General features: G+C 68.8%; 117 protein-coding genes and 2 pseudogenes (1 of these 119 cut by a window edge). 40 read left to right on the forward strand and 79 right to left on the reverse strand.

Annotation, left to right across the window (positions count from 1 at the left end):
• On the reverse strand, positions 1-245 hold the beginning of the coding sequence (locus GNX95_RS34595; protein ID WP_163511838.1) for a C39 family peptidase. The gene continues 1,009 nt to the left of window position 1, outside the view; only the first 245 of its 1,254 coding nucleotides appear in the window; its start codon is at positions 243-245; the stop codon falls past the left edge of the window.
• Between the two features lie 131 nt (positions 246-376).
• On the opposite strand from GNX95_RS34595, the gene GNX95_RS34600 reads away from it, so the two are divergent.
• Positions 377-1,369 carry an FAD-dependent oxidoreductase gene (locus GNX95_RS34600; protein WP_163512114.1) on the forward strand — a complete coding sequence of 331 codons (993 nt, stop codon included), beginning with the start codon at positions 377-379 and terminating at the stop codon, positions 1,367-1,369.
• A 493-nt stretch (positions 1,370-1,862) separates the two neighbouring features.
• Positions 1,863-3,263 (forward strand): IS1380 family transposase, encoded by a 1,401-nt coding sequence (locus GNX95_RS34610; RefSeq protein WP_281356868.1) that lies wholly within the window; start codon positions 1,863-1,865, stop codon positions 3,261-3,263.
• Between the two features lie 134 nt (positions 3,264-3,397).
• On the opposite strand, the gene GNX95_RS34615 is transcribed toward GNX95_RS34610, so the two are convergent.
• From GNX95_RS34615 to GNX95_RS34710, 20 genes are all read right to left on the reverse strand, one after another.
• Positions 3,398-3,943, reverse strand: coding sequence for a ferritin (locus GNX95_RS34615; protein ID WP_163511839.1), 546 nt, complete (start codon positions 3,941-3,943; stop codon positions 3,398-3,400).
• 87 nt (positions 3,944-4,030) lie between these two features.
• On the reverse strand, positions 4,031-6,556 hold the full coding sequence (gene pepN, locus GNX95_RS34620; protein ID WP_163511840.1) for an aminopeptidase N: 2,526 nt from the start codon (positions 6,554-6,556) through the stop codon (positions 4,031-4,033).
• On the reverse strand, positions 6,553-7,182 hold the full coding sequence (tmk, locus tag GNX95_RS34625) for a dTMP kinase (RefSeq protein WP_246281885.1): 630 nt from the start codon (positions 7,180-7,182) through the stop codon (positions 6,553-6,555). The genes pepN and tmk (GNX95_RS34625) overlap by 4 nt, the downstream gene beginning before the upstream one ends.
• Positions 7,183-7,187: 5 nt before the next feature.
• The gene (locus GNX95_RS34630) at positions 7,188-8,471 is read right to left on the reverse strand and encodes a UDP-N-acetylglucosamine 1-carboxyvinyltransferase (protein WP_163511842.1); all 1,284 of its coding nucleotides are present in this window, start codon (positions 8,469-8,471) and stop codon (positions 7,188-7,190) included.
• Positions 8,468-9,295 (reverse strand): nucleoside-diphosphate kinase, encoded by an 828-nt coding sequence (locus GNX95_RS34635; RefSeq protein WP_163511843.1) that lies wholly within the window; start codon positions 9,293-9,295, stop codon positions 8,468-8,470. The genes GNX95_RS34630 and GNX95_RS34635 overlap by 4 nt, the downstream gene beginning before the upstream one ends.
• Before the next feature lie 5 nt (positions 9,296-9,300).
• Complete coding sequence (locus tag GNX95_RS34640) at positions 9,301-9,738, reverse strand: NUDIX domain-containing protein (protein ID WP_163511844.1); 438 nt, start codon at positions 9,736-9,738, stop codon at positions 9,301-9,303.
• On the reverse strand, positions 9,728-10,393 hold the full coding sequence (tmk, locus tag GNX95_RS34645) for a dTMP kinase (protein ID WP_163511845.1): 666 nt from the start codon (positions 10,391-10,393) through the stop codon (positions 9,728-9,730). The genes GNX95_RS34640 and tmk (GNX95_RS34645) overlap by 11 nt, the downstream gene beginning before the upstream one ends.
• A gap of 18 nt (positions 10,394-10,411) precedes the next feature.
• A complete protein-coding gene (locus GNX95_RS34650) occupies positions 10,412-11,686 on the reverse strand; it encodes a UDP-N-acetylglucosamine 1-carboxyvinyltransferase (protein WP_163511846.1) in 1,275 nt (424 codons plus the stop codon).
• The gene (locus tag GNX95_RS34655; RefSeq protein ID WP_222854138.1) at positions 11,683-12,705 is read right to left on the reverse strand and encodes an SDR family oxidoreductase; all 1,023 of its coding nucleotides are present in this window, start codon (positions 12,703-12,705) and stop codon (positions 11,683-11,685) included. The genes GNX95_RS34650 and GNX95_RS34655 overlap by 4 nt, the downstream gene beginning before the upstream one ends.
• A gap of 26 nt (positions 12,706-12,731) precedes the next feature.
• Positions 12,732-13,979, reverse strand: a complete 1,248-nt coding sequence (locus GNX95_RS34660) for a beta-ketoacyl-[acyl-carrier-protein] synthase family protein (RefSeq protein WP_163511848.1) — start codon at positions 13,977-13,979, stop codon at positions 12,732-12,734.
• Positions 13,976-14,236 (reverse strand): acyl carrier protein, encoded by a 261-nt coding sequence (locus GNX95_RS34665; protein ID WP_163511849.1) that lies wholly within the window; start codon positions 14,234-14,236, stop codon positions 13,976-13,978. Before GNX95_RS34665 ends, GNX95_RS34660 begins: the two co-directional genes overlap by 4 nt.
• Complete coding sequence (locus GNX95_RS34670) at positions 14,233-15,477, reverse strand: acyl-CoA dehydrogenase family protein (protein ID WP_246281887.1); 1,245 nt, start codon at positions 15,475-15,477, stop codon at positions 14,233-14,235. Before GNX95_RS34670 ends, GNX95_RS34665 begins: the two co-directional genes overlap by 4 nt.
• Positions 15,477-16,712, reverse strand: coding sequence for an aspartate aminotransferase family protein (locus GNX95_RS34675; protein ID WP_163511851.1), 1,236 nt, complete (start codon positions 16,710-16,712; stop codon positions 15,477-15,479). Before GNX95_RS34675 ends, GNX95_RS34670 begins: the two co-directional genes overlap by 1 nt.
• Positions 16,709-17,725, reverse strand: a complete 1,017-nt coding sequence (locus GNX95_RS34680; RefSeq protein ID WP_163511852.1) for a hypothetical protein — start codon at positions 17,723-17,725, stop codon at positions 16,709-16,711. Before GNX95_RS34680 ends, GNX95_RS34675 begins: the two co-directional genes overlap by 4 nt.
• The gene (gene fbaA, locus GNX95_RS34685) at positions 17,718-18,770 is read right to left on the reverse strand and encodes a class II fructose-bisphosphate aldolase (RefSeq protein ID WP_163511853.1); all 1,053 of its coding nucleotides are present in this window, start codon (positions 18,768-18,770) and stop codon (positions 17,718-17,720) included. Before fbaA ends, GNX95_RS34680 begins: the two co-directional genes overlap by 8 nt.
• 29 nt (positions 18,771-18,799) lie before the next feature.
• Positions 18,800-19,342, reverse strand: coding sequence for a hypothetical protein (locus GNX95_RS34690; RefSeq protein WP_163511854.1), 543 nt, complete (start codon positions 19,340-19,342; stop codon positions 18,800-18,802).
• Positions 19,339-20,337, reverse strand: coding sequence for a hypothetical protein (locus GNX95_RS34695; RefSeq protein ID WP_163511855.1), 999 nt, complete (start codon positions 20,335-20,337; stop codon positions 19,339-19,341). Before GNX95_RS34695 ends, GNX95_RS34690 begins: the two co-directional genes overlap by 4 nt.
• A 24-nt stretch (positions 20,338-20,361) precedes the next feature.
• On the reverse strand, positions 20,362-21,153 hold the full coding sequence (locus GNX95_RS34700; RefSeq protein WP_163511856.1) for an ABC transporter permease: 792 nt from the start codon (positions 21,151-21,153) through the stop codon (positions 20,362-20,364).
• The gene (locus GNX95_RS34705) at positions 21,122-22,078 is read right to left on the reverse strand and encodes an ABC transporter ATP-binding protein (RefSeq protein WP_163511857.1); all 957 of its coding nucleotides are present in this window, start codon (positions 22,076-22,078) and stop codon (positions 21,122-21,124) included. Before GNX95_RS34705 ends, GNX95_RS34700 begins: the two co-directional genes overlap by 32 nt.
• A gap of 5 nt (positions 22,079-22,083) precedes the next feature.
• On the reverse strand, positions 22,084-22,530 hold the full coding sequence (locus GNX95_RS34710; RefSeq protein WP_163511858.1) for a type II toxin-antitoxin system RatA family toxin: 447 nt from the start codon (positions 22,528-22,530) through the stop codon (positions 22,084-22,086).
• A 343-nt stretch (positions 22,531-22,873) separates the two neighbouring features.
• On the opposite strand from GNX95_RS34710, the gene GNX95_RS34715 reads away from it, so the two are divergent.
• Positions 22,874-23,521 carry a hypothetical protein gene (locus GNX95_RS34715; protein WP_163511859.1) on the forward strand — a complete coding sequence of 216 codons (648 nt, stop codon included), beginning with the start codon at positions 22,874-22,876 and terminating at the stop codon, positions 23,519-23,521.
• Positions 23,522-23,623: 102 nt separating this feature from the next.
• Entirely contained in the window at positions 23,624-24,448 is an 825-nt protein-coding gene (locus GNX95_RS34720; protein ID WP_163511860.1) for a nucleoside-diphosphate kinase, read from the forward strand.
• Here the strand turns inward: GNX95_RS34720 and GNX95_RS34725 are convergent.
• Together GNX95_RS34725 and GNX95_RS34730 are read right to left on the reverse strand one after the other, a co-directional pair.
• Positions 24,445-25,842 (reverse strand): aldehyde dehydrogenase family protein, encoded by a 1,398-nt coding sequence (locus GNX95_RS34725; RefSeq protein ID WP_163511861.1) that lies wholly within the window; start codon positions 25,840-25,842, stop codon positions 24,445-24,447. The two genes, GNX95_RS34720 and GNX95_RS34725, sit on opposite strands and share 4 nt — an antisense overlap.
• A gap of 81 nt (positions 25,843-25,923) precedes the next feature.
• Complete coding sequence (locus tag GNX95_RS34730; RefSeq protein ID WP_163511862.1) at positions 25,924-27,231, reverse strand: helix-turn-helix domain-containing protein; 1,308 nt, start codon at positions 27,229-27,231, stop codon at positions 25,924-25,926.
• A gap of 164 nt (positions 27,232-27,395) precedes the next feature.
• Here GNX95_RS34730 and GNX95_RS34735 point away from each other — a divergent pair, with 164 nt between their 5' ends.
• The 3 genes from GNX95_RS34735 (at position 27,396) to GNX95_RS34745 (ending at position 30,467) form a co-directional block, all read left to right on the forward strand.
• A complete protein-coding gene (locus GNX95_RS34735) occupies positions 27,396-28,589 on the forward strand; it encodes a cysteine desulfurase-like protein (protein ID WP_163511863.1) in 1,194 nt (397 codons plus the stop codon).
• 329 nt (positions 28,590-28,918) lie between these two features.
• Complete coding sequence (locus tag GNX95_RS34740; protein WP_163511864.1) at positions 28,919-29,269, forward strand: DUF6507 family protein; 351 nt, start codon at positions 28,919-28,921, stop codon at positions 29,267-29,269.
• Positions 29,270-29,273: 4 nt separating this feature from the next.
• A complete protein-coding gene (locus tag GNX95_RS34745; RefSeq protein ID WP_163510245.1) occupies positions 29,274-30,467 on the forward strand; it encodes a hypothetical protein in 1,194 nt (397 codons plus the stop codon).
• A gap of 369 nt (positions 30,468-30,836) precedes the next feature.
• On the opposite strand, the gene GNX95_RS34750 is transcribed toward GNX95_RS34745, so the two are convergent.
• From GNX95_RS34750 to GNX95_RS34760, 3 genes are all read right to left on the reverse strand, one after another.
• Entirely contained in the window at positions 30,837-31,826 is a 990-nt protein-coding gene (locus GNX95_RS34750) for a zinc-dependent alcohol dehydrogenase family protein (protein WP_163511865.1), read from the reverse strand.
• Positions 31,827-31,835: 9 nt separating this feature from the next.
• The gene (locus tag GNX95_RS34755) at positions 31,836-32,276 is read right to left on the reverse strand and encodes a GtrA family protein (RefSeq protein ID WP_163511866.1); all 441 of its coding nucleotides are present in this window, start codon (positions 32,274-32,276) and stop codon (positions 31,836-31,838) included.
• 87 nt (positions 32,277-32,363) lie between these two features.
• On the reverse strand, positions 32,364-33,005 hold the full coding sequence (locus GNX95_RS34760) for a TetR/AcrR family transcriptional regulator (RefSeq protein ID WP_163511867.1): 642 nt from the start codon (positions 33,003-33,005) through the stop codon (positions 32,364-32,366).
• A gap of 71 nt (positions 33,006-33,076) precedes the next feature.
• Between GNX95_RS34760 and GNX95_RS34765 the strand changes: the two genes are divergently transcribed.
• Together GNX95_RS34765 and GNX95_RS34770 are read left to right on the forward strand one after the other, a co-directional pair.
• Positions 33,077-34,660 (forward strand): FAD-dependent monooxygenase, encoded by a 1,584-nt coding sequence (locus tag GNX95_RS34765; RefSeq protein WP_163511868.1) that lies wholly within the window; start codon positions 33,077-33,079, stop codon positions 34,658-34,660.
• Positions 34,661-34,810: 150 nt separating this feature from the next.
• Positions 34,811-35,563: a MerR family transcriptional regulator gene (locus GNX95_RS34770; RefSeq protein ID WP_163511869.1), complete on the forward strand. Its 753-nt coding sequence runs from the start codon at positions 34,811-34,813 to the stop codon at positions 35,561-35,563.
• On the opposite strand, the gene GNX95_RS34775 is transcribed toward GNX95_RS34770, so the two are convergent.
• The 3 genes from GNX95_RS34775 to GNX95_RS34785 all read right to left on the reverse strand — a co-directional run bounded on the left by GNX95_RS34775 (position 35,560) and on the right by GNX95_RS34785 (position 39,250).
• The gene (locus GNX95_RS34775; RefSeq protein WP_246281851.1) at positions 35,560-36,453 is read right to left on the reverse strand and encodes an alpha/beta fold hydrolase; all 894 of its coding nucleotides are present in this window, start codon (positions 36,451-36,453) and stop codon (positions 35,560-35,562) included. The two genes, GNX95_RS34770 and GNX95_RS34775, sit on opposite strands and share 4 nt — an antisense overlap.
• A gap of 1,026 nt (positions 36,454-37,479) precedes the next feature.
• A complete protein-coding gene (locus GNX95_RS34780; protein ID WP_163512116.1) occupies positions 37,480-37,698 on the reverse strand; it encodes a glutaredoxin family protein in 219 nt (72 codons plus the stop codon).
• Positions 37,699-37,723: 25 nt separating this feature from the next.
• The gene (locus tag GNX95_RS34785; RefSeq protein WP_222854139.1) at positions 37,724-39,250 is read right to left on the reverse strand and encodes an AMP-binding protein; all 1,527 of its coding nucleotides are present in this window, start codon (positions 39,248-39,250) and stop codon (positions 37,724-37,726) included.
• Between the two features lie 103 nt (positions 39,251-39,353).
• On the opposite strand from GNX95_RS34785, the gene GNX95_RS34790 reads away from it, so the two are divergent.
• The 3 genes from GNX95_RS34790 (at position 39,354) to GNX95_RS34800 (ending at position 41,727) form a co-directional block, all read left to right on the forward strand.
• Positions 39,354-39,950: a sigma-70 family RNA polymerase sigma factor gene (locus GNX95_RS34790; protein WP_163511871.1), complete on the forward strand. Its 597-nt coding sequence runs from the start codon at positions 39,354-39,356 to the stop codon at positions 39,948-39,950.
• 112 nt (positions 39,951-40,062) lie between these two features.
• Positions 40,063-40,785 carry a hypothetical protein gene (locus tag GNX95_RS34795; RefSeq protein ID WP_163511872.1) on the forward strand — a complete coding sequence of 241 codons (723 nt, stop codon included), beginning with the start codon at positions 40,063-40,065 and terminating at the stop codon, positions 40,783-40,785.
• An 18-nt stretch (positions 40,786-40,803) separates the two neighbouring features.
• Entirely contained in the window at positions 40,804-41,727 is a 924-nt protein-coding gene (locus GNX95_RS34800) for an HAD family hydrolase (protein WP_222854140.1), read from the forward strand.
• A gap of 129 nt (positions 41,728-41,856) precedes the next feature.
• On the opposite strand, the gene GNX95_RS34805 is transcribed toward GNX95_RS34800, so the two are convergent.
• From GNX95_RS34805 to GNX95_RS34820, 4 genes are all read right to left on the reverse strand, one after another.
• On the reverse strand, positions 41,857-43,011 hold the full coding sequence (locus GNX95_RS34805; RefSeq protein WP_163511873.1) for a lysophospholipid acyltransferase family protein: 1,155 nt from the start codon (positions 43,009-43,011) through the stop codon (positions 41,857-41,859).
• Positions 43,004-44,062: an NAD-dependent epimerase/dehydratase family protein gene (locus GNX95_RS34810; protein ID WP_163511874.1), complete on the reverse strand. Its 1,059-nt coding sequence runs from the start codon at positions 44,060-44,062 to the stop codon at positions 43,004-43,006. The genes GNX95_RS34805 and GNX95_RS34810 overlap by 8 nt, the downstream gene beginning before the upstream one ends.
• Before the next feature lie 160 nt (positions 44,063-44,222).
• Entirely contained in the window at positions 44,223-44,321 is a 99-nt protein-coding gene (locus tag GNX95_RS34815) for a 30S ribosomal protein bS22 (RefSeq protein WP_012854759.1), read from the reverse strand.
• Positions 44,322-44,419: 98 nt separating this feature from the next.
• Positions 44,420-44,623, reverse strand: a complete 204-nt coding sequence (locus GNX95_RS34820) for a helix-turn-helix domain-containing protein (protein WP_163511875.1) — start codon at positions 44,621-44,623, stop codon at positions 44,420-44,422.
• A gap of 259 nt (positions 44,624-44,882) precedes the next feature.
• On the opposite strand from GNX95_RS34820, the gene GNX95_RS34825 reads away from it, so the two are divergent.
• Positions 44,883-45,215, forward strand: coding sequence for a DUF6958 family protein (locus GNX95_RS34825; RefSeq protein ID WP_163511876.1), 333 nt, complete (start codon positions 44,883-44,885; stop codon positions 45,213-45,215).
• A gap of 9 nt (positions 45,216-45,224) precedes the next feature.
• On the opposite strand, the gene GNX95_RS34830 is transcribed toward GNX95_RS34825, so the two are convergent.
• Positions 45,225-45,794, reverse strand: coding sequence for a TetR/AcrR family transcriptional regulator (locus GNX95_RS34830; RefSeq protein ID WP_163511877.1), 570 nt, complete (start codon positions 45,792-45,794; stop codon positions 45,225-45,227).
• Between the two features lie 133 nt (positions 45,795-45,927).
• On the opposite strand from GNX95_RS34830, the gene GNX95_RS34835 reads away from it, so the two are divergent.
• Entirely contained in the window at positions 45,928-46,470 is a 543-nt protein-coding gene (locus GNX95_RS34835; protein WP_163511878.1) for a hypothetical protein, read from the forward strand.
• Here GNX95_RS34835 and proC read toward each other — a convergent pair.
• The 3 genes from proC to GNX95_RS34850 are packed head-to-tail and all read right to left on the reverse strand — an operon-like array spanning position 46,461 to position 48,982.
• Positions 46,461-47,270, reverse strand: a complete 810-nt coding sequence (gene proC / locus GNX95_RS34840) for a pyrroline-5-carboxylate reductase (RefSeq protein WP_163511879.1) — start codon at positions 47,268-47,270, stop codon at positions 46,461-46,463. The two genes, GNX95_RS34835 and proC, sit on opposite strands and share 10 nt — an antisense overlap.
• A complete protein-coding gene (locus GNX95_RS34845; protein WP_163511880.1) occupies positions 47,267-48,187 on the reverse strand; it encodes a proline dehydrogenase family protein in 921 nt (306 codons plus the stop codon). The genes proC and GNX95_RS34845 overlap by 4 nt, the downstream gene beginning before the upstream one ends.
• 48 nt (positions 48,188-48,235) lie before the next feature.
• On the reverse strand, positions 48,236-48,982 hold the full coding sequence (locus tag GNX95_RS34850) for a class I SAM-dependent methyltransferase (protein WP_222854141.1): 747 nt from the start codon (positions 48,980-48,982) through the stop codon (positions 48,236-48,238).
• A gap of 71 nt (positions 48,983-49,053) precedes the next feature.
• Here GNX95_RS34850 and GNX95_RS34855 point away from each other — a divergent pair, with 71 nt between their 5' ends.
• Positions 49,054-49,578 carry a CGNR zinc finger domain-containing protein gene (locus tag GNX95_RS34855; protein ID WP_163511882.1) on the forward strand — a complete coding sequence of 175 codons (525 nt, stop codon included), beginning with the start codon at positions 49,054-49,056 and terminating at the stop codon, positions 49,576-49,578.
• Between the two features lie 271 nt (positions 49,579-49,849).
• Here the strand turns inward: GNX95_RS34855 and GNX95_RS34860 are convergent, their stop codons facing one another.
• From GNX95_RS34860 to GNX95_RS34870, 3 genes are all read right to left on the reverse strand, one after another.
• Positions 49,850-50,683, reverse strand: coding sequence for a sugar phosphate isomerase/epimerase family protein (locus GNX95_RS34860; protein WP_246281888.1), 834 nt, complete (start codon positions 50,681-50,683; stop codon positions 49,850-49,852).
• 140 nt (positions 50,684-50,823) lie between these two features.
• Positions 50,824-51,756: a Ppx/GppA family phosphatase gene (locus GNX95_RS34865; protein ID WP_163511883.1), complete on the reverse strand. Its 933-nt coding sequence runs from the start codon at positions 51,754-51,756 to the stop codon at positions 50,824-50,826.
• A gap of 10 nt (positions 51,757-51,766) precedes the next feature.
• Entirely contained in the window at positions 51,767-53,833 is a 2,067-nt protein-coding gene (locus GNX95_RS34870; protein WP_163511884.1) for a M28 family peptidase, read from the reverse strand.
• 162 nt (positions 53,834-53,995) lie between these two features.
• Here GNX95_RS34870 and GNX95_RS34875 point away from each other — a divergent pair, with 162 nt between their 5' ends.
• A complete protein-coding gene (locus GNX95_RS34875) occupies positions 53,996-54,814 on the forward strand; it encodes a DUF3109 family protein (RefSeq protein WP_163511885.1) in 819 nt (272 codons plus the stop codon).
• A 213-nt stretch (positions 54,815-55,027) separates the two neighbouring features.
• On the opposite strand, the gene GNX95_RS34880 is transcribed toward GNX95_RS34875, so the two are convergent.
• Both GNX95_RS34880 and GNX95_RS34885 read right to left on the reverse strand, forming a co-directional pair.
• A complete protein-coding gene (locus tag GNX95_RS34880; protein ID WP_163511886.1) occupies positions 55,028-55,708 on the reverse strand; it encodes a response regulator transcription factor in 681 nt (226 codons plus the stop codon).
• Positions 55,705-56,928, reverse strand: a complete 1,224-nt coding sequence (locus GNX95_RS34885; RefSeq protein ID WP_222854142.1) for a sensor histidine kinase — start codon at positions 56,926-56,928, stop codon at positions 55,705-55,707. The genes GNX95_RS34880 and GNX95_RS34885 overlap by 4 nt, the downstream gene beginning before the upstream one ends.
• Positions 56,929-57,114: 186 nt before the next feature.
• Between GNX95_RS34885 and phoU (GNX95_RS34890) the strand changes: the two genes are divergently transcribed.
• From phoU (GNX95_RS34890) to GNX95_RS34905, 4 genes are all read left to right on the forward strand, one after another.
• Positions 57,115-57,768 carry a phosphate signaling complex protein PhoU gene (phoU, locus tag GNX95_RS34890; RefSeq protein ID WP_163511887.1) on the forward strand — a complete coding sequence of 218 codons (654 nt, stop codon included), beginning with the start codon at positions 57,115-57,117 and terminating at the stop codon, positions 57,766-57,768.
• Between the two features lie 88 nt (positions 57,769-57,856).
• Entirely contained in the window at positions 57,857-58,033 is a 177-nt protein-coding gene (locus GNX95_RS34895) for a hypothetical protein (RefSeq protein WP_163511888.1), read from the forward strand.
• A gap of 89 nt (positions 58,034-58,122) precedes the next feature.
• Positions 58,123-58,263 carry a hypothetical protein gene (locus GNX95_RS34900; RefSeq protein WP_163511889.1) on the forward strand — a complete coding sequence of 47 codons (141 nt, stop codon included), beginning with the start codon at positions 58,123-58,125 and terminating at the stop codon, positions 58,261-58,263.
• A gap of 73 nt (positions 58,264-58,336) precedes the next feature.
• The gene (locus GNX95_RS34905) at positions 58,337-58,663 is read left to right on the forward strand and encodes a hypothetical protein (RefSeq protein ID WP_163511890.1); all 327 of its coding nucleotides are present in this window, start codon (positions 58,337-58,339) and stop codon (positions 58,661-58,663) included.
• A 54-nt stretch (positions 58,664-58,717) separates the two neighbouring features.
• Here the strand turns inward: GNX95_RS34905 and GNX95_RS34910 are convergent, their stop codons facing one another.
• Positions 58,718-59,467 carry a phosphoglyceromutase gene (locus tag GNX95_RS34910; protein WP_187369738.1) on the reverse strand — a complete coding sequence of 250 codons (750 nt, stop codon included), beginning with the start codon at positions 59,465-59,467 and terminating at the stop codon, positions 58,718-58,720.
• Between the two features lie 38 nt (positions 59,468-59,505).
• On the opposite strand from GNX95_RS34910, the gene GNX95_RS34915 reads away from it, so the two are divergent.
• Positions 59,506-60,171 carry a class F sortase gene (locus GNX95_RS34915; protein WP_246281853.1) on the forward strand — a complete coding sequence of 222 codons (666 nt, stop codon included), beginning with the start codon at positions 59,506-59,508 and terminating at the stop codon, positions 60,169-60,171.
• Between the two features lie 3 nt (positions 60,172-60,174).
• Here GNX95_RS34915 and GNX95_RS34920 read toward each other — a convergent pair whose 3' ends face one another.
• From GNX95_RS34920 to GNX95_RS34950, 7 genes are all read right to left on the reverse strand, one after another.
• A complete protein-coding gene (locus tag GNX95_RS34920; RefSeq protein ID WP_163511891.1) occupies positions 60,175-60,675 on the reverse strand; it encodes a type III secretion system chaperone family protein in 501 nt (166 codons plus the stop codon).
• Positions 60,676-60,679: 4 nt separating this feature from the next.
• Positions 60,680-61,939 (reverse strand): D-inositol-3-phosphate glycosyltransferase, encoded by a 1,260-nt coding sequence (gene mshA, locus GNX95_RS34925; protein ID WP_222854144.1) that lies wholly within the window; start codon positions 61,937-61,939, stop codon positions 60,680-60,682.
• 45 nt (positions 61,940-61,984) lie between these two features.
• Positions 61,985-62,275 carry a hypothetical protein gene (locus GNX95_RS34930; protein ID WP_163511892.1) on the reverse strand — a complete coding sequence of 97 codons (291 nt, stop codon included), beginning with the start codon at positions 62,273-62,275 and terminating at the stop codon, positions 61,985-61,987.
• A 255-nt stretch (positions 62,276-62,530) separates the two neighbouring features.
• A complete protein-coding gene (locus GNX95_RS34935; protein ID WP_163511893.1) occupies positions 62,531-63,385 on the reverse strand; it encodes a hypothetical protein in 855 nt (284 codons plus the stop codon).
• Positions 63,382-63,912: an RNA polymerase sigma factor gene (locus tag GNX95_RS34940; RefSeq protein WP_163511894.1), complete on the reverse strand. Its 531-nt coding sequence runs from the start codon at positions 63,910-63,912 to the stop codon at positions 63,382-63,384. Before GNX95_RS34940 ends, GNX95_RS34935 begins: the two co-directional genes overlap by 4 nt.
• A 53-nt stretch (positions 63,913-63,965) precedes the next feature.
• Positions 63,966-64,553, reverse strand: coding sequence for a dihydrofolate reductase family protein (locus GNX95_RS34945; RefSeq protein ID WP_163511895.1), 588 nt, complete (start codon positions 64,551-64,553; stop codon positions 63,966-63,968).
• A complete protein-coding gene (locus tag GNX95_RS34950) occupies positions 64,550-65,356 on the reverse strand; it encodes a metalloregulator ArsR/SmtB family transcription factor (protein WP_163511896.1) in 807 nt (268 codons plus the stop codon). The genes GNX95_RS34945 and GNX95_RS34950 overlap by 4 nt, the downstream gene beginning before the upstream one ends.
• Positions 65,357-65,644: 288 nt before the next feature.
• Here GNX95_RS34950 and GNX95_RS34955 point away from each other — a divergent pair, with 288 nt between their 5' ends.
• Together GNX95_RS34955 and GNX95_RS34960 are read left to right on the forward strand one after the other, a co-directional pair.
• On the forward strand, positions 65,645-66,394 hold the full coding sequence (locus GNX95_RS34955; RefSeq protein WP_246281889.1) for an SDR family oxidoreductase: 750 nt from the start codon (positions 65,645-65,647) through the stop codon (positions 66,392-66,394).
• Positions 66,394-67,200 carry a class I SAM-dependent methyltransferase gene (locus GNX95_RS34960; protein WP_163511898.1) on the forward strand — a complete coding sequence of 269 codons (807 nt, stop codon included), beginning with the start codon at positions 66,394-66,396 and terminating at the stop codon, positions 67,198-67,200. The genes GNX95_RS34955 and GNX95_RS34960 overlap by 1 nt, the downstream gene beginning before the upstream one ends.
• Before the next feature lie 23 nt (positions 67,201-67,223).
• On the opposite strand, the pseudogene GNX95_RS34965 reads toward GNX95_RS34960, so the two are convergent.
• The 5 genes and pseudogenes from GNX95_RS34965 to GNX95_RS34985 all read right to left on the reverse strand — a co-directional run bounded on the left by GNX95_RS34965 (position 67,224) and on the right by GNX95_RS34985 (position 70,861).
• Positions 67,224-67,927, reverse strand: a pseudogene (locus tag GNX95_RS34965) (transposase family protein).
• A gap of 3 nt (positions 67,928-67,930) precedes the next feature.
• On the reverse strand, positions 67,931-68,221 hold the full coding sequence (locus tag GNX95_RS34970) for a hypothetical protein (RefSeq protein WP_163511899.1): 291 nt from the start codon (positions 68,219-68,221) through the stop codon (positions 67,931-67,933).
• Entirely contained in the window at positions 68,218-68,589 is a 372-nt protein-coding gene (locus tag GNX95_RS34975; protein WP_163511900.1) for a DUF222 domain-containing protein, read from the reverse strand. Before GNX95_RS34975 ends, GNX95_RS34970 begins: the two co-directional genes overlap by 4 nt.
• Before the next feature lie 142 nt (positions 68,590-68,731).
• On the reverse strand, positions 68,732-69,772 hold the full coding sequence (locus tag GNX95_RS34980) for a S66 family peptidase (protein ID WP_163511901.1): 1,041 nt from the start codon (positions 69,770-69,772) through the stop codon (positions 68,732-68,734).
• 21 nt (positions 69,773-69,793) lie between these two features.
• Positions 69,794-70,861: a UDP-N-acetylmuramate dehydrogenase gene (locus tag GNX95_RS34985; RefSeq protein WP_425483933.1), complete on the reverse strand. Its 1,068-nt coding sequence runs from the start codon at positions 70,859-70,861 to the stop codon at positions 69,794-69,796.
• A 28-nt stretch (positions 70,862-70,889) separates the two neighbouring features.
• Here GNX95_RS34985 and GNX95_RS34990 point away from each other — a divergent pair, with 28 nt between their 5' ends.
• The gene (locus tag GNX95_RS34990) at positions 70,890-71,642 is read left to right on the forward strand and encodes a maleylpyruvate isomerase family mycothiol-dependent enzyme (RefSeq protein ID WP_163511903.1); all 753 of its coding nucleotides are present in this window, start codon (positions 70,890-70,892) and stop codon (positions 71,640-71,642) included.
• Between the two features lie 77 nt (positions 71,643-71,719).
• Here the strand turns inward: GNX95_RS34990 and GNX95_RS34995 are convergent, their stop codons facing one another.
• From GNX95_RS34995 to GNX95_RS35035, 9 genes are all read right to left on the reverse strand, one after another.
• Positions 71,720-72,460 carry a hypothetical protein gene (locus tag GNX95_RS34995; protein WP_163511904.1) on the reverse strand — a complete coding sequence of 247 codons (741 nt, stop codon included), beginning with the start codon at positions 72,458-72,460 and terminating at the stop codon, positions 71,720-71,722.
• Positions 72,461-72,844: 384 nt separating this feature from the next.
• Positions 72,845-73,459, reverse strand: a complete 615-nt coding sequence (locus GNX95_RS35000; RefSeq protein ID WP_163511905.1) for a superoxide dismutase — start codon at positions 73,457-73,459, stop codon at positions 72,845-72,847.
• Between the two features lie 151 nt (positions 73,460-73,610).
• Positions 73,611-74,135, reverse strand: a complete 525-nt coding sequence (locus GNX95_RS35005; RefSeq protein WP_163511906.1) for an O-acetyl-ADP-ribose deacetylase — start codon at positions 74,133-74,135, stop codon at positions 73,611-73,613.
• Complete coding sequence (locus tag GNX95_RS35010) at positions 74,129-74,449, reverse strand: DUF2516 family protein (RefSeq protein WP_163511907.1); 321 nt, start codon at positions 74,447-74,449, stop codon at positions 74,129-74,131. The genes GNX95_RS35005 and GNX95_RS35010 overlap by 7 nt, the downstream gene beginning before the upstream one ends.
• A 59-nt stretch (positions 74,450-74,508) precedes the next feature.
• Positions 74,509-74,991 (reverse strand): hypothetical protein, encoded by a 483-nt coding sequence (locus GNX95_RS35015; protein ID WP_163511908.1) that lies wholly within the window; start codon positions 74,989-74,991, stop codon positions 74,509-74,511.
• A complete protein-coding gene (locus tag GNX95_RS35020) occupies positions 74,988-75,458 on the reverse strand; it encodes a helix-turn-helix domain-containing protein (RefSeq protein ID WP_163511909.1) in 471 nt (156 codons plus the stop codon). The genes GNX95_RS35015 and GNX95_RS35020 overlap by 4 nt, the downstream gene beginning before the upstream one ends.
• Before the next feature lie 141 nt (positions 75,459-75,599).
• Positions 75,600-76,319, reverse strand: a complete 720-nt coding sequence (locus GNX95_RS35025) for an alanyl-tRNA editing protein (protein ID WP_163511910.1) — start codon at positions 76,317-76,319, stop codon at positions 75,600-75,602.
• 58 nt (positions 76,320-76,377) lie between these two features.
• A complete protein-coding gene (gene ygfZ / locus GNX95_RS35030) occupies positions 76,378-77,415 on the reverse strand; it encodes a CAF17-like 4Fe-4S cluster assembly/insertion protein YgfZ (protein ID WP_222854145.1) in 1,038 nt (345 codons plus the stop codon).
• Between the two features lie 33 nt (positions 77,416-77,448).
• The gene (locus tag GNX95_RS35035) at positions 77,449-77,877 is read right to left on the reverse strand and encodes a Fur family transcriptional regulator (protein WP_163511911.1); all 429 of its coding nucleotides are present in this window, start codon (positions 77,875-77,877) and stop codon (positions 77,449-77,451) included.
• A gap of 61 nt (positions 77,878-77,938) precedes the next feature.
• Here GNX95_RS35035 and GNX95_RS35040 point away from each other — a divergent pair, with 61 nt between their 5' ends.
• Positions 77,939-78,814, forward strand: a complete 876-nt coding sequence (locus GNX95_RS35040) for an aminotransferase class IV (protein ID WP_163511912.1) — start codon at positions 77,939-77,941, stop codon at positions 78,812-78,814.
• 259 nt (positions 78,815-79,073) lie between these two features.
• Here GNX95_RS35040 and GNX95_RS35045 read toward each other — a convergent pair whose 3' ends face one another.
• The 3 genes from GNX95_RS35045 to GNX95_RS35055 form a co-directional block, all read right to left on the reverse strand.
• Positions 79,074-79,754: an enoyl-CoA hydratase-related protein gene (locus tag GNX95_RS35045; protein ID WP_163511913.1), complete on the reverse strand. Its 681-nt coding sequence runs from the start codon at positions 79,752-79,754 to the stop codon at positions 79,074-79,076.
• A gap of 115 nt (positions 79,755-79,869) precedes the next feature.
• Positions 79,870-80,403: a heme-binding beta-barrel domain-containing protein gene (locus GNX95_RS35050; RefSeq protein WP_163511914.1), complete on the reverse strand. Its 534-nt coding sequence runs from the start codon at positions 80,401-80,403 to the stop codon at positions 79,870-79,872.
• 115 nt (positions 80,404-80,518) lie between these two features.
• Complete coding sequence (locus GNX95_RS35055) at positions 80,519-81,343, reverse strand: LysR family transcriptional regulator (RefSeq protein ID WP_163511915.1); 825 nt, start codon at positions 81,341-81,343, stop codon at positions 80,519-80,521.
• A gap of 69 nt (positions 81,344-81,412) precedes the next feature.
• Between GNX95_RS35055 and GNX95_RS35060 the strand changes: the two genes are divergently transcribed.
• Positions 81,413-82,084: an SDR family NAD(P)-dependent oxidoreductase gene (locus tag GNX95_RS35060; RefSeq protein ID WP_163511916.1), complete on the forward strand. Its 672-nt coding sequence runs from the start codon at positions 81,413-81,415 to the stop codon at positions 82,082-82,084.
• 58 nt (positions 82,085-82,142) lie between these two features.
• On the opposite strand, the gene GNX95_RS35065 is transcribed toward GNX95_RS35060, so the two are convergent.
• The 8 genes from GNX95_RS35065 to GNX95_RS35100 all read right to left on the reverse strand — a co-directional run bounded on the left by GNX95_RS35065 (position 82,143) and on the right by GNX95_RS35100 (position 88,915).
• Positions 82,143-82,460 (reverse strand): DUF1416 domain-containing protein, encoded by a 318-nt coding sequence (locus GNX95_RS35065; protein WP_163511917.1) that lies wholly within the window; start codon positions 82,458-82,460, stop codon positions 82,143-82,145.
• A complete protein-coding gene (locus tag GNX95_RS35070) occupies positions 82,457-83,302 on the reverse strand; it encodes a sulfurtransferase (RefSeq protein ID WP_163511918.1) in 846 nt (281 codons plus the stop codon). The genes GNX95_RS35065 and GNX95_RS35070 overlap by 4 nt, the downstream gene beginning before the upstream one ends.
• On the reverse strand, positions 83,299-83,766 hold the full coding sequence (locus GNX95_RS35075) for a DUF4395 domain-containing protein (protein WP_163511919.1): 468 nt from the start codon (positions 83,764-83,766) through the stop codon (positions 83,299-83,301). Before GNX95_RS35075 ends, GNX95_RS35070 begins: the two co-directional genes overlap by 4 nt.
• A 235-nt stretch (positions 83,767-84,001) precedes the next feature.
• Complete coding sequence (locus GNX95_RS35080; RefSeq protein ID WP_163511920.1) at positions 84,002-84,478, reverse strand: thioredoxin family protein; 477 nt, start codon at positions 84,476-84,478, stop codon at positions 84,002-84,004.
• A gap of 242 nt (positions 84,479-84,720) precedes the next feature.
• Positions 84,721-86,133: a hypothetical protein gene (locus tag GNX95_RS35085; RefSeq protein ID WP_163511921.1), complete on the reverse strand. Its 1,413-nt coding sequence runs from the start codon at positions 86,131-86,133 to the stop codon at positions 84,721-84,723.
• A complete protein-coding gene (locus GNX95_RS35090) occupies positions 86,130-86,735 on the reverse strand; it encodes a hypothetical protein (protein ID WP_163511922.1) in 606 nt (201 codons plus the stop codon). The genes GNX95_RS35085 and GNX95_RS35090 overlap by 4 nt, the downstream gene beginning before the upstream one ends.
• 57 nt (positions 86,736-86,792) lie before the next feature.
• Positions 86,793-87,491, reverse strand: coding sequence for an LmeA family phospholipid-binding protein (locus tag GNX95_RS35095; protein ID WP_163511923.1), 699 nt, complete (start codon positions 87,489-87,491; stop codon positions 86,793-86,795).
• A gap of 77 nt (positions 87,492-87,568) precedes the next feature.
• Complete coding sequence (locus GNX95_RS35100; RefSeq protein WP_163511924.1) at positions 87,569-88,915, reverse strand: DUF3824 domain-containing protein; 1,347 nt, start codon at positions 88,913-88,915, stop codon at positions 87,569-87,571.
• A 276-nt stretch (positions 88,916-89,191) separates the two neighbouring features.
• Between GNX95_RS35100 and GNX95_RS35105 the strand changes: the two genes are divergently transcribed.
• The 9 genes from GNX95_RS35105 (at position 89,192) to phoU (GNX95_RS35145) (ending at position 97,650) form a co-directional block, all read left to right on the forward strand.
• Positions 89,192-89,902 (forward strand): winged helix-turn-helix transcriptional regulator, encoded by a 711-nt coding sequence (locus GNX95_RS35105; protein ID WP_163511925.1) that lies wholly within the window; start codon positions 89,192-89,194, stop codon positions 89,900-89,902.
• Positions 89,903-89,936: 34 nt separating this feature from the next.
• Entirely contained in the window at positions 89,937-90,797 is an 861-nt protein-coding gene (gene mshD / locus GNX95_RS35110; protein WP_163511926.1) for a mycothiol synthase, read from the forward strand.
• A gap of 69 nt (positions 90,798-90,866) precedes the next feature.
• The gene (locus tag GNX95_RS35115; RefSeq protein ID WP_163511927.1) at positions 90,867-91,349 is read left to right on the forward strand and encodes an RNA polymerase sigma factor; all 483 of its coding nucleotides are present in this window, start codon (positions 90,867-90,869) and stop codon (positions 91,347-91,349) included.
• A complete protein-coding gene (locus GNX95_RS35120; protein WP_163511928.1) occupies positions 91,346-92,497 on the forward strand; it encodes a WD40/YVTN/BNR-like repeat-containing protein in 1,152 nt (383 codons plus the stop codon). Before GNX95_RS35115 ends, GNX95_RS35120 begins: the two co-directional genes overlap by 4 nt.
• A 223-nt stretch (positions 92,498-92,720) precedes the next feature.
• Positions 92,721-93,827, forward strand: coding sequence for a phosphate ABC transporter substrate-binding protein PstS (gene pstS, locus GNX95_RS35125; RefSeq protein ID WP_163511929.1), 1,107 nt, complete (start codon positions 92,721-92,723; stop codon positions 93,825-93,827).
• Positions 93,828-93,935: 108 nt separating this feature from the next.
• Positions 93,936-95,075: a phosphate ABC transporter permease subunit PstC gene (gene pstC / locus GNX95_RS35130; protein ID WP_163511930.1), complete on the forward strand. Its 1,140-nt coding sequence runs from the start codon at positions 93,936-93,938 to the stop codon at positions 95,073-95,075.
• A 4-nt stretch (positions 95,076-95,079) separates the two neighbouring features.
• Complete coding sequence (pstA, locus tag GNX95_RS35135; RefSeq protein ID WP_163511931.1) at positions 95,080-96,159, forward strand: phosphate ABC transporter permease PstA; 1,080 nt, start codon at positions 95,080-95,082, stop codon at positions 96,157-96,159.
• An 18-nt stretch (positions 96,160-96,177) separates the two neighbouring features.
• Positions 96,178-96,954, forward strand: a complete 777-nt coding sequence (pstB, locus tag GNX95_RS35140; RefSeq protein ID WP_163511932.1) for a phosphate ABC transporter ATP-binding protein PstB — start codon at positions 96,178-96,180, stop codon at positions 96,952-96,954.
• Positions 96,955-96,963: 9 nt separating this feature from the next.
• Complete coding sequence (phoU, locus tag GNX95_RS35145) at positions 96,964-97,650, forward strand: phosphate signaling complex protein PhoU (protein WP_222854146.1); 687 nt, start codon at positions 96,964-96,966, stop codon at positions 97,648-97,650.
• 51 nt (positions 97,651-97,701) lie between these two features.
• Here phoU (GNX95_RS35145) and GNX95_RS35150 read toward each other — a convergent pair whose 3' ends face one another.
• Positions 97,702-98,691, reverse strand: a complete 990-nt coding sequence (locus tag GNX95_RS35150; RefSeq protein ID WP_281356987.1) for an inorganic phosphate transporter — start codon at positions 98,689-98,691, stop codon at positions 97,702-97,704.
• A gap of 3 nt (positions 98,692-98,694) precedes the next feature.
• Positions 98,695-99,321, reverse strand: a complete 627-nt coding sequence (locus tag GNX95_RS35155) for a DUF47 domain-containing protein (RefSeq protein WP_163511933.1) — start codon at positions 99,319-99,321, stop codon at positions 98,695-98,697.
• Positions 99,322-99,452: 131 nt separating this feature from the next.
• Here GNX95_RS35155 and GNX95_RS35160 point away from each other — a divergent pair, with 131 nt between their 5' ends.
• Positions 99,453-99,755 (forward strand): VanZ family protein, encoded by a 303-nt coding sequence (locus GNX95_RS35160; RefSeq protein ID WP_222854147.1) that lies wholly within the window; start codon positions 99,453-99,455, stop codon positions 99,753-99,755.
• Positions 99,756-100,331: 576 nt separating this feature from the next.
• On the opposite strand, the pseudogene GNX95_RS35165 reads toward GNX95_RS35160, so the two are convergent.
• A pseudogene (locus GNX95_RS35165) lies at positions 100,332-100,973 on the reverse strand (ABC transporter substrate-binding protein); the annotation flags it as partial.
• A gap of 91 nt (positions 100,974-101,064) precedes the next feature.
• On the opposite strand from GNX95_RS35165, the gene GNX95_RS35170 reads away from it, so the two are divergent.
• From GNX95_RS35170 to GNX95_RS35180, 3 genes are all read left to right on the forward strand, one after another.
• Positions 101,065-101,982, forward strand: coding sequence for a sigma-70 family RNA polymerase sigma factor (locus GNX95_RS35170; RefSeq protein ID WP_163511934.1), 918 nt, complete (start codon positions 101,065-101,067; stop codon positions 101,980-101,982).
• A 206-nt stretch (positions 101,983-102,188) separates the two neighbouring features.
• Complete coding sequence (locus tag GNX95_RS35175; RefSeq protein WP_163511935.1) at positions 102,189-103,157, forward strand: sodium:calcium antiporter; 969 nt, start codon at positions 102,189-102,191, stop codon at positions 103,155-103,157.
• Positions 103,158-103,586: 429 nt separating this feature from the next.
• Positions 103,587-105,644 carry an ATP-dependent DNA helicase gene (locus tag GNX95_RS35180; protein ID WP_246281856.1) on the forward strand — a complete coding sequence of 686 codons (2,058 nt, stop codon included), beginning with the start codon at positions 103,587-103,589 and terminating at the stop codon, positions 105,642-105,644.
• Positions 105,645-105,831: 187 nt separating this feature from the next.
• Here GNX95_RS35180 and GNX95_RS35185 read toward each other — a convergent pair whose 3' ends face one another.
• On the reverse strand, positions 105,832-107,073 hold the full coding sequence (locus GNX95_RS35185; protein WP_222854148.1) for an AI-2E family transporter: 1,242 nt from the start codon (positions 107,071-107,073) through the stop codon (positions 105,832-105,834).
• 84 nt (positions 107,074-107,157) lie between these two features.
• Here GNX95_RS35185 and GNX95_RS35190 point away from each other — a divergent pair, with 84 nt between their 5' ends.
• Complete coding sequence (locus GNX95_RS35190; RefSeq protein WP_222854149.1) at positions 107,158-107,499, forward strand: GroES family chaperonin; 342 nt, start codon at positions 107,158-107,160, stop codon at positions 107,497-107,499.
• The last annotated feature ends 65 nt before the right edge of the window (positions 107,500-107,564 follow it).

The following is a 107,564-nucleotide window of genomic DNA, read 5'->3' on the forward strand; positions in this document are numbered from 1 at the left end:
GGAGAGGTCCAGCTGCCGGCGTCCTGGCCGGGCGTCAGCGTGACCGCGCCGTCGCCGGACAGCGCCGGGCGTACGTGCTCGCCGGTGCCGCGGAAGAAGTCGGCGTAGGTGGTCCAGGCGTGGAAGTCGTCGGGGAACCCCGTGTCGGCCGCCGCCGCCGGCGCGAGCGGCGTCAGCGCCAGAGCGGCCGACGTGCCGGCGACGACGGCGGCCGCGAGGACACATCGGAGGGAATTTTTGTGCACCACGAGCCTCCTGAAGGTGAACACTTTGCAGCAGTACACGAGCCCGCGGGCCGGCGTGTCAAGCGGTTGCGTGACCTTTGCGGGCCATGAAAATTGATTGCGACGCATTAGGCTGGCAAGCCGTGGACATTATGGTGGTCGGCGCCGGGATTGTCGGACTCACCACGGCGGTCCGGCTGCTGGAGGCCGGCCATCGCGTACGCGTCCTCGCCGCCGATCCGCCGGAGCGCTCGACCTCCAACCTGGCCGCCGCGATCTGGTATCCGACCGGTTTCGGGCCACGGGCCGGCGTGCTCGACTGGGCCGCGACGGCGTTCGCCACCTATCGCGAGATGGCCGCCGCCGGCGTGCCAGGTGTCGTCATGCGCGACAGCCGCCAACTGCTGCGCGCGCGGCCAGACGGCCAGCCGTGGTGGGCCGCCGCGGTCGGCGGCGTCGAGGTGCTCACCGGCGGCCAGCCGCCATACGCTGGCGCGTATCGCTTTTCGGTGCCATTGGTGGAAATGCCGGTGCATCTGCGGTGGCTGGTCGGCTGGTTCCACCGACTCGGCGGCACGATCGAGCGCCGCCGGCTGGCGTCGCTGGACGAGCTCGACGGCCTCGCCTCCGTCATCGTGAACTGCACCGGCCTTGGTGCCCGAGAGCTGTGCGCGGACGACTCCGTCCACCCGGTGCGCGGCCAGGTCGTACGCGTGGCGAATCCAGGCCTGACCGAGTCGGTCCGCGACGAGCAGCATCCAGCCGGCCGCGCGTACGTCCATCCGCGCAGCGACGACTGCATCCTGGGCGGCACGGCCGACGCGGACGCGTGGGACACCGCGCCGGATCCCGCGGTGACCGCGGCGATCGTCAAGCGCTGCACCGAAATCGTGCCGCGGCTGGCCGGTTGCGCGATCCTCGGCGTACACGTCGGACTGCGGCCGGCGCGTCCGTCCGTACGCCTGGAGGTCGATCCGCGGCGAGACACCATGCTCATCCACAATTACGGCCACTCCGGCGCCGGCATCACCCTCGGCTGGGGATGCGCGGCGACCGTACGCGCGCTGGTCGACCCCACGGACGACGGCGCAGGACCAGGACGGCCAGCAGCAGGAGCGCCAGCAGAGCACCGCCGCCGTCAATGACCGCTGCCGGCAGCACACCGGCCGGTCCGTAGCGCTCGATGACCACCGTCCACATGACCAGCGGGATGCGGATCCAGCCCGGGCGCAACCAGAACGCCAGGATCCCAGCGCGTTGCCGACCACGTACGCGGCACCACCCAATCGGAATCCGATTGTGAAGCCGGCGGCCGAGTCGGACACGCCGGCTGGCCGCGAAACTCGGCGTCCAGTCGCCGACGCTCTACTGCCACGTACGCGGCAAGGACGAGCTGCTCGGATTCACCGAGCCGGCGGCGGCCGCCAGCTCCCGGCGCCACGTGGGCGGTGTCGCCGTGCCGTCAGGCGCCGTTTGGACTCGGCTATCGCTCCGCGGAATATGGAGACAGGCCCTAGCCTCGGGCTTTCATCTGTTGGCCGGTGACACGGCCTAGAAATGCACGGAAGTGCCTGTCCAGTGCGGGAAACTTGGGATTGCGACGTCTCAAGGGTCACTGCACTGGAAGGCACTCCGTAGGTGAAGGTTAACAGGGTTGGCGGGTTGGTTCTGGATCCGGCTCGCGAGTCGTTGGTGTCCTCTGCTGGCGGACTGTTGTTACGGCAGACGATCCGGTTGTCAGGTGTGCGGCGAGCGTTGTCGGTAGCCCTTGATCCGTGGCGTGGTCGCCGGGTCCGCCACGGTCCGGGGAAGATCGTTTGCGACCTGGCGACCGCGGTTGCGCTCGGCGGTGACTGTTTAGCGGATGTGAGCGTGGTCCGGGCGCAACCTGGACTGTTCGGGCCGGTGGCCAGCGATCCGACGATATCGCGGCTGGTCAGCACGTTGGCTGGCGATGTTGATGCTGTCCTGCCGGCGATCCGGTCCGCGCGGGCTCAGGCGCGGTGCGCGGTCTGGAAGCGGCGCCGGCCGTTGGCCGGCCGTGCGGGTAGTCGCGACGGCGGCCAAGTCATCATCGATCTGGACTCGACATTGGTGACCGCGCACTCGGACAAAGAACGTGCCTGCGCTACCCACAAACGCGGGTTCGGATTCGCGCCGATGTGCGCGTTCGTCGACCATGGCCAGTACGGGACCGGAGAAAGCCTGGTGCTGCAACTGCGTCCTGGCAACGCTTCACCGTGGAACAAGCAGGACCATGTCCAGGCTCTGGATCTGGCGCTGGCCCAGCTGCCCGAAGGCGAGCGCGCGCAGGTGTTGGTCCGTGCCGATTCCGGCGCGTGTTCCAAGGCGTTCCTGCATCACATCACCGATCTGGGGTTGGAGTATTCGATCGGATTCCCGGCCCATGAAACGGTCAAAGCCGCGATGGAGGCTATCCCGCCGCAGGCCTGGAGACCGGCTGTTGACGGTGACGGCCAGCCGCGCGAGGGCGCGCAGGTCGCCGAGCTCACGCGATGGATGCCCGACCCGACCCCGGCAACCCGACCCGGTCCTCAACAATGGCCAGCCGGGATGCGGGTGATCGCCCGCCGGGAACGACCACACCCCGGCGCGCAACTACGCCTCACCGACCAGGACGGGTGGCGCATCACCTGCTTCGCCACCAACACCCACGGCCCCGGCTGGACACTGGACACACTGGAAGTACGCCACCGGCAACGAGCCCGTTGCGAGGACCGTATCCGCGCGCAGAAAGACACCGGCATGCGCAACCTGCCCTTCCACGGATACGCCCACAACCAGATCTGGCTGGAAATCGCCGCACTAGCGGCGGACTTGCTGGCCTGGACCCAAACCCTGGCCTGGGACACACACCAACCCGCCAGACGCTGGGAACCCAAACGCCTACGGCTACGCATCCTGGCCGTCGCCGGCCGCATCATCCACAGCGGCCGACGACGACGCCTACGACTACCCCGCAACTGGCCCTTCAACCACCTCATCGACAACGCCTGGAAATCCCTACAACCCAGCTAAAAACGACGAACCAACCCCACAACCAGGACCGGAGAACCGGCGACACAGCGCCGGAAACCAGCCCTGCCACAAACAAACACACAGACCCCACAACCAGCCAAACAGTCACTCAACTCCCACGCGAAAGATCGAGGCTAGATGGCGCCGCCGGCGGCTTTCGGCGCGTTGGCGCCGCCGCCGTCATCGGCGCCGATGGACTCGCGCGCGATGAAGTTCTCCACGTCGAACAGGTTGTCTCCGGCGCGCGAGGCCACGTTGACCAGCGTGCTCATCTGCGCCACCTCCTCGACCTGCTCCTGCAGGAACCACTGCATGAACTGCTCGCCGATGTAGTCGCCCTCGTCGCGGGCCGCCTTGGCCAGCCGTACGATATCGGCGGTCACGTCCTTTTCCTGCTGCAGAGCCAACTCCAGCAGCTGGCGCGGCGAGGAGAAGTCGTTGCGCACCGGGTCGACGCCGGGGATGGTCACCTTGATCCCCTGGTCGAGCAGATACCGCACGATCATCATCGCGTGGTTGCGCTCCTCCAGCGCCTGCCGGTAGAAATGCTTGGCCAGCCGCGGCAAATCCTCCGCGTCGAACCAGGTGGCCAGCGCCACGTACTGCTGGTGCGCGTTGAACTCGTTCTTGATCTGTTCGTGCAGCAGGTCAACGAATTTCGAGGTGTCCTTCTCAGCCATGGTCGGCAGAGTACTCGGGATCGCTCACGAAGAGTAACTAGGATCGGCTACCCTTATTTGTTTCAGGATAGCCGATCCTAACCGTCCTCAGTGGACAGTGCCGTCCGGGAACGCGGTTCGCGCGGCGAGTGCCCGCCGCATGTCGTGTGTCATGTCGACCAGCGCTCGGCGCAGTCCGGCCGGCGGACCGGTCGCGATCAACTGGTCCGCGGCCGCCACCGTACGCTCGTCGACGGCAAACCGCGGATAGGCTGATTTCCCCAGCATCAGCCCCATCCATTCGGTGTGGCTGGCGGCAACTCCTGGCATGTCAACGAAATATCGCTGAACGTACGGCTCGGTCAGCTCCGCCTGCTCCGGCTGCCAGAAACCGAGCGCGATCGCCTCCATGATGCGGTTGGACAGCTTCTCCTCGCCGGTCAGGTTGGCCCACGCGGCGGTTTTCGCCGCGCTGGTCGGCAGAGCGGCGCGGCAACCGGCCGCGTGTACGGCGCCGTGCGCACTGCCGTCACGCGCGAGCTCGGAGTCGATGTCGGAAATGCCAGCACGGCCGAGGATCACCAGCCGCCGCAGCACGGCCCAGCGCAACTCGTCGTCCAGCCGCAGTCCCGCTGGAATGCCGCGACCGGCAAGCCAACCGGCGATCAGCTCCAGATCCGGTTCGTCGACCGCGACGCGCGCCATTCCGCGCGCTCCGAACAACTGCCGCGGGCCGCCGGCCTCGGACGTTTCCACCAATTCTCGATATGCCACCGCGAGAGTCCGCAACGCGGCCACGCGCGCGTCGCCGGAAAGGCAGCGATCGACCGGAAACGCACGGGTCGAGTTGAGCAGCCGGTCGAGCACCGCCGGATGCGTCTCGCGCCGCACCCCTCGCGCGACGATGTCGACGTACGTGCTCGCCGGCAGCAGGCCGTCGCGCACCATTTCCCAGGCGGCGCCCCACATCACGGCGCGGGTCAGCGGATCCTCGACCAGCGGCAGCAGCTCCACCAGGCCGGCGGCCGACCGCTCGTCGAAGCGGATCTTGGCGAAAGTGAGGTCGCCGTCGTTGAGCAGCAGGATGTCCGCCGCCGGCACACCGGTCAACTGTGGCAACGGCGTGATGTCGCCGTGCGCGACCGGATCGAGATCCACCTCCAACCGCCGGTCGAGGCGTACGACGTCATCGTCGCGACGATAAAGACCGACACCGATCCGATGCGGCCGCGGGACCGCGCCGGACTGTTCGATGCGTACGCTGGAATATCCGCCGTCCGCGTCGGTCTCGACCAGCGGCCGCAAGGTGTTGACACCGGAGAGTTCCAGCCACGACCGCGACCATTCCTTCAACGGCCGGCCACTGCTGTTTTCCCACGCCGCCAACAAATCCACCAGCGCCGCGTTGCCGTACGCATGCCGGCGGAAATGGTCGTTGATGCCGGCCAGGAACGCCTCGTCGCCGAGCCAGGCGACCAGCTGTCTGAGCGCGGAGGCGCCTTTCGCGTACGAGATGCCGTCGAAGTTGGTCAGCGCGCCGCCGGTGTCGGCGACCGGTGACGAGATCGGATGCGTCGAGGGCGACTGGTCCGCCTCGTAGCCCCACATCTTCCGGTTGACGCCGAACTCGACCCAGTTGTTCTCGAACCTGGTGGCCTCGGTGACGACCCGGTATCCCATGTACTCGGCGAAAGACTCGTTCAGCCACAGGTCGTCCCACCAGCGCATGCTGACCAGGTCGCCGAACCACATGTGCGCCATCTCGTGCGCGACCACGCAGGCACGCAGCTCACGCTCGGCGTCGGTGACCGCGGAGCGAAAGAGCAGCTCGTCCCGAAACGTCACGCAACCGGGATTTTCCATCGCTCCGGCGTTGAACTCCGGCACGAAGACCTGGTCGTAGGTGTCGCCGAACGGATAGCGCTGCTCGAACATCCGGTGATAGGCGTCGAAACACTGCTTGGTGACGGTGAAAAGCTCGTCGGTGTCCGGGTCGAGCGCGTCGGCGAGCGACGCGCGGCAGTGCAGGCCGAGCTGGATGCCGTCGTGCTCGTCGTGGATCGAGTGGTATTCGCCGGCGCAGATGGAGAACAGATAAGGCGGGATCGGCTTGGTCTCGGCAAACTGCCACACACCCGGCTCGGTTTGGCTGCCGCGCTCGTTGCCGATCACCGTCCAGCTTTCCGGCACGCGTACGCGCACCACCAGCGGCGCCTTGAGGTCGGGTTGGTCGAAACAGCCGAAGATCCGCTGCGCGTCGGCGAGAAAGCTCTGTGCGTAAAGGTAAACCCGGCCGTCGGCCGGATCGACGAACCGGTGGATGCCTTCGCCGGTCCGCGAGTATGGCAGCACCGCCTCGATCCGCAGCTCGTTCTCGGTCTGTTCCAGGGCCAACGGCAACCGGTTTTCGGCTCTGCTGCCGGGATCCAGCGGCTCGCCGTTGAGCAGCGCGGCGGTCAGCTCGCCGGCGATCTCCACGAACGTCGACACGCCGGTCCTGGCCGCGTCGAAGCTGATCCGGCAGCTGGACGCGAACGTCTCGTCGCCGGCCGTCAGGTCGAGGTCGATGACATAACGGCGGACGGAAATCAGCGCAGCGCGTGCGGTGGCCTCACCGGCGGTCAAACTCGTCATGCGTCCATCATCCATCCTCCGGCCGCCGCGGCCACCAGCGCCGCGATCTCGGTGGCCAGCTCGCCGGCCGGCCGGCTGCCGTCGAGCACCCAGTAACCGGGCGTCCGGCCCCACGGCTGGGTCAACAGCGCCGCGCGTACGGCCGCCACCCGCGCCAGGTCGCGCTCCTCCCAGCGAGCCTGGTCACCACGTGCCCGCAGCCGGCCGAGCGCGGTGAGCGGGTCGACGTCGAGCACGATGCTCACATCGGGCGTCGGCAGGTGGCGGTTGAGCTCGCGAAGCCACCGCAGATCGCGAAAACCGCGCGCGACGGCCCACGCGTACGCGGAGAAGACGAACCGGTCGAGGATCACCACGCAGCCGTCCAGCAGCCGTGGCCGGACTTCCGTACGAAACTGCCGAAGCCGGTCAGCGGCCGACAACATGCCGACATGTCGGAGCACACCGGGGATGTCGGCGTCCGGCGTATCACCGGCGAGAAACCTGACCACCTCCGGGTCCGCCGCGTACGCCGGCGTCGTCGACCGGAGCACGCACACCTCTTTGGCCGTACGCAGCCGGTCGGCGAGCAACCGGACCTGCGTCGTCTTCCCCGAGCCGTCGAGCCCACAGAAGGAAACGAGCATCCCGGTCACCGGATCCGCGCCCCGAGCGCGCGAAGTTTTCCTGGCAGATCCTCGTGTCCACGGCCGAGGTGATACGCACCGGCGACAGTGGAGTCGCCGTCGGCCGCCAACGCGGCGAGCACGTACGCGACCGCGCACCTGATGTCGGTGCCGACGACATCCGCGCCGGTCAGCCGGGTGTCGCCGGCGACCTCAGCGGCATGGCCGGTTTCGCTGGATCTGACGCCAAACTCGGCCAAGCCGCGCAAATGGCTGGTTCTGCGCGGAAAAACGCGTTCGACGATCCGGGACCGGCCGCGCAGGCGGGCCAGCAGGACGGTCGCCGGCGGCTGCAGATCGGTCGGAAAGGCCGGATGCGGTCCGGTCACGATCGTCTGTCCTGGTCCCGATGCCACGCCGCTGACCGTGAGCGCATTGCCGGTGTCGGCCAACCGGATGCCGGAAACGCCAAGAAACTCGCGAAAGCCGGCCGGAAGCTGGTCGACCGAGATGCCGTCCAGAGCGATCGCGCCACCGGTGACGGCCGCCGCGATCGCGAGTGTGCCGGCCTCCATCCGGTCGGCTGGCACGCAGTAGGTCACCTCGGCCATCCGCCTGGTGCCGGCCACCAGCAACGTTCCGCGTGGGCCCATGCGAATCGCCACACCGGCAGCACGAAGAAACCGGCAGACATGCGTGATTTCCGGCTCAGGACTGGGATGACGCAGCACCGAGATGCCGTCTGCATGCGCTGCCAACAACAACGCGCTCAGCGTCGCGCCGAGGCTCGGCCCGTACGGCGTGAGTGCGGAGAAATCGAACGCCTGCGGCCGCCCTCTCGGCAGTGTGGCCACCAGCTGTCCGCCGGTCTCCCGCAGAGTGGCGCCGGCGGCGCACATCGCCGCCAGGTGGCGGTCGATCGGACGCTCGCAGAAGCCATCGCCGCCAGGCAACGGAAAACTGACCGTTCCGCGGCGTGCCAACACGGCCGCGGCGATGCTGATGCTGAGCCGGATCCGGCTTGCGATCAGTGGATCAAGTTCTCCGGACGTCAGCTCCGCGGCCGGAAACTGGAACACTCCGGCGTTGAAGCCGGCCGGCACGCCGAGACCGGTCGCGATCCGGATGACCGCTGCCGTGTCCGCCACCGCCGGAGCTTTCGTCAGCGTCACGGCCGCGTTCATCGCGAAGGCTGCCGCGTACAAGCTGAGTGCGGTGTTCTTCGAGCCCTGTATGGCGACCCGGCCGCAGAGCGGGACTCCGCCGGTTATCTGAACCGCCAGCTCGGTCGAGGCGCCGACGGCCGTCACGTACGCGCTCCGGCCAGTTTGGCGAACTCGTCACGAAGACAGACATACGTCGGCGGCACGGAGTTTCGCTCGGCGCAGCTGTGCGCGGCGACAGCCACCGCGTCCCATCGGCTGATCCGCGGGTTGTCTTGCACACGCAGCCAGGCAGCGTCTTCGCCGATGAGGTCACTCGGCGCGTACGGCCTGATCCGATCCAAGGCAGGCTCCAGTGAGAAGTCCCGGTATTCCACGGCATTCTCAAGTTGTGTGAGTGTGCGTACGACGTCGTCGCTGGTCGCGGCGAAGACGCGCCGCCGTTGCTCGGTGTCCAGGAATATCCCCAATTCGCGTACGACGTCGATCGGCTCGTCCGGCGTGTGGACATACGTCAGCGGGCCGACCTGCGAGACGCCAGGCAGCGACCTCAGGTGGTGTGGTCGCCGGTCTCTCGGCTGGCTCGGACCTTTCAACGCCCGCAATCTGCGCGCCGCGTCATCCGGATGGCGAACGACGACGAGCAGACAATCGCCGGCGGTGAGGAGAAAATCCAGCAAGCGCAACCGCGACGGTGGAGTGCCGTTGAGATCGTGTCGCCAGATTTCTCTGACCATCCGCCGGTCAAACCGTATCGGCACGGCCGTCAGCGGGGTGAAACCGGCCGAACGCGCGCGACCGAGGACAGTGCACCCGACGCGTGCGACGATCGCTTCCGGTCGTAGCAACAGAAAAGTCGTCGCAGGCAGCCAGCCGGCCGGCAGCTCTCGCCAGGTCTCGACGACGTACGGATCGCTGCCGAACACGACGCGTTTCTCCGGACTGTCCGAACACCAGTCGGGAACCCGCATCCGCGCTATCGCCTCCGTAGTTGGTCGTACGCCGCTGACGCCAGGAAGAGCGTCAGGAAGTGCCGAGCACCCTGGGCCAGGTCGAGTGCCTGGATGTCCTGCGGCGGAACGAAAACCATCGCCGCGCCTTCGCCGACGACAACGTCCTCCTGGCGTACGGCGGTCGGCGCGCAGTAGACGAACCACTCCAGCGGGTGATCGAGGCTGAATGCGCGCGTTCCGTACCAGAACAGCTCGAGTTTCCCGGTGAGCTCGATGCCGGTCTCCTCGCGGATCTCTCGCCGCGCGGCCGACTCCGGGTGCTCGCCCGGCTCCACGCCGCCACCCGGCACGGCCCATTTGTGCCTGCCGACCGGTGCGTTGCCGTCCCGCAACTGCAAAAGTACGCGACCGTCCGGGTCGACCAGCATGACGGCGGCCGTACGCGGTGGCTCACCGACCATGGTCACGGCTCCGCAGCGTCTGGCCAACCAATTTGCGAACAATGATCGCGAGATCGTCGGCCGGCTGCTCGGCATCCAGGATGTGGTAGGTGTCGCTGGTCCCCCACGGCTGGTCCAGGAACGCCTGGCGTACTCGTCGCATCCGCTCGGTGTCCTGCTCCTCCCAGCGCGGCAGCTCACCTCTGGCCAGGATCCGTTGGCGTGCGGTCGAAACGTCGACGTCGAAGCACATCGTCAGGTCAGCCGGTGGAAAATACCTGTTCAGCTCGGCCAGCCAGGCGGCGTCGTCGAGTCCTCTGGCGATGGCCCAGGTCCACGACGTGTGGACGTAGCGGTCCATCAGCACGATCTCGCCGGCGGCCAGCCGTGGCAGCACCTCGGTCCTGGTCTGCCGATAGCGGTCGGCGGCACTGAAAAGCGCCAGCTCCGCGACCATATCGTGGCGCTGCTCCGGCGACATCGAACCGTCCATATAGGACCGGATGACCGGATCCTGCCGCCGGTACCACTCGGTGTTCGGCCGCAGGACGGTGACTTTTTCGCTGACGGCAAGCCATTCCGCCGCCAACCGCACCTGTGTGCTTTTGCCGGATCCGTCGATGCCACAGAAGGCGATCAGCACACCTGGATGAGGCATCGGCTCGCGCATCCCCATTTTCCCGTCCTTCCTGGATCAGTTGGTCCGGACCACGTCGGCGCCGAGCGCGCTGAGTTGGCCGACCAGGTCCGCGTGACCGCGGTCCAGGTGAGCGAGGCCGCCGACCGTCGACACTCCGTCTGCGGTCAACGCGGCGGTCAGATACGAGGTCACGCAACGAACATCGGAGCCGGTCACCGCGGCCGGCATCAGCTCGCGCGGTCCGCGTACGGTCACCACCGGCCCGTCGACGCGAATATCCGCGCCGAACTCGCGTAAACCCGGGACGTGGCTGTCCCTGCTCCGATAGACCCGCTCGGTCACCGTCGAACGGCCAGCGAGCCCCGAAAGCGCGGCCGTCGCGACTGGCTGCAGGTCGGTCGGAAAGCCGACGCGCGGACCGGTCTCCAAGTCGACCGCCATGCCGGTGGCGACCGCGGCGATCTCGACACCGTCCGGCACATCACGTACACGACCGCCGGCGGTCGTCAGGAAGTCCCGCACTGGCGCGGAAAGATCGGCGGCCGCGCAGGATCGCAAGATGACCGAACCACCGGTCACCAACGCGGCGATCGCGAGCGTACCTGCCTCGATGCGGTCAACTGGTACGCATTGCCGCGAACCGTGGACGATTCCGCCGCCGGTGAGCTCGTACGCGCCGTCGAAACGTGGCTCGACGCGGGCACCGCCGGCACGCAGAAATGCCACCGTCCGATCGATTTCCGGCTCTGGACTGGCTTCCGTGACAAGCGACGTTCCGGACGCGCACGCGGCGAGGACCAGCGCGGTGACGGTCGCGCCGACGCTTGGACCGTACGGCGTGCCGGCCGATGCCTTGAACGGCCGGACACGACCGCCTGCCAACCTGGCACGTACGGTGCCGCCGACAATGTCGACCGTCGCACCAGCCGCACGCATCGCGTCCAGGTGGCGATCGATCGGTCGCGCGCAGAAGGCATCGCCGCCAGGGAACGGAAACTCCACCTGACCGGTGCGAGCGAGCACGGCCGCTGCCAGCGACGGCGTGACACGCAGCGCTCGGCCGAGCTGACCGTCCACAGTGGACCTGTGAATGGTGGCGCTGATCCGCAACCAGTCGTCGCCGCGTTCGACAGCGGCGCCGAGTTTGGTCGCCAGCTCGGCGAAAACGGCCGTGTCCGAGATGGCTGGCACCCGGTCGAGCAGTACGTCGGTCGCGCATGCCAGGGAGGCGGCGAAAAGCAGGACAGCAGTGCCTTTCGCCCCTTGTGGCGTAACCGATCCGTGCAGCGGACGACCACCACGCACTCGTATGACGGCGGTGGTCGTCATGCCGCGACCAAGGCCCACGGCTCCGGCAGCCGCGCGGCCAGCCGTGGCTTGCTGTCAGCCCACCATCGTACGGACCGGCGCAGGACCTCGGCCGGATCCACCACCTGGTTGGTCGGCTCGAACGGCTCCATCATGCTCGTGTAGCTTTCGAACATGCCGAGCAGCTGCACCGCCCTGTGCTGCACCTCGGACAGGTGTTGTTCGGCCAGCGGCAGGAAAAACCGGTGCCAGCGCTCGGTCGACACGATCGGCGGCCGTTCCAGCGGTGGCACGCCGTGCGCCACCCGCCAGTCGTTGAGCGTTTCCAGTGAAAGCGTGAGCAGATCGTCCAGCCGCAGGCTGGCCGTGCCGCCGGCCACCACCTCGATCTGCTGCCGGCAATTGCCGTCGACAGCCGCGACGACCGCCTCGGCCACCTGATCGACCGGCGCGATTTCGGCGTATCCGCCGGGATCTCCGACCACGACCGCGGCCAGGCCGGACACCAACGCCTGCAACAGGCTGTACGGTCCGGAAAACCGGCTGATGCCACCGTCGTCGCGACGGCCGAGGATCAGCGGTGGCCGGATGACCGTGAGCTGGCCGGCATGTCGCGTCCGTACCAGCTCCTCGCCCTGAGCCTTGGACCACTCGTAGCCGTTGCGAAAACCGCCGAACTCATCGGACACCAGGTCATCGTCGGTGCGATAGCCGCCGACGTACGCGGTGGAGACGTGCACAAGATGCGTCCGCTCGTCGACCAGGTCGAGCATCGCCGCGATCGGTGCGATGTTTGCCTGCTCCGCCTCGGATTTCGTCATCGTCCAGCGCGTCGACGCGGCGAGGTGAACGACCACGTCCCAGTGCCGGCGCAGTTGCTCCGGCATCGGTTCTCGACCGATGTGCCAGCCGATCCGCCGCGGTCCCGGTCTGCGTCTGCTGACCGTGTAGCAGTCCAGATCCGGCCGGATCGCCAGCCGCGCCATCACCTCGCTGCCGACCACACCGTCCGGACCGGTCACCAGCACACTGCGTTTCACGCTGTTTTCCTCTTCCGCGGAGACATCTATCGAGCCGGCACCAGGACGAGACATGCGTTGTGGCCACCGAAGCCGAAAGAATTGGACAGCGCCGGAGCCGGACCGACCAGCCGCGCCTCACCGGCCACCACGTCGATCGGCTCTTCGATGCCAGGAGCGGAAAAGTTGGCGACCGGTGGCACGACGCCACGGCTCGCGGACAACAACGCGACCAGCGCCTCGTACGCACCGGCTCCACCCATCATGTGGCCGACGACCGACTTCGGCGCGGTCACCGGCGGCCCGGCCGAGCCGAAGACGCGTAGCAGTGCCGCGCTTTCGGCGCGGTCGTTGAGAACCGTACTCGTGCCGTGCGCGTTGACATGACCGACTCCGGCCGGCGTGAGGCCGGCGTCGGCGATCGCGGTCGTCATGCATCGCGCCGCGACCACACCTTCGGCCGCCGGCGCGACGATGTGGAAAGCGTCGCAGTTGCTCGCATATCCAGCGATCTCGCCATAGATACGCGCGCCGCGCCGCTGCGCCAGATCCCAGTCTTCCAGCACCAGGAAGGTGGCGCCTTCAGCCATCACGAAACCGTCGCGGTCAGCGTCGAACGGTCGCGAGGCAGCGGCTGGGTCGTCGACACGCGAGGAAAGCGCCCGAAGCCGGCCAAAAGACGCCATGATGCCGACGGTCACCGGAGTGTCCACGCCGCCCGCGATGGCACAGTCCAGCTCGCCATGCCGGATTTTCTGCGCGGCTGCGCCAATCGCGTCCGTGCCACTGGCGCAGGCCGTCACGTGTGTCGTGCATGGGCCGCGAAAGCCGAGCTGCAGCGCGATCCGCGCGGCCGGTGAGTTGGGCATGATCCGTGCCACGGTGAAAGCCGGGTAGTCGCCAGGACTCGCGCCGTACGAGAGAACCGCCTCCTCGGTGGAAGAAATGCCTCCCATCGCGCTGCCGACGCTGACGCCGGCGCGGTCCGGATCGACCTCGGTGAGACCGGCATCGACGTACGCGTCTCGCGCCGCCGCGACGGCGAGCTGTGTCGCGCGATCGGTTTTCCGTTGCTCTCTCGGCGGAAAGTAGTCGTCCATCGCCGGTGGCGGGGGCACCGTACAGGCGAAGGTCACCGGCAGTTCCGCAGCCGCCAACTCCGGCACCGGCGCGGCCAGCGACTCACCTTTGAGCATTGCGGCGAAAACCGACTCCACGTCCGCGCCGGCAGGTGCGCGTACGCCGGCGCCGGTCACCGCGACCCGGCGCCGGTCCGGCCGGCCGGTGGCCGTCATGCCGCCGGTCCGGCGACCAGCAGCCGCTCGGCGAGCAGGTCGACGGCGTGGCCGACAGTCTCCGCCTTGATCAGGTCGCCGACACCGATCCGGACGTTCACCGCCTTCTCCACGCGTGCGCCGATTTCCAGCAGTTCCAGGCTGTCCACGCCATAGTCGGTGTCCAGCGCGGTCCGCTCGGTGATCTCGTCGAGCTCGACGCCAACCACCTCGGCGACCTTCGTCCGTACGATCGAGGAAAGTTCTTCGCGGGTCATCCGTTTTTCCTTTCGAACTTGCCCAAAGCCGGTGCGCTTTCGTCCAGGTCGAGGCCGGCCGGCAGGTCGAGCGCGGTGCGGCCGAGAAACTGCCGGACGGCCGGCCTGGTCGGCGGATGGAAGCGGATCGCCTGGCTGTCGCGCCACAACCGCTCCAGTCCGGTCGCACGTGCGTACGCGGCACCGCCGCAGGCCTCCATCAGCCGCTCCACGGCGGCCGGAATCGCTTCGACGCCACGCTGTTTCACCGCCAGCGCCGCCGGCAGCAACTCCACCGGATCGGCGCCCGTATCCATCCGAGCAGCGAGTCCGCCGCAAGCCGATTCGATCGCCAGCAGATCCGCGGTCGCGTCACCGACGACCGCCTGATAGCTCGGAAGTTCGGCGCGGCTGGCGTCCAGATGACGGATCCGCATGCGATCGAGCAGCCGCCGCGCGTCACGCAGCGCCGCCTCGGCGAGTCCAATGTAGACGGCCGTGCTGGTGAGGCTGAACCACACGACGCCGGCCGCCACCACGTCGTCCAACTCGGTTTCCACTGGCGCGCGATAGAAAACCAGGTCGTCCGGGACGAAGCAGTCCTCGATCAGGATGGTGTTGGAGGCCGAGCCGCGCATGCCGAGCGTGTCCCAGGTTTCGCGTACGGTCAGGCCAGGTGCGTGCGTCGGCAGCATCGCCACCAGCAACTCGTCCGGACCGTCCAGGCTCGGTTCGCTCTGCATCTGCAGGCAGATCAGGTCGGCATCGGCGGCCAGCGAACACGGCGCCTTGGTGCCGCTCACCCGCCAACCCTTGCCGTCGCGGCGAGCGCGCAACGTGGACCGGACGACCGATCCTCCCAGCTGCGGTTCGGCGAAAGCCGAGGCGAGCAGGCGGTTCTGCGTCGCGATGGCCTCCATCAGCAGCCATGCCGTGTCGGCGCGCCGGCGCCAGTGCTCGACCATCAGGCCGACCGAAAACAGGTGCATGTTGACCGCGATCGCCAGACCTGGGTCGACCATCCCCAGTTTTCGTTGTGCCGCACAGCATTTCAGGAGCCCAGCGCCACCACCGGAAAACTCCTTCGGCACGGCCAGACCCGGCCAGCCGGCCGACTTGAGGGCGGCGATGCCGGCGGTGGACGGACGACCGTCGCGATCCGCGGCCGCCGCGGCCGCCGCGATCGTCGTCAGCAACTCGGCCGGTATGTCGGCTGTCACGTCCGGCCACAGAATGTCGGCCGCTGCGAAGAAATCGTCCATCACGAAGCCAATCCGGAGACGGTCGCGCTCGCTCGTGCGATCGCGTTTTCCAACAGCTCCAGCGCTTCGGCCACCTCCGCGGTGGATGCCACGATCGGTGGCAGCAACCGGATCGTGGCCGGCCGGCTCAGGCACGGCGAGACGATCAGGCCGAGTTGCGCGACCTCGACCAGCACCTCGCCGGCGAGCGCCGCGGACGCGAGGTCGACACCCCACAGCAGGCCACGGCCGCGTACGCCGGCGATCGCGTCAGGATGCTTTGCCCGTACGGCTGCGAGTCCGTCACGCATTTCCACCTCGATACGCGCACCGTCCACCGCATGCGCCTCGATGAGGTCCAATACGACCGGCACGACCGCACACCCCAGTGGATTGCCACCGAAAGTGGCGGTGTGCAGGAACGGATCACGCGCCAGCGGACGGAAAAGTCGCTCGCTCATCACCGCGGCGGACATCGGCAGAACCGCTCCGCCGAGCGGCTTTCCGACCAGGAGCGCGTCCACGTCCAGGCCGACGGCCAGCGCCGGCGACCGAGGACCACAACGGCGCAGGCCGGCCTGGATCTCGTCGGCTATCACCATGGTGCCAGCACTCCGAGCCGCGTCGCACCAACTCGCCAACACCGCCGGATCGAGCGGCACGACACCGTTCTCTCCTTGCACAGGCTCGAAAACCAGTGCCGCGGCGGGTCCGTCCGCGAGTGCCTTCGCGACCGCGTCAGGATCGTCGGCCGGCACATGTAAGACCTCGGACAGCGCGTTTTCCAGGCCTCGCCGGAAATGTTCGTGGTGCGTGAGCGCGAGAGCGCCGAGTGACTTTCCGTGATAGCCACCTTCGACCGCGACCACCCTGGTGTGTCCGGTCGCCAGTCGGGCGAGTTTCACCGCCACCTCGACAGCGTCCGCACCATTCAGTCCAAAGTGGACGCGCGGCAACCGGCCATCGAAATACTCCACGATCGCCGCCGCTGCCGCCGCCGTCATCGGATTCACCAGCGTACGCGTGGAAACCGGCATCGCTGCGAGCTGCCGCGTCACCGCAGCGAGCACTTCCGGATGCCGATGCCCCAACAGCGGCACCGCGTACGAGCCGAAGTCCAGCAGTCGCCGGCCGTCCGACAACTCCACACGACAGCCGCTTGCCGACTTCTCCACCGCACCACCACCGGCGAGTTTTCCCGCCAGCGCGAGTGGCGGCGACAGATGAGCGCGCACCTGACGCAACGCGTCCGTCATCGGACACCTGCCAGCACGCTTCCGGGCTGCGGCAGCATCCGGCCCTCGCCGTTCATCCACATCCGCCGGCCGGTGCCACTGACAACGCAGGTGCCGCCGGGAATGTCGTGCTGGATGTGCTGCGACGCGACCAGCAACACCGGCCAACTCGCGGTGTCGACACCGGCCAGCCGCAGTTCGCGTTGCCACTCCTGCCAGTCCAGCGGCGCCACACCGGACTCGGCCGCGGTCAACCGCAGGTTTGCGCGCTCGGCGGCGGTTTTCTCACCGGTCGCCGCGGCGAGCCGGCGTCGTACGATCGCCGCCGCCTCTCCGGCATTCAGCGTGTACGTCTCGGTGACCGGCTCCGACACCTCCACCGGCACCGCGTTTTCCACGCCGTCAGCCAGAATGTCCGGCCACTGCTGGTAAATCCTGGTGAGCCGCGGCGGATCGAAGGCGATCCCCAGCTCGCGTACGATGTCGATCGGCTCGTCCGGACAGTGCACCAGCACCATCAGCCGGTTCGGCGCGCCGAGCACCGTACGCAGGTGCCAGTCCTCGCGAGCGGCCGGAAATGCCGATCCCTTCAGGGTTGCCAGCCGCGAGCTGGCCGGAATCGGCCCGGCCGTACGGTCGGCGAGCACCAGCGTGAGCGAATCCCTGCGCTGGTGGAGCAGGTCGGACAGCGCGAGCCGGTCGAGGGTGGCGATGTTCCACTGATAGCGCCACAGTTCGCGGGTCATCGGCCGTTGGTAGCGAAACCGCATCGCCTGCACCGGCACGAGCCCGTGACCGGCCAGGAAACGCACGCATTCGGCCAGCCGGCCAGCCAGCAGCCCGTCCGGTTTGACGGTGAGCACCGCGAGCCGCTGGAAATACCAGGCGGCGTCCGGACCGAGCAGCTGCCGCGCGGTCCGCCAGCTCTCCCGAAAAGCGCTGTCGTGGGTGAAAATCCGGAACTTCTCCGGCTGCGTGGTCAGCGTCCGCCAGGTCTGCTGGTCGGCGAGCTGCGACATGTCCTCGTCAAGCACGTACGTGTCCCGGCCAGGTCGCCGCCAGCAGGCCACGGCCAGCGGACCCCAGCTGCCGGCACGCGGCGGCCACTCGGTTGGCCATCGACTTTTCCGCCGGGCGCAGGAAAGCACGCGGGTCGTAATGCTTCTTCGACCCCATTTCACCGTCGACACGCAACACTTTGTCATAATTGCTCAGCACGTGATGCGCGACCGCGCGGCTGAACGCGTACATCGTGTCGGTGTCGATGTTCATCTTCACGACGCCGTACGAGACGGCCTCCTCGATCGCGGTCGGATCCGATCCCGACCCGCCGTGGAAGACCAGGTCGAACGGCGACTCGATGCCGGTCCGCTCGGCGATGTGGCGCTGGATGACCTCCAGCACTTTCGGTTGTAGGCTGACGTTTCCCGGGCGGTAGACACCGTGTACGTTGCCGAAGGAGGCGGCCAGCAGATAGCGACCGCGCTCACCCATGCCGAGCACGTCGACGACCCGGTCAGCGTCCTCCGGAGTGGACAGCTGCTTTTCCTCCGTTATCCCGGAAAGCCCGGCGTTCTCCTCGCCGACGACACCGATCTCCACCTCCAGGATCGCGTCGACCTCGGCGGCGAGCGCCAGCAACCGCGCCGAGATCGCCAGGTTCTCCTCCAGCGGCAGGGCGGAGCCGTCCCACATGTGCGATTGGAAGAGCGGACCGCCGGCGGCCGCGTGCCGCTGGCGTGACTCGGCGAGCAGCGGCAGCAGGAATCCCTCGTATTTCTCCTTGGGACAGTGATCGGTGTGCAACGCCACGGTGACCGGATAGTTTCTGGCCACCGACCGGGCGCATTCGGCGAAGGTCACCGCGCCGCCGACGGCGTCGCGTATCGAGTCGCCGGACCAGAACTCGCCGGAGCCGACGGTGATCTGGATGATTCCGTCGCTGCCGGCCTCGGCGAAACCGCGCAACGCGGCGTTGAGTGTCTCCGACGACGTGACGTTGATCGCCGGGTAGGCGTAGCCGCCGCTCTTGGCCCGGTCGAGCATTTCGCGATAGGTCTCAGGATCTGCAACAGGCATAGCTGTCTCCGGTGGTGGTGCGGTCTTCTCTATGAATGCGAGGCGCCGTCCTGGGCCGGCTCCGCCGGCAGCCAGGTGCCTGGCAGGGCCAGCGGCAGATGTGCGCCGCGGTTGACCGGCAGCAGTTCGCGTGCCAATCGCAGGGCCGGAAACAGCCCCTCCGGCCTGCGTACCGAGCCCGGTTTCTGGTCGAACCCCAGGCTCGTTTCAAGTTCCCTGACGTGGTCGAAAATCCGGTCGGCCGCGATCCGCGCGGACGCGATGTCCTCGGCCGCGGCGAGATCGCTGGCCAGCCGCAACGCGGTTTCGGTCTCCGACTCGCTGAGTCCTGCGAACGGATCGGCCAGCGGATCCGGTTTGTCCGGCGGAAAACCGCCGGCCAGCAACGACCGGATGCCGGCGGTGTGCAGGACGATCGTACGACCGGCATACTTCGCCACCGCCAGTTGGCCGGCGTCCAGCGCACCGGTGAGGTCCTCGACACTCGCCTGGACCTCCAACAACACCTCGTAAATGCCGAAACAGTGGAACGCGGCCCACCTGCGCGGCTCGGTCACCGTACGGATGTTCACGCCGCCTCCTCGATCGCCAGCCACACCAGGCCGTCGGCCACCAGCCGCTCCGCCAACGGCGGCAGCTCGGACACCGGGCCGCGCCAGTTGAGCTGCTCGGATATCCACATCGCCGGCTCGGCCGTGCTCACCTCGATGCCGCGCAGTCCCCACCGGTGCACCAAATGCCGGTCGCGCACCTTCCACGTCTGCACACCGGCCGCCGGTGAGAGCACCACGACCGGATCGACCGGCAGTGACCAGCCGGCGCTGAGATCGTCGACAATGGCACGAGTTCTCTTGAGATAGTCCGAAACCTGACCCGGCTCGTACGGAACGGCCAGCAGGTCGGAGAAAACCTCGACGAGGTCCGGCCGGCCGATCCGCGCCAGCTTCGGTCCGGTCCACTTCTGGCCGACGTACGGCTCACCGCCGGCGGCGGCAATTCCGTTCAGGCAGGCGATTCCGGCCTCACAGAAGCGCTGCGCGGCCAGCGGCGGGTTGGTCGCCTGGAGCAGCTGCGCGGCGGTGCGATAGCGGATCGTCTCGGCGCGCCACCAGTCCAGTGCCGCCCGCGGATAACCGTCGGCCAGCGAAGCACACCAGTCGCGCCAGGCCGGCTCACCGGTCAGCACCTGTCCGAGCGCGAACCGGCCGACCTGGTTGAGCCGCCGATATCGCGCCTTCCACTCGGCGCGGTCGCACGGTGGCTGGAAAACCCCGGCCAGTGAGACGGCCGCCTCGGTTATCCAGCTCTGGCCAACATAGTTGACGTCGACCGCTATCCCGAGGTCGTACGACCCGACCGGAAAGTCGGTCACCCGGCCGTCGTCCACCACGACGTGCAGGTCCAGATCGCTGGAACTGTTGCCGAATCCCTGCAGGACCGAGCCGGCCGCCACGATCGCCTTCGGTGCGCCGAAGCTGTCGTCGACCTGCCTGACGAGATCGTCGGCGGTGCAGTCGTGCGGACGCAGGAACGCGTCCAGATATTCCTGTCTCTCCGACGAGAGCATGTGAAACTCCTGACTAATGACAAACTAGGACTGCGCGGACTTGGCGTTGCGATAGTCCAGGGCGCGCCACGCCAGCACACCGCAGACCAGGGTCATCGCGGCGATGATCGCCACGGCTTGCAAAGTCGGACCCCACGAGCCGCCGCCGGAGGTGCTCTCGTCCAACGCGCGCAGAGCCCAGTGCTGCGGCGTGGCCAGGCCGAGGAAACGCGAGAACGGCGGCAGCTGGCTGTCCGGCACGACACTGCCGCCGACACAGCCGGTGGTGATCAGCACGATGTACGCGAGGCTTTGGAAAGTCGAGGTCGTACGCGTCACGATGTAGAGCAGTGCACCGATCGCGCAGCCGACCGCGACCAGCGCGACGGCCACCACCAGCAGCTGCAGGACCGAGCCGTGCAGCGGCGTGCCGTACGCGATGAACGCGATGGCCCCGAAAACCGTCAACTGAATCATCCCGGCACCGGCCACCGGCAGGACTTTTCCCACCAGGAAGGCGAGTTTGGCCGGCTGGCTGACCGCCTGCCGGATCCAGGTGTTGTTGGTGAACTCACGAAACAATGCCAGGCCGACGTAGTTGACCGTCATCAGGCTGAAGAGCACCGCGATGCCGATCATCGACCGGCCTCCGGCGGCCGCACCGCCGCCACCGGACACGGCCGGTCCGAGGCTCAGCGAGAGCACCGCCGGCACCGCGAACATGAATGCGAGCGGCGTTCGCATCCGCCACAGGATGCGGCTGTCGCTGACCGCGAACGCGCTGACCACCGACCAGAATCGCGGCTCAGCCGGCCGGATGCCCGGACTGGTCGTCATCGAGCAACCCCCTCAGCTCCGGATCGGACACCATCAGCTGCCGCAACGTCTTCCTGGTCAACCGCGCCGCCGTCAGCCGCGCCGCGGAGATCTCCTTGTCGCGTACCAAAGACGCCACCACCGTCGAAAGGTCGGCGGCGGTGACCGGCGCCGGAGCGCGTACGGTCGCCGGTACGCCTGCGACGTCGACCTCCAGGACGAGCTCCGCGTCGAGTCCACCGAGCAGCGCGGCCAGCGTCCCCCGCCGGACGATCGTGCCGCCGCGTAGGACCACGGCGTGCGTGCAGGTTTCCTCGATGTCCTCCGGATAGTGCGAGGTGACGATCATCGCCATCCGCTGCCGGCGCCACTGCCCGATCAGCTCCACCAGGCGGCCACGCGCCTCGAAGTCCAGTGCCGCGGTCGGCTCGTCCAGCAGCCGGATCGGCGGCGAGTGAACGAAACTCGCGGCGATGTGCGCGAGCCGCTGCCAGCCGCCGGACAGCTTCTCCACCGGCACGCGGATCACCTGCTCCAGGCCGAACTCCGCGATGGTCCGGTCGACCGCGTCGCCGACCTGTCGCCATGGCACCGAAACCCGCGCCGAATGGCGCAGGTTTTCCCATACGGTCAGCTGCTGGTAGAGCGCGATGTGCTGGCTGGCGAAGCCGACGACTCGCGGCAGCTCAACGGCGTCACCGTGGACCGACGTGGTGACGCGACCGGTCCGTACGCCGCTTTGCGCGTCGAGCAAAGCCTTGAGCAACGTGCTTTTCCCGGAGCCGTTCGGACCGAGAATTCCCAGCACCTCGCCGGCGGTCAGATCGAACCCGACGCCGGTCAGCACGTCGTCGGCGGCACCGCGATAACAAAAGCCGAGATCGTTGACGCACAACGAAACCGCGGCCGGCACTGTCGCGGTGTCGAGCCGTTCGATGATGGTCATCGCCGCTAGACCGCGCTCGCTCGCTGCTCGAGCCCCCGCAACATCTTGGTGGAGTTGTCTTCCAACGCGGTCTTGGCCACCGGGTTGAGCATGTCGGCAAGCAGCGGAATGCCGATCTCGAAGTCCACGTACAGCACGACCTCGCAGCTGTCCGGGCCGTCCGCCTCGATGACCTGCCAATAGCCGGCGAAATGTTCCAGGTCGCCGTCGACCTGCTGGAAATCGATTCGCCGCCGCTCGTCGTCGATCTGGTCGGACTCGGTCCATTCCAGGATCGAGCCTTTCAGGAAAACCGACCAGGCGCTGATCCGGTTGGACCGCTTGGTGTCATCGGTGATCTTCACCGACCGTACGTTTTCCATGTACGCCGGATAACTTTCCACATCACAGACGGCGTCCCACGCGGCCGCGGGGCTGACCTCCAGCCGCAGGCGCACTTCTACAACAGGCACTATTTCCCCTATTCACAGCGAACGAGAATGCGGGTGTGGCGATGTCATGAATATGTGTGGCCGCGCGCAGCGCCGCCACAAGCAACGCGACCGACCATAGCGGGCTGTGTCAAGGCTTCACGAGAATTTCATCTTGACCGGTCCTCTCGGTCCTCTTCTGGCCGTCTGAGCCGGATAATCGCGGTTGTCCGTTGATCGGTGACGGCGACTGTGGTTAGGTGCGACGGCTCGCACTTGCCAGGACGCCGCGGCGATCGTTGTCATCGAGAGCAAATCTCGTGACAACGGTCATGCCGGATCGCTGACGAACTCAATCTCATCGCGAAGAAATCATGGAGGAACCGTGCTCTCCGAGCTTGCGGGTTACACGGTCGACTGGAGCGACCTGAACAAAGCGCACCTGCGCAATTCCGAGTTTCTCAACGCGCTGGCCGCCGACAAGGAAGCCCTGGCGACGCTTGTCAACCGCGTACGCGCGCAACGCGACCTGTGGGACATGAGCGAACATCACCGTCTGTTCGACAAACTGGTGCTGCACGACGCACCGGACCGCAACTTCCGCATCCGGCTGCACGTCTGGTCCCAGATCGAGGTGGCGACACCGCACGACCACCGATGGTCCTTCACCACTTCGTTGCTGCGCGGCGGATACGAGCACGTTCTCTATGACCTGGTGTCTCCGGACGGCGACCCTGGCCATCCGGCGGCGGCCTTCGCCGAGCGGTTCAGCTCCACGTTGCGCGCCGGCGACTCCTACACCATTCACCACACCGTCGTGCACGCGACGCTCACGCGCTCCGGCACGGTGTCGCTGATCGTACGCGGACCGGCGGAGAAAAGTCGTGCGCTGACAACGAATCCGGAGACCGGTGCGGTCCAGTTCGGACTCGGCCGCAAGGACCAGACCGTCGACGACGTGGCCAGGAGCCGGCTCACCATCGAGCGCTATGAGGAGATCCGTATGCAACTGCGCGAAAGTGGGGTCATCTGATCCCTTGCTCTGCGGAGCGATGATGGTCGTACGCATCCGACCGAACGGAGACCCGTGACAACCGTCGTCGCAGAGCCGGACGTCCCCGGCTGGACAACAACCATGGAACGGAAAAGAGAGCTCTTCGACGACGACACGTATTATCTCGAGTGCTGGGACGATTTCCGGGACGCGCTGGCGCCGGCTCGGTTGCGTGAATTCTGCGAGCACCACTCGTTTCTTCTGGTCAAACCGGAGGCCCTGCTCACCGGCCGGCTTCCGGCCATCCTGTCCTGGCTGCGCGCTCGCGGCTGGCTGGTGGCGGCCGTGCGGGACGTGCCGTACTGCCGGCACGTTCTGCGCGGACTTTGGCGCTATCACTGGAATGCGGTCAGCCGCCAGCATCGCGAGGTGGTCGACCTGCTTTTCCGTGCCTGTCCCGCTCTTCTGCTAGTGGTCCGGCACGCGAAGGCCGGCGCGACCGCGGCGCTGGCCGCACAGAAAGGACCGTCGAAACCGGCCAGACGCAGGCCGGGAGAGCTGCGCGCCGAACTCGGTGCGTACAACGCTTACCTGAATTTCGTCCATTCACCTGACGAACCGGCCGACCTCGTCCGCGAGCTCGGCGTGTTGCTGCCGTCCGCCAGCCGCGCCGCACTGATCGATGAGGCGACGCGTGGCGCGTCGGTCGCGGTGCCATCGCCGGACGCGGCACTGGATTGGCACGCGCTGGATCGAAAAAACGCCGCCGACCGGCTGATGCGCCTCACCGCATCGACAGACGCGATCGCGAGCTGCGACGACTGGCTCGCTTTGCGCGCCACGCTGCCGGCGAACGTCACCGAGGATTTCGCCTTCGCCGTTTTCGCCAGCTATCTCACGACGGCCGAAGTCGACGGCCGGACCCGGCGCATTCCGACGATACGCGACGGCTCCGTCGAGACCTAGAAGATGCCGACCGGGCGCGGATCGTAGCTGACCAGCAGGTCCTTGGATCGCTGGTATCGCTCCAAAACCTGCGCGCGCCCGTCGCCGCCGTAGGAGTGTCGGCCGCTCAGCGCGGCATGTGCCGGATAGCGGTGATAGCAGTTGGTCCAGACCCGCTCGGCGGCGATCCGCCGGCCGGTCCGGTAGGCACGGTCGACGTCGCGCGTCCACACCGCCGCACCGGAGCCGGAAAAACAGCTGTTGGCCAACCGTACGGCGTCGTCCGGCTGGTCGAAGGCGGCGACCGTGACGACCGGACCGACAGTGCCGGCCTTGAGATGGCGTACGTCCCGGCCGGCCGCGATGACCGTCGGCTGCAGGTAGAAACCGCCCGCCAGCGCGCCGTCCAGCTCGGCGCGCTCACCGCCGACCACGACTTTTCCTTCTATCGCCGCCAAAGCGCGGCTCACGTGGTCGGCACTCGGCAATGCGCCGATCATCGTCTCGGTGTCCAGCGGATCCCCCTGCTGGATCGCCTTGGTTCGGATGGTCGCCAGCTCCAGGAACTCGTCGTACGCTGACTTTTCCACCAGCGCCGCGGAAAGACCGGTTTCCTGGTTGAGCGCGAACATCGCGAAGCCTTCCAGCGTCTTGTCCTGGAAGTCGTCGTCGGAGCGCAGCACGTCGGAGAAGAAGATCGCCGGACATCGTCCGCTCGCCGTCGCGAACGGCACTGTGTCCAGCGCGTCCGCCGCGACGCCGTTGAGCACGTTGAGGACGCCCGGCGGTAGCAAATCCCCTATCAGACCGAGCAAAACATGGATCGACGCCGGAGTCCGCTCCGACGCGGCGAGTACGACGGTGTTGCCGGCGGCCAGCGCCGGCGCGAGCTGCCAACCGGCGGTGAGCAACGGAAACTCCGAGCCGGCTCGCAGGCCGACCACGCCGAGCGGCTCGCGGAAGTGGTACGCGACGGTGGCGCTGTCGATTTCCGAAATGCCGCCTTGCTGCGCGCGCAAAGCACCGGCACAGTAACGCCACTGGTCGATGGCGATCGGCAGGTCGGCGGCCAGCACCTCGCGGATCGGCCGGCCGGTCTCCCACGTCTCGGCGACCGCCAGCGCCTGCAGGTTCTGCTCGATCCGGTCGGCGACGCGGTGCAGCACGCCGGCCCGTTCCCCCGGCGCGATGCCGGCCCAGGCCGGCGCGGCGCTGGTCGCGGCCGCGACGGCGAGCCGTACGTCGGCCTCCGTCGAGCGGCACAGCTCGGTGAACACCTGGCCGGTGACCGGACTGGTGTCGGCGAAGTAGGCGGCGCGTGTCGACCGTACGTATCCGCCATCGATCCAGTTGCCATAGCGCGACTCGTACGTCAGCGTGCTACCCGGCTGGCCGGGTGCGGCGAACAGGACCATGGCGCACCCCCCTCGGAACGGCGACACGACACCTACCCGGAAGGCTAGGTGGCCGAGGGTTGCAACACCGTTGCGTGCGCGCTATCGGAGGGCGCTGTCGAGGTGGCGCAGGTGCGCCTGGACCTGCGTGCGGCGCGGCGAGCCGACCGGCAGCGCGGCCAGGCAGGCGCGCCAGATCTCCATGTCGGTGCGTCCGTCGGCCGACTCGGCATAGCGCAGCAGCACCTCGCCGGTGGCGTGCCGCAACAGGGCCGTACGCAGGCGCTGGCGCAGCTCCTCGCGGATCGCCACCACGCCTGGCGCCTGCGACTGCGGCAGCACGGCGCCCTGGTAGACCTCCAGCGCCAGCCGGTGCGCGCCGCGGTCGAGCTGGCGGCGGACCTCGGCCACGTCGGTGTCGACCGGCACGGTGATCCGGTAGGGCCGGGAGGTCAGGAAGTCGTCGCCGAGCAGCCGGCGCAGCCGGGACATCTCGGCCCGTACGGTCACCAGCGCGGACTCGCGTTCGTGCAGCTCAACGGCCAGTTGCTCGGCGGAGCGGCCGGCCGGGTGGGTGGCAAGGAGCAGCAGCAGCTCGCTGTGCCGGCCGGACAGCGACGTGACGCGGCCGCCGCGATGCAGCGTCGCGTGCGTGCGGCCCAGCACGTCCAGCCGCGCGATGGCGGCGTGCGGCAGCCGCGGCGGCCGGGTGCGCGGGGCCGGTGGCCGCGAGCGCCCCATCAGATGCCGCAGCCGCAGCTCCGCCTCGGCCGCCGCGGCGGTCGCTCGTACCAGCGTGAGCATGTGCGGCGCGGCCACCTGGTCGCCGCCGGTGATGTCGATGGCGCCGAGGATCGCGCCGGTCTGCGGGTCGTGCACCGGAGCGGCCGAGCAACTCCACGGATGCACCGGGCGGCTGAAGTGCTCGGAGGCGAAGATCTGCACGGAGTGGTCGACGGCGAGCGCGGTGCCCGGCGCGTTGGTGCCGGCGTCGGCCTCACCCCAGCTGGCGCCTTCGACGAACCGCATGCTCTCGGCGCGGATCCGCTGGCGGGTCGCGCCCTCGACCCAGAGCATCCGGCCGGACGCGTCGGTGACCGCGACCAGCAGGTCGCTGTCGGTCGCGTCGGTGACCAGCAGGCGGCGTACGACCGGCATGATCGCGGCCAGCGGATGCGCCTCGCGATAGCCGTGCAGATCATCGTCGAGCAGGTCGACCGGTGGCTCGCTCACGTCCGGGTTGACTCCCGAACGCATCGACCGGCGCCACGACTCGAGCACGATCGAACGGACCGGGATGACCGGTTTTCCGGTCTCCAGAAAGGATTCGTGCGCCGCATACAGACTGCGGGAAAGCTCGTCGGGGTCGGTGCCGGCCGGCCAGGCGAGCCACGGGCTGCCGCTGCTCATCCGCGCACCGCTCTGTGGCCGGACGGCATCCGGCATCGCGCGGTGGCCAGCAGGACCATCGGACCGCCTTAACGAGTGTTTCGCCGAGGTTAACGTGCCCGCTACATGATCGGTAGTGAAGGCAGTCTATTTTGACCGCGCCGCCGGCGATTTAGGTTGGACGCATGACATATGACGTGGTGGCCGTACGCAAGCATTTTCCCGCGCTGGCCGAGGGTGCCGCGCATTTCGACGGTCCCGGCGGCTCGCAGGTGCCGGACGTCGTCGCCGAGGCGGTGGCCGGCACGTTGACCGCCGGCATCGCCAATCGTGGAACGGTGACCGCGGCCGAGCGACGCGCCACCGGGGTCGTGGAAGACGCTCGGCAGGCGGTCGCCGACCTGCTCGGCGGCGATCCGCGCGGTGTCGTGTTCGGCCGCAGCATGACCCAGCTGACGTACGATTTTGCCCGTACTTTGGGGAAAAACTGGGGACCCGGTGACGAGATCGTGGTGAGCCGGCTGGACCACGACGCGAACGTCCGGCCCTGGGTCCAAGCCGCATCTGCGGCTGGTGCCACGCTCGTATGGGTCGCACCTGACCCGGAATCCACGGAACTTTCGGTGAAAACGCTGACGTCTTCGCTGACCTCGCGCACCCGGTTGGTCGCGGTGACCGGTGCGTCGAACCTGGTTGGTACGCGACCGGACCTGCCGGCGATCGCGGCCGCGGTGCACGACGCCGGCGCGCTGTTCTATGTGGACGGTGTGCACCTCACGCCGCACGCGCCGGTCGATGTCGCCGCGCTCGGCGCGGATTTCTACGTGTGTTCGCCGTACAAGTTTCTCGGTCCGCATCTCGGAGCGCTGATCGCGGCCCCGTCGTTGCTCGAGACGCTGCGTCCGGACAAGCTGCTGCCGTCGACGGACGAGGTGCCGGAACGCTTCGAGCTCGGCACGCTGCCGTACGAGCTGCTGGCCGGCACCACCGCGGCCGTCGACTTCCTGGCCGGCCTGGTCCCCGGCACCGGCGACCGGCGTTCCCGGCTGGTCACCAGCATGACGGCGTTGGAGGCGTACGAGGAGTCGCTGCGCGCGCGGCTGGAAGCGGGGTTGTCGGGTCTGGTGACCATGCACAGCCGAGCCGCACGCCGCACGCCGACGCTGCTCTTTTCCGTGCCCGGCGTGCCGGGACAGGTCGTCTACGCCGAGCTGGGCAAGCGCGGCGTGAACGCGCCGGCCGGCACCTTCTACGCGATCGAGTGCTCGCGTGCGCTCGGCCTCGGCGACACCGGTGGCGTACGCGCCGGCCTCGCGCCGTACAACGACATCTCCGACGTCGACCGCCTGGTGGCCGCCGTCGCCGACATCGCCGGCTGAACTACCCGCTACGGCGCGAAACTGTCGTACCCCCCTGCCAATCTGGGCCCCCACCCAGATCGGGTGGGGGGTGGGTTCGCGTGGCAACTTACATACATAGAAAGTTGATCTTGGCCGCGGCGGCCACGCCCCGGGACAATCGGAATCCGATTGTCCTGGCGCACGCATGGCCACCATGCGTGCGTCGAACGCAAGCATGGTGGCCTTGCGTGCACTCCGACGGTTACCGCGACCACCATCCCGACTGTCAGAAAGTTTCGTCACCCGGAGGACTTGCGCACCTCTGCTTCAATGGCCGGTGCGGACCCTGACGGCAGTTGGGAGCAAAAGTGACGTACTACGACGTACACCCGGAACCGGTGATCGGCGCGGGCAACAACACCGCCGCGACCTCCTCCGACTGGGACTCCTGGGCCCATCGGACCGAGACGGCGCTGCGGTCGGTGGCCAGCGGCGCCGGCGACTCGACCGTCGGCGGCGCCTTCGAGAGCTACCTGTCCTCGTGGAACCCGACGCTCAAGGGGATCGCCAAGCAGGCCGAGGCACAGGGCGTCAACGCGACCTCCGCGGCGAACGTGGTGGTCGGCGCGGACGGCCAGTCGACGTACGTGCTCAACCAGCCGCTGCAGCAGGGTACGCAGCTCAACTCGGTCCTCAACCGGCCGATCACCGGGGAGTGACGCGATGCAGCCGTTCGACAAGCACACCGCCAATGTCGGCCAGCTGGAGTCGTGTGGGACGCAGCTGATCAGCTCGTCGGCGCAGGCGATCCTCAACGGCACGGCGACCCGTACGGCGTACCAGCCGGCGATCGCCAACTGGAACGGCATGTGCGCGCCGGAGCTGCAGGCGGCGCAGACTCCGGTGCAGAACAGCTCGCAGCAGGCGCAGTCGGCGCTCGCCTGGGGTGCGGTCGTCACGCAGTACTGGGCCACCCAGGTCCGTGAGTTCAACGCCGAGGTCGACCGGATCACCAGCGGCCTGAACGGCCAGGGCCCCAACTACGGCGCGACCGGTACGGACGGCAAGCCACCGACCGCCGACCAGATCAACACCGCCAAGAACACCGCGACCGCGGCCGCCAAGCAGAAGTGGTGGACCGCGTACAACTCCTACATCGTCGACGGCGGCAGCAAGGCCTCCTCGATGCTGAAGCAGGGCCCGACCGACGCCAACGTGGCCGAGGCGCAGCGGGTCGGCGCGCTGCCAGGCATGGAGTTCGCGCCGTGGAACTACTGGCTGGCCGGTCTCAAGGGCTTCTACACGCCAGGCGCCGGGATGCTCGCCGTGCCGTGGTGGATCGGCACGTCGATGCGGCCGATCGGCCCGGTGACCAGCTGGTTCACCAAGGTGCAGTTCGGCCGGTTCGCGCCGCGTGGACCGGATGGCCGGTTCATCCCGGTCAACAGCGCCGGCTTCTGGGCTCCGGCCAAGGGTGACAACTGGATCGCCAAGCCAAACCTGGCCGGTACGCGTGGCGCCTGGGTCACCGGCGCGAAGTGGGCCGGCCGGGCCGGCAACGTACTCGCCGTCGGCACCTCCGCACTCGACCAGTGGTCACGCGACTCGGGGCGTACGGACCTGTCCGGCACCGAGAAGGTCGGCCGCGCGGCCACCCGTGGCGCCATCGGCGGCGGTGGCGCCATCGCCGGCGCCTGGGCCGGCGCGCAGGGTGGCGCGGCCATCGGCACGGTCATCGGCGGCCCGGTCGGTACGGTCGTCGGCGGTTTCGTCGGCGGCGTGGTCGGCGGCCTCATCGGCGGCGGCGTCGGCAACGCGGTCGCCGACCACGTGGTCGCACCGGTCGGCCACGCGATCGGCAAGGGCCTGGATGCGATCGGCCACGGCGCGAAGAAGCTCTGGGACTCGATCTTCTAGGGTCTGTCTCCAGATTCCGAGGGATGAGAGTCGAGATCCAAACGCCGCCTGGCGGTTTCGCCGTGCCGCCAGTCGAGGCTTGAGCTCGGCTGTCGCCGCGGAATCTGGAGACAGACCCCAATACCCGCTACGGCGCGAAACTGTCGTACCCCCCTGCCAATCTGGGCCCCCACCCAAAACGGGCGGGGGGTGGGTTCGCGTGGCAACTTACATACATACAAAGTCGATCTTGCTCCGCGCGGCCACGCACGCATGGTGGCCATGCGACCCCCGGACGCACGCATGGTGGCCATGCGACCCCCGGACGCACGCATGGGGGCCATGCGGCCACCGGCCTGCGGGCGGCCGCGGCGTACGTCCAGCGGCCGACTACGGCACCAGGACCGCGGCGCCGGTCACGCGGCCGGCGGACAGGTCGGCCAGCGCGACATCGGCGGCAGCCAGCGGCCGTACGTCCACCGTCGGCGCCACCCCGACCGCCGCCGCCAGCCGCAGAAACTCCTCGCCATCCGCCCGCGTGTTGGCGGTGACACTCCTGACCTGCTTTTCCTCGAATAACTCGGCTTCATAGTTCAGCGATGGAATGTCGGTCAGATAAATGCCGGCGATCGCGACCGTCCCGCCGGGGTCCAGCGCCCGCAGCGCGAGCGGCACCAACTCCCCCGCTGGCGCGAAAATCACCGCGGAGTCCAACGGCTCCGGCGGTCCGTCCTCGGCGGGCCCGGCCGAGGCCGCGCCGAGCGACAACGCCAGCCGCCGCGCCGATGACGACCGCGTCAGCACGTGTACGCGCGCGCCTTCGACGACCGCCAACTGCGCGACAAGATGAGCGGAGGCACCAAAACCGTAGATGCCGAGCCGTCCGCCAGGCGGCAGCAGCGCGCGCCGGTACGCGCGATAACCGACGATTCCGGCGCACAGCAATGGCGCCGCCCGCATCGCCGGCAACTCCGCCGGAATGCGATACGCGTACGCCTCGTCGACGACCGCCGCCTCGGCATAGCCGCCATCGGCGTCCCAGCCGGTGAAAACCGCCGACCGGCACAGGTTTTCTCGCCCAGTACGGCAAAACCGGCAGGCTCCGCAGGTGCCGCGCAACCAGGCGATGCCGATCCGGTCACCGATCGCGAACCGCCGCGCCGCCGCGCCGACCGCGTCGACAATGCCGACGACCTCGTGTCCCGGCACGGTCCGCGGCCGGCGCGGCGGCAGGTCGCCGTCGGCCAGGTGCAGATCCGTGCGGCACACACCGCACGCCTCGACGCGTATGCGAACCTCGTTCGCCTCTGGCTCCGGCGGCTGCCGATCGACGCGCCGCAGCGAGCCGGCACCGGGTTGGTCCACGATCCACGCGAGCATGCACCGAAATTACCGATCCTGGTGCGCGAAGGTCCACAGTCGCAGCAGGAAAAACCGGCCGATGGTGGCGACCAGCGACGACAACAGCATGACCAGCACGTCGTCCAGCGGCGTCGGCGACGGAACGAAAAGCCGCAGCAGCAACAAAGCCGACGACGTGAAACCGAAGTAGAGCGCGAAAATGATCGCGCCGCCGAGCTGCGCGCGGCCGTACGAGGTGATCGGCCGGCGCGCCTCGGACAGGAACGTCCACCGCCGGTTGGCCTCGGTGTTCAACGCCGTCGTGAGGATCTGCGCGGCCAGGTTGGCCACCACGATCGGCCACCAGATCCGCAGGACCGAATAGGTGAACGCGGTGAAACCGGTGGAAACGATGCCGATCGCGGAGAACCGGACGACCTGCCGCACGAACTCCTCGTGCCGGCCAAACAGCCGCCGCAGACCGACCACCGCGCCACCTCTCGCCTCGTCGCGTACAGGTATCCCTCGGAAACCTATGCGACAGCTGTGTACGCGCCGAGGCGAACGGGAAAAGTTTCAGGTCACAACTCCGTACGGCCCGATGCCGGACTCGATCGCGTCGAACGCTCGGTCGATGAGGCGCAGGTAATCCGGCGCGACCTCGTCGACCGTACGACCGGAACGGATCCAGCGGATCGCCGCGCGGTGCAGCAGCCGATACATGGCGACCAGCTCGGCGGCAAGGATCAGCGGTGCCGGGTCGTCGTCGGCAGCGCCGGTCTCCTCGGCGATGAGCCGCGCGAGCAGGCTCTGCCATTCGTCGGCCGCCTCGCGTACGCGCGCTTTCAGCGCCGGACTCGCCGAGACCAGGTTCCAGAAATGCGGACCGCCGGGGATCAGGCCGGTCAGCGGATGCCGCGCCTCGGCCAACTCGGTGATCAGCCGGCGCGCGGCCGCGGCGATCGACTCGCCGGGCCGCCGGTCACGGATAGCTCTCGTGCTCAGCTCATAGCCGTCTTCGATGCGGTCGAAGAAGATGTCCTCCTTACGCGGAAAGTAGTTGAAGACGGTCATCCGGGACACACCGGCGTGCTCGGCGATCTCTGTCACCGTGACGTTGTCGAAGCCGTTGACCACGAACAACGCCATGGCGGAGTCGGCGATGTGCTGGCGCGTCTCGCGCTTTCGCTGTTCCCGCCGACCCAGTTGCGCCTCCATGCCGTCACACTATAGACAATGAACTTATACTCAGTACAAGATTGACTCACCACATAGAGAGAGGAACCCCGATGTCATTCGATGTCGTCATCTCCGGCGGCGGTCCGGTCGGACTGCTGCTGGCCATAGAACTGCGGCTCAACGGCCTGGCACCGGTCGTAATCGAGCGGCTCACCGAGCCCGACCAGACGATCAAGGCCGGAGCCCTGCACGCGATCACCGGCGAGGCACTGGTCCGCCGCGGCCTGCGCGACCAGCTCGCCGCCGCTCAGCTGACCAGCATCAAGCAGATGCTGCGAATGTTCAGCGGCGACGATGAGGACATGAGCGACGCCGAGGCCGAGGCAGCGATGCGGAAGTTCGCCGGCAAGGCGCCGATGGGCCATTTCGCCGGCGTTTTCAAGCTCGACGGGTCGCGGCTGGCAAACGTCGGCATCCCGGAAAGCGGCTCGCCGCCGCTGATCATGGTGCCGCAGCCACTGCTGGAGGCCGCCCTGGTCGAGCGTGCCGTCGCGCTCGGCGTGGAGTTGCGCCGCGGTCACAATCTGACCGGTCTGGTGCAGGACGACGACGGCGTGACGGTCACGGTCGACGGGCCGGACGGCGCGTACGAGCTGCGTGCCGGCTATCTGGTCGGTTGCGACGGCGGCCGCAGCACCGTACGCAAGCTCACCGGCTTTGACTTCCCCGGCACCGACCCGGCGATCACCGGTCATCAGGCGCTCGCGGTGCTTGCCGACCCGGAGAAGCTTCCGCGCGGCTGGAACCGTACGCCGACCGGCATGCTGGTCTATGGGCCGATGCCGGAGCGCGTGCTGACGGTCGAGTTCGACGGGCCGCCGGCCGACCGCGACGGCGCGGTGACCGTCGAGGAGCTGCAGGCGAGCCTGCGGCACGTCAGCGGCACCGACGTGACCGTCAAGGAGATCATCTCGGCCACCCGGTTCACCGACAACGCTCGCGCCGCGAGCAGCTATCGCAACAATCGCGTGTTGCTGGCCGGCGACGCGGCGCACGTCCACTCGCCGTTCGGCGGCCAGGGCCTGACGCTCGGTCTCGGCGACGCGCTCAACCTCGGCTGGAAGCTGGCCGCGGTCGTACGCGGACAGGCCGGCGACGACCTGCTCGACACGTACACGGCCGAGCGGCATCCGGTGGCGCTCCGCGTGCTCGCCAACACGCGCGCACAGATCGCGCTGATGGCGCCTGGCGACCACACGACGGCGCTGCGCGACCTGTTCATCGAGCTGATGGACCTCGACGATGTCAACCAGTACCTGCTGGAGATGGTCGGCGGATTCGGCATCCGCTATGACGTAGGCGACGACCACTCGCGCGCCGGTCGCTTCTTCTTCGACATCGCGCTGACCGTCGACGGATCACACGTACGGTTTGCCGACTTCTGCCAGGACGGCCAGGCGGTGTTGCTCGACCTGGCCGACTCGGCGGACGTACGCGCCGCGGCCGCCGGCTGGCCCTCGGTGCGGGTCGTCAGGGCCACCACCGACGAGCTGCCGGACCTCGCGGCGGTGCTCGTACGGCCGGACGGTTACGTCGCGTGGGCGCTCGCCCCGGGCGTGGCCTTCGACGCGTCGACGCTGACCGCTGCGCTGACCCGCTGGCTCGGTGCGGCCGCCGTTCACCAACCGGCCTGATCGACCGCAACGCCTCGTTACCGGCGCCGGATGCCGGTAACGAGGCGTTGCGGCGTCGTGGCGCGGGTCACGCGCGGCTTGAGGTTGACGTGACGTCAACATCTACCGTACTCGTGGGGCCGGAAAGTCCGGCCGGCCGAGGAGCGCGTGATGAGCTGGTCGATCGCCGAGGTGGCGCGGATGTCCCGTGTGACATCGCGGACGCTGCGGCACTACGACAGCATCGGCCTGCTGCGACCCGCGCGCGTCGGCACCAACGGATATCGCTACTACGAGCAGGAACAGTTGTTGCGGCTGCAGCACGTCCTGCTGTTGCGCGAGCTGGGTCTGGACCTCGACTCGATCGGCCGGATCCTCGACGGTGAGGACGACGAGCTGGCCGCGCTGCGCCGGCATTACGGCTGGTTGCAGGCGGAGCGCGAGCGGCTCGGCGAGGTGGCGCGCACGGTCGAGCAGACCATCCGGAAACTGGAAGGAGGTGAGGACATGGCAGCCGAGCAGATGTGGCACGGCTTCGACCCACACTCGGCGAAGGCACGCGAGCTGGCAGAGGAGGCCGAGCGGCGGTGGGGACCCGCGGTCGCCACGGCCAACCGTGAGGTGATGCGGTGGTCGAAGGAGAAGTGGCAGGAGGTCCAGGCCACCTACGGCGACACCAACGAGCGGATCGCCGCGCTGATGGACGCCGGGATCGCCGCCGACGACCCGCGCGTCATCGAGGCGGTCGACGCGCACTATCGGTGGTTGCTCAACTTCTGGACGCCCAACCAGGAGTCGTACGCCGGTCTCGGTGACGTTTACGCCGACGATCCGCGGTTCGCGGAGCAGCTCGACGCGGTCCGGCCGGGTTTCGCCGAGTTCATGCGGCACGCCATGGCGGCGTACGCGTTGGCGCGGCTCTAGGCGGCCAGCAGGCTGGCGAGATCGTCGTGGAGGGCCTTCGGCTGGTCCTCGGCGATGAAATGGCCGCAGGGGTAGGTGGCCGTCCGCAGGTCGACCGCCCACCGGCGCCAAATTTCCGCCGGATCAAAGGGAAGCGGCAGGTCGCCGGGGTCCTGCCAGCCGGCCAGCACCGGCATCGCCAGCCGCTTTCCGCGATCCTGCTCGTCATGCCGCGGATCGACGAACGCGCCGGCTCGGTAGTCGGCGCAGATCGCCGCGATGGATTTCCCGCTGGCGCGCAGATATTCCGCGCGTACGTCCGGCGGCAGCTCGCTTTGCTGCCAGATGTCGAGGAAATGGCCGAAAAACAGGTCAGGGTCGGCGGCGATGAGCCGCTCGGGAAAGTCCGCCGGCTGAGCGAGAAACGGCAGATGCGCGGCGAAAACCGTGCCGACGCCGTGCAACGCGCTCCACATGTCGGCCTGTGGGATGACGTCGAGAACGGCGAGATGCGTGACCCTCTCCGGATGGTCGAGGCTGAGCCGAAACGCGACCAACGCACCGCGGTCGTGGCCGACCACCGCGAACGTCTCGTGTCCGAGCTGGTCCATGGCACGCACCAGAACATCGGCCATCGCCCGCTTCGACCCGTCACCGGTCGCCGCCGAACCGCCGTATCCAGGCAGGTCGGCGCAGACCACCGTACGCTCACCGGCCAACAACGGCGCCAACTCACGCCAGGCCAGATGCGTCTGCGGAAACCCGTGCAGCAACAACACCGGCGGCCCGGCGCCGCCGACCGCCACCCGAACGTCGCCGACGAGCCGACCGTCGAACCCACTGATCGTCGTCCCCATACCCGCGATGCTCGCACCGAGGTGTGACAGTTTCGCACCGTTGCGAATGCTCACGATCACCACCTGCGCCCCGAAACTGTCGTACGCAGGTGCTGGAATGGCCCCCACCCAGTCACGGGTGGGGGGTGGGTTTGAGGCCTTTCACCTGGCTCGAAAATGTTCGTGGGTGTGCCTCTCGACCCACCCCCCACCCGACCACTGGGTGGGGGCAATTTTTCGGGGAGGGTACGACAGTTTCGCGCCGGACCCGCCGTCGTGGCGCCGCCGGACGCACGCATGGTGGCCTTGCGTGCGACCAACTTGAGTTTTGACCTGTTTGGCTCTGGCGGTGTTTGGGGCTGTGTCTGTTTTGCGGTTGTTGAGTGGAGTGCGTCGGGTGTTGGGTGATCCTGGTGGGCGGCCTGGTCGGGTCGAGTGGTTTGGTGCCCTGACTGGGAGAGTGATTTTGGGCCGGAGGTAGGCAAACGCGCGTCGGACCTGGGCGGGAGTCTGTGAGCATCCAGCGGCGGCTAGGGCGGTGCTGGTGTGACTGCTGTGGCCAACCATGCAGGTGAGATGACCTGACCGGATAATACTTGGTTAACAAGATATCAAACCCGGGCAATTGGCACCGCCGGATATTGAGCCCGGCCCGGTAAGCAGCCACAACAGCATTACTCGCCTCAGCAGCCACACCCACCACGGGGCTGGCGGTCACGCAGGCGTGAAAGCCGTGTTTCGTGCATCTAGCGCCAGTAACTCGACATTCATCCCTCCAGCAAACCTCACGAGACAGACATTTAGCGTTACACGCGTCTGTGGATCCCATGTAGTGGACCCTTTCGCCACCTACCGGGACGCCATGACACCTTCCGAGCCGGTCCGCGCAGCCGATGGCCGGAAGGACATCACCCGGTCGCTGCGCTGCCCGACGATGACCAGGATGGGCAGCTCTGGGAGCGGGTAGGCCAGCCGGGGGGCCCAGCCGTCGGGCGCCCAGTGGCGCGGAACCAGTCACCAACCCAGACGTCAAAACTCAAGACCAACGCACGCATGGTGGCCATGCGGCCCGGCCAACGCGGGCCACGCGGGCGCAGGACCTCAGCGGGTGAGGTCGCGGATCAGGCGCTCCTCCTCGACACGCCAGAAGCCGTGCTCCTTGCCGTCCAGCAGCACCACCGGCACCCGGTCGCCGTACTCCGCGCGCAGCTCGTCGTCGCTGTCGACGTCGACGGCCTGCCAGCGTACGCCGGTGTGCGCGGCGACCCGCGCCATCGCCTCCTCGGCGTCCGAGCACAGGTGGCAGCCTTCGCGCGTCATCAGCGTGACCTCGTGATCCACGGGGTCAATTGTCGCGCAGCCGCGCCTTGGCCACCTTGCCGGTCGCCGAATGCGGCAGCGTCGAGACGAAGTCGACGGCGGTCGGACACTTGAAACGCGCCAGCGACCGCGCACAGAACGCCTCGACCTCCTCGGCCGTCAGCGCCGCGCCGTCGCGCATCACCACGTACGCCTTCACCGCCTGGCCGGTGTACGGATGGTCGACACCGAGCACCGCGGCCTCCTCGATGTCGGGGTGGCTCAGCAGCACGTCCTCGATCTCGCGCGGATAGACGTTGAAGCCGGAGACCAGGATCAGCTCCTTCAGCCGGTCCACCAGAAACAGGTCACCGTCGTCGTCCCGGTACGCCACGTCGCCGGTGGCCCACCAGCCGTCGCCGTCCGGACCGCCGGCGCCGTCCGGCCAGTAGCCGGAAAACAGGTGCCGGCCGCGTACGACGATCTCGCCCGGCTCGTCGCTGCCCGGCAGCAGCTCCTCGTCATCGTCGTCGTCATCGACCACGTCTCGGCCGGCCGCGTCGACCAGCCGCAGCTCGACCCCCGGCAGCTCGCGACCGATCGAACCCGGCTTGGGCACCTCGCACATCAACGTCGACGACAGCACCGGAGCCGTCTCGGTCAGGCCATAGCCTTCGAAGACGTGCTGGCCGGTCGCGTCGAGCAGCCGCCGCTGCGCCAACGGGTCGAGCGGCGCCGCGCCGCTGACCGCCAGCCGTACGCCGGCGAAGCACTCGGCCAGCTCCGGCAGCAGCGACCAGGCCAGGAACATCGGCGGCGCGCCGATCACGTTGGTCACGCCGCGCTCCTGGATGGCCTGCAGCGAGCCGACCGGGTCGAAGCGCTCCATCAGTACGGCCGAGCAGCCGGTGCGCGCGACCATGCCGAGCCCCGGGTTCAGGCCGAAGATGTGGAACATCGGTACGACCAGCAGCACGACGTCGTCCGGCTGCAGCACCGCCGGTTGGATGCTCGCGCACTGGTCGAGGTTGGCCAGCAGCGCGCGGTGCGAGAGCATCGCGCCTTTCGGCCGGCCGGACGTGCCGGAGGTGTACATCAGCACGGCCAGGTCCTCGTCGCCGCCGCCGTCCGGCACCGGCTGGCCACGGCCGCTGTCGACCAGCTCGGCGAAGGCCCTGCCGTTGGCGATCCGGTGCTGCGGCGTGGCCTCCAGCTCGGCCGCCGTCTCGAGGACGCCACCTGTGCCGATCAGCGCCTTCGCGCCGGAGTCGGCGAGGATCCAGGACAGCTCGCGAGCCGTGTACGACGGGTTCACCGGCAACGCGACCAGGCCGGCGCGCAGCGCGCCGAAATACGCCACCGGGAAGTCGAGGCCGTTGGGCAACGCGATCGCGACGCGGTCGCCGGCCGCCAGGCCGAGTCCGCGCAGCGCGGCCGCCGCGGCGTCGACGTCGGCGTCGACCTGCGACCAGCTGAGCGTACGTTCGCCGAACGACAGCGCCGGCACGTCCGGACCGCGATGCGCGGCAACCCGGACCAGATCGGCGAGATTGGCCGTACTTTCGTCGCTCACTCCGACACCCCTTCGGCCAGGTGCGTGGACAACGGCGTCCCGTTGTGACGCCGAACACGTATTATCAGGCCTGGCCGGCTTCGACCTCGCTGAGGAGGGTGCGATGACCTCGTTCATCGGCGCTCTGCCCTCCGGAGCGCGGCCAGCGGTGAGCCCGGAGCGCGACGCGTGGGCGCTGGTCGAGCGCGTGCAGGCCGGTGACGCGGAGGCGTTCGGCCTGATCTACGACCGCTATGTCGACGAGGTCTACCGGTTCGTGGCCTACCGGGTGACCAGCCGGGCGCTGGCCGAGGACCTCACCAGCGAGACGTTCGTACGTGCGCTGCGGCGGATCTCCGCGCTGCAGTGGCGTGGCCGCGATCCGGGCGCCTGGCTGATCACCATCGCGCGCAACCTGGTTGCCGACCACTACAAGTCGAGCCGCCATCGGATGGAGATCACCACCGCCGAGATCCCCGACGGCGCGCCGGCGGTCGACGGTCCGGAGCGTACGGTCCTGGACGCGCTGACCGCCGCCGAGCTGGTCGCCGCGATCCGCAAGCTCTCCGCCGAGCAGCGCGAATGCGTCACACTGCGGTTCCTGCGCTGCCTGTCGGTGGAGGAGACGGCGGCCGCGATGGGGAAGAACGCCGGTGCGGTCAAGGCTTTGCAATATCGCGCCGTACGCGCGCTCGCGCGGCTGCTGCGCGACCTCGCCTGACCCGTTGACTGTTACAGCCAGTCACAGAAACCATCTGAAAACGAAACTTACCGTCACCAACGGCCGTGCTCCGGCGTTGATCAGTCCGGAAGGTGGACGACGAGGAGCTGACGTGACGGGGTTGCGGCGCCGGCCGGCTGAGCTGTTCGCGGCCGGTGTGGACGACGGGTCCGCCGACGATGAGCTCGTACGACTGGCGCGCCGGCTGCGCTCGGCGGCACCACCGGTGCCGCTGGTCCCCGATGCCGACTTCCGCCGGAGCCTGCGTACGACCGTGACCGCGATGGCGACCCACCGCCGGCCGGTGCGCCACCGTGCCACCGTAGGCGTGGCGGTGGTGGCAGCCGCGGTGCTGGCCGGCGCCGGAGTCGCGGTCCTCGACAGCCAGTCCACGGCGATCCAGCTGCAGGCCGAGTCTCTGGCCGCGCGGCTGCCGATGTCGCCGCTGGCCACCGGCGAAGCACGGCTGCGGCTGGCGAGTGCGAAGCTGCGCGCACTGCGCGACACGGCCGACGCTGAGGCGGTCGCGACCGGCTTGGCCGGCGTCGACACGTCCACGAAGGCGGCGGCCAAGGTGCTCACGGCAGCGGCGCTGGCACGTGGCGACCGCGCGCCGCTGGATGCTCTGGACGACTTCGTGGTCGGCCAGCTCGCCGGTCTGGCGTCGCTCGACCAGACCGTACGGGTCGACCGGTCGCGGTCGCTGGTCCTCCGGCTCGCGCAACGGTCGCGCGACCTGCGGCGGTCGGTGGCGTGCGCGTACGGCTATGCCGCGCCGGCCGGCAGCGACGACCTCGGCGGCCGGCCACCCGCCTGCGCGGCCGGTCCGACCTGACCTCGCTAGGGTGAGGGCGTGACGCCGAAACTGCGCCGCCGGCGCGCGGCAACCGGGCCGGCCGTCGCCGACCGGCACGTCGACGACGACGTACGCACCGTGGTCGCCGGCGCCGCCAGCGCCGCCGCGGCGTCCAAGGCGGCGGCCGGCGTGGTGCCGTCCGACCCGACGGCCGCGGCGTTCTTCGACTGCGACAACACGATGATGGTCGGCGCGTCGATCTTCCACTTCGCGCGCGGCCTGGCCGCGCGGAAGTTCTTCACCACCCGCGACCTGGCCAAGATGGCCTGGTTCCAGCTGCACTTCCGGGTCGGCGGCAAGGAGAGCCAGGACAAGATGCACGCCACCCGCGACCGCGCGCTGGCGTTCGTCGAAGGCCGCGAGGTCAAGGAGATCGTCCGCTATGGCGAGGAGATCTACGACGAGCTGATGGCCGAGCGGATCTGGTCCGGCACCCGTACGCTCGCCCGGCTGCATCTGGACGCCGGCCAGCGGGTCTGGCTGGTCACCGCGACGCCGGTCGAGCTGGCACAGATCATCGCCAACCGGCTCAACCTGACCGGCGCGCTCGGGACCGTGTCCGAGGTCGAGGACGGCCGCTACACCGGCCGGCTGCTCGGCGAGATGCTGCACGGCGAGGCCAAGGCGGAGGCCATCCGCGCGCTGGCCGAACGCGAGGGGCTGGACCTGTCGCGGTGCACGGCATACAGCGACTCGTACAACGACATGCCGATGCTCACCGCGGTCGGCCGCGCGGTCGCCATCAACCCCGACCACGACCTGCGCGAGGAGGCTCGCGCGCGCGGCTGGAAGACCTACGACTTCCGTACCGGCCGCAAGGCCATCAAGGTCGGCGCTCCGGCGATCGCCGGAGCCGGCCTGCTGACCGGCGCGGCCGTCGCCGCGGTCGCACTACGCCGGAGGCGCCGCCGGCTGGGGTGAGGCGACGGAATGCCCGCATGGCCACCATGCTTGCGTCCAACGAGCGCATGGCCCCCATGCGTGCGTCACGGCCGCGGCGGGGCAAATTTTTCTGGATAGGTGTGACAGTTTCGCGCCGTAGCGGGTAAATCAGCCGAAGACCGTGCGGCGGGTGAGCAGCAGGCGATAGAGGGTCTGCTGGATCGTCTCGCGCACCTGGTCGCCGAGGTTGAGCACCAGCATCGGATCGTCGGCGGCGTCCGGCAGGTCGGTGGTCGGGATCGGCGTGCCGAACTCGATGATCCACTTGCTCGGCAGCGGCACCAGGCCGAGCGGCCCGAGCCACGGGAAGGTCGGGGTCAGCGGGAAGTACGGCAGACCAAGAAGCCGCGCCAGGATCTTGACGTCGGCCAGCTTCGGATAGATCTCCTCCGAGCCGACCACCGACACCGGGATGATCGGTACGCGGCTGTGCAGCGCCGCCGTCACGAAGCCGCCGCGGCCAAACCGCTGCAGCTTGTAGCGCTCGGAGAACGGCTTGCCGATCCCCTTGAACCCCTCCGGGAACACGCCGACCAGCTCACCGGCCGCCAGCAGCCGCTCGGCGTCCTCGTTGCAGGCCAGCGTGCCGCCCGCCTTGCGCGCCAGCGCACCGATCAGCGGACTGGAGAAGACCAGGTCGGCGGCGAGCGTACGCATGTGGCGGTGCGCCGGATGCTTGTCGAGCAGCGCGAGCATGATCATCGCCGCGTCCATCGGCATCATCGTGCCGGCGTGGTTGGCGACCAGCAGCGCGCCGCCGGTGTCGGGCACGTTGTGCAGGCCGTGCACGTCGACCCGGAACCACTTCTCGAACAGCGGCCGGACCAGCGGCGCCATCACGTTGTCGGTCAGGTCGGGGTCGAAACCGAACTCGTCGACCCGATACTCCCCGGACAGCCGCCGCCGGGCGAACCGCAGCGCGCCGGCCACGAACCGCTCGAAGCGGTCCTCCGGCTCATCGGCCGCCGGCGGCGGATCCGCCTCGACCCGCGGCTCCGGGATCGGCGCCGGCGTGGCCGGCTGGCGGACCGGCTCCTCGATGCCGTTGTACGGCACGCCGTCGGCCGGCTCCGAGCTGACCGCGCGCAGCTCCTCGACCGTCGGGATCACCTGGCGGCGCGGCGTACGGTTGCCGGTGCGCGAGGCCAGCCGGTCCCCCACCCCCGGCTTGCGCGCCGGCTCGCCGGTCGACGCCGACGTGCGACCAGTGGCGCTGCGCGCCGGCAGCGGGATCACCTTTCGGCTGGCTGACTCCTCAGGCATCCCCCACCCCTTTGCCTGTTCGCATCGCGTGCAGCCAGGACAGCGCCGTCTCCTCCAGCTCGGCGAGTACGTCCGAGCCGACCAGCGCGGTCAGGTCGTGGCCGCGGACGAAGTCGTCGAACGCCTCCGGCGTGGAGAACCGGGCCCGGAAACCCAGCTCGCGTGCCGCCTTCGACGTGTCGACCACGCGTCCGTACTGCAGGAACCGCACCTGGTCCGTCGACAGCTCGGCGGTGCCGAGCCGGCGCAGGCCACTGCCGAGCACCGAGGCCGCCGCAGACGGCAGCGGCACCGGCACGCGGCCGGCGCGCCGCAGCGCCTGGGACAGCAGCAGGACACCGTCGCCGGCGATGTTGTACGACCCGTGGTGCTCGCTCTTGGTCACCTTGTCCAGCGCCGCGAGCACGTCGGCGACGTGGACGAACTGGATCCGCGGGTCGAAACCGAGCACGGTCGGTGTCACCGGCCGGCTCAGATAACGGGTGAAGGTGGTCTCGATGCCGGGGCCGAGCAACTCGGCGAAGCGCAGGATGGCGACCTTCACGTCCGGCCGGCGGCGCGCGAACCCGCGCACATACTGCTCCACGTCCAGCGCGTCCCGGCCGACCCCGCTGGCCGGCGGCGACTTGGCCTCGGCGCTCTCGGTGAAGTACGCCGGATCGCGCGGCGACGAGCCGTACACCTCGGTCGTCGACTTCACCACGAAGCGGCGCAGGCTGGCCGCCTTCTGGCAGGCGGCGAGCAACTGCATCGCGCCGATGACGTTGATCTCCTTCATCGCCGCGCGGCCGCCGACGCCGTCCGAGCTGGTCAGCAGGTTGAGATGGACGACGGTGTCGACGTTGGCGGCGCTGATCACCTTCGCGATCAACGGGTTGCGGAGGTCGGCGCGGACGAACTCGGTGCGGCCGAGCGTGCCGAGCAGGTCACCTCGCGGCGGAGCGGTGTCGACGCCGATGACCCGGTCGATGTTGTCGTCGGCGGCCAGCCGCGCGGCGAACCGGCTGCCCAGTGGCCTGCTGACTCCGGTGACGAGGACCACTCGGGGCATGCGGCCTCCTCCGGACGGGATGGTCCGATCCTACGAGGCCAGGGGTTGCGCTCCGGTAGACGGGGTATGTCGGCCTCGTTGCGTCCATGATCACCATGTGTCAGCGTACGACAACGGCCGGTGCGCGAGGTCGCACACCGGCCGGACGGGACCGGGTCCCTTACTTCTTGTTACGCCGCTGAACTCGGGTCTTCTTGAGCAGCTTGCGGTGCTTCTTCTTCGCCATCCGCTTGCGGCGCTTCTTGATAACCGAGCCCATGCGTAGCCTCTCGAAAGTTCAACTGTCGGATCGCACCCAACACTGACAACCGTCCGAGGATATCAATGCGTACGGACGGCTGGCGGGCCGGTCCTGCCTCACGCGGTGTCGGTGAACGCGTCCTTCAGGTACTCGTGCACGGCGTTCTCCGGCACACGGAAGGAACGGCCGACCCGGACCGCGGTCAGCTCGCCGGAGTGCACCAGCCGGTACACCGTCATCTTGGAGACGCGCATCAACGTCGCCACCTCGGCGACGGTGAGGAACGTGACCTCCGCCAAACCCTTGTCTTTCCCAGGCATGAGACACCGTCTTTCCCGCACGCGTCGCGCGCCGGCTTCCCCTCCGGCGCGTCCGACACACACGTGCTTGAAGCACAGTAGCGTTACCAGTGTGACTCGCGCGATCCCTCTCCGGCCAACCGGCCGAGGCCGGCCTCTATCACACAGCATCGGCCAACCCCGGCATGACACGCGTTTGCGCAGATGAGAATACTTGTGCGCGTTGCGTACGCGGGGACGTACTGCTAGTAATGGTCGACGGAAAACTTTGGGGGGACAGATGCGCCATCCGGCCGAGCCCGAGGACCTGGACGGTGCCGTCCAGTGCCTCCACCCCGACCCCGCCAAGTCGGCGCCGATGCTCGACCGGCGACTGTACGACCTGACCCGCGCGGCCATCCTGGACGCCGTGCCGACCAACGGCAGCGGCCTGCTCACCGCGTCGCTGCGGACCGAGGTCGCACGGCGCGTGCCGGCACAGGCGTACGCGACAGTGTCGGTCGGCTGGTGCACCACGCTGGTCCGCCTCGACCTGCAGGCCCGCGGCCTCTTGCTGCGCGTACCGACCGAGGGCATGCCACGCCTGCTCCGCCGGCCGCGACCACGCCGCTGACCCGGCGGCTCACTCGACGACGGACGCCTGGCGGTAGCTCAGGATCCCTTCGACGCCGCGCAGGAAGGTCTCACAGACCGGCGCCGGGTCACCGAGGCATCCGGCAGTCATCGCACCGTCTCTCAGCATGACGAAATGCCGGGCCGCCGGCCCCGGCTCGGTCTCCCCGGTGCCGGCCAGCAGGTCGGTGACGGTGTCGAGGAACCACTGCCGATGGCGCAGGACCGCCTGGTGCACCGGATGCGCCGGATCCGGATATTCGGCCGCGGCGTTGAGAAAAGCGCACCCGCGGAAGCCGTCGGACCGGATGCCGTCGGCGATCGACCCGGCGACGGCCAGGACAGCGTCGGCCGCGGTGGAGGCCGAGGCACTGGCCTGCTCGATCTGCCGGCGAATGGCCTGGTCCGCCTCGGTCAGGTAGGCGACGACCAGGTCGTCCTTGCTGGGGAAATGCCGATAGAGGGTGGCGCGCGTGCCACGCGCCTCGGCGACGATCCGGTCGATGCCGACCGCGTGCAGCCCTTCCGCGTAGAACAGCCGGCTCGCCGTACTGAGCAGCTGCGATCGCGCTTTGGACACTCTGTTCACCAGCCTTCCGTCGCATCTCCACGGTACAGAGTAGAACGTTCGGTCTTGACGTGCGCGGGCAGCGATGGGAGGGTAGAGCGAGACCGAACGTTCTACTCATTTTATCGTACGTAAAGGACCCAACGTGAGTGTTGCCGCTGCTCAATCGGACATAGCGCCGTCACTACGGCGGTTGTACATCGCCCGGTTTGCTTTCGCGATCCTCTGGGCCGGCGCGACGGTCGCGGTGGCCTCGACGCTCAGTCCACTGGCCGTCGCGCTCCTCGTGCTTTATCCGGCGTTCGACGTGGTCGCCGCCGTACTCGACGCCAGGTCGGGCAAGGCGAAGGCACCGGCCTGGCTGTACGTCAACATGGCCGTCAGCGTCCTCGCCGGCCTCAGCCTGCCGCTCGCGGCGTCGTCCGGCATCCCGACGGTCCTGCGCGTCTGGGGTGCCTGGGCCATCGCCGCCGGCCTCGTCCAGCTCGTCGTCGGCGTCGCACGCCGTACGCTCGGCGGCCAGTGGCCGATGATCGTCAGCGGCGCGATCTCCACACTGGCCGGGGCGGCCTTCATCCTGCAGGCGGCCCGCCCGGACCCGTCACTGACCGGGCTGGCCGGATATGCCGTGCTCGGCGGCGTCTTCTTCCTGGTGTCGGCGATCCGGCTCGGCCGGCGTCAGTCGTAGAGCTTCCCCAGCTCCACCGACCGGTCACGCGCCGCCTCGATCGCCTCGATCAGCGCGGCGCGTACGCCGTGCTTCTCCAGCTCCTTGATCGCCATGATCGTGGTGCCGCCCGGCGACGTGACGCCCTCCCGCAGCTGGACGGGATGCTCGCCGGAGTCGCGCAGCATCACCGCCGCGCCGAGGGCGGTCTGCACGATCAGGTCGGCGGCGATCGCGCGCGGCAGACCGAGCAGGATGCCGGCGTCGATCATCGCTTCGACCAGGTAGAAGAAGTACGCCGGACCCGAGCCGGACAACGCCGTCACGGCGTCCAGCTGGCTCTCCGGCAGCCGCCGCACCTTGCCGACCGGCGCGAGCAACCGCTCGGCGGCGTCCAGGTCGTCGGGCCCCGCGTGCGCGCCGGCCGCGACGACGCTCATCGCCTGGTCGACCAGCGCCGGAGTGTTGGGCATGACGCGCACGACCGGCACGCCGTCGCCGAGCTGCCGCTCCACGTACGAGGTGGGGATGCCGGCGGCGACGGTCACGATCAGGTGCCGCGGCGTGATCGCCGGCGCCATCTTCGCGAGCAGGTCACCGATGTCCTGCGGCTTGACCGCGATCAACAGCACCCGCGCGAACGCGGCCGCCTCCTCGATCCCCAGGTCGCGCACGCCGTACTGCTTGTAGAGATATTCCGCGCGCTCCTGGAACTTCTCGACGACCACCACGTCGTCGGCGCTCACGCCGGAGCGCAACAACCCCGCCAGCAGCGACTCACCGATCTTTCCGGCGCCGATGATGCCGAGCCGGTCGGTCACTTTCGACCGACCAGAGCGCGCAGGAACAGCGCGGTGTTGGCCGGCCGCTCGGCCAGCCGCCGCATCAGGTAGCCATACCACTGCGTGCCATAGGGCACGTACACCCGCACGGCATAGCCGAGCTCGGCGAGCCGGCGCTGCTCCATCGGCCGTACGCCGTAGAGCATCTGGAACTCGAAGCTGGCGACATCGCGGTCGTGCCAACGCACGCGGTCCTCGACGATCGCGACCAGCCGCGGGTCATGGGTGGCGAACATCGGATAGCCGCCGCCGGCCAGGAGGACGTTGGCGCAGCGCACGTACGACCGGCTCACCTCCAGGTCGGTCTGAAAGGCCACGTCCTCAGGCTCGTTGTAGGCACCTTTGCACAGCCGTACGCGCGAGCCGGCGGCCGCCAGCTCCCGGCAGTCGGACTCGGTGCGGTGCAGATATGCCTGGAGCACGACACCGGTGTCCGGGTGGTCCTTGCGTACGCGCCGGACGATCTCCAGCGTCCGGTCGGTGGTGGTGTGGTCCTCCATGTCGACCGTCACCGTGGTGCCGGCGGCGTCGGCGGCTCGGCAGATCGCCAGCACGTTGTCGGTGGCCAGCTTCTCGTCGAGCAGCAGGCCGAGCGCGGTGAGCTTGACGCTGACCTCGGCCGGCGGCGTCAGGCTGGCCGCCGCCAGCGCACCGAGCACCTCCACGTACGCGGCGGTCGCCGCCTTCGCCTGCGCCGCGTCCTCGGTGTCCTCACCGAGGAAGTCGAGGGTGACCGCGAGGCCGTCGTGGACGAGCTCCCGGGTCGTCTCGATCGCCTCGCCGGTCGTGGTGCCGGCGACGAAGCGGCGCACCACCGACCGGCTGACCGGCGCCGCGCTGACCAGCTGCTCCAACTGCGGGCTGCGCGCCGCAGCCAGGATTGCCGAACGCATCATGCTGACGAGCGTATCCGCCCAGCCAGCGATGTCCGCATGGCGGCCAACTCAGCGCAGAGCGGCGAAGGCGGCATCCAGGTGGCCGCGCCAGATCAGGCCGGTCTCGGCGAAACCGGCCGCCTGCAGGGCGTTGAGGTGCCAGCTGACCGGCGGCAGGTGGCTCTCCGCGTGGTCGCCGCCGAACAGCTCGTTGCGTTCGCGTACCAGGTCGGCCACCGCGGGCTCGGCGCCGAACCGCTCCCACCAACCCGGCCAGGTCTCGGCGCCGCCCGCGTAAGCGGCTTCCTGGCGCTGCTTCTCCAGCCGATCCAGCGCCGCGTTGAGCGTCGGCAGGCCGTCGTCCTTCATGTGGTCGGCGTTGATGAACACGCCACCGTCGCGCAGCACGGCGCGGATCTCACCGTAGAGCGCCCGCAGCCGGTCCGGAGCGATCCAGTGCAGCGCTGTGGCGGTGAGTACGGCGTCGAAGCCCTCGTGCGGCAGCTGCTCGCGCCACCGTGGCGTACCGAGGTTGGCGGCCACCACCTCGGCACGCTCGTCGAGGCTGCCGCGAGCCAACGTGAGCAGTGATCGGTCGGCGTCGAGGACGACCGTACGCGCGTCCGGCCGGCGGACCAGCAGCCGCAGACTGATCGACCCGGTGCCGCCGGCGAGGTCGAGCACGCGCGGCGGACGGCCGGCGGTGACCGCCTCGACGGCGTCGAGCATGGCCGCGAACCGCTCCTCGCGGTCCGGCATGAACACGGTCTGCTGCGCGTCCCAGCTCGCCTGCCAGGCCGCGTAGTCGACTGCCATCCGTACCTCCATGTAATGAGTGAACTGTCAATCTGATCCTTACCCTAGATCGATCGGTGTAAGGTGCACAAGTGGATGCGGATGCTTACGCGCAACAGGGGGTCGCGCTCGCCAACGCGCCGATGTCGAGCGTCGACGATCTCCGTACGCTGCTCGCCGACCGGCCGTGGTGGCACGACAAGCTGCGCCGCCAGGACGTGTCGGAGCTGAGCGCGGTGAAGAGCGGCCTGCGCGAGGTCTTCGAGATCGCCGCCGGCAACGACGAGGTCGGCGCCGTCGACGCGCTCAACGCGCTGCTGGAGGCGCATCCGATGCGGCCGCGGATTTCCGGCCACGACTCGCGGCGGTGGCATCTGCACGTGACCGGCCACGGCGCCGGCATCGGCGCCGAGTACGGCGCCGGCGCGGTCTGGGGGTTGGCCGTCGCCTTCACCAAGTGGGGGGCGTCGCGTTTCGGCCTGTGCAGTGGAAAAGGCTGCGACAACGTATATCTCGACACGTCGACCAACGCGTCACGGCGCTTCTGCTCCGATCGCTGCGCGACGCGTGCTCACGTAGCCGCGCACCGCGCGCGCAAACGCGCGCAGGCCACCTGAGGCTCAGGACGCGCCGGCTACCTCGCGCGCGCCGGGATGCACGCAAGGCCACCTTGCGTGCGTCGAGGGTCCGCATGGCCACCATGCGTGCATCCCGGGGCCGCTCGATGCACGCATGGCCACCATGCTTGCGTTGGATGCACGCATGGTGGCCATGCGACCAAGATCAACTCTATGTATGTAAGAAGCCACGCGAACCCACCCCCCACCCGATCTGGGTGGGGGCCCAGATTGGCAGGGGGGTACGACAGTTTCGCGCCGTAGCGGGTAGTCAGGCGCGGGCGGCGGCTGGGGCGGCCAGGTGGAGGCGGGCGAAGGCCAGGGCCTCGGCGAGGTCCGACTCGCGGCGTTCGCGGCTGCCAGCCGACCGGGTGCTCACCTCGACGACCACCGCGCCGGTGAAGCCGTTGCCGGCCAGTTTCTCCAGCAGCGGACCGCACGGCTGGTTGCCGCGCCCCGGCAGCATGTGCTCGTCGTGGCCGAGGCCGGTGCCGTCGCCGAGGTGGATGTGCCTGAGGCCGTCCCCCATCCGGTCGGCCATCTCCAGCGGGTCGGAGCGCGACACGGCGGTGTGTGAGGTGTCCAGGCAGAACTTCTCCACCGCCAGCTGCGTCACGTCCCAGGTCGGCGCGTACGGCGAGAACTCGCGACCGCGCGCACGCAGCGGATACATGTTCTCGACGGCCAGCGTCACGTCGGTCGTCTCCTGCAGCCGGCGTACGCCGTCCTCGAAGCCGTTGATGTAGTCGCGCTGCCAGCGAAACGGCGGGTGCAGCACGACGGTCGGCGCGCCCAGCCGCTCGGCGGCGTCGATCGACCGGCGCAGCCGCTCCCACGGGTCGGTGCTCCACACACGCTGCGTGATGAACAGGCAGGGCGCGTGGATCGCCAGTACGGGCGAGCCGTAGTGGTCGGCGAGGGTGCCGAGCGCGTCGGCGTCCTGGCTCACCGGGTCGGTCAGCACCATGATCTCGACGCCGTCATAGCCGAGCGACGACGCGATCTCGAAGGTCGCAGCGGTGGACTCGGGATAGACCGACACGCTGGACAGTCCGACGGCCGCACCAGGCACCCGCACGCTGTGTTCGTCGAGCTCCATGGGCATGCTCACACACTCCAGCGTACGACCCGGGCGCCGCGCGCATATTTTTACGTACCGGCCGGCCAGGACAAGTGTCCGTGATAATTGCGCGTACGTACGGTGAACGCCCAGGTCAGCCCGATCGCATCGGGCCAAACCGTCACTTAGTTCCCATCCAGCCAGTCCAGCCGGCGCAGGATGACACCCTCGCGCAGGGCCCACGGGCAGATGTCGAGCCGGTCCGCCTTGAACGCGTTCATCGCCGCCTCCGCGACCACCGCGCCGGCCAGCAACTGATGGGCGCGCGCCGCGCTCACACCGTCGAGCTCGGCCAGGTCGGCCGAGGACATCCGCGAGATGAACGCGACGATCTGCCGCAGCCCCACCGAGGTCAGCGACCGCGCCGCGTACGGCCCGTCCGCGCTCGGCGCCGCGCCGGCCAGCCGGGCCAGCGACCGGAACGTCTTGGACGAGGCCACCACACGGTCGGCCGGTTCGCGGTCGGCCAGCGCCTTGACCGCGGTCTTGAGCTCCTCGTCGACGTGCGTACGCAGCGCGGTGACCTGCGCCTTGCTGGGCGGGTCGCCGTGCAGTCGCTCGCGGGTCAGCCGGCCGGCACCGAGCGGCAGCGACAGCGCCACGTCCGGCTCCTCGTCGATGCCGGTGGCCACCTCCAGCGAACCGCCGCCGATGTCCAGACAGAGCAGCCGGCCGGCCGACCAGCCGAACCAGCGGCGCGCCGCCAGGAAGGTCAGCCGCGCCTCGGCCGGTCCGTCCAGCACCTTCAGGTCGACACCGGTCGCTTTCTGGATCCGCGCCAGCACCTTGTCGCCGTTGTGCGCGTCGCGTACGGCCGAGGTCGCGAAGGCCATCAGGTCGTCGCAGTTGAGCCGCTTCGACGCCTTGACGGCGGAGGCGATCACCTCGGTGAGCGCCTCCTCGCCCGCAGCCGACAGGTTGAGGTCGTCGTCGATGTGCTCGGCGAGCCGCAGGACGGACTTCTCCGAGTACGCCGGAGCCGGCCGCGCACCCCGATGTGCGTCGACGACCAGCAGGTGGACCGTGTTCGATCCGACGTCGAGGACACCGAGCCGCATGCCGGAAACGTTACGTCACGGCGCCGAGCACCGCTGCCGCTCCGCGCAAACTGCCATAAAGCGACGACTCGTACGTCCTGGCCTGCGCCACGTTGTGGTATTCGAACAGCGCGTCGTTGATCCCCGGCAGCTTCTGGGTGCCATAGCCGGCGTTGATCCCCGGCGCGTACACCTGATGCCGGAACCACGGCCGCCGCGGCAGTCCCCGCGCGGCCAGCAGCTGGTGTTCGGAGGCGACCAGCAACCGGGTCAGTACGGCGAAACTGGCCGGTGAGCCGCCGACGGCGAGCTGCCTGTCGATCCGCGCCTGGATCTTCGTGGCCGCCGCCTGCCACGCCCGTGCCGCGGCGATGTCCCGGTCGAGGCCGAGCACGTCCCGGCCGTACGCCTGCGTTTCCTGCTTCTGGAACGCGGTCAGATAGGTGACCACCTCGGCCGCGTACGAGGCATAGTCCAGCGGTGGCACGTCGGCGTTGGCCAGCCGCATGGTGACGACACCGACCTCCTGCGCCAGCGCCACGTGGTATTTCCAGCCAGGATCGATGAACCGGTCCTCCATGTAGAAGTTGTCGCAGGAACAGTGGTAGTCCCCCGAGTCGGTGCTGGCGCCGATGTCCACCGACGGCACGCCATAGCGATCGAAGAACGCCGTGTAGTCCGATCCGCTGCCGAGCCGGCCGACCGGCGGAGTTTTCCCACCGTTCTTGGCCGACCAGTCCTGGTAGATCGACTTCCCGGTCCCCGGCCAGCCGATTTCCCTGGTCGTGTCATAGACGATGTTGTCCAGCGACGGCACGCCAGCCGCGCCGAAATCCTTGCCGGCGGCGCCGTCCATGTTGACGTACGCGACCGCGTTGGCCAGTCGCGCGCCCTGTTGCTCGGCGTATTCGGTCGAGCCGAACAGGCCGTACTCCTCGCCGTCCCAGGTCGCCAGCGTGACGGTCCGCTCCGGCCGCCAGCCGGTCTTCAGCAGTCGCCCGAGGCCGCGGCCGATCTGCAGGACGGTCTCGGTGCCGGACAGGTTGTCGTCCGAACCGTAGGTCCAGGTGTCCCGGTGCGCGCCGACGTAGACGACCTGGTCGCGATAGGTGCGGCCGGGGATCGTCGCGGTCACGTCCCAGATCGGGGTGATCTTGTAGTCGATGTCGAGGTTGAGATCCGCGACCGTGCCACCTGGACCGAAGTGGTAGGTGAACGGCAGGCCGCCCTGCCATGACTTCGGCACGGCCGCGCCACCGAGGTTGCGCAGCAGCGGCTCGGCCGAGCCGTACGAGATCGGCACGGTCGGGATCTTGGCGATGTTGGAGTCCTTGGGGTCGATCCGCGGCGCGTCCTTGGTGGCCGGATAGCTGGGCGTCAGCGGATCGCCGCCATATTGCCAAAGTTGCTGCACCGAACCGCGCTGGATGCCGTCCGGCGCACGCCACGGTCCGTCCGGATAGACGGCGCCTTTGGAGTTGCCGTCGTCCTTGGGATCGGAATAGATGATCACTCCGATGGCGCCGTGCTCAGCGGCGAGATTTGTCTTCACGCCACGGAAAACCGCGCCATAGCGAGCCAGCGCGATCTTTCCTTTGACGCTGACGCCAGCCTTTTCCAGCGCCTCGTAGTCGGCGACCGTGCCGTAGTTGACGTAGACGACCGGCGCCGAGACGTGGCCGGCCGGCGACAGCGCGTTGTAGCCGACCACCACGTTGTCGCAGTCGGTTTCCACCGGCCGGCAGTTTTCCTTGTTGGGCAACACCTGGCGGGTCGGCGCGGTCATCGTGACGGTGATCCGCTTCGGCACCGAGAGATAGGGATAGTAGGTGGTGATCTTCGGCTGCAGGCCGTACGAGCGGAGCTGGTCGGCGACGTACTGGACCCGGCGCCAGTCGCCAGCCGAGCCGACGAGCCCGGTTTTGCCGGCCAGAAAGGCGTCCAGGTCGCGCGCGACCGAGGTCGACGGGACCGGTTTGTACGCCGCTTCCGCGGCTCGCTCGGCGGCGGCGTGCTCCGCGGTGAACCCGCGGATCGACGCCGGCGTGGCCGCGGCCGGTGCGGTCAGACCCGAGGCGACCAGCGCGAACGCGGTCACTGCGGCAATGCTGGTACGACGCATGGCATCCCCATCTCACAAGAAAACGGGCCTAGTCACGGTAATCCGGACGAACCGCGGCGGTAAACCACCGCGGCACGGCCTGTCGCGGACACCGGCTCCGGCGGGAACGACCAGCGCGAACGCGCGTACTCTCAATTGGTGGCCAAGTCGCATTCCGTCGTCTTTCTCCCCGATCCGCAACCGCGCGACCGCGAGGTGTCCCTCGACTTCGACCGCGAGTGGATCGAGTTCACCGATCCGGCCAACGACGAGCACGTCGTACGCGCCGACCTGACCTGGCTGCTGTCCAGGTGGACGTGCGTGTTCGGCTCCGGCTGCCACGGCATCGTCGAAGGCAACGCCGAGGTCGGCTGCTGCGCGCACGGCGCGTTCTTCACTGACAAGGACGACGAAAAACGGGTCAAGGGCCATGTCAAGCGGCTCACCAAGCAGACCTGGCAGAACCATGTCCGCGGGTTCGAGAACTGGACCGAGATGGACACCATCGACGACAACGAGCCGGAGGCGCTGTCGCGGCGGACCGCGCGCGTCGACGGCGCGTGCATTTTCCACAACCGCGAGGGATTTCCCGGTGGCTCCGGCTGTGCGCTGCACGCGCTGGCGCTGGCCGAGGGGCTGCATCCGCTGGAGACCAAGCCGGACGTGTGCTGGCAGCTGCCGATCCGCCGGATCCAGGACTGGGTCACCCGGCAGGACGAGACGCAGGTGCTGGTCACCACGCTGGCCGAGTACGATCGGCGCGGCTGGGGGCCCGGCGGCCACGACCTCAACTGGTGGTGCACGTCGTCGCCGGAGGCGCACATCGGCGCCGATCCGGTCTACGTGTCGTACGGGCCAGAGCTGACGGCGTTGATCGGCAAGAAGGCCTATCGCCGGCTGGCCGAGCTGTGTGCGCTGCGCGAGAAGCAGGGCCAGGCGGCGCCGCATCCGGCGACCGTCGCCGCCGCTGACCTGTGACCCACGCCTGACCGCCGCGCGCTGGGATGCGTGCATGGACGCCTTTCACGCGCCGGATGGCCGCGGGGCCACCCTACCTGCATCGCCGGCGCGGCGACCGAAGATCAACTTTTCGTATTTATATAAGTAACCACGCGAACCCGCCCCCCACCCGATCTGGGTGGGGGCCGAAATTGCCACCGGGGTACGACAGTTTCGCGCCGTAGCGGGTATTTACGGCTCGAACTTGTAGCCCAGTCCGCGTACGGTCACCAGGAACTTGGGGTTGCCGGGCTCCGGCTCGATCTTGGCGCGCAGGCGTTTGACGTGTACGTCCAGCGTCTTGGTGTCGCCGACGTAGTCCGCGCCCCAGATGCGGTCGATGAGCTGGCCGCGGGTCAGCACCCGGCCGGCGTTGCGCAGCAGCATCTCCAGCAGCTCAAACTCCTTGAGCGGCAACGAAACCGCGTCGCCGTCGACCGACACCGTGTGCCGGTCCACGTCCATCCGGACGGGGCCGGCCTCCAGAGCGGCCGGTTTCAGCTCCTCCGGCTCGGACCGCCGCCGCAGCACGGCGCGGATGCGGGCGACGAGTTCGCGCGGCGAGTACGGCTTGGTGACGTAGTCGTCGGCGCCGATCTCCAGGCCGACCACCTTGTCGATCTCCGAGTCGCGCGCGGTCACCATGATGATCGGCACGTTGGACTTGGCGCGGATCTGCCGGCAGACCTCGGTGCCGGACAGGCCCGGCAGCATCAGGTCGAGCAGCACGAAGTCGGCGCCGCTGTGGTCGAACTCGGTCAGCGCGTCGGGCCCGGTGGCGGCCACCGCCACCTCGAAGCCCTCCTTGCGGAGCATGTACGACAGGGCGTCGGAGAAGGATTCCTCGTCCTCTACCACCAGTACTCGGGTCACGCGCGTCCTTTCGATGCGAGCTTTCCCGCACCCTGCGCCGCGTCGGCGCGGGGTTCGGGTTCGGTCTCGGGGTCGGTGGCGCCGCTGGGCAGGCGCAGCGTGAAGGTGGAGCCGGAGCCTTCCACGCTCCACACGTCGACGCTGCCGCCGTGGTTGGTGGCGATGTGCTTGACGATCGCCAGCCCCAGCCCGGTGCCGCCGGTGGCCCGGGACCGGGCCGGGTCGGCCCGGTAGAACCGTTCGAAGATGCGGTCCAGGTCGGACTCGCCGATGCCGATCCCCTGGTCGCTCACGCTGATCTCGACCAGTCCGTCGCGAAATCGGGTCCCGATTGCGACACGGGTGTGGTCGGGGCTGTAGTTGATCGCGTTGTCGACCAGGTTGGCGACCGCGGTGATCAGCTGCGCCTCGTCGCCGCGTACGACCAGGCCGCTCTCGCCACCCGACACCACCGCGATGTCCTGCGACTGCGCACCGGTGCGGGTGCGGTCCAGCACCTCGGACACCACGTGGTCGACGTAGACCGGCTTGGGCTCCGGCAGCGGGTCGGCACCCTGCAGCCGGGACAGGTCGATGATCTCCTGGATCAGCGTGCCCAGCCGGGACGCCTCGCGGGTCATCCGCTCGGCGAACCGGGTGACCGCCTCCGGGTCGTCGGTGGCGTCCAGTACGGCCTCGGCCAGCAGCTGCAGCGCGCCGACCGGCGTCTTCAGCTCGTGCGAGACGTTGGCGACGAAGTCGCGGCGCACCTTCTGCACGCGGTGCGCCTCGGTGATGTCCTCGATCTGCAGCACGACGTGGTCGCCGAAGCCGACCTGCGCGACCCGCACGCGTACGGCCAGCGGCTCGGCACCGCGACCGCGCGGCAGGTCAAGCTCGGTGTCCCTGCGTACGTCCCCGCCGTCGGCCGCACGCCGCACCTGGCGCGCGAGCGTACGCAGCGCGCCGTGGGTCACGCGGTTGTCGCGTACGACCCCCATCCGGCGCGCGGCCTGGTTGGACAGCACCACCTGGTCGTCGGCGTCGAGTACGACGACACCGACCTGCATCAGCTGCAGGCTGCGCCGCGCCAGGTCGGCCTGCGCGACCGTGGCCGGCGTCGGCCGCGAGCCGGACGGCGTCTCGGCTCGGCGACGCTGGAACAGCACCACCAGCAGCACGGCCAGCGCTCCGACGACAATGCCACCGGCGCCGGCTACCAGGATTAACGCGGCGTCCACAGGGGAAATCGTACGGTGCGAACCGGCGCACACCAGCGGACGTGATCAGCGCTGCGGCGGCGCACGGCAGAGTTCACCGAACGGTCGGCCGGCGTTCACCGGCGCACCTGGGATGTTCACGGTCGCGGCCGGCACGCGCGGCTAAGGTTGGTGGACAATCTCGCCGGGTGAATCGGACAACTCACGATGCGCAATACATTTCATGACGAACTCGCCAGGATCGGGAGTGTCCTGGTCGATATGACCAAGCTGGTCAGCTGTGCGATGTCCAAGGCCACCACGGCGCTGCTCACCGCCGACCTGACACTGGCCGAGGAGGTCATCGCCGCCGACGCCGAGATCGACCGGCTCTATCGCGAGACCGAGGACCGCGCGTACGAGCTGCTGGCCCGCCAGCAGCCGGTCGCCATCGACCTGCGGCAGATCGTCACCGGCCTGCGGATGGTCGCCGACCTGGAGCGGATGGGCGACCTGGCGCAGCACATCGCCAAGATCGCGCGGATGCGCTACCCGGACTGCGCCGTGCCGCCGGAGCTGCACGCGGTCATCCGTGAGATGGGTGAGGTGGCGCAGCGGGTCATCGACAAGGCCGGCGCGGTGATCGACGGCCGTGACGTCGAGCTGGCCACCGAGCTCGAGCAGGACGACGACCGGATGGACGCGCTGCACCGCAAGCTGTTCACGATCCTGCTCTCCGGCTGGGACCACGGCATCGAGCCGGCCATCGACATCACCCTGCTCGGCCGGTTCTACGAGCGGTTCGCCGACCACGCCGTGTCGGTCGCCCGCCGGGTCATCTACCTGGTGACCGGAGAGATGCCAGAGCCTTCAGCGCGCTGATTGGTTGCCGTCTGGATCATCACACCACCGGCAGCCGGAAACCGGCGTACGCTCCGCTTTACCGACAACGACGGGGAAAGGCGGGGACATGACCGACGAGGAACGCGCCGAGCGGATGAAGGCCTACGACGGCCGTTACGGCGAGGCCGAGCCGGCCGGCGACCCGGACAACGACGACGCGTACGCGCCCGGCACCGCGAAGGACATTCAGATCATGTCCGGACACCTGCGTGCGCAGGGCCAGTCCGGCGCGACGGGCGGTTAGGGTCCGTTTCGGAGTCCCACGTGGCTGAGAGTCGTTTGGGCTCGGCCATCGCCGCGCGGGACTTCGAAACTGGCTCTAGTGTGTCCGGCATGAGCCGTGAAGAGGACGAACAGCTGCGCGCGCAGGAAGAAGAGGCCAAACGGGCCGCACTCGCGGAGGAGGAGGCCAACCCTTCCTCACCTGCCGACCCGAGCCAGCAGGAGAGCACCGAGACCTGGGGCTCCAGGTAACGATTCGGGTGTGAGCGTCTGGACCGGCCCGTACGCGGGTAATCTCCGAGGCACGGCGGACTCGGAGACCGGCATGCCTATCGACCTGCTCCTCGTGTACGTGCTGACCGGCGTACTCATGGCCATGGTCCTGGTCGGCCTGTCCACTGTCATCGCGATGGCGGTCAGCTATCTGCGCCGGCGGCTGGAGTGGCACCGGCTGACCAGCATCGACGTCGCCACGCCGGAGCGGCTGCACATGCACGGCGGCTACGGTCCGGCGCGGCCGGCCGGCGACGTGGATCCGATGCACCGCGGCGAGCTGCCGTCGATGCCGGGGGCCGACATCCTGCTGGACGGTTTCGGCCAGCCGCACGGCTTTCCGGTCCGCCGCCGTCGCCGCGTCAGCCGGATGCCGTGACCGCACGCATGGCCACCATGCGTGCGTTGGACGCACGCATGGTGGCCATGCGACCTACTTGCGGCCCTGGTTCTTGACGGCCTCGATCGAGGCCTTCGCCGCCTCCGGGTCGAGGTAGCGGCCGCCGGTGGTCACCGGCCGCAGGTCGTCGTCCAGCTCGTAGGCGAGCGGGATGCCGGTGGGGATGTTCAGGCCGGCGATGTCCTCGTCGGAGATGCCGTCGAGGTGCTTCACGAGCGCGCGCAGCGAGTTGCCGTGCGCGGCGACCAGCGTCGTACGGCCGGCCCGCAGGTCGGGGACGATCGCGTCATACCAGTACGGCAGCGCGCGACCCAGCACGTCCTTCAGACACTCGGTGTCCGGCCGGGCCTCCGGCGGCAACGCGGCATAACGCGGGTCGGCGAACTGCGAATACTCGTCGTCCCGGTCCAGCGGCGGAGGTGGCGTGTCGTACGAGCGGCGCCAGAGCATGAACTGCTCCTCGCCGAACTCCTCCAGCGTCTGCTTCTTGTCCTTGCCCTGCAGTGCGCCGTAATGCCGCTCGTTGAGCCGCCACGACCGGCGTACGTCCACCCAGAACCGGTCGCAGCCGTGCAGCGCGATCTCGGCCGTACGGATGGCACGGCGCAACACCGACGTGTGCACGATGTCCGGCAGCAGCTCGGCCTCGGCCAGCAGCTGCGCGCCGCGCTGCGCCTCCGCCCGGCCCTTCTCGGTGAGGTCGACGTCGACCCACCCGGTGAACAGGTTCTTGGCGTTCCATTCGCTCTCGCCATGGCGGAGCAGCACTAGAGTTCCGGTCACTCTCCTATCCTGCAACAGCGGCCATCTAGGCTGTCCGGGTGCCTGGCCGACACGAACGTCCCCCGCGGAAGAAGTCAGCGCTCGGCAACCTGCTGGTCATCGGCCTGGCGACCGCCGGAGCGCTGCTGGTGACCGTCGCGCTGACCGGTTTCTTCACGTCCAAGCCAAAAGCCGCGCCGCCGCCGACGCCGGTGGTGACCAGCGCGGCACCGAGCAGTCCCGGTCCGTCGGTCTCCACGCTGCCGAAGTCGCCGCCGACCCGGCTGGACGTGGCGGCCATCGACGTACACACCGAGTTGATGCAGCTGGGTCTCAACCAGGACCACACGGTGCAGGTGCCGCCGCTGACCAAGGACGCGCCGGCCGGCTGGTATCGGAACTCACCGACCCCCGGCCAGCTCGGTCCGGCGATCATCCTCGGTCACGTCGACACGGCGAAGTACGGTCCCGCGGTGTTCTACAAGCTCGGCAAGCTCAAGCCGGGCGACCAGATCCGGGTCACCCGCGCGGACGCCAAGGTCGCGGTGTTCCGGGTCGACGAGGTGGCGCTCTATTCGAAGAAGCAGTTTCCGACCCAGAAGGTGTACGGCGACATCGACCACGCCGGCCTGCGGCTGATCACCTGCGGCGGCACCTTCGACTTCTCGGAGCGCTCGTACGAGGACAACACCGTCGTCTTCGCGTCCCTGGTCGCCACCGCCTGATTTTCAGTCGCGCCGAGGTTGGGCCCAGGAGGCGAAGGCGCGCAGGTTGGCCAGCGACTCGCCGCGGCTCTCCCGCCAGGCCCACTCGCGCTTGATGGCCGACCGGAAGCCGATCGCCAGCATCTCGTCGAAGCTCTCGTCGGCATAGCGCAACACACTGCCGAGGATCCGGTCGATCTCGTCGGCATCGACGGCGTGCAACGGCAGCCGGCCGGTCAGATAGACGTCCTCGTTGCCGTCGACGGAAAACGCGACGCCATACATACGCGCGTTGCGCTGCAGCAGATACGTCCACAGCTGCTCGTGGTTCTCGTCCGGATGCCGCATGACGAACGCCTCGATACGCAGCGCGTGCTCGCCCGGGATGAGATTGCACAGCGTCTTCTGCTTGTGCTCGCCGGGCAGCGTCACCACGACGCCGCCGGACGGCAGCCGCTCGTACTCGATCTCCCGCTCGTCCAGCATCGCCGCGATGCGCTCGGTGACCTCGTCCGGTGTCGCCATGTCGCTAGTTGACCACAGCTGGCAGCCCGGCCGCCGCGTGGTAGCTGTCCAGCAGGCCGCGTACGGTGCGGTCCCAGCCAAACCGCCGCGCGTGGCCGACCGCACCGGCCGCGTACGCGACGCGCCGGTCGCGGTCACCGGCCAGTCCGGCGAGCGCATCGGCCCAGCGCTTCGGGCTGTGACCGTCGACCAGCAGGCCGGACACGCCGTCGCGTACGGCCGTGACCAGGCCACCGACCGCGGCCGCCACGACCGGCGTGCCGCAGGCCTGCGCCTCCAGCGCCACCAGGCCAAACGACTCGTTGTGGCTCGGCACCGCGACCAGGTCGGCGGCGCGATAGAGCCGCGCCAGCTCCAGCGGCGGGCGCGGTGGCAGGAAGCGCACGGCGTCGGCGACACCGAGCTCACCGGCCAGCCGCGCGAGGCCGTCAGGTGAGTCCAGGCCGGTGCCGGAGGGGCCGCCGCAGATGACGACGACGATCCGCTCGGCGACCGCCGGCTCCATCTCGGCGACCGCGCGGATCAGCACGTCGGGTGCCTTGAGCGGCTGGATCCGGCCGACGAACGCGATCGCCACCTGCTCCGGCCGCAGCCCCAGCGCCGCGCGCTCGGCCGACCGCTGGTCGTCGCCGGCCGGCGTGAAAACGCTCGTGTCGACTCCAGGCAGCACGATGTCGACCTTCGCCGGATCCGCCGCGTAGAGGTCGATCAGCGCCTTGGCCTCGTCGGTGGTGTTGGCGACCAGCCGGTTGGCGGCCGCGACCACCTGTTCCTCGCCGAGCAGCCGCGCCGGCGGTTCGGGCCGGTCACCGGTGGCCAGCGCGGCGTTCTTGACCTTGGCGAGTGTGTGGGCGGTGTGTACGAGCGGCACGCCCCAGCGTTCGGCGGTCAGCCAGCCGACCTGGCCGGACAGCCAGTAGTGCGAGTGGACCAGCTGGAAGTCGCCGCGGTCGGTGCTCAGCATGCCGCTGGCGAAGGCGGCGAACTGCGCCGGCAGGTCCTGCTTGCCGAGCCCCTCGTACGGGCCGGCCGGCACGTGGTGCACGCGTACGCCGGGCAGCATCTCGACCACTGGCGGCAGCACCGCCGAGGTGGCTCTGGTGAACACGTCGACCTCGACGCCGGCCTCCGCGAGCCGCTTGCTGGTCTCCACCACATACGTGTTCAAACCACCCGCGTCGCCGATGCCTGGCTGGTCCAGCGGCGAGGTGTGCACCGCGACAGCCGCGATGCGGTGCAGCTTTCGGCGAGAGGACACGACCACGTCGTTAGTCAACACAACGACGTGGTCGCCTGATTCCTGCGAGACTCAGTTCGAGTTGTAGTTGTAGGTGCCGTCGTAGTTGTTGTACGCGTTGTACTCGTGACCGGTCGAGGTCGTCTCGTGCACGTCGTTGACGGTGCCGTCGGAGTTGACGTTCTCACTGGCGGTGTTGCCGTAGCTGTCGTACGCCGTGATGTGCTGCTCGCCGTCCGCGTCGACCTGGTCGTGCGCGTAGGTGCCGTCGACGCCGTGCTCGTAGATGTCGGAGCTGCCGTCGGAGTGCTCGTAGACGTCGTACTCGTTGCCGGCGCTGTCGTACTCGGTGTGCTCGGACATTTCCTTCTCCCTTGTCGTTGCTCTGGTGAGATTCATTAGAGCGCGCGATTCAGGATCGTACGTCCCCGATTCGTGCCACCGGACACCCATTCCGATGGTCAGTTTTCCTTTGTTCGCAACGAAAACTGGCCGTTGTTTTACCAAGGCGAATTGGCTGCCAATTGGCTGCGGCGGCATTGTTGGTGCGTTCTTGAGACGCCGGCCGGTTATCTCCATTGGCTCACCACCGCGACACCGGCAATCCTTGACCGAGCGTCAGCCGACGCCGCCACCGGCCGGCGGTTTCGGCTCAATCGGCCGGTCGACGCGCCGGAACCCCGACGGGATGGCCGGGTCGAGGTTGGCGAGGTTGGCCGCCGTACGCGGCAGCCAGTCCAGGTCCGCCCCGACGAACCGGATCTTCGCGTCGCCGTTGCCGGCGATCCGGACCGGGAGATAGCTGCCGGCGTCGACCCAGATGGTCATCGAGCCGAGCACCGGATGCGGCCGGCTGGACGACAGCTGGAGCGTACGGTGACCGCGGATCGTCTGCTGTTTTCCTTTGTCCACAAGGAACATGCCGGTCGCCAACGCTGCCTTTATCTTCGCCGTGGTGTCCGGCGGTCCGTCCAGCCGGATGCCTTCGGTCGGCTGCGGCGCCGGCGCCGGCCGCAGCTGCCACCACGAACGGTCGCGATAGCTGACGACCGTGGTCGACCCGCCTTTTGTCACGATGTCCGTCCGCGCGCCGCCAACCGTGGTGCTGGTGCGTGTGACGCCGGTAACCGCGTCGGACCAGCTGGTCGCCTCGACCCGCCGTCCGTCACTTGTCGAATACGCCGAATGTGACCGTACGACGTAATCGCCTTCGGACACCGCTTTCTGGATATGCGCGACGACCGTCATCCGGTCGGTGTGCGGTGCAGTTTGCGCCGGCGTGGCAAGGCGTACGGCGGTCACCGTGCCGGCAATCGCCAGCACCGCCGCGAAACCGGCCGCCAACACCAGCCGTCGCGGCCGGTGAGCGCGCCGCGACGGGACCGCGGTGATCCGCGCGAGCAACGCCTCGTCGACCGGATCCCGTACGGCCGGCGGACGCGCGGCGACCAGTCGTTCGAATGCTGTTTTCACGTCGTCTCCTCAAGAATCGCGACTTTCCGCGACGCGTGCGCGTCCTGCGCCGCGAGTGCAGCGGCGAAACGCTTACGCGCGCGGTGCAACCTGACCGCGAAGGCGACCGGAGAACAGCCGAAGACCCGCGCCGCCTCACGGCGGCCCAGCCCGTCCCAACCGACCAGCATCAGGATTTCCCTGTCGTCCGGCGAAAGCCGGTCGAGTGCGGCGTAGACCGCGCGCCGCTCGGCGACCAGCTCCGCCGGGTCGCGCGTGCCATCGGCCGGACGATTGGCGAGACGTTCGTACAACGCGCGCTGCCGGTCGGCCGACCGCCGCTGGTTGGCGATCGTCCGCCGGGTGACCGCGAGCAGCCAGCCGATCGGCTCGGCCGGCAGCTCGCCGAATCGCCGCCAGGCGACCACGAACGTCTCGGCGACCGCGTCCGCGGCCACCTCCGGCTCGGCCCTGGCCAGCGCGTACGCCAGGACCGCACGGTAATGCCGCCGGTAGACCGCCTCGAATCGGTGCCGCTGGTCGGTCACATCACTTCCCTCCGTACGCCTTCGTCGGGGAAGTGTCCGGCTCGCGCCGATCGTTACGCCCGGTCGTAGACCAGCGCCATCTCGCCGAGCTTGCCGGTCTCCTGGAAGGTCAACGTCCATTTCGTACCCGGCAGGCCGTCCTCGAACAGCCGCTGACCGCCGCCGGCGATTTCCGGCACGACGATGAGATAGAGCCGGTCGATCAGGTCGGCCGCCAACAACGGCTTGATGACACTCGCGCTGCTGTTGACGAGAATGTCGCCCTCGCCGGTCTTCTTCAGCTCGCTGATGACCTCCGTGGCGGGCGCGTCGACGACGCGCGTACGGTCCCACGGCGCTTCGGTCAACGTCGTCGAGAGGACGACTTTTTCCGTGTTGACAAGCCAGTTCGCGTATCCGCGGTCCCGCGGGTCGGCGTTTTCGTCGTCGGCGACCGGACCCCAGAATCCGATGAATCCCTCGGCGTTGAGCCGGCCCAGCACGCCGGTCGTCTTTCCTTCGACGATGCGGGTCATCTGATCGCGTGCCACGTCGGTCGTCACGTACGGCGCGATCGCGCCGAAGTCGCCAGGACCGCCGGGGCCGTTGTAGCGGCCGTCGATGGTGAGGGCCAGGTTGGCGGACACTTTGCGCTCGGTCATGGTTTCTGTTTCCTTCCTTGGATGATCGTGTCGAGGTTGTCGAGCACCTGTCCCCAGCCGGTCTCGATGCCGGCGATGTAGGGGACGGCTTCGACGGTTGTTTCGGTGATACGCAAGGCAAGCCGCAGCCGCGTACCACCCGGCGCGGCGGACAGCCGCAGGTCGTAATGGCCGGTGAACGACACCGCGCCGGCATCCAGCACGGTGAGACTGAAGGCGAGCCGCTCGTACGCGTCGGCGGCCCGCACGGTGCCGGCCGAGTGATAACGCCGGCCTTCCGCGTCGCGATAGTCCAGGACGGCACGTCCGCCCGGTCGCGGCTCGATCAGGCACTCGGTGATCTCCATCGACGGCGGAGCCCACCAGGACGCCAACAACTCCTCGTCGACCCAGTGCCGCCAGACCACCTCCGGGGACGCGGTCAGCACGCGCTCGAAGGAAAACGTACGATCGTCGGCCCACCGATCCCGGTCGGCGACCGCCGCCTCGGCCTCGATCGCGGCTTGGTAACGCGCGACCACATCGCGCTGCTCACCGTGGGCCTCGGTCGCCTCCACCAGCTCTCGCAGCCGGTCGGCGAGCGCCGCGAGCGGCGCCGGCTCCAGCGCGTACACGCGGCGCTGACCCAGCGGATAAACCGCGACAATGCCGGCGCGCGCGAGGGTCTGGAGGTGCTTGGTGGTCTGCGGCTGGCGAAACCCGGCCAGGCCGGCCACCTCACCGACCGACCGTGGCCGCTCGGCCAGAAGCTCGACGATGCGCCACCGTGCCGCATCCCCAAGCGCTGCTGCGATCCCGTCCATGACCGAAGTATTCACTACAAAGAATATTCATGTCAAGGAATATCTTGATCGACCGCTCTGAGAGACTGTTGGGGAACTGAGGTGCGCGAGAGTCGAGATCCAAACGTCGTCCTGCCGATGCCGGAAGGACGCCCAAATAGCAGCGCTATGGTGGGGTTTCGTCCGGTGCCGGCAGGCGGCGTTTGGGCTCGGCTATCGCGTGCCTCAGTTCCCCAACAGTCTCTGAGAGGGCTCCGAGCAATGGCGGGAGGTTAGATAGAGGCGACGAGATGGGAGGCGACTGTGCACATTGCCGTAGTGACTGGCGCGAGCAGTGGGATTGGTGCGGCGACCGCACGGCAGCTGGCGGAGGCTGGCTATCACGTCGTGCTCGGAGCGCGGCGGCTCGACCGGTTGGAGAAGCTGGCGGCGCAGACCGGGGGCACGGCGGTCGGCCTGGACGTGACCGACCAGGCCAGTGTCGACGCGTTCGCCGAGGTCGTACGACGGACCGCGGAGCGGCTCGGCGAGAGCGTGCATGTGCTGGTCAACAATGCCGGCGGCGCGCACGGTGCCGATCCGGTGGAGAAGGCGAAAATCGAGGACTGGCAATGGATGTACGACGTCAACGTGATCGGCGTCGTACGCGTCACGAAGGCGTTGCTGCCGCAGCTTGAGGCCTCCGGCGCCGGCCACATCGTGGTCGTGTCGTCGACCGCCGGCCACATCGTCTATGAAGGTGGCGGCGGCTACACGGCGGCCAAGCACGGCGCGACGGCGGTGGCCGAGACGTTGCGGCTGGAGCTGTGCGGCCGGCCGATCCGGGTGTCGGAGATCGCGCCGGGGATGGTGCGTACGGACGAGTTCGCGGTCAATCGGCTCGGCTCGCAGGAGGCCGCCGACAAGGTCTATGAGGGCGTCGCCGAGCCGCTGACCGCGGAGGACATCGCCGACTGCATCACCTGGACCGTCACGCGGCCGCCGCACGTCGACATCGACCTGATGGTCGTGCGGCCGCTCGCGCAGGCCGCGCAGCACAAGGTCCACCGGGTCAAATAGTGGCCAAAGTGCCGCGGCTGGCGGCCGGCCGCGCGCGTGCGCTCGGCGTGCCGACCCGCGGCACCACGGCCCCAAATAGGCTCCGGCGGGTCGACCGCTGGCTGCTCGCGACGCACGGAAACCTGTTGCGTAGGGCGGAAAATCCGCTGGTCGTCGACCTCGGCTATGGCTCGGCTCCGGTGACGACGGTCGAGTTGGCGACACGGCTGCGTGGCGTACGCGCCGGCATACGCGTGGTCGGCCTGGAAATCGACCCGGAACGTGTCGCGGCCGCGCAGCCGTCAGCCGATCCGCCGTGGCTGGAGTTTCGCCGTGGTGGCTTCGAATGTGCCGGACTGCGCGCCACGGTGATCCGCGCTTTGAACGTATTGCGGCAATATCCGGAGGAGGCCGCTTTTCAGGCGTGGCAACAGATGTTGGGGCAGCTGGCGCCCGGCGGCCTGCTGGTCGAGGGGACCTGCGACGAGCTCGGCCGGATCGGCTGCTGGGTCACGCTGGACGCGACCGGTCCGCGTACGCTCACACTGGCCGCTCGACTGTCCACTGTGGACCATCCGGCGACATTGGCCGAGCGGCTGCCGAAAGCGTTGATCCATCGCAACATTCCCGGCCAGCCGATCCACGCGCTGATCGCCGACTTCGACGCCGCGTGGCAGGCGTCCGCGCCGATGGCGACCTACGGCGCCCGGCAGCGCTGGGTCGCCGCCTGCCAGCGCCTCGCGACCGGCTGGCCGGTGCTCGACCGGCCGGACCGCTGGCGCCGGGGCGAGCTGACCGTGGCCTACGACGCACTGAAAACTACTTAGTGGTCGCGCAAATAGGTGTCTGGTTATGGGCGTTTGGGTCGGTTGTCCCAGCGGTGGGTGGTCCAGGCTCGTCGGATGAGGTTGCGGATGGTGATGATGGCGTCGATGAGGTCGAAGAACGCGTCGATGACGATCTTGTGGCGTTCGTAGCAACGCTGGAGTCGGTTGAAGGCGTTGTGCCAGGCGTTTGTTCGTTCGATGTGCCAGCGCTGCCCGGCCTGGATGGGGACCAAAGTGGAGAGTCGTGGTGGTGTGCGCCGGCACGCGCGCGGTCCGACGGGATGCCGTAGCCCTCGACCATCAGCGACCGTTTCATGCCGCCTTTGCGCCGGTCGACCGGGGACGGGCCGGCGACCTCGCCTCCACCGGGAGCCTTGGTGATGCACCCATCCGCGGAGCTCTCTTCCAAGACCAGGCCCACAATACGGTCGACGGCATCCAGCGCGATGCGCTTGAGCTCCGCGAAAATCCCCAGCTTGACCCACTCGTCACAGCGGTTGTCGCTCGTGGTGGCCGAACAGATGGTATCGGCGATTCCCTCGTACGGGCAGCCGAACCGCGTCACCTGGACCAGCTTGTCGAACACGACCCGATCACTGATCCGACGACGATGACACCGCAGCGGACGACCCGAGTCACACACCTCGCGGACAGGCAACTGCGCGGCGAACTGGTCGAACAACGGATCCATCAGCCATGATGGCGGGGCGTGGCACGGGTGGTCCATTGATCACGAAGTGTCAACAACTTCATGACCGGCAGACTCGTGCTCACGGCCTCTCAACGACACACCGCACCACAAACGGCGACCTATTTTCACGGGCTCTTGGCAGCGCATTGAATAGCGGGTGTGGCGGATGGGTGTCTGTGTCGGGTCGATGTAGGCGGGTGGCACGAAATGCGGTACGCCGTCGAGCATCTGGATTGACCATTGGCTGTGGTGCAGGATTTGGTGGTGAGCAAGGCACAGCAGCACCATGTTGTGCAGCGTGGTTTCCCCGCCGAACTCCCACGGTGTCACATGATGTGCAGCATCCCGGTGCAGGTCACGCCGTGATGCACGAGTTCGGTGATCCGCAGCCGCCGGTCCGGCTCGGCCAACCGCTCCCCATCATCCTTGTCTGGTGGTGGGTTTCCTGCTCGACCCGGTCCGCGATCACTTTCCCCAGCTCTTTTGACGTCCTCGGGGTGAGCCGACCGCGCCAGCGTCGCCAGTGAGGCTTCGATGCCGTCCCGGTCGGGCCACTCCACCGGCACGACCGACATCGCCGCGATGATTTCCCGTACGTGACCGGGACTGACCGCGCCGTCAGCCACCGCGGCCGCGGTGGCCGGCCGCACCGGAAACCCGTCCGCGGCGGCGATGCCACGGTTTTCCAACGCCGCCACCGCCGCGACCCAATTCCGCGTACGACCGCAGATGCGCCTGGCACGCCTGCCGCACAAACGCCTTCACCTGATCGTCACCCAGCGCGGACCTGCTCCACAACCCAACACGATCCGGCAAACGCAGCCCTATTTGCGCGACCTCTTAGTATTCCACGAAAATCCGCTGCTCGACGGCGTCGACGGTGACCAGGCCGCCGTTGGGAAGAGTGAGCACCGGGTCGGTGTGGCCGATGTCCAGGCCGGTCACCACCGGCACGTCCAGCTCGTACTCCGCCACGGCGGCCAGCACGGTGGCCTCCTGTTCAGCGACGTACGCCGCCTTCTCCTCGAGGCTGTTCTGCCGCTCCAGCGACCAGGCTTTCGGCCTGCCCACGAGGATCGCGGAAAACTGCCGCAGTAAACCGCGCTCACCGAAACACATCAGCATCCGCTCAACCTCGAGAGCTGACGGCATTTCCTCCGACGTCTCCAGATAAAACACGCAGCCGGCGTATGCCTCGTTGTCCAGGATCCGGTCGGCGGCCAGGTTCCAGAACAGGATCTCCAGGTTGCCACCCCACAGCACACCGCTGATCTTGCGGCTCGGACCGTGCCAGCGCCAGCCCTCCGACGCCGCCATCGGCGGCTCGGTCTGCAGGTTTTTCGGGTCTCTCCAGTCGAAATCGACGTCGCGATAGTCGGTCGAGGCGGTCAACTCGTAGGTGCCGGCGGAAAACAGGGCGGCGCGCAACGACAGCTCGGTGAGCGAGTGCATGGCGCCGCCACGGCCGAGCGCGGTCATCACCGTCGCGCCGTGGAAGGAGACAATGCCCGCGGTCCACAGAAAGTTGATCAGGTTGGTGTTGTCGCTCAGCCCGAAAAACGGCTTGGGGTGAGCGCGGATCAGGTCGATGTCCAGGTGCCGCAACACTTTCAGCTGGTCGGAGCCACCGATTGTCGCGATGACGGCGGACGTACGTTCGTCGGTGAAAGCGGCGTGAATGTCGGCGGCTCGGTCGGCCGGCGCGGCCCCCATGATCCTGGTCGTCGGATATTCCACCGGCGTAAGGTCGAAATCCCTCGCGAGCCGCTTGAGCCCCAACTCGTGCGGCAGCGGAAAGATCGCCGGCAGGCCGCTGGACGGCGAAATGACGCTGATGCCGTCACCCGGTTTGACCTTGGCTGGATTCACGAAGGAACGCATGGCGGCCATGGTAGCCGCGGACTACAGCGAGTCCCCCACGATTATCGGCTCGTTGACCAGCGTCACGCCAAACGCGTCGCGTACGCCGTCACGGACCTCACGGGCGAGCGCGAGCAGCGCGGCGGTCGTGCCGTCACCGCGGTTGGTCAGCGCCAGAGTGTGCTTTGTGGACAGCGACACGCCGTCTTTACCGTAACCACGCGAAAAACCGGCTCGCTCGATCAGCCAGGCAGCGGAGGTCTTGACCAGTCCCTCACCGGCGTCGAAACGCGGCGGTTCGGCATCGCAGCGGCGCGCTATCTGTTCGTACGCCGGCACGTCGATGACCGGATTGGTGAAAAACGAGCCGACGCTCCAGGTGTCGTGGTCGGCCGGATCCAGCACCATGCCCTTGCCGGCGCGCAAGGTCAGCACGGCCTGGCGTACGTCGTCCAGCGGTGCCGTGCCACCGGGCTCGACGGCCAGCCGGCGGGTCAGCTCGCCGAACCGCAGCGGCGCCGACTCTTTCGCGCGACGCAACCGAAAAGTCACGTCGAGCACCAGCCAGCGGTCGACACCCTTGAAAACACTGTGCCGGTAGGTGAAGCGGCAGTCGGCCGGCGACAGCACGCGTTCCTCACCGGTCTGCCGGTCGTACGCGCGGACCGCGGTGATCGTGTCGGCGACCTCCTGGCCGTACGCGCCGACGTTCTGCACCGGCGTCGCGCCGACCGATCCGGGGATGCCGGACAGGCACTCGATGCCGGACAGGCCCTCGGCGACCGTCCAGGCGACCAGGTCGTCCCACCCCGCACCGGCCTCGACCGTCACCGCGACCTCGTCGCCGTCGTCGTCGACCCGCCGGCCGGCTGACCGGAGCAGGACGACCGTGCCGGCGAACCCGGCGTCCGGCAGCACGACGTTGCTGCCGCCGGCAAGGATCAGCACCGGCGGCGCCGCGGACCGGACCGCCTCGACCGCCTCGGCCGCACTGGCGACCTCGACCAACGTCCGGGCCGGGCCACCGAGCCGGAGTGTCGTGAGGCCGTTCAACGGAGCCTGGGAAGCTGTACGCACGCCTGAAAACCATACGCGGTAACGTGCCGGCAGCGGGTAACGGATCTCCTGGAGGCAGTCGATGACCGAGCTGAACGCCGACCAGCGGTTCTGGCTGGCGGCGGTGCGGACCGAGGGCTCGGTCCTGCGCGCGGCGGTCACTCCGGACGAGCTGGACGCGCCGGTGCCGTCCTGCCCGGACTGGACCGTCGCCACGCTGGTCGGCCACCTCGGCGTCGTCTACCAGTTCCAGCGCACGCACTTCGTCCGCGGCACCACCAGCCGGCCGGAGAACGCGCGCGTCACGCCGCCGGACGGCCCGGCCGTCCTCGACTTCTTCGACGAACAGCTGGCCGCGGTGGTCGCCGCGCTGGAGAACCTCGACCCCGGCCTGCCGGCCTGGAACTGGGGCACGACGCCGAAACTGGCCGCCTTCTGGTTTCGCCGGATGGCGCTGGAGACGGCCGTACACCGGTGGGACGCGCAGGCCGCTGTCGGCATTCCGCATCCGATCGAGCCACGGCTGGCCGTCGACGGCATCGCCGAGGTCTTCGACACCTTCCTCCCGGCCGGCCGCCGCAAGGGCCCCGACGACGCGGAAGGTGTCGTACGGCTGAACGCCTCGGACACCCAGGACCGATGGGTCCTGCGCGTACGCGGCACGGCCTTCAGCGTGCTGGACACCAACACCGTGCTCGACCCCGGTCCCGGCGCGCAGGCGGCGGCGAAGGGGACCGCCAGCGACCTGCTGCTGGCGCTGTGGGGCCGCATCCCGATCGACGTACTGGAGATCAGCGGCGAAGGTCACCTGGTCGAGGCCCTGCGTACCGGCTGATGTCGCCGTGACGACTCGTTGCGGCAAAGAGCCCGGCGCCACCGTGAGGTGAGGCCGGGCTCTTCAGGAGTGCCGGATCAGTGACCGAGCACGCCGGCGATGCCGCCGATCGCGATCGCGTTGTTCGACACGTTGATCGGCGCGTTGACGCCGGCGATCACCTGGTTGCCGCCCAGGATGCTGTGCGAACCGTCGGTGACGCCACCGACGTTCTGGCCGCCGCTGGCCGGCTTGGACGTACCAGCCGGTACGAACGCGTGCCCGAGCACGCCGATCGCGTTGTTGGACACGTTCACCGGCATGTTGACGCCGGCGATCACCTGGTTGCCGCCGCCGATGCTGCCGGTGCCGTCGGTGACGCCACCGGTGTTCGGGCCGTCCTTGCTGACGGCCTTCGGAGCCTTGACGGCCGGCTTCTTGCCGACGATGGCGGTGCCGAGGCCGGCGACCGCGTTGTTCGACACGTTGATCGGCGAGTTGAGCGAGCCAATGGCCTGGTTGCCGCCGCCGATGCTGTGCGAGCCGTCGGTGACGCCGCCAGTGTTGGGTCCGTCGGCGTGGCCGCCACTGCCGCTGCCGCTGCCGCCGTGCCTGGCCGGTGCGACGATCGCGTGGCCGAGCCCGGCGACCGCGTTGTTGGTGACCTCGACCGGCGCGTTGACTGCGGCGATCACCTGGTTACCACCGAGGATGCTGTGCGACCCGTCGGTCACGCCCCCGGTGTTCGGGCCTGCGGCGAAGGCGGACGTGGCGGACATCGCCACCAGTCCACCGGCGAGCAACGCGGTCTGGACAGACCTGCGTACCCATACGTTCATGGTGCTCCGATCTAGCTGGAGGGACAGGACCGTGGACGACGGTGGCCACGTGGACTCGTGCGTACGACGCTGCCGCGCCGCGCCGAAGGTCCGCGCCGTCCGCCAGTACGCGCGAAACCCCACATCGCGCGTCGCCGGCGGACGACTCACGGCGGGCCGAGCCCCCGACGGGAGGAAAGTCCCGGCATCGCATCTACCCGCAGTGTCTAACTTTTGACGTACTGTGACGCCAGGGCAAAAGTTAACATCACCTCATAAGCGTCCACAAGGGGTAAGCGTAATGAATGTGTCTAATCGGACGTACGACATCGTCCACAGAGGACGCTGACCAGCAAAAAGCCGGCCGGCGGAAGGAAAATCCGCGCGGCCGGCCGTTGTCGACAGCTATCCGAGCCTGACGCCCCGCGCCGCGGTGAAGCGGTCGGTGACGTCCTGCCAGTTGACGATGTTCCACCAGGCCTTCACATAGTCGGCCTTGACGTTGCGATATTGCAGATAGAACGCGTGCTCCCACATGTCGAGCATCAGCAGCGGCGCGATGCCGGCCGGCAGGTTTCCCTGGTGGTCGTACAGCTGGCAGATGATCAGCTTCTGGCCGAGGCTGTCCCAGGCCAGGATGGCCCAGCCGGAGCCCTGGATGCCGGTCGCGCTGGCGGTGAAGTGCGCGCGGAACCCGTCGAACGATCCGAAATGCTCGTCGATCGCGGCGGCCAGCTCGCCGTCCGGCTTGTCACCACCGTCAGGCGACATGTTCGGCCAGAAGACCGAATGGTTCACGTGGCCGGCCAGGTTGAAGGCCAGGTTTTTCTGCAGCAGGTTGACCGTGCCGGCGATCGCGCCCGACTCACGCGCCTCGGCCATCTGCTCCAGCGCGTCGTTGGTGCCTTTCACATACGCCTGGTGGTGCTTGCTGTGGTGCAACTCCATGATCTCGCCGCTGATGTGCGGCTCCAACGCGCCGTAGTCGTACGGCAGGTCGGGCAGCTGATAGGTCGCCACTGCGGAAGCTCCTCGCCTCGAAACTGTAGGCACTTGCTCCTGCAAACTCTATGCAAGTGCGTTGAGACGGCAACTCTGTGCCCGGTCGAATGGCCGCATGGCCACCATGCGTGCGCCCAACGCACGCATGGTGGCCATGCGGCCAAGCGGTCTAGAGCTCGGCGGCCGGGCCGAGGAGCGCGGAGGCGGCCGCGTACGCGCGCGCGTCGAAGAGAACGAGGCGCACGTCGGTGACGGCCGTCGTGGCGGTTGAGATGGCCGTGACGGCCTGCTGAACGGCGTCGGCGATCGGCCAGCCGTAGACGCCGGCGGACACCAGCGGAAAGGCGACGCTCGACGCGCCGAGCTCGTCGGCGACGGCCAGCGAGGTGGTGTAACAGCAGCGGAGCAGGTCCGACTGGTCGAGGCCGGCGGCATAGACCGGTCCGACCGTGTGGATCACCCAGCGAGCCGGCAGCCGGCCGGCCGTGGTGGCGACCGCCTGGCCCGTCTGCAGGCCGGCGCGATGGGTCGTACGGCGCAGCTCGCGGCAGGCGTCCATGATCGCCGGTCCGCCGGCGCGATGGATCGCGCCATCGACACCGCCGCCGCCGGACAGGCCGGAGTTGGCGGCGTTCACGATCGCGTCGACGTGTTCCTGGGTGATGTCGCCCTGCCGATAGCGAAGCGTCACCAAGAGGACGAGCCGCCCTCGGTGACCTCACGCAGCGCCGGCCGTACGTCCACCAGATAGACCAGCGCCGCGGTGATCGCGATCAGGCCGAGGATGTTGGCCGGCGACAGGCCGAGCACGATGGTGACCAGCACGCAGGCCAGGTTGATGCCGACCCAGGCCTGCTTGGTCAGCTTGCCGGCGGCCGTGTACGCGTCGGCGCGTTGGGTGATGGAGTGCACCAGCGCGATCACCTCGGTGATCGCGGCGGCCAGCAGCAGCACCGACATCACCACGGTCTGGACCGGGGTGATGATGTCAATAGCGACCGGTGGCATAGCACTAAGACTAGTACGGCCCCGGAGCAAAGCCCGGGGCCGTACGAGATGACGTTGACTCAGCCGACCTTGTCGGCGCCGTCCTGGACGGCCTTGCCGGCCGCGGCGGCGGTCTTCTTGGCCGAGGTGGTGGTGGCCTTGGCGCTGGTCTGGGTGCGCTGGGCGCCACGGCGGACGGTGGTGGCGGTGGCCTTGGCGGACCGTGCGGTGTTCTCCACCCGGTTGACCAGCTCCTGGGTCGCCTTCTGGTTGCGGATCGACTCGACGACCTTGTGGCCGCGGGTGACCAGCTCGTCGTAGGCCTTGGTGGCCTTGGTCTGCGCCTCCTCGAACTGCTTGGTCAGCTGCTCGCGCTGCTTGGCCAGCTGTCCGCGGACCTCCTCCGGCTTCACCCGCTCGGCGATCTCCTGCGAGCGCTTCTGCAGCTCGCTGGCGCGCTTGGGCAGCTTGCGCAGCTCGGCGACGGCGATGTCGGTGACGCCAGCGGCTGCGTAGAGCGGACCGGTCAACAGGTCGGTGGTGGTGCGGGTCTTGGTGGTCATGGGGATGTCTCCTCTGCAGCGGCTGGTGCCGCCGGGTCGGTTGCGCTCTCGGACTCTTGCGAGATCTTCTGCTCCGCGTCGGCCACCACTTCCGCGACCGCTGGATCGTCCACTGTGGACACCGCGGAATTGGCGCGTACGAAGGACTCGTAGACCTCGATCAGTATTTGTTTTTGCCGGTCGGTGAGCACCGGATCGGCGGTGACCGCCTCGTGGACGCCCTTTTCCTCGCGACCATCCAGCAGCCCGGCCCGCAGATACATGATCGGCGTCGAGATCCGCAGTGCTGACGCGATCTGTTGCAGCACCTCCGCGCTCGGCTTGCGCAACCCGCGCTCGATCTGGCTGAGGTACGGGTTGCTGACACCCGCCTGAGCGGCCAACTGACGGAGTGAGATCTGCGCGCGCACCCGCTGTTCGCGGATGTATTCCCCCAACTCACCCAGTGGGCCGGTCAATCCGGGCATGCCTTCACCATAGGCAGCCCTGCTAGCAATTGCAAGCGCTCAGCTAGCGCTCGCTCGGTGAGACGCGTCACCGGACCTACACCACCCTCTGACCTGCATGTTTCCAGCATGCTAACAAAATGTGACTGCTAACTGACCGACTCAGTCGACAACCTTCACCCGCAGCCGACGAAAGCCCCGGCCCTTGTTCTCCACCTTGGCGACCTGCAGCCGGCCGATCTGCTTGGTGGACGCCACGTGCGTACCGCCGTCGGCCTGCGCGTCCAACCCCACGATGTCGACGACCCGGACTTCGGCCAGGTCCGGCGGCAGCAGGTTGGTGGCCGTACGGATGATGTCCGGGATCGCGAAGGCCTGCTCGCGCGGCAGCACCTTCACGTCGATCCGCCGGTCGGCGACGACCTCGGCGTTGATCGCGGCCTCCACGGTTTCCTTGAAACCAGGCGGGACTTCGGGCAGGTTGAAGTCCATCCGCGCGGTGCCCGGCTCCATGTTGCCGCCGGTCACCAACGCACCGAAGTCGCGGAAGACGACGCCACACAACACGTGCAGGCCGGAGTGCGTACGCATCAGCATGCTGCGCCGCTCGTCCTGCACCGCACCGCGTACGGCGGTGCCGGCGGGCGGCAGCGGGTCACCTTCGGCCGGCAGCAGATAGAACTCGTCGCCTTTACGCGTGCCGACGATGCGCGTCTCGACGCCACCCCACAGCAGCGTGCCGTGGTCGGGTGGCTGGCCGCCGCCACCGGGATAGAACGCGGACCGGTCCAGCACGATGCCGCTCTCCGCGTCGGACTGCAGCACGGTCGCGTCCCATTCGCGCAGCGTCGCGTCTTCCAGATCGAGCCGGTGCGTCGTCATGTGCCGACTCTAGACCCGCCGGGTAGGTGACCTTTTGACGGTCGTACGCCCGAAAACGTCACCCTCGCGAGGGGCCGACGCGCAGGCCGCGCGGACGTTCGACGCGCGGCCTGTCCTCCTCCGGGACGCTGTCGGGGTCGATGGCGGCGGCGCGCTCGCCGATCGTCAGCTGAGCGTCGACCGGCGTGTTCCGGCGGACCAGCGCCAACGCGATCTGGCCGAGCTCGACGTGCCGCGCGGCCGTACCGACGAAACCGACCTGCCGGTCCCCCAGCGTCACCGGGTCGCCGGCCGCCGGCAGCTCCTCGTCCATGCCGTCCAGATGCAGCAGCACCAGCCGGCGCGGCGGCTTGCCGAGGTTGTGCACCCGCGCGACGGTCTCCTGGCCGCGATAGCAACCCTTGTCCAGGTGTACGGCGGAGGGCACCCAGCCCGGCTCCTGGACGATCGTGCGGTGGTCGGTCTCCAGGCCGAGCCGCGGCCGCCGCTCGGCCACCCGCAGCGCCTCGTACGCCCAGATGCCGGCCACCGGCAGGCCGAGTTTTCCCACCGTGGCGGCGATTTTCTCGCGCGGCACCAGCAGATCGGCGGCCGTCTGGGACGTACGCCGGACCCAGCCGTCGTCGTACGCGGCGGCGTCGTCCGGCACGAAGTCCGGCAGCTTGGCGCCGACGATCGTCAGGATGGCCCACGTTTCGGTGACGTCGCTGGGATCCACCCGCAGCATGAAACGCATCGAGTCCAGGTACGCGGTCAGCGCGGCGGCCGTGCCGGGCTCCACGTCCAGCCACGTCGTCGAGCCGTCGTCGAGGACCCCCAGGTGGTGCTCGACGTGGCCGTGCGGCGACAAGACGAGCGCCTCGGTGCCGTGCCACGGCGCCAGCCTCTCCAGGTGCTGCGTGGTCAGGCTGTGCAGCCAGGTCAGCCGGTCGGCACCCGGCACGGCGATCACGCCGCGATGCGAGCGGTCGACGATGCCGGCGCGTTCGAGCAGGACGCGTTGCTCGCGATATGGATCGCCGTAGTGCGCCGCGACACCGGCGTCGACACCTTCGGCCGCGACGGCTCCAGGCAGGTCCAGCAGTGCTGAGGTCACGACCCCAACCGTACCCGCGAAAACCCGCCGCGATCAGGCCCGGCCGCGGCAGTCACCGCACTGGCCGAACAACGCCAGATGTTCCACGTCCAGGTCGAAACCGCGCTCCTCGCGCAGCTTGCCGGCCAGCTCCTGGACCGTCTCGACCGGCAGCTCGGTGACCGTCTCGCAGTCGCGGCAGACGAAGTGCAGGTGCGGATGGACGCCGGCGGCATGGTACGTCGGAGCGCCGTGCGACAGGTGCGTGTGCGTCACCAGGCCGAGCTCGGACAGCAGGTCGAGCGTGCGGTAGATCGTGGTGATGTTGACACCGGCGGCCTTGCCGGCCACCTCGGCGTGGATCTGCTCCGGGGTCGCGTGGTCGAGCTCGCGCACCGCGTCCAGCACCAGCTGCCGTTGCGCCGTCATCCGCAGGCCGCGCTCGCGCAGAGCCCCAACCAGCGCGGTGTCCGCTTTGGCCATGTCACTCATGGTACGCATGTCCAGTGGCCGGCAGGCGAAGGCTCCGACGTACGCTCACCTGATGCCACAGCCTCTTCTTCTGACACTGGACGGCGCCGGCAACGTACGGGCCGCCGACCGGACGGCTCCGCAGCTGAGGGCGGACGACCTTGGCGTGCTGCGCGGAGACGGCGTCTTCGAGACGATGCACGTACGCGACGGGGTCGTCATCGAGGCCGGCGCGCACCTGGACCGGATGGCGCGGTCCGGCGAGCTGATGGACCTCGCCATCCCGCGCCGGGCAGCGCTGGAAAACCTCGTCGCGGCCGCCGCGGAAGCCAGCAGGGAAGCCTGGCCGGCCGGTTGCGAAGGCGCGCTGCGGATCACTGTCACGCGCGGCGTCGACCACGGCGACGGGCCGACGGTTTTCGCGACCGTCGACCCGATCGGCGCGAAATCCCTGAAACTGCGCCGCGAGGGCGTACGCGTGCTGACCGCGACGACCGGTTTCGCGACCGACGTCAAGAGCCAGGCGCCGTGGCTGCTCGGCGGCGTGAAGTCGCTGTCGTACGCGACGAACATGGCGGCACTGCGCTGGGCCGAGGCCAACGGTGCCGACGACGTGCTGTGGACGTCGTCGGACGGCTATGCGCTGGAAGGTCCGACGTCGACGCTGGTGTGGCGCGACGGCGACACGCTTTGCAGCACTCCCAACGAAACCGGCATCCTGGCCGGCACGTCGGTGCGGCACCTGTTCGCCGTGGCCGGGGAGCTCGGCTTCGCGACGCGCCGCTCGCTGATCACGCCGAAGGAGCTGGTCGACGGCGACGGCGCCTGGCTGGTGTCGAGTGTACGAGGCGTGGCCGGCATCCGGACGCTGGACGGCGCGGCTCTGCCGTACGACGAAACGCTGACCGCGCGGCTCGGCACCGCCATCGGTTTTCCGTCGTCCGCCTGACGAAAAAACTCCTTGCCGGCCGCGCCGCGGCGACGTAGGTTTGCGGTACACGGGAAAGGAGGTGGTCCAATCTTGTATAAGTATCGGACTCGTGAGGTGGCTGTCCGCTAGCCGCCGTCCGAAGCAGGATCGGATGACCGACCGCTGATGACGGCGGCCGGCAATATCGGACAGTCACCGGACCCCCAGGCGCCGACCGTAGTCCAGTCGGCCCGCCTCGCGGACACGCCCGTGTCGCGGCGGAAGTGCCTGGGGGTTTCTACTTGTTTCCAGGAAACTCCACGTTTTTCTCGCGTAGGGTCGCGAGCGTCGGGCCGTACATCTGCGCCTTGATCGCGCCGAGCGTCGGACCCGCCTTGGCCGCCAGTGGCCGCGCCAGCTCCAGCGCCTTCGCCAGCACCTCGCCTTCGCCGGCCACCTCGTCGACGATGCCGGCCGCCAGCGCGTCGGTGCCGCCGTACCGCCGGCCGGTGGTCATCGCCCGGTGCGCGGTCTGTTTGGTCAGCCGGGCCTGGATCAGCGCGCTCATGCCCGGCGTGAACGGGATCTGGATGTCGACCTCCGGCAGGCAGAGGAAACCGCGGTCGGCGCGCATCACGCGGAAGTCGTGCGCCAACGCGATCATCGCTCCGGCTGCGAAGGTGTGACCTTGCAGAGCGGCGACGGTCGGCACCGGAAACTCCAGCAGGCGCGCGAAAAGTCCGTGTACGCGGCCGAGATGGTCGGCAATCCGGTCGAAGTTGGCGCCGATCCAGTCCAGATCCAGGCCGTTGGAGTAAAACTTGCCGGTCGCGGTCGTCACCAGCGCCTTCGGGCCGTCGGCCTTCTCGACCTCGTCGAGCGCCTCGTCGACGGCCACCAGCCAGTCGGGATGAAACCTGTTCTCGCCGTCCCCCAGGTTGAGGACGAAGACCTCACCGTCGCGCTCCAGCCGTGGCACCGCGGGCCCCTCTCGCCGTCTCGACGCCACGTTACCAGCCAGTAACTTCTACCGCCATTTTTCGGAACGCCCCTTTCTGTGCAGTAGATGCGCGGAAAGGGCGGTCCGCCAAGTGCTAGAGGCGGACCAGGCGGCCGGACATGTACGGCCGGAGCTGCTCGCCGTCGGCGGCCTGGTCGACGGCATAGAGCAGGTCGCCTTCGACGATGCCGTAGAGCCGGTGCTCGCCGGTGACCTGCTTGGCCGAGGCGCTGCGCAGGACCGCGTCGGACGACATCTCGAACCGCGTGCCCTGCACCTCGCCCACCAGCAGAGCGCTGTAGCCCTCCTGGTCGACCAGCAGCAGCTCGACCTCGTCCTTCTGCAGCGGCCGCCACCAGCCGAACTCGCGGTTGTACGGCCGCAGCGGATGACCGTCCGAGTCGATGATCCAGGTCCGCGACTCGTACGCGAGCACCGGCCGGCCGTCGTGGCTGAACCGCACCTCCTGCGCGAAGTCGAAGTCCTCGATGCCGGTGTAGCCACCCTTGCCAGTGCCGCGCCAACGGCCGACCAGCGGCAGCAGCGGCAACAGGTCGGCGTGCAGGTCAGGGCCGCTGCGCAGGTCGTCGGTCTCCTCGTACGGATAACCCGGATCCGGCGCGCTCACTTGGACTCACCCTTGTAGAGCTTCTGCGCCGCGAACAGCGCGAACCATCCGACCGCGAGGCACGCGGCCACCAGCACCAGCATGAACACCGTCTCCAACACGCCAGCAACCCTACTCAATCGCCCCCGCCCGACCGCTCACCGCGCGCCGCGTCGGCGATTTCGGTCGCCACGCGTACGAAGGCGGCCAGTGCCGGTGAGCGGCTGCCCTCCGGCCAGGCGAGCAGCACGCGGGCCGGCTCGGCGTCCGGCACCGGGATGCCGACGAGGTCGTCGCGCAGGCGATGGCCGGCCGTCTCCGGCAGCAACGCGACGGCCCGGCCGAGTGCGACGACCTGCAGCAGGTGGCTGGCTTCGGTGAACTCGACCTGATCTCTCGGCCAGTATGTCTCGCCGCTCAGGTCGGCCATGCAGACCGAGGTCCGGCTGGCCAGGCGGTGCGTCCTCGGCACGACGAGGACGCGTCCTTCCCGCCGGAACTCGATCGTGTCGAGGCCGGACAGATCGGCCTGGTCGTGAACGAAAAGCAGGTCGGCGCGGCCGTCACGTACGAGCTCGGTCTGCTCCCCCATCCCGTAGATGACGACCTCCACCGGCAGTGTGTCGTACGCGGCCAGGATTTCCGGCAACAGGCCGCCGTCGAGGCTCGGTTTCATTGCCACCACGAGCTTTTCCGGCCGCGAGCCGGCTCGCCGCGTGCGGGTCGTGGCGGCCGAGACCGCGTCGAGGATGTGCTTGGCGTCGGCGAGCAACACCTGGCCGGCGCCGGTCAACGTGACCCGCTGAGGCGTACGCGCGAGCAGCTCGACGCCGATTTTCCGTTCCAGCTGCCGGATCGCCCGCGACAGCGGCGGCTGCGCGATGCCGAGGCGCCGAGCCGCGCGCCCGAAATGCAGCTCCTCGGCGACGGCCACGAAATAGCGGAGCTCGCGGATCTCCATACCGATACGGTATCGGCCCTGACCCGATCGGTGTTGGCGCTCGCTACGGTGGCGGGCCAGCCTGGGGCCATGATCGCACTCGTCACCGGCGCCAGCCGCGGCATCGGCCGCGAGGTCGCCGCGCAACTCACCGCGCTCGGCCACATTGTCGTTGCCACCGACCGAAAACAACTCGACGTCACTGACCCGGCGAGCATCGCGGCGACCGCGGCGGAGGTCGACCGCGGGTATGGCCGGCTCGACGTGCTGGTCAACAATGCCGGAATTTCCGGCGGTCCCGACGACCGGCCGCATTCGACGGACCTCGACCGCGTACGGGAGATCTTCGAGACCAACCTTTTCGGCGTCATGGCGGTAACGAACGCGATGCTGCCGCTGCTGCGAAAGTCCGAACACGGCCGGATCGTGAATGTCTCAAGTGGCACCGGATCGCTGGCCTGGATGACCGACCCGGCACATTATTTCGCGGCCGTTCCCGCCTCCGCCGCTTACCCGGTGTCCAAAACGGCGCTGAACATGCTGACCGTGCAGTATGCGAAGGACCTGCCGGGGATTCTGGTCAACGCGGCGGCGCCCGGTGCCTGCGACACCGACTTCACCAAGGCTTTTCAGGAAAGGACCGGCCGGGTGATCACGCGTACGGCCGCCGACGGCGCGGCGATCGTCGTCAAGCTCGCCACGCTGGACGACGACGGCCCGACCGGCGGATTCTTCGACGACAACGGTCCGGTCCCCTGGTAGTTGGCCGCATGGCCACCATGCGTGCGTGGTGGCCATGCGGTCAGAAAGAGCGAGGGGATCAGGCTCCGACCGGCAGCGGCGTCTCGTTCAGGCCGACGGCCGCGGTGACGGTCGCCTCGCCGTTGCCGTCGCGGGACAGGGCTCGTACGGTCCACTCGCCCGGCGCGGCGAAGAAGCGGAACTCGCCGGCCGCGGAGGCCTGCACCTCGGCGGTGAACTCGCCGGTCGAGTCGAGCAGGCGCACGTACGCCTGGCCGACCGGCGCGCCGCCGGCGGTGACGACGCCCTGGATGACGGTCTCCTTGGCCAGGTCGATGCCGGCCAGCGACTGCCCCTGCGCCGGAGCGCCGCAGCCGTCCGACACCGGCGCGCTCATGCCTTGGTCCCGTCGCCGAGCTCGATCGGCACGCCGACCAGCGAGCCGTACTCGGTCCACGAGCCGTCGTAGTTCTTCACCGACTCGTCGCCGAGCAGCTCATGCAGCACGAACCAGGTGTGGCTGGACCGCTCGCCGATCCGGCAGTACGCGATGGTCTGCTTGGAGTCGTCCAGGCCGGCCTCGGCGTAGAGCTTCTTCAGCTCCTCGTCGGAGCGGAAGGTGCCGTCCTCGTTGGCCGCCTTGCTCCACGGCACGTTGATCGCGCCGGGGATGTGGCCGGCCCGCTGCGCGACCTCCTGCGGCAGGTGCGCCGGCGCGAGCAGCTTGCCGGAGAACTCGTCCGGCGAGCGCACGTCGACCAGGTTCTTGGTGCCGATCGCGTCGACGACCTCGTCGCGGAACGCCCGGATCGCGGTGTTGGGCTCCTTGGCCTGGTACGTGGTCGGCTTGCGCTCGACGGTGTCCTTGGACAGCTCGCGGCCGTCCAGCTCCCACTTCTTGCGGCCGCCGTCCAGCAGCTTCACGTTCTCGTGGCCGTACAGCTTGAAATACCAGTACGCGTAGGCGGCGAACCAGTTGTTGTTGCCACCGTAGAGAACCACGGTGTCCGCATTGGACACTCCGCGCTCGGACAGCAGCTTCTCGAACTGTTCCTTGTTCACGAAGTCGCGGCGGACCGGGTCCTGCAGGTCGGTCTTCCAGTCCAGCTTGATCGCGCCGGCGATGTGGCCGCCGTCGTAAGCGGTGGTGTCCTCGTCGACCTCGACGAGTACGACTCCGTCGCTGGCGGCGTTCTGCTCCACCCACTCGGCGGAGACGAGTACGTCGTCACGACTCATGCTGTCACTCCCTTGTCTGTTGTGGACCGTTTCACGAAACGCTGGATGAGGAGATAGACCTGGCAGCCCAGGCAGTAACCGAACGCGGCGTTGAGAAATGCCGCGATCAAAGCGAAAGCGGTGGCGATGAGACCGACGATCCAGCCACCGGACAGATAACCGATGGTGCCGACCAGGGCAAAGGCGAAGCCGACGCCCTGCGCGAAGCGCGGTGGCGCCTCGGCTTCCAGCTCGGACGGCGGCCCCCACCGCTGGTTGACCGCCTTGCGCAGCACCGTACGGTAGAAAGCACCGTATGGCGCGAATTTCAGACCGGCGAATGCACCGATCGCGAAGATGATCGCCTGCACCGCGAGCAGCCAGCCCGCGCCGGTGACCAGCACGACGGCCAGGACGACGGCGGTGATCCAGGCGGCGAACCGGGGTCCGCGCGGATCGATGCCTTTGGCGATGGGTTCGGACATGGCTAACACTCCTGACAGCCGAATGAGGGCGAGTGCGAGGAGAGCGTTGGCCGTACGCCAGCGAAGAAAGGGACCTACGGACGCAACGCCGTCAGCGGCCCGGACACAGGCAGGTCGACACGTGGCAGTTGTCGACGGCACGGCGACGCGTCAGCACCGGAAGCAGTGCCGCGGAGAGTCGGGTCGCCTTATCCATAGTGGCGTTTAGCGTACCAGCAAAACCGGCCATCGTGGACTACGGAATACGCTGCGTGATCACCGGCGACGAGCCGCTGGTGGCCGCGCCGATCGCGGCGATGACCTGGTCTTTTCGCGGTACGCCGACGGCCCTGCCGACCTCCTGGCCGGCCGCGCCGAGCAGCACCGTCGTCGGTGTGCTGAGCACGTTGAGGGCGCGTACCAGGTCGAGATGGTCGGCCACGTCGACCTCGACATGACGCACCCGCGGCTCGCTTTCCGCGACATGCGTGAGCAGGTTTTTCGTTGTGCGGCAAGGCGCGCAGAACGTCGACGACAGCTGCAGCAGCGTCAGGTCGACATCGTCGGCGGGGTCGGCGCCGGCCTTCTCCAGCAACGCGCGGTCGGCGGCGAGCGGCTGGTCCGGCGTCTGCTCCTTGGGCCGTACGCGGCCCTGCCGCCAGCGCCAGAGCGCGCCGGCCACCGTCGCGGTCACCAGGACCACGACGAGCGTGATGGCTCCAACGAGGCTCATGACGATCTCCAACAGCAGGCTGGCGCCCATGCTTCCCGCGCCGCCGGCAAACGTACTGCCTCTTGTGACGAAAGTCTCGGCTAGTGTCCCGGGTCGGAAATTCGTTGCTTAGCTCGGGGATCCAGGCGGTGACTGAGTGTGCCGGAAAAGCGTCCTCATACCGGGCGTATTCGGGCGCCTTTCCGGTGCGCTCAGTCGCCGTCTGGGCGCCGAGACAAGTGACGAATTTCTGACTCGGGACGCTAGCTCATCCGGTTGCGAGCCGGGAAGTCGGTGCGTACGCGCCCGGCCGGCTGCTCGGGGTTGGGACGGCGTCTCGTCGGTGCGACCTGCCGAGGCGTACGGTCGGCGCCGTTGTCACCAGGCAGCGACCGATAGCTGAGTGCCGCCGCCGGACGCGCGCCGATCGCCGGACGGACGCTGCGAGCCGGGAACGGCTCGGCGTTCGCCGCCTCGGCCGCCGGCTCCTGCCGTGGCGGCTCGGCCGGTGTCTCGACTGGCGCCTCAACCGGCAACTCGGCCTGTTGCGCGACCGCGCGCTCCAGCCGCTCGACCTTCTCCACCAGCATGCCGACCATCCGGTCGCGGTGGTCGATCGCCTCGTCGCGCTTGCTGACCGCGTCGGCCAGCCGGTTGATCACCGCGTCGCGCTCGTCCAGCCTGGCGAACAGCCGCTCGATCAACCGGTCGCGCTCGACCAACATGGTGATCATCTGCTCGCGGTGCTCGATCAGGTCGTCGCGCTTGCCGATCGCGTCGACCAGCTTGCCGATCACCGCGTCCCGCTCGGTCACCTGGTCGCGCGCGTACGCGGTGACCATCCGCACGGTCGCCGGGTCGTCCTGGACGGCCTGCTCGGAGTCGTCGTCGGCGACCGGTTCCGCATCGACGACGTCGTCCTCGACAACGTCGTCCTCGACAACGTCGTCCTCGACAACGTTCTCAACGACGACTGGCTCGACTTCGACCGGCTCCGGCTCGACCTCCTCCTCGGCCTCGACCACCGGCACGACGATCTTTTCCTGCGGCGGAGCCGAAGCCTCGACGGGTTGCGGCTCGGGATCCGGAGCGGAATGCCGGCCACGGCGACGCGGCGGCGGCGGTTTTTCCTCCTCCATCGGCTCGTCGCGAACGACGTTCTCCTCGACTGGCTTTTCCGGCATCGGCTCGGGTTCGGCGATCCCCGACGGCACCTCAGAGGGCATTTCTGGCGGCATTTCTGGCGGCATTTCTGGCATTGCCGGCGGCAACGGCAGCGGGATCGCCATGAGGTTCTCTTCGGCCGGCAGTTCGTCGACCGGTTCCTCGACCCCTCCGCGATCAGCGTTCGCAAAGGCGGTCACGCCCTCGGCGGACACCAGCGACGCGGCCAGGCCGTACAACGCCGACTGCTGGCTGCCGGCGATCGCCGGCCAGACGAGTACGGGGTTGGTCATCGCCGACACCAGGCCGAAATAGTCGGCGTGGCCGACCCGGCCACCGACCACCTCGGTGAAAAAGTGCGCCATGCCGTCGAACTTGAGCGTCGCCGGCAGCGTACGCGTGATCGCCTTCAGGTCGGCCGGTGAGGCGCCGAGCCGGCCGGCGACCCGCTGCCACATCAGCGGACCCGGTCGCGCGTGCAGACCGCGACGCGGTCCGATCAGGTAGGTCATCCGACCGGCTCCAGGAAGCCGCAGCGGGACGAGACGATCATCGGCACGGCCGCGGACAGCACGTGGCCGAGCTCCTCGGCGTTGAGCGGAGCGCCGGCCGGCAGCTCCTTCGCGTAACGCTGGACCTCGTCCCACATCGAGCCGGCGGTGAACGAGCCGCACCAGAACGAGTAGACGTCTGGCACGACCTCCAGCAGCACGTTGCCGTCCCGGCCGATCCGGAACACCTCAGGGCGGTCGCCGGAGTTTCCCATCCCCTGCGCGGTCGGATGCAGGTTGTAGGCCTGCAGCAGCCCCAGCGCCGACCGGCTGCTGGGCTCGAACTCGACGAGCAGGTTGTCGGTCAACATCCGCTCGACCATCTCGCCGGTCCGCGGCCCGACCAGCGGCTCGGCCAGCTCGACCAGCCGGCGGCGGGTGAACTGCAGCCGGGCGTGCGACTGTACGTCGACGTGCGCGGTCGACCACACCTGGTAGGCGTCTCGCGGAAGTCCAGCACTCTGACTACCGACAGTGACCTCGTAGAAATCGGGTTCCACGCCGCCGTTCGGGCCGAACCGGGGACCGTTGTCGAAACCCACCGGCACGATGATCGTGGCCACCTACACACTCCAGGGCTCTCACATGTGCTGGCGCCACGGTAACAGGAGTGCGGGACTTCAGGACCCCAGTCGGACTTGCCGGGCTCCGGCGGTGATGACCAGGTTCGACCCGACCAGCCGTACGGTCGACAGCGTCAGGCCGTATGGCAGCTTCGGCGACTTCACAAACCGGGCGAGCTGGCTGGACAACGCCGACGCGGCGCTGGATGGCAGCGGCACACCGGCGACGGTGAGCTGCGACAGCTTGATGGTCAGCTCGCCCTTGGTCACGCCGGGAGTGGCCAGGCCGCTGACCACACCGCTGAAGCCGGCGAAGCTGGCCGGCGCGTTGACCCGGATGTTGGAGCCTTCCGGCGTGAGCTTGATGCCGCGCGGCGCCAGCGGGTCGGCGATCCTGGCCAGCGGCAACACGGCGGTGGCGTCGACCCGGTCGGCGACCGCGGCCGACAGGTTCTGCCCGACCACCTCGCCCAGCGGCCAGCTGATGTCGGTGGCCCGTACGGTCAGCGTGCTCAGCTGGAGGCCCGAGATCGGCACGTCGACGATCCGCGCGTCCATGCCGTCGTACTTCCCGCCGAGCACCTGGGTCAGGAACGGAAAGCCTTCCAGCTCCACCGACTGCACGGTGCCGCCGTTCTGCGCGAGCGTGGAGGTCAGCTTGGTGCGCAACGTGTCGCGGGCCAGCGACGCGGTGCCGCGGTCGGCCGCGACCAGCGCGCCGACCAGCACGATCAGGAGCACCAGCAAGATGATCATCCACCGCCACCCGCGCCGTCGCCGCCGGCGGCTCACCGTGTCGGCGCCGCCCATGAGCCGGTCGAGAGATCCCTCGCTCAAAGAACCACCGCTCCATACGTCCAGGCGCCGAGCACCGTCATGGCGATCGCCAGGCACGGCCCGAGCATCGGCCGCACCGTCGAGTCGGCCAGGTTCTCGCCGGCCGCCAGCCGGCCGGCCACCGCGTACGACTGGCCGAGGTCGAGCAGCATGGTGACCAACCCCACGCCGACGCCGAGCAGGCCGGCGTAGACCGGCGCGATGTCGATCAGCTTCGCGGCCAGCGCACCGGCGACGCCACTGGCGACCGCACCGAGCGCGAGGCCGATGACGCCGCGCTGCACGCCGGGCGCGAGCGCCGGCTTTGGCAGCGCCACGTCGCTGAGGTGGCTGACCAGTGCCGCGCTGCCGGAGATCGCGACGAACGCGGCGAGTACGCCGGCGCCGTCGTTGCGTACCAACGGAATCGACGCGCCGAGCGCGACCATCGTGACGGTCAGCACCATCGTCGAGCCGAACGCCTCAGTGACCTGCGCGCGCTTACGCCCGCGGCCGAGCTGCACCAGGATCGTGGCGATCCAGGCGATCGCCACCACGCCGACCACCGCGGACAGGTCGGGACCGGCGCCGGAGTCCGGCATCACGTGATAGCCGAGGCTGCCGAGCGGTCCACCCTGCAGCAGCATGAACGTGTCGGCGACCAGCGTGGCGGCCAGCGACACACCGACCACGCCGAAGCGGTTGGCCGACTGCCGGCCGAAGACCCACACACCGGCCACCAGCAGCTGCGCGATCACCACGAGTCCGGCGTACGCGTAGACGTTGAGCAGGCCGCCACCAACGCCGATCGCGGCCGCGAGCACGCCACCGGTCAGCGCCAGCAGCAGCGAGCCGAGGCGAGGCGGCAGGCCGGACGGCCGCTCCTGCCGGCCCGGCTCGGGCGTGACGTCGAGCTCCGGCTCGTCCGGCGTGTACGCCGGCTGGGACTCGTCGTCATCGAGCGAGCGGTAGGGACTCTGCTCGTAGCCGACCGGCTGGTACGGCGGCGCGGCCTCGGCCGGAGCCGGCTCGGCCATAGCCGGCTCGGCCATAGCCGGCTCGGCCATAGCCGGCTCGGCCATAGCCGGCTCGGCCATAGCCGGCTCGGCCATAGCCGGCTCGGCCGGAGCCGACTCGTACGGAGCCGGCTCGTACGACGACTGGCCGTAGGCCGGCTGGCCGTACTCGGGCTGGCCGTAGTCGGCCGGTGACGGACCCCAACCGGGCGCGGCCTGGTAGCCCTGCGGCGGGTCCCATCCCGGCGTCGGTGGCGACACCGGCGGAGCCCCGGAGGCCACGTCCGTCCCACCGGCCGCCGGTGTGACCGGCGTGGCCGCTGGGGGGATCCCGGGGTCGGTAGTCATCACCTCTGATCGTGCCATGCCGGCGGCCGGCTCAACCCCCGAGACGGTGACGCCGACGCCGCAAACCGCCGCTTTCACGACATCCGTCCCAGGAAACCTCCACGCCGGCCAGGTGACCATGGGTTGCCGGATTGTCACCGATGTTCGGCGTGGGAAACGCCACTCCAGCTGCGACGTAAACCCTCGGTGACCAAGCTCTCGACACATCGGCTCCCCCGCTGGGCCCCGATCTCCGATATTCTGCATCGCTCAAGGAGTTCGTGGGGAGGTCCGGGGATGGACATTCTGGTCATGTCCGAGGACGCACCCGCCGCCGTCCTTCCGGCGCTCGACCTGCTCGGTCACACCACCAGGTCGGCACCGCGGGACGTACGGTCACTGCTGCACGCCACCAGCCCGGACGTGGTGATGGTGGACGCGCGCACGGACATCGCCGGCGCTCGCGCCACCTGCCGCGTGCTGCGCGCCACCGGCCTGAACGTGCCGCTGCTGGCGGTGCTCACCGAGGGCGGCCTGGTCGCGCTGACCGCGGAGTGGGGCATCGACGACCTGATCCTGGCCACCGCCGGTCCGGCCGAGGTGGAGGCCCGGCTGCGGCTGGTCACCGGCCGGCAGGCCGAGGACACCACCGGCGACAAGGTCGGCGTGATCCGCGCCGGCGATCTGGTGATCGACACCGCGACGTACGGCGCCAAGATCAAGGGCCGGCCGCTGGACCTGACGTACAAGGAGTTCGAGCTGCTGCGCTTCCTCGCCCAGCATCCCGGCCGCGTGTTCACCCGCGACCAGCTGCTGCGTGAGGTGTGGGGTTATGACTACTTCGGTGGCACGCGCACGGTCGACGTACACGTGCGGCGGCTGCGCGCGAAGCTCGGCGCCGAGTACGAGTCGATGATCGGCACCGTGCGGCAGGTCGGCTACAAGTTCGTCGGTCCGTCGGCGCGTGCGTTGCCGGAGGAAGCACCATCCACGGTCCCCGTACGTTAGGAATGCCGGCGCTTGGCCGGTAGTTTCCGTCGGCATGGTGACTGTGGAACGACCAGGTGCGCTGTCCGAGGCGGACGCGACCGCCGTACGCGATCTCGTCGCGGCCGCGACCGAGACCGACCAGGCCAGTCCGCTGTCGGAGGCGGCACGGTTGCGGCTCGGTGGCACCGACGCGGTGCATCTGCTCGTACGCAACGGATCCGGCATCGTCGGCTATGCGCAGCTGGACGCCGACGGCACCGCAGAGCTCGCCGTCCATCCATCGGCCCGGCGGCATGGCATCGGCCGCCGGCTGCTGGTCGAGGCGATCCGCGCCGGCGAACCGGATGCGGTGCGGGTGTGGGCTCACAACGAACATCCCGGAGCGCTCGCTTTGGCGGCATCGCTCGGACTGCGGAAAACGCGGTCGTTGTGGCAGATGCGCATGCCGCTCGGTGACCTGCCGGCGGCGTCGGTCCCCGATGGCGTGACCGTACGCACTTTCGTTGCCGGACAGGACGACGACGCCTGGCTGAAGCTCAACGCGCTGGCTTTCTCGCACCATCCCGAGCAGGGCTCGTGGACCGCCGCCGACCTGGCCGCGAGGCTCGCCGAGCCGTGGTTCGACCCGGCCGGCTTCTTCCTCGCCGAGTCCGACGGCGAGCTGCTCGGATTTCACTGGACGAAGTCACATTCGGCACAGCTCGGCGAGATCTACGTGCTCGGCGTGAGTCCGCGTGCGCAGGGAATTGGCCTGGCGAAAGCGTTGTCGCTGGTCGGCCTGCGATATCTGCGCGACACCGGCCACACCGAGGCGATGCTCTACGTCGAGGAGGACAACGCCCCGGCGGTCGGTCTTTATCGCCGACTCGGCTTCACGCACACCACCACCGACGCGATGTTCCGCAGCGGCTGAAAAGTCGGGTGGACCCGATCGCACACCCTCGTACGTCGATGCTGAGGAAGGCGAGACGAGGGGGCCGGCATGCTCGAGCAGCTCTACCGGGACGCCGGCCGGCAACTGGTGCTGGCCGCGTACGCGCTGACCGGTGACATCACCGAGGCGCAGGACGCGGTGCAGGAAGCGTTCGTACGCGCGTGTGCGCGGCCGGGAATGCTGGACGACACCGACAATCCGGTGGCGTGGATGCGTACGGTCACGCTCAACATCGCCCGCGACCGGCACCGCCGCCGGCAACGGATGGACCGGTTGCTGCGGCGCCGCCGGCCCGAGGACACGGTGCCGGAGATCTCACCGGATCGTGTCACTTTGCTGGCCGCGCTGAGAAAACTGCCGGAGCGCCAGCGCGAGGTGGTGGCGCTGCACTATCTCGTCGACCTGCCGACCGAGGAAATCGCGCAGTTGTTGCGGGTGCCGGTCAACACCGTGAAATCCCGCCTGTTGCGCGGAAAACAGGCGCTCGCCGGACTGCTGACCGACCGCACACCGACCGGAGGCCGGACATGACCGTCGACCAGGAACACCTCACCCAGGCCCGCCGCGACGTCATGGCGCAGGCGCAGTTGCCCGCCTGGGAACGGATAGACCAGAAAGCGCGCAACCGGCGGCGGCGCACGCGAACGTCGTTCGCGGCGGCCGGCGTCGCGCTGGTCGCGGTCAGCGCGGTCGGCGCCGTCGACGTGAAGGCGCACCTGGACCGGGACCGCGGCGCGATCGCCTCGGTCGCGCAGGCGCTGCCGGCGCAGACCAACCGGTGCGGCGTTTATCCGTCCTCGGAAAAGGAAATCTACGTCATCTACAGCGGCGAGCGGAGTTGCTTCGCCGGCGCGGTCTCCTATCTCACCCGTACGGTCGACGGTGGCCGGACGTGGCAGACCTGGCAGGTGCCGGCGAATGTCAACTGCGACGGCGCGCCGCTGGTGACGCCACTGGCCAGCGGCACCGCGGTCATGTGCGACCTGATCACCCACGACAGCGGCGAAACCTGGGACACCCTGCCGGCTGGTCGGCCGGTCGTCGAGGCCGTGCCGGCCGGCTGGATCGTCCTGCCCGGCACCAGCATCACCAGGAGCACCGGACAGCTGACCGTCATCGACCCGGTCACCGGGCGACGTGCGCTGCTGGCGCACTCGCTCGCGCTTCCGGGCGGCGAGGAGCTGGTCGTGACCGTCAATGGCTGGCCGCGGCTCAACTCCGACGGCTCGATCTGGGCCATGTCCTCCCAGCTCGCGCTCGGCCGCGGCCGGATCAGCCTCGACCGCGGCCGGACCTGGCATACGGTCACGCTGCCGGGCCACCGCGGCAACGGCACCAACTCCGAGCTCACCACGTACGACGGACGCGTCGGCTACATCGTGGCCGACGATTCCGAGCAGTACGTGCAGATCCTGCGGACCACCGACGGTGGCCGCAGCTGGCAGCCGATGGCCAGGCAGGAGCGGTCTGACGAACTGCTGGCGACAGCCGCCGGCGGTCTCATCGCCATGAAGGCCACCGGCCCGGAGCTGAGCACCGACGGTGGCCGTACGTTCCGGAAGCTGACCGGTGTCGCCGGCGTGATCGTACGGACCGCGACCGGCGCGTACTTCGCCGACGGCAGCGTCTCGGTTTCCGACGACGGTGTGCACTACCAGCGCATCCAGCCGCCGCGATAGGCCCCGCCGATCGGCCGATGATCCATCCGCCAAATGGCGGTTCACCTCGCCGCAATGTCCCGTTTTCCGCCATGACCTGCAACACATCCAGTGATGTTCACTCTCCGTTTACCCTCAGCCGGATATCGCGCAACCTCACCTCCCTAGCTTGGCCCTCGGACCGGTGCACCGCGCCGGTCACCGGCAGCGCTGCCGGGAACAGGCTTCTCTCGGAGGAAAGAACGTGAAGTTGCAGCGGCACGGCGTCTCCGCCTGCCTTCTGGCAGTCACCGCTGCGAGCGCCGTCGCGCTCGCCGGCTGTGGATCGGACAACACCCCCACCACCGGCGGCTCCGCGAGCGGCAGCGCCGGCGCGGCCGACTGCGCGACCGGCCAGATCAGCGCCGAGGGCTCGACGGCGCAGGGCAAGGCCATGGACGCGTGGACGCAGGCGTACGGCAAGAAGTGCGGCGCCAGCGTCACCTACAACAAGACCGGCTCCGGTGCCGGCGTCACCGCCTTCAGCGCCGGCAAGGTCGCCTTCGCCGGCTCGGACTCCGCTCTGAAGGACAGCAACACGCCGGCCGCCGACAAGCGGTGCGGCACCGGCAAGGCCATCGACCTGCCGATGGTGGTCAGCCCGATCGCGGTCGCGTACAACCTCAAGGGGGTCAGCAAGCTGACCCTCACCCCGGACGCGGTCGCCGGCATCTTCGCCGGCAAGGTCACCAAGTGGAACGACCCGGCGATAGCCAAGTCCAACGCCGGCGTCACGCTGCCGGCCACCACGATCACCACGGTGCACCGGTCCAAGGACTCCGGCACCACCGACAACTTCACCAAGTTCCTGGACGCGCAGTCCAAGAGCATCTGGACCTTCGGCACCGGCCAGGCCTGGAAGGCACCAGGCGGCAAGGGTGCGCCGGGCTCGGCCGACGTGATCTCCGCGGTCAAGGGCACCGACGGCTCGATCGCGTACGTCGACGGCCCGGACGCCAAGACCAACAACCTCACCGTCGCCGCGCTGGACTTCGGCCAGGGCCCGGTCGAGCTGTCCACCGACACGATCGGCAAGGCGATCGCCGCCGCGCAGGTCAAGCAGACCGGCAACGACATCAAGCTCACCCTCAACTACGGCCTCAAGCAGGCCGGCGCGTACCCACTGGGCCTGGTGACCTACGAGATCACCTGCGAGAAGGGCCTGCCGGCCAGCCAGTCCAAGCTGGTCAAGTCGTTCCTGACCTACACCGCCAGCGCCGAGGGCCAGGACGCCGCCGCCGCGGCCGGCCACGCCAAGCTGCCGGCCGACCTGCAGACCAAGGTGCAGGCCGCGGTGTCCGCGATCAGCTAGTGACCGAATATTCGCCAAACCGGGCCAAGTGGTCGTCGCTGACGCGGCGGCCACTTGGTCGTACCGAGGCACTTTCCTCAGGGGCCCCTTCGGAAGGCAGGTGCGGCAATGCCGGATGAGACCAAAGACGCGTTGTCGGTGCGTCTGGACGTGACCGAGACCGCGGCCGACCGCCGCGAGGTGGCACGTGACATCGCCGGCGACAACGGTGTCCTGCCGGTCGAGGAGCACGCGCCGCAGGACGCGTCGGCGCTGGAGCCTGCGGGCGTACGCACCCAGGCTCAGCCCGTCACGCGTACGCGGCTGGCGGACGCGAAGTCGACCAAGCTCGGCGACTCGGTGTTCCGCGGCATCTCCACCACCGCTGGCACGCTGATCCTGATCATCATGGCCGCCATCGCGGCTTTCCTGATCTACAAGGCGATCCCCGCGCTGGCCGCGAACTCGTCCAACTTCTTCACCACCACCGACTGGTTTCCCGACGCCAACGGCGCCACCGGCAAGCCGTCATTCGGCATCGCGGCGCTGACCTTCCACACCGTCATCACCTCGATCCTGGCGATGATCGTGGCCGTACCGATCGCGATCGGCATCGCGCTGTTCATCACCTACTACGCGCCGCGCCGGGTCGCCGCCGCGCTCGGCTATCTGGTCGACCTGCTCGCCGCCGTACCATCGGTCGTCTTCGGCCTGTGGGGCCTGTTCTTCCTCGCCCCCAACCTGCGGGAAACCGCGCTGTTCCTGGACAGGTGGCTCGGCTGGACGGTGATCTTCGACTACCGCCCGGACAGCGTGCCCGGCAACCGCTCGGACTTCACCGCCGGCCTGGTGTTGGCGATCATGATCCTGCCGATCGTGTCGGCGATCGCGCGCGAGATCTTCCGCCAGGTGCCGACCAGCCACGTCGAAGGCGCGCTGGCGCTCGGCGCCACCCGCTGGGAGATGATCCGGCTGGCGGTGCTGCCGTTCGGCCGCGCCGGCCTGGTGTCCGCGGCGATGCTCGGCCTCGGCCGCGCGCTCGGTGAGACGCTGGCGGTCGCGACGATCCTGTCGGCCGCGTACAACCTGAACGTGCACGTCCTGGAGGACGGCGGCATCACCTTCGCCTCCAACATCGCGCTGAAATACAACGAGGCCGGCGATGTCGGCACCGGCGCGCTGGTCGCCTCCGGCCTGTGCCTGTTCGTCATCACCCTGCTGGTCAACTCGGTGTCGCAGCTGATCCTGCGGCGCCAGGCGAAAGGCTGACGAGATGACCACTTTTTCGCCTGAGATCAGGGAAACCCTGCGCGGCAACAAGCTGCCCCGGTGGCTGCCGTGGGCCATCGCGGCCGGCTCGATCGCTTTGGTGGCGGTGATTTTCGCGATCACCGGCAGCCGCAGCGGCCTCGGCTTCACCGTGCTGTCCGGCCTGGTCTTCGTGGTCGCGCTCACCGCCACCAGCTTCGCGGTGGAGGGCTCGCGGCAGGCCCGCGACCGGCTCTGCACGACGGCCGTCTACACCGCGTTCGTACTGGCCGTCGCTCCGCTGCTGTCGATCGCGATTTTCACCGTGTTGCGCGGATATCGCGAGCTGAACGGCAACTTCCTCACGCACTCGATGTTCCTGATCAACCCGGCGCAGGAAGGCGGCGGCATCTACCACGCCATCCTCGGCACGCTGCTGGTCAGCCTGATCTGCGCGGTGATCGCCGTACCGATCGGCATCCTGACCGCGGTCTATCTTGTCGAGTACGGCGAAGGAAAGCGGCTGGCGCGCGCGATCAGCTTCTTCGTCGATTTGATGATGGGTGTGCCGTCGATCGTCGCCGGCCTGTTCATCTACGCGTTCTGGTTGCTGGCACTGGGTTTCCAGTTTTCCGGCTTCGCCGGCGCGCTGGCGCTGGTGATCCTGATGCTGCCGGTGGTCGTACGCAACAGCGAGGAAATGCTGAAGTTGGTGCCCAACGAGCTGCGCGAGGCGTCGTACGCACTCGGCGTGCCGAAGTGGCGCACCATCACCAAAATCGTGCTGCCGACCGCCTTCTCCGGCATCGTCACCGGTGTCGTGCTCGGCATCGCCCGCGCGATGGGTGAAACCGCTCCGCTGCTGCTTCTGGTCGGCACCAACCCGAAAATCAACTTCGAGCCGTTCAGTTTCTCGCTGACCGACCCGAACCCGATGGAGACGCTGCCGACCTACATCTACGAGCAGCTGGTCACCGCGGCCGGCAGCACCGCGGCGCCGGCGTACTACCGCGCCTGGGCCGCGGCGCTCGTCCTCATCGTCATCATCATGCTGTTGAACGCGCTGGCGCGGTTCGCCGCCCGTTTCACCAAAGCCCGCGGCTGAGCCTCCGGAGAAGGAATAATGGCCAAAAGCATCGACGTATCGGACCTGAACATCTACTACGGCAACTTCCTTGCCGTCGAAGGTGTTTCGATGAACATCGAGCCGCGCAGTGTCACGGCCTTCATCGGCCCGTCCGGCTGCGGCAAGTCGACCGTGCTGCGTACGCTCAACCGGATGCACGAGGTGATCCCCGGCGCGCGGGTCGAGGGGAAGGTGCAGCTGGACGGCGAGGACATCTATCACAGCTCGGTCGACCCGGTGAACGTACGCCGGACGATCGGGATGGTTTTCCAGCGTCCCAACCCGTTTCCGACGATGTCGATCTTCGACAACGTGATCGCCGGCCTGAAGCTGCAGGGCCGGCAGTCCCGGTCCAAGCTCGAGCAGATCGTGGAGAAGGCGTTGAAAGGCGCCAATCTCTGGAACGAGGTGTCCGACCGGCTGAACAAGCCGGGTGCCGGCCTGTCCGGCGGCCAGCAGCAGCGGCTGTGTATCGCGCGCGCGATCGCGGTCGAGCCGCAGGTGCTGCTGATGGACGAGCCGTGCTCGGCGCTCGACCCGATCTCCACGCTGGCGATCGAGGACCTGATCGGTGAGCTGAAAGAGCGCTACACGATCGTGATCGTCACGCACAACATGCAGCAGGCGGCGCGGGTCAGCGACCGTACGGCCTTTTTCAACCTGTCCGCGGTCGGCAAGCCGGGACAGCTGATCGAGATGGCCGACACGCAGAAGATCTTCACCAATCCGTCGGACAAGCGCACCGAGGACTACATCACCGGCCGGTTCGGATAAAGTGCGTTGGTGGTCCGGCGCACTGACTTCCTGGTCCAGATCGCGGACGTACGGGCCACTCTCGTACGGATGACCGGGCTGGTCAGGGACGCGGTCGCGGACGCCAGCTCGGCGCTGCTGACCGGATCCGTCGAGGTGGTCCCGCGGGTGCGGTCGCTGCGCGCCGAGGTCGACGCGCTGGCCGGCCGGGTCGAGCAGGAGGTCTACATGGTGCTGGCCCGCCAGCAGCCGGTCGCGACCGACCTGCGTACCGTGCTGGCGGCGCTGCGAGCGGCCGGTGACCTGCACCGGATGGGGGTGCTGTCGTCGCATCTGGCCAGCGTCGCCGAGCGTCGCCATCCGGCTCTGGCCGTGCCGGCCGAGCTGTCCGCCGTCGTCAGCGAGATGGCCGCGGTCGCCGAGCGGCTGGCGGTGAAGGCCGGCTCGGTGATCGCGCATCTGGACGTCGGCCTGGCCGACGAGCTGGTCGCCGACGACGACGCGATGGACGCGTTGCACCGGCAGCTGTTCTTCATCCTGCTGACCGACTGGCCGCACGGCGTCGAGGCGGCCATCGACATCACGCTGGTCAGCCGCTATTACGAGCGGTTCGCCGACCACGCGGTGTCGATCGCCGAGGAGGTGCGCTATCTGGTGACCGGTGACCGGCCACCCGTGCACACCGACGACGAGCCCTGGCTGCGTCCGGCCGACTGATCGCATGGCCACCATGCGTGCGTCCAGCGCACGCATGGTGGCCATGCGAACTTAGGTGACCAGGCCGGCCACGACGTACGCGAGCGCCGCGACCGCTCCGGCGGCCGGGAAGGTCAACACCCAGGCCATCACGATGTTGCCGGCGACACCCCAGCGTACGGCCGACACGCGTTTGGTCGCGCCGACACCCATGATCGCGGAGGTGATGGTGTGCGTCGTGGAGATCGGCGCGCCGAAGCCGATCGCCGCCACGTAGAGGATGACCGAGGCGGTGACCTCGGCGGCGAAACCCTGCGGCGGTCCCAGCTCGATGACCTTGCGGCCGAGCGTACGCATGATCCGCCAGCCACCGGCGTACGTGCCGGCCGAGAGCACCGCGGCGGACACGAAGAAGACCCAGATCGGGATGTCGTTGCCGGTGTGGAAGCCGCCGACCTGCAGCGCCAGCACGACGATGCCCATGGTCTTGGCGGCGTCCTGCATGCCGTGGCCGAAGGCCATGCCGGCGGCCGAGCAGCTCTGCGCCCAGCGGAAGCCGCGGTTGAGCTTGCCGGGGTTCTTCTTCCGGAAGATCCAGTAGATCGCCAGCATCACGAAGTATCCGGCGACCAGGCCGACGACCGGTGAGATCACCATCGGGATGACGACCTTGTCGACCACACCGGCCCAGTAGACGATCGAGCCGGCGGCCAGCGCGGCGCCGACCATGCCGCCGATGAGCGCGTGCGAGGACGATGACGGCAGGCCGAAGTACCAGGTGGTGAGGTTCCAGGCGATCGCGCCGATCAGGGCAGCGAAGACCACCAGCAGGCCTTCGGGTCCCGGTTTGAGGCCGATGATGCCGCTGCCGACGGTGGCCGCGACCTTGGCCCCGAGGAACGAGCCGAGGAGGTTGCCGACGGCGGCCAGTGCGAGCGCGGCGCGCGGGGTGAGCGCGCGGGTCGAGACCGAGGTCGCGATGGCGTTGGCCGCGTCGTGGAACCCGTTCGTGTAGTTGAACGCCATCGCGACCAGGATCACGACGACCACGGCGATCAGCACCGGTCAGGACTCCTTGACGGCGATGGTCTCGACCGTGTTGGCGACGTGCTCGAACGCGTCGGCGGCCGCCTCCAGCTCGTCGGCGACCTCCTTGAGCTTGAGCACGGTCAGCGCGTCGTACTCGCCGGAGAAGAGGCGTACGAGCAGCATCCGGTAGGCGCGGTCGCCTTCGTTCTCCAGCCGGTTGACCTCGATCCAGTAGGACTCCAGGTCGCGCAGTGCCTTGAGCCGGCGCATCGCGCGCGCGGTGTGCTCGGCGCTGGCCGACAGCACGTCGATCAGCTCGTGCATCTCGCGTGGCAGCGACGGCAGCTCGGACAGTCCGTACAGGTAGATGAGGTTGCCGACCGCCTCCATGTGGTCCATCACGTCGTCCAGCTGGGATCCCAGCCGGTAGATGTCCTCGCGGTCGAACGGTGTCACGAACGTCGAGTTGAGCGTACGCAGCATCCGGTGTGTCACGTCGTCGTTGTCGTGCTCGATGTCGACGAGCCGGTCGGACACCGACTGGTAGTCGACCTCCGCCTCGCTCAGCTCGGCCAGGATGGCGGCTCCCTTGACGAGGTTGTCGGCCGCCTCGCTGAAGAAGTCGTAGAACTCGTCCGCCTTCGGCCTCAGGTTGAAACGCACGTGGGTCCCTTCGCCGCTGGTCACGGATCGTCTACTCCGTTTGGCATAGTAGGTAAGCGATGGATCCCGATGTAAGCGACGCCCCGGTCTCCCGCTGGCGTCCCGGTTCCGTGCTGTCACGATCGCTCTTCGTGATCGCGGTGGCCGTCACCATGGTCATGCTCTTCGCGCCGGCCCGCGACGTGCCGGCCGGCCCGGAGGGCAGTGACAAACTCGTCCACTGCCTGATGTTCGCCGCGCTCGTGTTCGCCGGCGCGTACGCACGCATCCCGCTGCGCGCGCTGGCGCCGGCCCTGGTCGCGTACGGCGGCGTCGCCGAGCTCATCCAGGGCCAGATCGGCCGCGACGCCGACCTCTGGGACTGGCTCAGCGACTCGGCCGGCATCGCACTCGCTGTCGCGGTGGTGCTGTTCGTACGCTCCAGACACCACTGATCTACCTGCTACAGCGCGAAACTGTCGTACCCACATGGCAGTCTTGGCCCCCACCCAGATCGGGTGGGGGGTGGGTTCGCGTTGGAAACTTAGATAAGTTAGAAGTTGATCTTCGAATCGACCCCATGCGGCCCCTTAGTCACTGTGGCCTCTCTAGTCACACCGACCCCAGGGCGCGATGCACGCATGGGGGCCTTGCGTGCGCTGGACGCACGCATGGGGGCCTTGCTACCAGACGCCAAGCGCGCAAAACGGGCATGTAGCGCTCCATCGACGCGCTGGTCGGCGCCCGTGCCGCCGATCTACCTGCTACGGCGCGAAACTGTCGTACCCAGGTGGCAGTTTTGGCCCCCACCCAGATCGGGTGGGGGGTGGGTGAGAGGCCTTTCGCCTCGACGAAAATTTGCGTCATGGTGAGCCTCTCGACCCACCCCCCACCCGACCACTGGGTGGGGGCAACTTTGGTCGAGGGGTACGACAGTTTCGCGCCGGTCTCGGCGTGTCGCGGTCAGCTGGTCTGGGCCCGGCCGCGGTCGAAGAGGTCGAGCACCTGTGTCGCGTCCGTGTAGCCGGCGATCAGTGGCGTGCCGATGGGATACACGTGGCCGGCGCGTGCGGCTGCGCTGGCCTTGAAGAGTGTGTTGTCCAGCAGCGTCTACTCGGCCGGCCGGTCGCCGGTGCGCGGCCGTGGAAGATCACGGTGCCGTCGATCAGGTCCGCCAGGTCCTCGTCGCTGAGCGACGCGTTGCGGCTGCCGCGCGCGGACGCGGCGTCCAGAGCGGTCACCTTGGCCGACGACGCCGACGGCGCGAAGCGAGCGCCGGCGGCCACCAGGATCTTGCCGATCATCGAGGTCGGCGAGGCCGCGGTGAGCGACGTCCGGTCGAAGGTGTCAAGGACGTTGATGGTGTTCTTCGCCAACGCGGCCGCACGTGCCTGCCTGATCTGCGCGGCCCGTTGCGCGTACGCGCCGACCAATGTCCGCAGCGCCGCCTCGCAGTTGACGACATCCGCGATGACCGCGACACGGTGCTGCCAGTCGGCGCGTTTCGTACCGTCGATGCCGATGAGGACGACCGGGGCGATCTGCCGCAGCTTGACCAGCGCGGCGGCCGGGGTCAGGTTGACCGCGAAGATCACATCCGGTTTCAGGCTGGCGATCTTCTCGACGGTCGGCTCCGGTCCCCTGCTGACCTGGGAATGTTCCGGATCCTTGCGGTCGCCGGTACGGTCACCGGTCCAGCGAAGGCGAGTCTCACAGCCGGCACGCTATGTGCGGTTAACCTAACAAGACGTTCGCCGCGATGTGATGGAAGATGAGCGCGTGCCAGTGGTCGACGTGGAACGCTTCGAAACGCACCGCCGCCACCTTTTCGGTGTGGCCTACCGGATGCTCGGCACCGCGGCCGACGCCGAGGACGCCGTGCAGGAGGCCTGGCTGCGGCTGCAGCGTGCCGACACGAGCCGGATCGACGACCTCCGCGCGTGGCTGACCACCGTGGTCGGCCGGATCTGCCTCGATCAACTGCGGTCGGCGCGGGTACGCCGCGAGGCGTACGTCGGGCCGTGGCTGCCGGAGCCGATCGTCACCGGCGCACCGGCCGACGGCATCCGGCCGGTCGGCGGTCCCGATCCGCAGACCGCGATCGAGCTGGACGAGTCGGTGCGGATGGCGCTGCTGGTCGTCCTCGAGGAGCTCTCTCCCGAGCAACGCGTCGCGTTCGTGCTGCACGACGTTTTCGCCGTACCTTTCCCAGAAGTCGCCGACACGCTTGGCGTCAGCCAGGCCGCGGCGCGCCAGCTCGCGTCACGCGCGCGCCGGATCGTCGCCGACGCGGAGCCGCCGACGCGAGCGCCGCTGCCCCGGCAGCGACAGGTCGCCGACGAGTTCATCAAGGCCTGCGCGACCGGCGACCTGGAGGCGCTGACCAAGCTGCTGCATCCGGACGTCGTCGCGCGCGGCGACGGTGGCGGCCAGGTCTCCGGCGCTGGCCGGCATCCGATCCGCGGCGCCGAGAAGGTCGCGCGGCTGTTCCTCGGCCTGTTCCGGAAGTTTCCGCAGGCGACCATCGAGTTCGTCGGCGTCAACGGCGATCTCGGCATGCTGATCACCGGCGACGGCGTACCCACCGACGTGTCGTCCTTCGCCATCGACGACGACGGCCTGATCGTGTCGGTGTTCAACCAGGTCAACCCCGACAAGCTGCGGCGCGTACGAGCACAGTGACCAGACGCACGTACACCTGGTCGTAGGCGCCGGGTAAGGTCGCTGCCGAAGGGGAGTAGTCCCCCGTCGGTCGTCGACATACTCCGGGTCCCATGACCCGGCGGTGACCGGGCCCCGCACCGGGGTGGACGAGACCTTCGACCACAGGTGACATGTGTCGCCGCGGTCGAGGGGCGTCCGACCGTGGTGGTGCGGGAAGGCTTTCAGTGCTGCATTTCGTTGGCCTCGCGTTGTGCGCGGTGGCGGTCTATTTCGCGTGCGAGTGGTTCGTCAACGCGATCGAGTGGCTCGGACCCCGGCTGCGGCTCGGGTCGCTGGCCGTCGGGACCGTACTGGCGGCACTTGGCACGGCACTGCCGGAAAGCGCGGTGACCTTCGCGGCCGCCGTGGTCGGCAAGTCGCCGGACATCGCGGTCGGCGCGGCGATGGGTGGACCGCTCGCGCTGGCGACCGTCGCGTACGCGGTGACCGGCTGGATGCTCTTTCGCCGGCGCGCGGAGCGATCCGTCGACACGCGCAAGCTGGCGCGCGACCAGGCCTGGTTTTTGGTCATCTTCACGGTGAAACTCGGCCTCGGACTGGTCGCCTTCGCGATCAAGCCGTGGCTCGGACTGCTGATGTTCGTCGCGTACGCGGTGTATTTCGTCGTAGAGATCCGCCGCACCGACGACGGCGAGGACGCCGCGCAGGCGCCGTTGTTGTTGCAGCGCAAGCGATCGCGACCGTCGACCTGGGCCATTGTCGTGCAGGCGCTCGCGACTCTGGTCATCATCCTGGTCGCGTCGCAGCTTTTCGTACAACAGCTGGAATCGGCCGCCGGCATCCTCGGCCTGCCGGCCGAGGTGACCGCGTTGCTGCTGTCGCCGGTCGCCACCGAGCTGCCGGAGATCATGAACGCGATCATCTGGGTGCGCGCGGGCAAGCCGCAGCTGGCCCTGGCCAACATCTCCGGCGCGATGATGATCCAGGCGACCGTACCGAGCGGGATCGGCCTGATCTTCACGCCGTGGATGTTCAGCGTGCCGCTGGTGATCGCCGGCGTGGTCACGATGGCCGCGATCGGCTATCTGCTGGTCGTACTCCGGCGCGGACGGCTGTCGCCGGTGACGCTGTCGGTGACCGGTGTTTTCTATCTGGCTTTCGCCGCGCTGCTCATTCCGGCGCTGGCCGGCTGAGGCCTGCTTTTCGGCCGCTACGCTTGACCCTTGCGGGACAGTCGGTGACCGCGGCCGGGTGTCTCGCGCATCGAGTGCGGAAAATCCCGCATCTCAGGGCCGGTTTTACCGGAATTTTCCCAGCCACACCGATGTCCGGTTTGTTCGTTCTCCCCCGTAGGCGAGCTTTGGCTACCCGCTGCGTGCGGCCACCTCCTCGACCGACGCCAGCTCAGCGCACGACCAAGATCAACTTCCTACTTGTCTAAGTTTCCACGCGAACCCACCCCCCGCCCGATTTGGGTGGGGGCTCAGATTGACGTGGGGGTACGACAGTTTCGCGGTGTAGCGGGTAGATGGCGGTGGAAGTGGGTGCGAAACCCTGTGGACAACGGTGGATCGGTGGATAACGTCGCGGGACCGTCGGACCGCAACGGTAGCGTCGGGGTCGTGCCGAAGTCCGCTGACTCACCGCTCCGTGCCGACACTCCTGACGCGGAGGCGTCGACCGTGCTGGATGCCGCCGTGGGTGCGGTGCCGGACGGGGTGGCACGGCCCGGCCAGCAGCGGATGGCGCAGGCGATCTCGGCGGCGATCAGCTCCGGCGAGCACCTGCTGATCCAGGCCGGTACGGGGACCGGCAAGTCGCTCGGCTATCTGGCGCCGGCGCTCGCGTCCGGCCGGCGGACCGTGGTGTCGACGGCGACGCTGGCGCTGCAGTCGCAGCTGGTCGACCACGACCTGCCGCGGCTGGCCGAGGCGGTCGCGCCGGTGCTCGGCCGCCGGCCGACGTACGCGGTGCTCAAGGGCCGCGGCAACTACCTGTGCCTGGCGCGGCTGGACGCCTCGCGGGCGGAGGAGGAGAAGGAGCCGGAAGGCCTGTTCGACGACGGGCCCAAGTGGGTCGCCGCCGCCGGCCGGATGGCCAAGCAGGTGACCCGGCTGCGCGAGTGGGCCGCGCGGACCGACACCGGCGACCGGGCCGAGCTCGACCCCGGTGTCGACGACATGCTGTGGCGTACGGTCTCCACCTCCGCGCGCGAGTGTGTCGGCGCGGCGCGGTGTCCGTTTGGCGCCGAGTGCTTCGCCGAGGCGGCTCGCCAGCGTGCGCGCGATGCCGACGTGATCGTCACCAACCACGCGCTGCTCGCGGTCGACATGGCGATGACCTTCGACGGGGAGCGGCGGATCCTGCCGGAGCACGAGCTGCTGGTGGTCGATGAGGCGCACGACCTGACCGACCGGGTGACCTCGGCGGCGCAGGCGGAGTTCTCCCCGGAGTCGCTGGCCCGTGCCGGCAAGCGGGCCGGCCGCTATTTCGGCAACCGCGAAGGCGAGCGCATCGACGAGGCGGCCGAGGCGTTGCGCATCGCGCTCGACGCGCAGCTGCCGGGCCGGCTGGCGCAGGTGCCTGAGCAGGTCAGCCGCGCGGTGCTGCTCGTCGAGACGGCCTGCCAGGCGGGCATCCGCGCCATCGGCCAGATCGCCGCCGACGACCCCGACCTGGCCAGCAAGCACCAGGCGAAGGCGACCCTGCAGGTGCTCGCCGAGACCGCGCAGCGGCTCATCCTGGAGTCCGACCAGGACGTGATCTGGCTGGAGACCGACGACCGCGGCCGCCGTACGTTGGTGGTCGCGCCGCTGAGCGTCGCCGGCCTGCTGGCGCGCGAGCTCTATCGCGACCGCGTCGTGGTGGCGACCAGCGCGACACTGGCGCTCGGCGGCCAGTTCGAGGCGATCAGCAAGTCGCTCGGCCTGTTCGGCCGGCCGGCCGAGCCCACCGAGCCGGCCGAAAGCGATGAGGACCACGAGGACGAGGCGCCGCGCTGGCACGGCGAGGACGTCGGCTCGCCGTTCGACTATCCGAAACAGGGCATCCTGTACGTCGCGTCGCACCTGCCACGTCCCGGCATGTCCGGCCTGTCCGACGCCGCCGCCGAGGAGCTGGTCAGCCTGGTCGAGGCGGCCGGCGGACGCACACTCGGCCTGTTTTCCTCGCGCAAGGCCGCCGCGGCCGCCGCGGAGATCCTGATGAGCCGCACCGACCTGCCGATCCTGTTGCAGGGCGACGACTCGCTGCCGCTGTTGGTACGCAGGTTCAAGGAGGACCCGGCGACCTGCCTGCTCGGGGTCATGTCGCTGTGGCAGGGCGTCGACGTGCCAGGCCCCAACTGCCAGCTGGTGGTGATCGACCGGCTGCCGTTCCCCCGACCGGACGACCCGCTCACGGCCGCTCGCTCGGCGGCCGTCGACGCCTCCGGCGGCTCTGGCTTCTCCGCGGTGTCGGTGCCGATCGCGGCGATCCGGCTGGCGCAGGGCGCCGGCCGGCTGGTCCGCACGTCCGGCGACCGCGGTGTCGTCGCGGTGCTGGACCCGCGGCTGGCGACCCAGCGCTACGGCACGTACCTGCGCCGCTCGCTGCCGCCGTTCTGGTACACGACCAAGCGCGACACCGTGCTCGGGGCGCTCCGCCGCCTGCGTGCCGACTCGGAGGCGGCGACGGCCTAGGGTCTGTTTCGAACTCCCACGTGGATGAGCGCCGAGATCCAAACGTCGCCTGCCGGTGCCGGACGGAAGCCAAACAGCAGCGCTATGGTGGGTTTTCGGCCGGTGCCGGCAGGCGGCCCGAGAAAGATGTGACAGCGGCTCGGCTATCGCCGCGTGGGACTTCGAAACAGGCCCTAGTGTCCCGACACTAGGGTGCCGCCGGAGCCTCGCCGACCGGCAGCTCCTCGGTGCCCGGCGGATCCTTCGATCGCTGAGCGGCCTTGTTGGCGGCCGCCAGGCTGCGTACGGCGGTGTTCGTCACCGCGAGCAGCGGCACCGCGACCAGGGCGCCGATGATGCCGGCGATGACCAGGCCGGTGGCGATCGCCAGGATCACCGCGAGCGGATGCAGCGCGACCGCGCGACCGAGCAGGAACGGCTGCAGGATGTGGCTCTCCAGCTGCTGCACGCCGACCAGGATCGCGAGCACGATCAGCGCCGCGATCGGCCCCTTGGCGACCAGCGCGACCAGCACGGCGATGGTGCCGGAGATGAAGGCACCGATCACCGGCACGAAGGCGCCGAGGAAGATCACCGCGGCCAGCGGCAGCGCGAGCGGCACGCCGAGGATCGCGACGCCGAGGCCGATGAAGAAGGCGTCCACGAAGGCCACCAGCACGGTGGCGCGCACGTACGCACCGAGGGTCTTCCACGAGTCGACGCCGGCCTGCCGCACCGGCTCGACCGCCTTGCGCGGCAGCAGGCCGGTGACGAACCGCCAGATGTCGCCGCCGTCCCTGAGCAGGAAGAACGTCGTGAACAGCACGATGAACAGGCCGCTGAGCACCTCGGTGATCGTGGTGGTCGCGGTCAGCGCGCCGCTGGCGATGCTGGCCTGGTTGTCCGAGACCACCTTCAGGATGTTGGAGATGACCGTGTCGATCTGCGCCTGCTGCACGTGGAACGGACCGTTCACCAGCCAGGTCTTCACGTCGGTGATGCCTTCGGTGACGTTCTTGGTCAGGTCGGGAAGGCCGTTGAGAAACGCCTGTACGACGCCGTAGAGCACACCGCCGACCGCGGCGATGCCGCCGACCAGCACCAGCGCGGTGGCCAGCGACTTCGGCACGCCGTGGTCGCGCAGCCAGCCGACCGGCCGGTGCAGCAGGGCCGACAGCAGCAGCGACACCACGAACGGGATGACGACGACCGCGAGCGTGCCGAGCAGCTGCGCGATGATGTAGATCGTGGCGCCGACCACCAGCAACCGCCACGACCAGGCCGCCGCGACCCGGATCCCCAGCGGCAGCTCCAGCTCGGCGCTGGTAGGCGCGAACTCCTCGGGGACGGACGAGCCGTTGTCGGCCGGCTTGGTGTCCACCGCGGCCGGGGAACCGGCGCCGGCCGGCTCGGAGTCGGCGCGGCGGAGTCGCTGGAACCAGTTCGGCACGTGACCCCATCCCTTCGTGATCTGGCATCCCACCGTATCGGGTGGTCGGCCACCGGCCGGCGCGGCAGGCTAACGTGGTCTGCCGTGGACGGTGCAAGCACGGACATCGACGGCCAGCTTCCGATCCGGCTGTTGCACGATCGGGTGCTCGTACGCCGCGACGACGGCGAGGGTGAGCGGCGCTCGCTCGGCGGCATCGTCATCCCGGCGACCGCGTCGGTCGGCCGCCGGCTCTCCTGGGCCACCGCGGTCGCGGTCGGCCCGGCGGTGCGCAACATCGAGGACGGCGACCGCGTGCTGTTCGACCCCGACGAGCGCGCCGAGGTCGAGCTGCACGGCAAGGAGTTCGTGCTGCTCCGCGAGCGTGACGTGCACGCGGTGGCGGCAAGCCGGGTCGAGCCCGGCTCCACCGGCCTCTACCTTTAGCCGCTGCCTCTAGGGGCCTGTCTCCATATTCCGCGGGGCGATAGCCGAGCCCAAACGACTCTCAT

This window comes from Fodinicola acaciae (assembly GCF_010993745.1).
In the GTDB taxonomy this organism is placed as follows: domain Bacteria; phylum Actinomycetota; class Actinomycetes; order Mycobacteriales; family HKI-0501; genus Fodinicola; species Fodinicola acaciae.

Coding starts and splice junctions, on each gene's coding strand:
- GNX95_RS34600 (WP_163512114.1), top strand. CDS start 377: ATGGTGGTCGGCGCCGGGATTGTCGGACTCACCACGGCGGTCCGGCTG.
- GNX95_RS34615 (WP_163511839.1), bottom strand. CDS start 3,943: ATGGCTGAGAAGGACACCTCGAAATTCGTTGACCTGCTGCACGAACAG.
- pepN (WP_163511840.1), bottom strand. CDS start 6,556: ATGACGAGTTTGACCGCCGGTGAGGCCACCGCACGCGCTGCGCTGATT.
- tmk (WP_246281885.1), bottom strand. CDS start 7,182: ATGCTCGTTTCCTTCTGTGGGCTCGACGGCTCGGGGAAGACGACGCAG.
- GNX95_RS34635 (WP_163511843.1), bottom strand. CDS start 9,295: ATGCGGGTTCCCGACTGGTGTTCGGACAGTCCGGAGAAACGCGTCGTG.
- GNX95_RS34640 (WP_163511844.1), bottom strand. CDS start 9,738: ATGGTCGGTGAGCCACCGCGTACGGCCGCCGTCATGCTGGTCGACCCG.
- tmk (WP_163511845.1), bottom strand. CDS start 10,393: ATGGGGATGCGCGAGCCGATGCCTCATCCAGGTGTGCTGATCGCCTTC.
- GNX95_RS34650 (WP_163511846.1), bottom strand. CDS start 11,686: ATGACGACCACCGCCGTCATACGAGTGCGTGGTGGTCGTCCGCTGCAC.
- GNX95_RS34660 (WP_163511848.1), bottom strand. CDS start 13,979: ATGACGGCCACCGGCCGGCCGGACCGGCGCCGGGTCGCGGTGACCGGC.
- GNX95_RS34665 (WP_163511849.1), bottom strand. CDS start 14,236: ATGACCCGCGAAGAACTTTCCTCGATCGTACGGACGAAGGTCGCCGAG.
- GNX95_RS34670 (WP_246281887.1), bottom strand. CDS start 15,477: ATGGACGATTTCTTCGCAGCGGCCGACATTCTGTGGCCGGACGTGACA.
- GNX95_RS34675 (WP_163511851.1), bottom strand. CDS start 16,712: ATGACGGACGCGTTGCGTCAGGTGCGCGCTCATCTGTCGCCGCCACTC.
- fbaA (WP_163511853.1), bottom strand. CDS start 18,770: ATGCCTGTTGCAGATCCTGAGACCTATCGCGAAATGCTCGACCGGGCC.
- GNX95_RS34695 (WP_163511855.1), bottom strand. CDS start 20,337: ATGCTCTCGTCGGAGAGACAGGAATATCTGGACGCGTTCCTGCGTCCG.
- GNX95_RS34700 (WP_163511856.1), bottom strand. CDS start 21,153: ATGACGACCAGTCCGGGCATCCGGCCGGCTGAGCCGCGATTCTGGTCG.
- GNX95_RS34705 (WP_163511857.1), bottom strand. CDS start 22,078: ATGACCATCATCGAACGGCTCGACACCGCGACAGTGCCGGCCGCGGTT.
- GNX95_RS34720 (WP_163511860.1), top strand. CDS start 23,624: ATGGAACGGAAAAGAGAGCTCTTCGACGACGACACGTATTATCTCGAG.
- GNX95_RS34725 (WP_163511861.1), bottom strand. CDS start 25,842: ATGGTCCTGTTCGCCGCACCCGGCCAGCCGGGTAGCACGCTGACGTAC.
- GNX95_RS34730 (WP_163511862.1), bottom strand. CDS start 27,231: ATGAGCAGCGGCAGCCCGTGGCTCGCCTGGCCGGCCGGCACCGACCCC.
- GNX95_RS34735 (WP_163511863.1), top strand. CDS start 27,396: ATGACATATGACGTGGTGGCCGTACGCAAGCATTTTCCCGCGCTGGCC.
- GNX95_RS34745 (WP_163510245.1), top strand. CDS start 29,274: ATGCAGCCGTTCGACAAGCACACCGCCAATGTCGGCCAGCTGGAGTCG.
- GNX95_RS34750 (WP_163511865.1), bottom strand. CDS start 31,826: ATGCTCGCGTGGATCGTGGACCAACCCGGTGCCGGCTCGCTGCGGCGC.
- GNX95_RS34760 (WP_163511867.1), bottom strand. CDS start 33,005: ATGGAGGCGCAACTGGGTCGGCGGGAACAGCGAAAGCGCGAGACGCGC.
- GNX95_RS34765 (WP_163511868.1), top strand. CDS start 33,077: ATGTCATTCGATGTCGTCATCTCCGGCGGCGGTCCGGTCGGACTGCTG.
- GNX95_RS34770 (WP_163511869.1), top strand. CDS start 34,811: ATGAGCTGGTCGATCGCCGAGGTGGCGCGGATGTCCCGTGTGACATCG.
- GNX95_RS34780 (WP_163512116.1), bottom strand. CDS start 37,698: ATGACGCGCGAAGGCTGCCACCTGTGCTCGGACGCCGAGGAGGCGATG.
- GNX95_RS34790 (WP_163511871.1), top strand. CDS start 39,354: ATGACCTCGTTCATCGGCGCTCTGCCCTCCGGAGCGCGGCCAGCGGTG.
- GNX95_RS34805 (WP_163511873.1), bottom strand. CDS start 43,011: ATGCCTGAGGAGTCAGCCAGCCGAAAGGTGATCCCGCTGCCGGCGCGC.
- GNX95_RS34810 (WP_163511874.1), bottom strand. CDS start 44,062: ATGCCCCGAGTGGTCCTCGTCACCGGAGTCAGCAGGCCACTGGGCAGC.
- GNX95_RS34815 (WP_012854759.1), bottom strand. CDS start 44,321: ATGGGCTCGGTTATCAAGAAGCGCCGCAAGCGGATGGCGAAGAAGAAG.
- GNX95_RS34820 (WP_163511875.1), bottom strand. CDS start 44,623: ATGCCTGGGAAAGACAAGGGTTTGGCGGAGGTCACGTTCCTCACCGTC.
- GNX95_RS34825 (WP_163511876.1), top strand. CDS start 44,883: ATGCGCCATCCGGCCGAGCCCGAGGACCTGGACGGTGCCGTCCAGTGC.
- GNX95_RS34845 (WP_163511880.1), bottom strand. CDS start 48,187: ATGATGCGTTCGGCAATCCTGGCTGCGGCGCGCAGCCCGCAGTTGGAG.
- GNX95_RS34850 (WP_222854141.1), bottom strand. CDS start 48,982: ATGGCAGTCGACTACGCGGCCTGGCAGGCGAGCTGGGACGCGCAGCAG.
- GNX95_RS34860 (WP_246281888.1), bottom strand. CDS start 50,683: ATGCCCATGGAGCTCGACGAACACAGCGTGCGGGTGCCTGGTGCGGCC.
- GNX95_RS34865 (WP_163511883.1), bottom strand. CDS start 51,756: ATGCGGCTCGGTGTCCTCGACGTCGGATCGAACACGGTCCACCTGCTG.
- phoU (WP_163511887.1), top strand. CDS start 57,115: ATGCGCAATACATTTCATGACGAACTCGCCAGGATCGGGAGTGTCCTG.
- GNX95_RS34895 (WP_163511888.1), top strand. CDS start 57,857: ATGACCGACGAGGAACGCGCCGAGCGGATGAAGGCCTACGACGGCCGT.
- GNX95_RS34900 (WP_163511889.1), top strand. CDS start 58,123: ATGAGCCGTGAAGAGGACGAACAGCTGCGCGCGCAGGAAGAAGAGGCC.
- GNX95_RS34905 (WP_163511890.1), top strand. CDS start 58,337: ATGCCTATCGACCTGCTCCTCGTGTACGTGCTGACCGGCGTACTCATG.
- GNX95_RS34920 (WP_163511891.1), bottom strand. CDS start 60,675: ATGGCGACACCGGACGAGGTCACCGAGCGCATCGCGGCGATGCTGGAC.
- GNX95_RS34930 (WP_163511892.1), bottom strand. CDS start 62,275: ATGTCCGAGCACACCGAGTACGACAGCGCCGGCAACGAGTACGACGTC.
- GNX95_RS34945 (WP_163511895.1), bottom strand. CDS start 64,553: ATGACCGAGCGCAAAGTGTCCGCCAACCTGGCCCTCACCATCGACGGC.
- GNX95_RS34950 (WP_163511896.1), bottom strand. CDS start 65,356: ATGGACGGGATCGCAGCAGCGCTTGGGGATGCGGCACGGTGGCGCATC.
- GNX95_RS34980 (WP_163511901.1), bottom strand. CDS start 69,772: ATGCGTTCCTTCGTGAATCCAGCCAAGGTCAAACCGGGTGACGGCATC.
- GNX95_RS34990 (WP_163511903.1), top strand. CDS start 70,890: ATGACCGAGCTGAACGCCGACCAGCGGTTCTGGCTGGCGGCGGTGCGG.
- GNX95_RS34995 (WP_163511904.1), bottom strand. CDS start 72,460: ATGAACGTATGGGTACGCAGGTCTGTCCAGACCGCGTTGCTCGCCGGT.
- GNX95_RS35010 (WP_163511907.1), bottom strand. CDS start 74,449: ATGCCACCGGTCGCTATTGACATCATCACCCCGGTCCAGACCGTGGTG.
- GNX95_RS35015 (WP_163511908.1), bottom strand. CDS start 74,991: ATGACCACCAAGACCCGCACCACCACCGACCTGTTGACCGGTCCGCTC.
- GNX95_RS35020 (WP_163511909.1), bottom strand. CDS start 75,458: ATGCCCGGATTGACCGGCCCACTGGGTGAGTTGGGGGAATACATCCGC.
- GNX95_RS35025 (WP_163511910.1), bottom strand. CDS start 76,319: ATGACGACGCACCGGCTCGATCTGGAAGACGCGACGCTGCGCGAATGG.
- GNX95_RS35035 (WP_163511911.1), bottom strand. CDS start 77,877: ATGGCCAAAGCGGACACCGCGCTGGTTGGGGCTCTGCGCGAGCGCGGC.
- GNX95_RS35040 (WP_163511912.1), top strand. CDS start 77,939: ATGCCACAGCCTCTTCTTCTGACACTGGACGGCGCCGGCAACGTACGG.
- GNX95_RS35055 (WP_163511915.1), bottom strand. CDS start 81,343: ATGGAGATCCGCGAGCTCCGCTATTTCGTGGCCGTCGCCGAGGAGCTG.
- GNX95_RS35060 (WP_163511916.1), top strand. CDS start 81,413: ATGATCGCACTCGTCACCGGCGCCAGCCGCGGCATCGGCCGCGAGGTC.
- GNX95_RS35065 (WP_163511917.1), bottom strand. CDS start 82,460: ATGAGCGCGCCGGTGTCGGACGGCTGCGGCGCTCCGGCGCAGGGGCAG.
- GNX95_RS35070 (WP_163511918.1), bottom strand. CDS start 83,302: ATGAGTCGTGACGACGTACTCGTCTCCGCCGAGTGGGTGGAGCAGAAC.
- GNX95_RS35075 (WP_163511919.1), bottom strand. CDS start 83,766: ATGTCCGAACCCATCGCCAAAGGCATCGATCCGCGCGGACCCCGGTTC.
- GNX95_RS35080 (WP_163511920.1), bottom strand. CDS start 84,478: ATGAGCCTCGTTGGAGCCATCACGCTCGTCGTGGTCCTGGTGACCGCG.
- GNX95_RS35085 (WP_163511921.1), bottom strand. CDS start 86,133: ATGACCTACCTGATCGGACCGCGTCGCGGTCTGCACGCGCGACCGGGT.
- GNX95_RS35095 (WP_163511923.1), bottom strand. CDS start 87,491: ATGATCATCTTGCTGGTGCTCCTGATCGTGCTGGTCGGCGCGCTGGTC.
- GNX95_RS35100 (WP_163511924.1), bottom strand. CDS start 88,915: ATGACTACCGACCCCGGGATCCCCCCAGCGGCCACGCCGGTCACACCG.
- GNX95_RS35105 (WP_163511925.1), top strand. CDS start 89,192: ATGGACATTCTGGTCATGTCCGAGGACGCACCCGCCGCCGTCCTTCCG.
- mshD (WP_163511926.1), top strand. CDS start 89,937: ATGGTGACTGTGGAACGACCAGGTGCGCTGTCCGAGGCGGACGCGACC.
- GNX95_RS35115 (WP_163511927.1), top strand. CDS start 90,867: ATGCTCGAGCAGCTCTACCGGGACGCCGGCCGGCAACTGGTGCTGGCC.
- GNX95_RS35120 (WP_163511928.1), top strand. CDS start 91,346: ATGACCGTCGACCAGGAACACCTCACCCAGGCCCGCCGCGACGTCATG.
- pstC (WP_163511930.1), top strand. CDS start 93,936: ATGCCGGATGAGACCAAAGACGCGTTGTCGGTGCGTCTGGACGTGACC.
- pstA (WP_163511931.1), top strand. CDS start 95,080: ATGACCACTTTTTCGCCTGAGATCAGGGAAACCCTGCGCGGCAACAAG.
- pstB (WP_163511932.1), top strand. CDS start 96,178: ATGGCCAAAAGCATCGACGTATCGGACCTGAACATCTACTACGGCAAC.
- GNX95_RS35170 (WP_163511934.1), top strand. CDS start 101,065: ATGGAAGATGAGCGCGTGCCAGTGGTCGACGTGGAACGCTTCGAAACG.